The following is a 115,343-nucleotide window of genomic DNA, read 5'->3' on the forward strand; positions in this document are numbered from 1 at the left end:
TCCTCCACCATATCCGAATAACAGTTCAGTTCCTGGCGGATATGGAAGTTCTGGCCCATAGCTACGCGCTGAATATGCGCGATTTTGCTGCGGAGCACCGGCTTGTCGATAGCCTCATCCTGCCTATGATTGCGAAACGCTTTATCGATGCCGAACCGAAGCAGCAGCTCTTCCTCCAAGCTTACGAAAAATACGGAAGCTCCAGGGTCGCCTTGGCGGCCAGAGCGCCCGCGCAGCTGGTCGTCGATCCGCACGCTTTCGTTCACATGCGTGCCGATCACGTACAATCCGCCCAGTTCGGCGACAACCTCTGCTTGCGCGGAATTGCCGCCGCCGAGCCGAATGTCGACGCCGCGTCCCGCCATATTCGTCGATACCGTCACGGCGCCGATTTCTCCCGCTTTGGCGATGATCTCGGCTTCCTTCGCATCGTTTTTCGCGTTCAGAACATGGCAGGTCACGCCGGCAGCCGCCAGAGCCTCCGCCAGCATGTCAGACTCCTCGACGCTCGACGTACCGATGAGAATGGGACGACCCGTCGCATGGACGGACGAGATTTCGTGTACAAGCGCCTTGAATTTGGCTTCTTTATGGGTATAGATCCGGAGCGGATGGTCGATCCGTATGTTTGGCCGATGCGGCGGTATCTGCACGACCTGCAGCGCATAAATGTCTTCGAATTCCATTGCGGAAGCGTGCGCGGTAGCCGTCATTCCGCTGATTTTCGGATATAGGCTGAGGAAGTGTTGAAGGGTAATCGTCCCCAGAATGTCCCCGCCGGCTTTCGTCTGCAGCCCTTCTTTGACCGCAAGCGCGGTTTGCAGCCCATCCGGCAAATGCCTGTTCTCCGCCACGCGGCCGGTATATTCGTCGATCAGCTCGATTTCCCCGTCCCGGACGATGTAATCGACGTCCTTCTTCAATAACAATTCCACATGCAGCGCGCAGTTTAAGGACGTCAACAAATGACTGTTGTCGCTTGCATACAAATTGCCGCAGCCCAGCAGCGACTCCGCTTTCGCAGAGCCTGCTTCATTCAAATAAACGTTCCGCTTGAACTCGTCGAAGTCGTAATGCTCGGCTTGCTGCAGCTGTCGGGCCGCTTCTGCGAAACGAATGCCGTCATTGCTGGAAGAGCCGGCCTCGCCGGCGATGACCAGCGGCACCCGCGCCTCGTCGAGCAGCAGCGAATCCGCTTCGTCGACGATGACGTAGTGGAAAGGACGATGCACGATATCGGCTTCGTTCCATGCGATCGTGTCGCGCAAATAATCGAATCCCGCCTCTTTGGCCGTCACATAGGTTATATCCGCGGAATACGCTTCCCGTTTCTCGGACAGGCTCATGCCCGCTTGAACCGAGCTTGCCGTCAGCCCGAGGAAACGATAGATCGGGCCCATCCACTCCGCATCTCGATTGGCCAAATAATCGTTGAATGTCAGCACATGGACGCCTCCGCCTGCCAGCGCATTCAGATAAGCAGGCATGACAGCAGATAGCGTTTTTCCTTCGCCGGTATGCTGCTCGATCAAAAACCTCTCGTGCAGGGCGATGGCAGCCGTGATCTGGACATCGTAAGGCTCCAATCCCAGCTTTCTCTTCGCCGCCTCGCAGACCAGCGCATAAGCATCGACAAGCTGCCCATCCAAAGGCGTGCCCGATTTGGCCTCATTTTGCAGCCGGAGGGATTCCGCTTGAAGCTGTCGATCGTCCCATGCTTCCAAATTCCGTTTCCTGATGAGCTCCGCTTTGTCCTGATAGCTTTTCAGTCTGTTCCGGTTATCGCGGCCATTGATCCTTTGCATCCATTTGACGGCTATATTCATAACAATTCGATCTCCCCTCGGTAAAAATGCGCCTGGTCTTGAACAATTTGCGCTGATCTGCCGCCCATCAGGATCAAGTCCGCTTCAACCGCTTAACCTGTCTCCCGAAGTGCTCTATAATGACAGCAGGATCGCACACACTCAGGAGGGTTTCCATTTGACCAAAGTAGGGCTAGTCATGAGAAAAATCCAGTTCGCCGAAGCGCAAGGCCCCCGCATCTATGCCGAAAGGCTGAAGGAGCTTAGCCGCGAGCTCGGCGTGGAAGTCGTCTTTGTCATGCCGGAGCGCCATGTCAGCGATTACGATCAGGCTCCCGGCTACGAATACGAGAAGGGAGATCTCGTCAATTACGATCTCGTGCTGGAGCAGCTGGAACGGCAGAAGATCGACCGGGTCATCTATACCGTATCGGGCTTCACATACCTCAAGATGTTCATAGACAAATGCGTTCTCTTCCCGCACTCCTACCCGCATTCGGACTTGACCGGCTACGAGATGATGAAGCCGTTCTACTCGATCGTCGACAAGGCCGTCGTCCATACGGATTATCTCAAGGGACTGTTCAAGACCGACTACGGCGTCACCGACGTGGACGTCATTCCGATCGGCTTCGAGGGAGATCTCGCCCGCAAGCATTATGATCCGAATGCCGTCATCGGCAACCGCATCCTCTGGATCGGCCGGGATGAGCCCAACCGCAGGCCGGAGCTGCCGATCGAATACGCCCGGCGCAACCCGGACAAGGATGTCGTCATGGTCATGGGCGGCCAGCGCTACAGGGAGAGCATGAAGCGCTACGACATTCCTTCCAATGTCACGCTGCATTTCGCGCTGTCGCGCGAAGACATCTTCGGGCTGATGAACTCGTCCAAAGTGTATTGGAGCTCCAGCGTCTTCGATACGTTCTCCATGCCGCTGGCGGAAGCGATGGCGATGGGCAAGCTGGTCGTGAAGCCGGATCATCCTTGCTACGGCCATATTTCCTCCACGCACACGTTCGCAGGCAACGAGCGCAACTGGTTCGAGCTGCTGAACATGGCTGCCGCTTCCCCGCTCAAGGTTTCCGCCGACAACCGCGGTTATGCCTTCGAGCATTTCTCGGACCGGATCATGAGAGAAGGCTACGAGCGGTTTTATGCCGGCTGGCTGTAGCCAGCCGCGAGCAGAGGCCGTTCGGATGAACGGCCATCGCATCGATACGGCTTCAGGCGAGACATGCGCAGTCTGCTAAACCATTAAATCCTTTCAGCCTGGCTCTCCTGCCGTCATTTGGTTTTCGATGAAGCCGAGCCGCGGCTGAAGGCTTTTTTGCCGCGGATTGAACGCTTCCTGCGGCTCGTCGGCGCCACCAGTCCTTCAGCTTCTCATCGTCATCATGTTGCCCGAGCTGTACCTCCTCAGTCCCCAGTAGAAGAAGCCGATGGCCCCGGCGGCGATCAAAGCGGCGGCGCCTGTCGCAAGCAGCAGATAATCTCCCTGCCAGCCCCGCAGCAGCCCGATCGGCATGTAGCTGATGAACCCTGCAGGAATGACCGTGAACAGGATGAGCCGCACCGCTCCTTTGAATATATCCGTCGGATAGGTCGTAAAGGCCAGATGGCCGTTGAACAGCTGGAACGCGATGCCTTCCGCATTGCCGATGAAGAACGCGAGAGAGCCGGCGGCGACGTTGAAGAACAGGAAGATCAGCCCCGCCAGCAGCAGGCCCAGCAGAAATCTCAGAACCCCGCCGGGCGACAGATCGCCCGCATAGACGAAGATCGCCAGGCCGAACAGAAAGTCTCCGATCGCCGTCAGCGACATCCGGCTTGCAAGCACGTTGAGCAGCACCGGCTTGGGCTGGGTCAAATATACATCCAGCTCGCCTCGCGCCGTGATGGAGGCGATCCGGGTAAAGTTGCCGAACAGCGTGCTTGCCCAGCCGAAACCTCCCGTTCCAACCGCCCACATGAGCATCACATCGTTGATTCCCCAGCCGTTGACCGAAGGAAAGCGGGTAAAGAAGATGCCCCAGAACACGATCCAGATGACGTTGTTCAGGAACATCATGCCGGCCGTCATGAAAAAGCTGAGCCGGAACTCCATCGCTCCCGCCAGATTGAGCTTCCAGCAGGCGAGCAGGAACGGCAGCGTTCCTTTTCTCAAGCTTCCTTTCCTCAATCTTCCTTTCCTAACCTCCGTTGACATTCAGCCTTCTCACTCCCCTCGAGTAGATCCAGGCGACCAGCGCGCCGAGCAGCACGATCCAGATCATCTGGATGCCGAGAAATGCTCCCAGGACATCCGTTCCGCCCACCGCCGTCTTCGCCGGGAAGTACAGCACCGCCTGGAACGGCAGCCAGGCGCATATCTGCTGCAGCCAGTGAGGCATGAGATCCAGAGGAATGAGCATGCCTCCGACCGTGAACTGCAGCTTCTGCAGGACGAACTCCAGGCCGCGGGTCTCCTCGACCCAGAACGCGCACAGCGCGATGGACATGTTGAGCAGGTAAGCGATCGTGAAGGAGCCGAGGCCGAGCGCCGCCATGCCCGCCCAGCCGAAGCCGAAGTCCGGCGGCCCGACCATCAGCCAGCCGATCAGCGTACCTGCGGCGAGATTGACGGCGAAGCGGAGCAGCGCCTCGCCCATATAGGAGAAATACTGATAGCCGACATAGGAGATCGGCGTCAGCAGCCGGACGGCGACGCCTCCGCTTTTGACCTCCTCCTCGATTCTCGTGCACTGCTGGGGGCAGGCCATCGTGAACGCCTCCGTCAGGACGAGATACCAGATGATGTCCCTCAGGACGAAGCCCCCGATGCTCGCCTCCGCTCCCCCTTGCCCGGTGTAGGCGGCGCTCCACAGCTGCATGAAGATGAACAGGATCAGCAGGAGAAAGACGGAGCGGATGAGAAAGTCCGCCATGTAGGCCGTCTGCTGCTTGAAGGTGATGGAGCCTACGGCGGCGTATTTGCGCCCTTTCAGCACCATCGCTTCCTTGCGCGAGGAATAGGGCCTCCGCTCCCATCCGCGACCGCCGCCCGAATCATATGCTTGGCCGGCAGCGGGCTTCCGGACTTCAATCTTCATGGCAGCCCCCGTCCTTCCCCGGCAATCGGCGTCCCGTCAGCGAGATCATGATCGCGGCTCCGGGCAAAGAGCGTCTTGATGACCTCTTCCATCGGCGGGTCCTCGATCGTCACATCCGCGATGCGGATGCTGCCCATGAGCCGGGACAGCACCGTTTCGATGTCGGTCCTCGTCAGATCGACGGAAAGCTTCAGGACGCCTTCCTCCGCCTCCAGCAGCTCCGTTCCGGCCAAGCCTTGGATCGCCGCTCCGGAGCCTCTACCCTCTCCTGCCAGCCTGACCGTCACGGTCTTGTACCTCAGAATGTCACGCTTCAGCCTCTCCACCGGCCCGTCGACCATGATTCCCCCGTGATGGATGACGACGGCTCTGCGGCACAGCTTCTCGATGTCCCCCGCATCATGCGAGGTCAGAAAGACCGTCGTCCCTTCCTCCCGGTTCAGCTCCGCGATGAGGTCGCGGATCCGCTCCTTGATCATGACGTCGAGCCCGATCGTCGGCTCGTCGAGGAACAGCAGCCGCGGTCCGTGCAGGAAGGAAGCGGCGATCTCGCAGCGCATCCTCTCTCCGAGCGACAGCTTCCGAACCGGCACGTTCAGGTACGGACCGAGATCGAAGCGTTCGATGAGCGAAGCTTTCCGTTTCCGGTAGACGTCCCGGTCCAGCTCGTAGATGCGGCTCATCAGCTCGAACGTATCGCTCGGCGGCAAGTGGTACCACAGCTGCGATTTCTGCCCGAATACGGTGCCGATGAGATAAGCCAGGCGTCCGCGCTCCTGCCAGGGCGTATAGCCAAGCACCTTCGCCTCCCCGGAGGTCGGATGCAGGATGCCGGTGAGCATCTTGATCGTCGTGGATTTGCCTGCGCCGTTCGGACCGAGGAACGCGATCGTTTCCCCTTCCTCCACCGCCAGATCGATTCCTTTCACCGCTTCCTTCTCTCCCCACTCCGGCTTCCACAGCGAGCGGAAGCTTCCCCCGAGGCCAGGCTGCTTGCGCTTGACCATGAACGTTTTCTTCAGCCCTTTTGTCTCAAGCACCTTCATGTCCGACGCCCCTATCTGTCTATGATTTCTGCTGGAATCAGGCCTTCAGTCCGGGTATCGATATAGCAAAAAAAGACCTCCGAAAAGCCGGCCTGACCAGCAGGCGGAACTTTCCGAAGGTCTTTTATCCCTACGGTGTACACGGCCTATCGCGCCGCGGCGGTTTCGCTCGGTTCGGACGAAGAAAGGGCGCCGCATGACAGCCCGCTTCCCGGATCCCTAGAAACCCTTCCGTTTGATGTAACATATTACATGGCAAAAAACGGAACGTAAAGAGTTTTTTTCAATTCCAAACCTGATCCAATTTGTCGGAATAGAAGCTCAATGCCCGCCCGTACGAAGAGATTCCATCGTCAGAGCTGGTCTCGGCCAGCTGCACGAGCAGCAGCTCCATCGCCTCCGCATGAAGGCCGAGATTATGCAGGGTCATCGCTAAAAACACGTTGAATTCCCGCCGCTGCGGGTACTTCGCCGCAGCCTCCCGGAGCAGCTTCTCCGATTCCTCGTACCGGCCAAGCGTCCTCAACGTGCTGCCGAGGCCGAGTCTCGCGCCTGCGTCATCCTCTGCGGGCAGGCCGAGCGACAGCGCCTTCTCGTAGAGCGGCACCGCCTCCGACTCCAGCCCGAGCGAATCATGGGTCCAGGCGAGCTGATACCATACCTGCGCGTCCTCGGGATGCGCTGCCGCCAGCTTCGCGAGCAGGAGGCGCGCCTTCTCGGCGTCGCCTCCTGCTCGCAGGGATACGGCTTCCTGCAGTCTATCCGCAAGGTTGAGCTCCATGCCCGCCGCCTCCTGACTATCCATGGATGAGTCCATTTTCATTTTCATCAGAGCTAATTCTATAAACTGCCGCCTTACGCTTGCTTGGCGGCTCCCTCGAGCAGAGCGATCATGTCCGCATCCTCGATGGCCTTGGCATATTCGAGCGGGGTTTCCTCCGCGCTTGGATAGACTTTGTTCGGATCGGCGCCGGCTGCAAGCAGCAGCTTGGCGATCTCCAGGCTGCCCGCGCCGACAGCCTCATAGAGGGAATTGTCGCGCTTCGGATCCGCTCCGTACTGCAGCAGCAGCTTCACGACGGCCGGATCGGGGTCATAGGCTACGGACTCTCCGTACTCATCCTCGTCGTACATCGTACGGCTGGCATTTTCAAGCGGCGTGTAGTCCTGGGAAGCATCGCAGTTGCAATCGTTGGCATCCGCGCCGCTCTTGAGAAGCAGCTCCACCATGGAAGGCATGCGCTTGCCGTCCTTGTCCACCGCCGTCGTCGCCGCGATGAGCGGCGGGAAATAATCGCCCGCATCGTTTGCCTTGACACTGGCGCCTGCCTTCAGCAGCTCCGTCACGATAGAGGCTCTGCCGGACAGGATGGCATGCCACAGAACGGAGCCGTAAGCCTTTTCCATGGCCGGAATATCCGGCTTATAGCTGAGCAGAAGCTTCACGGTCGCCAGATCCGCCTCTTCCGTCGTCTCCGCATAACCCGTCGCGGTGAATTTGTACGGATAGGAAACGACATCGAACACCGTCACCGTCTGGCCGTTCTCGTCCAGATCGGCGGTCTGGACGGATGCTCCCTGATCGAGGAAAAAGCGGATCATCTCCTCGTTGCGGAATCCGACGCTGTTCAGTACCGGCGCCTTGCTCTGCGCGATCTTCCAGCCCTCCGCCATCAGTCCCTTGAGACCGGCGATATCCTGCTTGAAGACGTAGCCGTTGGCGTATCCGTCCAGCTCAAGCTGAAGCTCTGCCGGCGTCTGGCTCGTGATCGTCACGAGGGACTTGGAGGCGTTCCAGCTGACATGCGCTCCAAGCGCTTCGCCGACGAAGCGCAGAGGAACGAGCGTCCGCCCCTTCAGCACGACGGAGCGCTGGGCCAGCGTTACTTTTTGGCCGTTGATAGCCGCCGTCTTCTCGCCGATCGTCAGAACGACGGTTTTGCGCCCTTTGACCGCCGTGATTTTTTTGCCCGACACGGTCAGCTTCGCTCCGAGCCCTTCGAAAATGCCTCGCAGCGGCACCATCGTGGAGCCTTCCAGCAGGATCGGAGACTGATCGTATTTTTGCAGCTTTCCGTCCAAGGTTACGCTGATCGGAGCTTTCGCTGCCGATGCTGCCGGCGCCAAGCCTGCTGCTCCGGTGGCCAATACCGCGGAAGCCAGCATTATCCCAGCCGTGCGGATGAATTTGTTTGCCATGTCCATATCCCCCAACTTATGTCGATTGTACCTCTATCTCTAGAAACTCCCAATCTATTATCGGCGCTGGCAGGGGAAAAGTCTATTGAAATAAAGTGTTATTATTTGACATGAATAACATCTACAAATCCATCGCGAACCGGATCATATCGCGCAGAACCATCCCGTTCTCGATGATCTCCTCTTCATAATGCCGGATGAAGAAATCGCGGTCCACGCCGGTTATCCGGAATCCGCATTTCTGGTACAGCGCGATCTGGCCGATGCCCGTGCTGCCCGTGCCCACCTCGATCGTCGCCATGCCGGTTTCCCGAGCGCGTTCGACGGCATGAAGCACGAGCTTCTTGCCGATGCCGCGTCCCTGATAGGCCTCGGAGACGGCCACGTTCACGAGCTCCGCCGTCGCCGGACGGGTACGGATCAGAACGTATACCCCGATGGCTGCATTGACCTCTTCATCTTCCAGCACCCAGCACTCCCCGCGCGGGACATAGTCCTCGATCAGATCCCTGTCGGGATCGGCAAGCAGCAGCAGCTCCAGAGGGAGCGGCTCTCCCGGCATCAAACGTCTGATAGATTTCAAACTTTCCAATCGATGGTCCTCCCTTTCTCTCCATCCTCCGCGGGCGGCAGCTTGGCCAGCCGGAACGGAATCCGCAGCAGCAGAAATTCATCCACCCTTGCTGTCCGTCACGATTTCATGATTCATGAACAGCGGCTCCTGCAGCTGGCCGCTCCGATCGTACAGGATATTGCCGACCCAGCTGCCGGCGATCAGGAGCGCGATGATTCCGGCAAGTATTTTGGCTTTCACTTCGCTTTGCCACCCCTTTCAGCAGTTTAGCAGAGAGGATTGGGAATGTCTTCCTTATTGTATGTTCTCATGCCGTTCCAGTAGTTCTGCTGCAGCCTTCTTAAGCCCTGCTCGACAAAAAAGCCGGCGCCGCTTGTTCGCGGAGCCGGCCAGATTGCTTAGTCTCAAGCTTTGCCCTTACTTCCCGTATCCTTGCGGATCCTCGCGCCAAGCCTTCAGCGAGTCGATCTGCCCGCTCTGGACGACGCCGCGTTCGGCGGCAACGTCGATGAGCGCCGAATAGCTGCTCAGCGTCTCCAGCGGCACGGAAGCCTCGGCGAAGGCATCGGATGCCTGTTTGAACTGGTACGTGAAGATGGCCAGGACGGCCAGCACTTCGGCTCCGGCTTCGCGGACCGCTTGCGCGGCCTTGAGCGAGCTGCCGCCGGTCGAGATCAGGTCCTCGATGACGACGACCTTCTGTCCTTCGGCGATCCGGCCTTCGATCAGGTTCTGCTTGCCATGCCCCTTGGCCTTGTCGCGGATGTAGGACATCGGCAGGTTCAGCTTCTGCGCTACCCAGGCCGCATGCGGGATCCCGGCCGTCGCGGTGCCCGCGATCGCGTCAGCATCGGGGTAGTTCTGACGGATGACAGCGGCGAAGCCCTCGGCGATCAGCTCGCGGATTTCCGGATAGGACATCGTCAGCCGGTTGTCGCAGTAGATCGGCGATTTCAGCCCGGAGGTCCAGGTGAACGGCTCCTCGGGACGAAGCGCTACCGCTCCGATCTCCAGCAGCTTGGCGGCGATTTCGCGCGGAAGGCTTTCCAGTTGGATCGTGCTCATGGCTTGATCAGCTCCTCGATAATGGATTCAATGGCGGCGCGCGGATCTGCGGCTTTCGTGATGGGACGGCCGACGACCATATAATCGGTTCCCGCCCGAAGCGCTTCGGACGGCGTCATGACGCGGCTCTGGTCGCCGATGTCGGCGCCGGCCGGACGGATTCCCGGCGTCACCGTCTGGAATGTCGGCCCGCAGAAGTCCTTGACCAGCGTCACCTCATGCGGCGAGGCGACGACTCCGTCGAGGCCCGAAGCGATGGCCAGCAGCGCATAGCGCTTGACCGCCTCCTCCATCGTGCCGAGGATGCCGATCTCGTCGCTCAGCATCTCCTGGCTCGTGCTGGTCAGCTGCGTCACGGCGATGACCGTCGGACGCGCCAGCGCGGAGTCGGCATCCAGCGCCTCGTCGACTCCGTCCATCGCCGCCTCCATCATGTCGCGGCCGCCGGCCGCATGGACGTTGAACATATCGACGCCGAGGCGGGTGACGCTGTTCGCTCCGCCTTTGACCGTGTTCGGAATATCATGCATCTTCACGTCCAGGAACACTTTGTAGCCGCGCTGCTTCAGGCTGCGGACGAAATCCGGCCCCGCAGCATAGAACAGCTGCATGCCTACTTTCATATAACAAGGAATGCCTTCAAGCGCGGCCAGCAGCTTCTCTGCCGAAGCCGCGTCCGGGAAATCCAGCGCGACCATTATCTTGCCCGCCGCCTGCTCGCGGCTCAACGTTTGTACGCTCACGGGTGCTCCTCCTCAACGTATAGTATGGACATAGAGAACGGCCATCCGCCGCAGGCCTGCGCCGGACCCGCCATGGGAGGCGTTCCGGCGCAGGGCCGAGGAGCTGGCCGTACCTGATGGAATTATTGCAGCACCGGCATCGGATTGGAGCTGAAGTTGATCGTCTCCAGCATCCTCAGCAGCGCGCGGACCGTATCGAGCGACGTCATGCAGACGACGCCGTTCTCGACCGCCTCGCGGCGGATGCGGAAGCCGTCGCGCTCAGGCGTCTTGCCTTTGGTGAGCGTATTGAAGACGAACTGCGCCTGTCCGCTGCGGATCAGGTCGAGGATGTTCGGAGAGCCCTCGCTCAGCTTGTTCACATGTTGGACGATGATGCCCGCTTTCTCCAGAGCCTCGGCCGTGCCGCCGGTCGCGATGATCTTGTAGCCGATGGAGTAGAAGCCTTTCAGCAGCTCGATCGCTTCTTCCTTGTCCTTGTCGGCGACAGTGGCGATGATCGATCCTTGCAGCGGAATCTTCATGCCGGCTCCGATAAGGCCTTTGTACAGAGCCTTCGCATACTGCTCGTCGCGGCCCATGACCTCGCCGGTCGACTTCATCTCCGGCGTCAGCGTCGGGTCGACGCGGCGCAGCTTGGCGAAGCTGAATACCGGCACCTTGACAGAGACGAAGCTGTCTTCCGGCCAGAGGCCGTCGACATGGCCGAGCTCGGCCAGCTTCGTGCCGAGAATGGCGCGTGTCGCGAGGTTCGCCATCGGCAGGTTGGTCACCTTGCTGAGGAACGGAACCGTGCGGGAGGAACGCGGGTTGACTTCGATGACATAGGCCTTGTCGTTATGGATGACGAACTGGATGTTGACCAGGCCGACGACCTTGAGCGCCTTGGCGATCGAGATCGTGATGTCGATGATCTGCTGCTTGATCTCGGCGGAGAGCGACTGCGGCGGATAGACCGCGATGGAGTCTCCGGAGTGGACCCCTGCGCGCTCGACATGCTCCATGATGCCCGGGATGACAACCGTCTCGCCGTCGCAGATCGCGTCGACCTCGGCTTCCTTGCCAAGCATGTAGCGGTCGATCAGCACCGGATGCTCCGGATTGATCTTCACCGCTTCAGCCATGTAGCCGACCAGCTCCTCGTCGGAGTAGACGATTTCCATCGCGCGGCCGCCGAGCACGTAGGAAGGACGGACCAGCACCGGATAGCCGAGGCGTCCTGCCGTAACGACCGCTTCCTCGAGGTTGGTCACCGTGCTGCCTTCCGGCTGGGCGATGTCCAGGCTGCGGAGAAGAGCTTCGAATTTCTTGCGGTCTTCCGCCGTATCGATGCTCTCCAGGCTGGAGCCGAGAATGCGCACGCCGGCGGCAGACAGCGGAGCCGCCAGGTTGATCGCCGTCTGGCCGCCGAATTGCACGATGACGCCGATCGGCTTCTCCTGCTCGATGACGTTCATCACGTCCTCGAAGAAGAGCGGCTCGAAGTACAGGCGGTCCGACGTGCTGAAGTCGGTCGATACCGTCTCCGGGTTGTTGTTGATGATGACGGCTTCATAGCCGGCGTTCTGGATCGCCCACACCGCATGCACGGTGGAGTAGTCGAACTCGATGCCCTGGCCGATGCGGATCGGGCCGGAACCGAGCACGAGCACCTTCTCCTTGTCCGACTCCAGCACTTCGTTCTCGACCTCGTACGTGGAATAGTAGTACGGAGTCGTCGCCTCGAACTCGGCGGCGCAGGTGTCGACCATCTTGTACACCGGGCGCAGCTCCTGCTCGTGGCGGAAAGTGCGGATTTCCGCTTCCGTCGTCATCGTCGACTGGCTGCCCTCGCGGCGGATCTCGGCGATCGAGCGGTCCGAGAATCCCTTGCGCTTCGCCTGGTACAGCAGCTCCTTGGTCAGGCCGGGCGCGCGGCGAAGCTCGTCCTCGAAGGCGACGATGCCTTCGATCTTGTCGAGGAACCACCAGTCGACCTTCGTGATGTCCTGGATGTCGGAGAGCGTCCAGCCGCGGCGGAACGCTTCGGCGATGAGGAACATGCGCTCGTCGTCGGGCTTGGCCAGGCGGGAATGAAGCACTTCGTCGGACAAGCCGGACGCGTCCTTCAAGTGGAAGCGATGGGCGCCGATCTCAAGCGAGCGGATCGCCTTGTGCATCGACTCCTCGAAGGTGCGGCCGATCGCCATCACTTCGCCGGTCGCCTTCATCTGCGTGCCGAGCTTCCGGTTGGCGCCCGTGAACTTGTCGAACGGCCAGCGCGGAATTTTGGACACGATGTAGTCGAGCGTCGGCTCGAAGCAGGCATAGGTCTGTCCCGTTACCGGGTTGACGATCTCGTCGAGCGTATAACCGACGGCGATCTTCGCCGCCATCTTGGCGATCGGATAGCCGGTCGCCTTGGAGGCGAGCGCCGAGGAGCGGCTGACGCGCGGGTTGACCTCGATGACGTAGTATTGGAAGCTGAACGGATCCAGCGCGAACTGCACGTTGCAGCCGCCCTCGATGTTCAGGGCGCGGATGATCTTCAGCGAGGCGGAGCGCAGCATCTGGTACTCGCGGTCCGACAGCGTCTGGCTCGGCGCTACGACGATGGAATCGCCCGTATGCACGCCGACCGGATCGAAGTTCTCCATGTTGCAGACGACGATGCAGTTGTCATTGGCGTCGCGCATGACCTCGTACTCGACTTCCTTCATGCCGGCGATCGATTTCTCGATCAGGCACTGGCCGATCGGGCTGTAGCGGATGCCGGACGATACCGTCTCGAGCAGCTCTTCCTCGGTCGCGCAGATGCCGCCGCCCGTGCCGCCGAGCGTGTAGGCCGGACGCACGATGATGGGATAGCCGATCGAGTTCGCGAAGCCGACCGCTTCCTCGACCGTCGTGACGATGACGCTCTCCGGCACCGGCTGCTCCAGCTCGCGCATCAGGTCGCGGAACAAGTCGCGGTCCTCGGCCTTCTCGATGGCGGACAGCTGCGTGCCGAGCAGCTTGACGTTCTCGCGCTCCAGCACGCCGGCGCGGGCGAGCTCGACCGCCATGTTGAGGCCGGTCTGGCCGCCGAGCGTCGGCAGCAGTCCGTCGGGACGCTCCTGGCGGATGATCTGGGAGACGAAGTCCAGCGTGATCGGCTCGATGTAGACCTTGTCGGCCATGTTCGTGTCGGTCATGATCGTCGCCGGGTTGCTGTTGATCAGCACGACCTCGTAGCCTTCTTCCTTCAGCGCCTGGCAGGCCTGGGTTCCGGCGTAGTCGAACTCGGCGGCCTGGCCGATGACGATCGGACCGGAGCCGATGACGAGGATTTTCTTGAGCAGGTTATTTCTGGGCATACAGCAGCTCTCCTTTGGACGCATCCGACAGCTGGGCTTGGCGCGGTCTGGACGGGTTGTTGCGGCGGTGGGTGCGGATCATCTCCAGGAACTCGTCGAACAGGTAGCTGGAATCGAACGGCCCGGGAGCCGCCTCCGGATGGTATTGGACCGAGAAAGCCGGATATTCGTTATGCTTGAGGCCTTCAATCGTTTTGTCGTTGTTGTTGATATGGGTCACGGTCAGCTGCGTGCCGGCGATCGACGCCTCGGGCACGGTATATCCGTGGTTCTGGCTCGTGATGTAGCAGCGGCCGGAAGCAAGCTCCTTGACGGGATGGTTGCCGCCGCGATGGCCGAACTTCAGCTTCTCGGTATCCGCGCCGCAGGCGAGGGCGAACAGCTGATGGCCCAGGCAGATGCCGAAGATCGGGAATTCGCCGAGCAGCTGCTTCACGGTCTCCACCGCGTAAGGAACGTCCTGCGGATCCCCGGGGCCGTTGGACAGCTGGATGCCGTCCGGGTTCAGGCGGCGGATCGTCTCCGCGGACGTGTCATGCGGCACGACGACGACGTCGCAGCCGCGCTTGGTCAGCTCGCGCAGAATGCCGCTCTTGGCGCCGAAGTCGATGAGCACGATGCGCTCGCCGAAGCCGGGGCTTGTGAACACCTGCTTCGTCGACGTGCGGGCGACCTGGTCGGTCATCAGGGATGCGCCGGCCAGCTGCTCGACGATCGCCTCGACGCGCTCGTTGCCCGTCGTGATCATGCCCTTCATCGTGCCGAAGTGGCGCAGCTTGCGGGTGAGCATCCGGGTGTCGATCTCGCTGATCGCCGGGATGCCATGCTCCTTGAGCAGCCAGTCCAGGGATACCTGGGCGCGCCAGTTGCTCGGCACCGGCTCGTGGCGCCGCACCGCGAAGCCGTGGATGAACGGAGCGACCGTCTCGAAGTCGTCGCGGGTGATGCCGTAGTTGCCGATGAGCGGGTACGTCATCGTGACGATCTGGCCGCAGTAGGAAGGATCGGACAGAACCTCCTGGTAGCCTGTGATGCCTGTATTGAAAACAACCTCGCCGGGTTTGGATGTATCGGCGCCGAACGACTGGCCCGCAAATACGGTTCCGTCCTCAAGTATCAGTCTAGCTTGCATCCGTATCACTCCTTAAGCTGTATGGTTGGACCAGACGACGCTGCCGCCCACGACGGTGGCGACAGGCCAACCGTGAAGCTTCCAGCCGCCGAACGGCGTATTATGGGATTTGGAAAGGAATTTCTCGGGCTCGACTGGAAGCTCGCTCTCCAGATCGAGAACGGCGAGGTCGGCCGGCGCTCCGGCTTCCAGGCGGCCGCTGTCGAGGCCGAACACGGAAGCAGGAATCTCGGTCATGCGGCGGAGCAGGAAGCCGAGCGACCATTTGCCGGTGCGGACGAAGGTCGTGTACAGCAGCGGGAAGGCCGTCTCGAAGCCGACGATGCCGAACGGCGCGAGCTGCATGCCGCGGGCTTTCTCCTCCTCGGCATGAGGGGCGTGATCGGTTACGATCATGTCGATCGTGCCGTCCTCGAGCCCTTGCAGCACCGCTTCCACGTCGCGCGGCGTGCGCAGCGGAGGGTTCATTTTCCAGTTGGAATCCATGCCCGGAATGTCCTCGTCGCTCAGCACCAGGTGATGCGGACATACTTCCGCCGTCACCTTGACTCCGATCGACTTGGCCAGGCGGATCAGCCGAACCGACTGCTCCGTGCTGACATGGCACACATGGTAGTGGACGCCGGTCGCTTCGGCGAGCAGCACGTCGCGTCCGACATGGATCGCTTCCGATTCGTTCGGAATGCCCTTGATCCCGTTGTCGCGGGCGAACTTGCCCTCGGATATGTACAGCCCTTCAACGAGGCTGTCATCCTCGCAGTGCGCGATGATCGGCATGCCGATCGACTCCGCCAGCGCCATCGCGTCCTTCATCATTTGGGCCCGCTGCACGCCGACGCCGTCGTCGGTGAAGCCGATCGCGCCGGCTTCCTTGAGCGCCGCGAAGTCGGTCAGCTCCCGTCCCAGCTGGTTTTTGGAGATCGCCGCGTAAGGCAGCACCTTGACGCCGTTGCCTTCCGTACGCGCCTTGTCCAGCACGTAGCGGACCGTCTCCGGCGTATCGATGGCAGGCCGCGTGTTCGGCATGCAGGCGATCGTCGTGAAGCCGCCCGCCGCTGCGGAGCGGGTGCCCGTAGCGATGTCTTCCTTATGCGTGAACCCCGGATCGCGCAGATGGACGTGCATGTCGATGAAGCCGGCCGACACCAGCTTGCCCGAGGCGTCGAGCACCTCGTCCGAGGCGGCTGCAGGAGCTTCTCCTCCGAGAATCTCCGCGATCACGCCGTTCTCGATGCGGATATGCTTCTTCTCCAGCTCACCGGCCGCGTCGTTCCAGACCAGGCCGTTCACTACCCATTTGATGTATGCCATGTATGTGTTCAATCCCCTTTCGAAAATGCTGCTAGCCTCTGAGCGCCCGCTCGATGACCGCCATCCGCACCGGAACCCCGTTCTGCATCTGGGGGAAAATCCTCGACTGAGGATGCTCGACGAGATCGCCGTCGATCTCCACATCCCGGTTGACCGGAGCCGGATGCATGATGATGGCGTGAGGAGCGATCCGCGCCGCCCGCTCGGCCGTCAGGCCGTATTGTTGCCGGTACTCCTCCGCCGACTTGATCATTCCGTCCTCATGCCGCTCCAGCTGCACTCGCAGCATCATGACGACATCCGCCTTGATCGCTTCCTCGATGCCGATGTAGGGAGCGTCCAGCTCGCCGGCCTTCATGTTGTCCGGGGCGCAGAAGCTTACCGCGGCGCCCATCTCGCGCAGGCCGATCAGGTTCGATCTGGCGACGCGGCTATGCTTGATGTCGCCGATAATGGAGACGCTGAGTCCGCTGAGGCTGCCGAACTGCTGGCGCATCGTGTACATGTCCAGCAGCGCCTGCGTCGGATGCTCGTTGTTGCCGTCCCCGGCATTGATGAGAGGAACCTTGATCCGCTCTGCCAGCTCCTGCAGCACGCCGGCCGGCTTCAGCCGGATGACGCCCGCATCGATGCCCATCGACTCCAGAGTCCTTACCGTGTCATAGATGGATTCGCCCTTCTGCACGCTCGATACCGCAGCGGAGAAGTTCAGCACCTCGGCGCCGAGGCGCTTCTCTGCCACTTCAAAGCTGAATCGCGTGCGGGTGCTGTTCTCGAAGAACATATTCGCAACGAAACGCCCTGCCAGCGCGTCGCCGACCTTCACGCTCTGCTGCTCCCAGTAGGCCGCCCTCGACAGGATGGACCCGATCTCTTCCCGGTCCATCCCCTTCAGCCCGAGCAGGCTCCTCTGCATCAGCTGTGTTGCCGTCATATCCGCTCATCCTCCTTGATGAATGATTGTCACGATGTCTTCCCCGTCCACTTCAGTCAGCGCTACGCGGATGTTCTCTTCCTTGGAGGTTGGCACGTTCTTGCCTACATAATCGGGTCGGATCGGCAGCTCCCGGTGTCCCCGGTCCACGAGCACGGCGAGCTGGATCGACTGCGGCCTGCCCTGATCCATCAGAGCGTCCATCGCCGCGCGGATCGTGCGGCCCGTGTAGAGGACGTCATCGAACAGGATGACGCGCTTGTCATGGATCAGAAGCGCGTTGCCGGCTCCGTCCGTCGTCGTGAAGCGGATCGTCTCTCCCTCGACGCGCCGGTCATCCCGGTACCCCGTAATGTCTAGCTCGCCGCAAGCGACCGGCGTGCCTTCGATTTCGCGGATCTGCTCGGCGATCCGACGCGCCAGATAGACGCCGCGGGTGCGGATGCCGATCAGCACGCAGTTCTCGATGCCCTTGTTCTTTTCGACGATCTCGTAGGAAATCCGGGTGAGTCCACGGCGGATGGCCGTGTCGTCCATGATGGCTCGTTTCTCGTTCAGGATCATGGGGCTGCTGCTCCTTCCGGCCGGCATGGAGCCGGTCCGATTCGTTAGGCTTATACTCTGTCAGCGGGACAAAAAAAACTCTCCTTGCCGGGTACATCAGCAAGGAGAGTTCTTTAGAAGCCGCGCAAGGAGAAGAGGGCATGATGGGCCGCACGGCGGGACGAACCAGAGGCATGACCTTCAATGGCCGCGCTGCTGGCTATGTCCCGGCCGCTTGCGCCGGATGCCGGTTGAATCTTCTTCCTGACCGCGGCTGCTGTTCACGCTACCTTGCCAGCCTCTCTGGACTGAGTTAAAGGTACTGCCGTTATCGGTACTGATTATCCCATGCGCCGGCGAGGAAGTCAACCGCTAAAATCGATATTTTTGCATAAAAATACCCCGTTGTGTATAAATACAACGGGGTTTTCCAGTCTTTAGGACATTAAAGGCTGAGATTGCGGATTCGCTCGACCGCTTTTTCCGTGTTCTCGCGGCTGCCGAACGCCGTCAGGCGGAAGTAGCCTTGGCCGCTCTGGCCGAAGCCGACGCCCGGCGTGCCGACGATGTTCGCTTCCGACAGCAGCTTGTCGAAGAACGCCCAGGAATCCATGCCCTTCGGCGTCTTCAGCCAGATGTATGGAGCGTTGACGCCGCCGAACACTTCAAGGCCGAGCGATGCCAGGCCGTCGCGGATGATGCCGGCATTCGTCATGTAATAATCGACGAGGCCTGAGATCTGCTCCTTGCCTTCAGCCGAGTAGATGGCTTCCGCGCCGCGCTGGGTCACGTAGGAGACGCCGTTGAACTTGGTCGTATGGCGGCGGTTCCACAGATCGTTGACGACGACCTCGCTGCCGTCCTTGTCGAAGCCCTTCAGCTCGCGAGGCACAACGGTGTAGGCGCAGCGGATGCCCGTGAAGCCGGCCGTCTTGGAGAAGCTGCGGAACTCGATGGCGACTTCGCGCGCTCCCTCGACTTCATAGATGCTGTGCGGAACGTTCTCTTCGGTAATGAACGCTTCGTAAGCCGAATCGAACAGGATGAGGCAGTTGTTCTCGCGCGCATAGTCGACCCATACCTTGAGCTCGTCCTTCGTCAGCGTCATGCCCGTCGGGTTGTTCGGGTAGCACAGATAGATCAGATCCACCTTGCGGTCCGGCAAGGAAGGCTTGAAGTCGTTCTCCGCCGTGCAGTCCAGGTAGACGATGTTCTCATAGCGGCCGATCCCGCTGTCGAACAGGCCGGAGCGGCCCGCCATGACGTTCGTGTCGACGTACACAGGGTACACAGGGTCTTGCACGGCTACGATGCTGTCCGTGCTGAAGATTTCCTGGATGTTGCCGACATCGCATTTCGAGCCGTCGCTGACGAACACTTCGTTGGACTTGATATCCACGCCGCGTGCTTTGTAGTCGTTCTCGATGATGGCGTTCACGAGGAAATCATAGCCTTGCTCAGGGCCGTAGCCGCGGAAGGAGCCCGGAACAGCCAGCTCGTCGACAGCAGCATGCATCGCCTTGGTGACGGCTTCCGGGAGCCCTCGGGTCACGTCGCCGATGCCGAGGCTGATGATCTCCGCCTGCGGATTGTCCTGGATGAACTTCGTGCGGCGCTTGGCAATTTCGGAGAACAGGTAGCTGCCCTGCAGATTGAGGAAGTTGGAGTTGATTTGAGTCATGGAATGGAATCACCTTTCGTCCTTTATGATAGGCCCCGGTCGAATGTCGCTAAGTCGCTCGTCCGGCTGCCGGCTACAATCCAGCATAGCTCAGCATGGAGATGGTTTTAATAGAGCATTTCGAGAAATGTTTGCATTAATTGCCTCTCGCCCGGCAACGATGCTGCGGCCGGACTCATGTACGGCCCGGTAAAATCAACGATTCCTCAGGCTGTGCAGCACATGCTGCATATCGTCCGGAATCGGCGCTTCGAACTGCAGCCGCTCTCCCGTGCGGGGATGCGTGAATCCGAGCACCGCGGCATGGAGCGCCTGGCCGGCCAGAGCGACTGTCTTGGCGCGTCCGTATACCGGATCTCCCGCCAGCGGATGACCGATGTATTTGAGATGGACGCGGATTTGATGCGTGCGGCCGGTCTCAAGCTGAAGCTCGAGCAGCGTATAGTCCCCGAGCCGCTCCATCACGTTGAAGTGCGTCACGGCGTGCTTGCTGCCTTTTGTCGTGACGGTGAACATTTTGCGGTCCTTGTCGTCGCGTCCGATCGGTGCGTCGATGGTGCCGATGTCGTGATGCATGTTCTCATGCACCAAGGCGATATACTTGCGGGTGACGCTGTGATCCTTGAGCTGCGCCGCCAGCGACAGATGGGCAAGGTCGTTTTTAGCCGCCATGAGCAGGCCGGACGTATCCTTGTCGATGCGGTGGACGATTCCGGGGCGAAGCATGCCGTTGATGCCCGACAGATCCTTGCAATGGAACATCAGCGCATTGACGATCGTGCCGGAGGAATGGCCGGGAGCCGGATGCACGACCATGCCGCGAGGCTTGTTGATGACGATGACGTCTCCGTCCTCGTAGACGATGTCCAGAGGAATATCCTCCGGCACGATTTCAGCAGCCTGAGGCTCAGGCACGGTAACCTGCAGCAGGTCGCCTTCGGAGAGCTTGTAGTTCGCTTTCGCAGGGCGCCCGCCTACGAGAGCCGCGCCCGAGCCGATCCATTCCTGCACCTGCGTGCGGGAAACGGAAGGGTCGTTCACCTTGTCCGTAATGAACTTGTCCAGACGCGTCTTGGCTTCCTCGGCTGACACCGTCCATTCCAGGACAGGCTCGGCTCCATGCTCCTCGTCGAGGCCGGAGACGCTTTGATTGATATTGGTTTCTTCATTCATGCAATTCAGTCCTTACTTCATTCTTGGTAGGCGCCGATTACGCGCCGCTCGTGCTGTCGCTTGCGCCGGGCTGATCCGCTTCCGAAGAGGCGGCATTGCGCCGCTCGCCGAGGAAGGTATCGAGAATGATGAGCCCGACTCCGATCGTGATGGCCGTATCCGCCAGGTTGAACACCGGGAACGAATAGGAGCCGAAGTTGAAGGAGAGGAAATCGACGACGTGTCCGTACAGGAGACGGTCGATGAAGTTGCCCAGAGCTCCTCCGAGCACGAGTCCGAGCGCCGTCAGCAGCAGCGTCCGCCCCGACTTCCGGCTTTGGTGGATATACCACATGATGACTGCCGCCACTGCGAGCGTGATCAGCAGGAAGAAGGCCCGCTTGCCCTCCAGGATGCTGAAGGCCGCCCCCGTATTTCGGATGGATGTGATGACAAAAAAATTCCCGATTACTTTAAGCTGCTCATACAGCTCGAGCCGGCTGGAAATGACCCATTTGCTGAGCTGGTCCAAAACGATGACGACGAGCGCCAACCAATAAGAATACCCTTTGAGCCTCAAGCGATTCCCTCCTCATCCGTCCCATTGTAGCATATCGCTTCGGCAAGGAGCCACCGTGGATGCGCCTCTCCCGTTTCCATAGAAGCCCATCTCTAATCGAGGCGATAATCGACCACACTAGTATCGATCTATCTGTGAAAGGTGTGTGCCAAACGATGCCTCATTCCGATTCGTTTCTTGCCCGCATGCGCGGGCGGCTGATCCAAGAAAAGCAGGAGCTGGAGCTGCTGCGCAAGGAAACCCAGCATGACGGCCTGCTCAATTCCCTTCGGGACGAGACGGGCGAGCTGTCCACGATCGACAACCATCCGGGAGATCTCGGCACGGAAATGTTCGAGCGCGAGAAGGATCTCATGCTTCAGGACAAGCAGGACATGCAGCTGGTCCGGGTCGAATCCGCGCTTGCCGCGATGGAAGACGGCTCTTATGGAACATGCATCCAGTGCGGCGCCGATATTCCCTCGGAGCGTCTTGAAGCGCTGCCCGATACCCGCTACTGCATCGATCATGCGCCCCGCGACCATGTGTCGCACAGCCGTACCGACGCCTTGACCCTGCTGCCGATGCCCTTCGGCCAGTCCGACAAGGACGACGACGCGTACAACGGCTTCGACGGCGAGGACGCCTGGCAGATCGTCGAGCGCTGGGGCAATGCCAACTCTCCGGCCATGGCTGAGATTCCAGGCGACAGCTACGACAATGTGGGCAATGAGGACGGCGAGAACGAAGGGTACGTGGAGCCTCTGGAGAGCTTTCTCGCCACCGATATTACCGGCACGCATGTCTCTGTTGTGCGGAACCGGGAGTACAAGCAGTACATGGATCAAGGAGAAGGCGAGGAGCTCGGAGAGGAAGAGTAGCGGAACGGCTGCGAAGCCTGCAGCCCTTCTCCGTTGCCTTGCCCCAGCTCCATCCGATTCAACAAGACGAAACCGCCGGCATCCTGCTTGAATGGATTGGATTCCGGTCCGCATCCTTCCTCTGATGAATGAAGGCTTGAATCTTATTGATAACCGTCCTTGCCCTCCAGCTGGATCTGGACGATCCGGACAATATCAGCGATGTAGTCGCCGATAATGGGAAGATTCAGCTGGCCGAGGGCTTGAAGGATGTACAATATCGTTGCGGCAAAAACGGTCAGTCCGATCGCGTACCCGACCCCTCTGGAGATGCCGGCGACGACGTTGCGCCATATGAGCGACAGCGGCCGATTGAGCAGATCCACATATCCGGCCATTTGAGAGCGTTCCAGGTCCATTGCGATCTTCTCCAGCCGGTCCTCGAGCCGGCTGCTTTTTTCGAGCTCAGCCCGTTCTTCCCTGCGCTTGTCTTCGCCCATGCCGCACCTCCGCTCTTTTTTCCTGAACTTCCGCTCTTCTTCCGTCTTCTTTGCTTTCACGACGCAAAAAGGGGCTTGGACTTTCGCCGTTCCATCTAGTATGTCCGATTGGAGGCTGGAGGATTCTTCCTCCTCCTAAGCCGGACGCAGCCGGGGAGGCAGACAAAAGACCCCCTGAAGGGATTCCTTCAGGGGGTCGGCTTTGGCTGGCGCCATGGTCAAGGCCGTAATTCAATCCACAGCCGGCCTTGGCCCAATTGCTTAGCGGATGAGCAGGCCGAACTCGCGCTCTCCGAAAGCGACTCTTTCCATGCCTTCGGCGCTTTCGAACGAGACGCTGCTCAGCAGGACGCTGTCCTGCAGCAGGCTGTCGAACGCCTGTAGCGCAGCCGTCAGCTCCGCATCGGCATCAAGCACGAGGTCTACGCGCTTCTCGATCGGCAGATCGAGCTTCTTGCGCGTGTCCTGCACGGCGCGGATGACTTCGCGCACCCAGCCCTCCTGCTCCAGCTCCGGCGTGATGTCCGTATTGAGCGCGACCGTGAGGCCGCCGCCCGATGCGGACGCGAAGCCCGGCTTCGCCTGCTTCTCCACGAGCAGTTCGTCCAGAGCGACCGGAACGTCCTCGCCGTCAGGCGTCGTGAAGACGAAGCTTCCTCCTTGAACGATCGCGCGGGCCGTATCGGCGTCGAGAGCTTTCAGATGAGCCTGGATCGGTCCGACGTTCTTGCCGAATTTCTTGCCCGCGACCTTGAGGTTGAGCTTCAGCGCGAAGTCGACGAAGCCGCTGTCGGAATGCTCCACCGTGATGCCCTTCACATTGATTTCGTCCTTGATGATGTCTTCGTATTCGGCAAGCTCGAAGTCGCCGCTCAGAGAGACGATCAGCTCGGACAGCGGCTGGCGGGTCTTGATGCCCGTCTCGTTGCGCACGTTGCGGGCCAGCTCCACGATCTGGCGGGCCGTCTCCATGTCGCGCTCAAGCGCTTCGTCGATGGCGGCCTCGTCGACGGCCGGATAGTCGGCGAGATGGACGCTGCCGTTTCCGCCGAGATTTCCATATACGTCCTCGGCAAGCAGCGGCGCGTAAGGAGCGATCAGCTTCGACAGCGTCAGCAGCACATGACGCAGCGTGCGGTAGGCATCCAGCTTGTCGCCGGTCAGGCCGCTGCCCCAGAAGCGGTCGCGCGAGCGGCGGATGTACCAGTTGCTCATCTCGTCTACGAATGCCTCGATCGCCTTGGCGGAGCCCATGAAATCCCAGCCCTCCAGCCCTTTGACGACGCCGCGCACGAGCGAGTTGAGACGGGAGACGATCCAGCGGTCCAGCTTCGCCTCGGAAGCCTGATTCGTATCGGCAGCGGGGTCGTATCCGTCGATGTCTGCATACAGAGCGAAGAATGCATGCGTGTTGACGATCGTGTCGATCACCTTCGACTTGGCTTCTCCGACGATGCCGCGCGAGAATTTCTTGCTGTTCCATGGAGCGCTGTCGGCCAGCAAAGCCCAGCGGAACGCATCCGTGCCGTATTCGTTGATGATTTCCCACGGGTCGATGACGTTGCCTTTGGACTTCGACATCTTCTGGCCGCTCTCGTCGAGCACATGGCCCGTGGAGATGACGGCCTTGTAAGGAGCGCGTCCGTTATACAGCGTCGAGACGGCCAGCAGGCTGAAGAACCAGCCGCGCGTCTGGTCGATGCCCTCGCAGATGATGTCCGCCGGATACTGCTCGGCGAAGCGGCCTTCGTTCTCGAACGGATAATGCTGCTGGGCGAACGGCATGGAGCCGCTGTCGAACCAGACGTCGATCACTTCAGGCGTGCGGGTCATGACCGCTCCTTCCGCGAACGGACTGTGCAGCTTCACTTCGTCGACATACGGCTTGTGAGGCTCGAAGTCCTCCGGCAGCTCCGTCGTCGCGCGCGCCCGCAGGTCGGCGAGGCTCGACGGCGCGTATTCCTTGCCGGTCTCCTCGCAGATCCAGACGTTGAGCGGCGTTCCCCAGTAGCGGTTGCGGCTGATGTTCCAGTCGACGAGATCCTCGAGGAATTTGCCGAAGCGGCCCTCGCGGATATGGCCAGGATACCAGTCCACGCCGTTGTTGTTGGCAATGAGCTGATCCTTGACTGCCGTCGTCTCGATGAACCAGCTTTCCGTGGCGTAGTAGAGCAGCGGCGATTTGCAGCGCCAGCAGAACGGATAGCTGTGCTCGTACTTCTCTTTGGAGAAGAGCAGCCCCTTCTCGCTCAGCTTGCGCACGATCTCGATGTCGACCTCTCCGTCCTTGACGAAGCGGCCGGCCCAGTCCGTCACCTCGTCGACGTAGCGGCCTTGCGAGTTGACGACGGCCAGCAGGCCGATGCCGTTTTTGCGGGCGGCCTTGTAGTCGTCGTCGCCATGGGCCGGCGCGATGTGGACCATGCCCGTGCCGCTGGAGTCGCTGACGAAGTCCGCGCCGATGACGACATGGCCGTTCTCGATCGGAACATAATCGAACGGCGCTTCATACGGAAGTCCGACCAGCTCGGAGCCATTCACGCTGCCGACGACTTCCGGCTTGTCGTCTCCCTTGAACACGCTCTCCACGAGGCTCTCGGCGACGAAGTACACTTCTCCGTCCCGCTTCACCTTGGAGTAGGTCAGCTCCGGATTGACGGCGATAGCCGTGTTCGCAGGAAGCGTCCATGGAGTCGTCGTCCATGCGAGCAGATTGCCTTCGCCATTTTTCAGCGGGAACTTGACGGTCGCGCTGAGATCCTTGACATCCTCGTAGCCTTGAGCCACTTCATGCGAGCTGAGGGTCGTCTGGCAGCAAGGGCAGTACGGGCTGACGCGGTGGCCGCGGTACAGCAGCCCTTTGCCATGGATGGTGGAAAGGATATGCCACACGCTCTCGATGTAGCTGTTCTTCAGCGTGATGTACGGATCGTCCATATCCGTCCAATAACCGATCGCTTCCGTCAGCTCGCGCCATTGGCGCTCGTATTCGAATACGCTGTCCTTGCATTTCTGGACAAAGGCCTCGACGCCGTAGTTCTCGATCTCTTGCTTGCCGGAAATGCCGAGCTGCTTCTCCACGCCGAGCTCGACCGGCAGGCCATGCGTATCCCAGCCCGCCTTGCGGATGACGCGGTAGCCCGACATCGTCTTGTAACGGCCGATGAAGTCCTTGATGACGCGGCCCAGCACATGGCCGATATGGGGAGCTCCGTTGGCCGTCGGCGGCCCTTCATAAAAGACGAAATTCGGCTTGCCCTCCCGGTTTTCGATCGAGGCTTTGAACGTCCCTTCTTCTCTCCATCTCGCCAGCACCCGCTCCTCGCGGCTTCTCGCCTTTTCCTTCACATCCACTCTCTGCATGCCTGACACGCCCTTCTCTCGGAAAATAAAAAAAGCCCGCCCCTGTGTAAAGGGGCGAGCATGACTCGCGATACCACCCTAATTGCCCTGTCGCGCTTGGAAACAGGTCCCCGATCGGACCGTGCTCCGCCTCAACATAGGCATCTCAGCAGCGGATGCATTCCTGCCATCCGCGTTCCCTGTAACGTGGGACTGCCGGCGGGGCTTACTCGGCACGAAGCGAAAGTTTCGCTCCGGGCTGTTCGGCTCCGCTTCTCGGAGAGGATGTTCGGCTGAAGTTCGAACGCCGGCTTGCAGCAGGATGCCGGCTCTCTGGGGAACGACCGTTCAGCGTACTCGTTCTCGTCGATGAAATTGACTGTTATCCATATGTCGCGATAAAGACCTGCAGGTCCATTATCGTCGCCAATATCTATTTCTATACTACATACAGCAGTCCCTGCGTGTCAACCGCCGCTCTAATAGTTCGAGCCTTCCAGAGACAGGCTGCTCGAGGCGTTCTCCAGCTTGTCCCAGCCGTCCTGGGCGAGCAGCTCGAGCTGCGCCTCGACCAGCGTCCGGAAGCGGGTCCGGTAGATCGAAGCCTGCTTCTTGAGCTCCTCCACTTCCAGCGACACCTTGCGGGATTTCATCATGGAGTCGTTGACGATGCGGTCGGCATTCTTCTCCGCTTCCTTGATGATCAGCTGCGCTTCCTTCTTGGCGTTGCCCCTCACCTCGTCCGCCGCCTCCTGGGCGACGATGATCGTCTTGCTCAGCGTCTCCTCGATATTGGAGAAATGGTTGAGCTTCTCCTGCAGGTTCAGGATCTGATTCTGAAGATCCTTGTTCTCGCGGATGAGCGCCTCGTAGTCCTTGATGACCTGGTCCAGGAATTCATTGACCTCATCCTCGTCGTAGCCGCGAAGTCTTCTTCCGAATTCCTTGTTATGTATGTCCAATGGCGTCAGCGGCATTGGGGCACCTCCTGTTGGATTGTTCTCGTCGTAAGCCGATCGTTGGTGATATCCCAATTCGACAGTTCCGGGCAAATTCCTGCAAATTTCTGATCCACGCCAAAAATATCCGTCCTCCCTATATCGGTCGGAACGGCGGCATTTTTTGCTGTCAATAAAAGGATGGCTCCATGCAGCGCATGGAGCCGAACCGTCCAGGCTCCCGAGGAGCCGGATTCAGATGAATTTGCCTGCTTTGACGCGTATCCGGCCTTTCTTGGTCATGCCGTCGACCTCCAGCAGCTTGAACCTGCCAAGTCCCTTGATGGACACGACGTCCCCTTCGCGGAGCTGCTTCGAAGGATCCTCCTCGCCCTTCCAGTTGACCCGGCAGCGGCCGGCCCGGATCGGCTCGACGATCTTCGCCCGGCTGATCCGGTAGACGTCGCTGCAGATTCCGTCCAGCCGCATGGACGCGACGGTGAAGCTCATCTCTTCCATGCGGCTGACGACCGGGCGCAGCTCCGTCAGCGGCTTGACCGACGTCAGCACGCTGAGCTTGTGGACCTGGCGAAAATGCACGTTCAGGAAGTCGGAGATCTCGTCAGCGACGAGCAATTGGGCTCCATCCGGACCGACGTGGATGTCTCCGATGCGGTCGCGCTTGATTCCAAGCCCCAGAACGGCTCCCAAGTAGTCGCCGTGATCCAGCTCCAGATGGCCGCCGGAGACGGCTTGCACTTCAAGCACGGATATGCCGGTCTCCTCGCCTTCCAAATAACGATAAGAGGGAGCAATCAGCGCCCGCCTGCGCTCCGCTCCCTCGTATCCTCCATCCAATCGAACGCCGACGTCGGGTTCCCGATTCGCGAGCGACATCAGGATCGATGCCTGCCGGGGATCGAGGAAATCCGTCCGCTTCAGCTCGTGAAGCTGGGCCGAGCGTCCGATCCACTCCAGGGCGCGGTCGACGAACGGCCGCTCCTCCGGATGAAAATGCTCATAAAGGCCGTCTGCCACTGGGCTGCCCTAGGAAAAGAAGAAGCCCAGCACGCCGATGATGCCTTGCGCGACGAAGCGCAGAGCGATCAGGGCGACGATCGGACTGATGTCCAGCATGCCGCCGATCGGCGGGATGAAGCGGCGGAAGATGCTGAGATAAGGCTCGACAATCTTGCCGAGGAACTGGCCGATGAAGCTCTCGCGGGCGTTGGGCAGCCACGAAAGCAGAATGTATCCGAAAATCATAAAGTAGTAAATCGATTCCAGTGTGTGGACGATCTCTTTGACTTGCTCCAAGCCAAGGTCACCTCATTTTTCTGTAGTCTTCGTCAGCAAGCATTTCGGTTATGGTGCCCTGAACATCGACAGAATCCGGCGTGCAGAGAAAAATATTCGGGCCGAGCTTGGAAATGCTTCCGTTCAACGCGTATACGGTGCCGCTGAGGAAGTCGACGATCCGCACGGCCAGATCCGTCCGGACGCGCTGCAGGTTCACGATGACGGAACGCCGGTTGCGCAGATGGTCGGCGATCTCCTGCGCTTCGTCATAGGAACGGGGTTCGTTCAGCACGACGCGCATGTTCTTCTGCGAATGGATGCTGACGATATTGCTGCCTTTGGTTGGTTTACGCATATCGGATGCCGAGGTTTCAACTTCATGATCCTCATGCTGATGGACGGGCTCGCGCTCGATGATCTCTTCCTCATCCTGCAAGCCGAAATAGTTCATGAACCGGTTAATCACCTTCATACCAGCTCCTCCTCTTTGCCTACGAGAATGGTTCCAAGCCGCACCCACGTCGCGCCTTCCTCCACCGCTGCCTCGAAGTCGCCCGACATTCCCATCGAGAGCTCCGTCAGCGGTTCCTGAAACCAGCTCTCGCGGTTGGCCAGCTCCATCAGCTCCCGCAGTCTCCGGAAGACCGGACGCGCAGCTTCGGAATCCTCGTCATGGGGCGCCATCGTCATAAGGCCGACCGGCTTGACGCCAGGGCAGGCCGCGAGACCCGAGGCGAGGTCCCGGAGCTGCTCCGGGGCGATGCCGTGCTTGGAATGTTCCGCGGATACGTTGACTTGAATGAAACATGGGACCACGATGCCGAGGCTCCTGGCCTTCTTGTCGATTGCATCCGCCAGGGAAAGCCTGTCCAGCGAATGGATGTATGTAAACTTGCCTATGACGTCCTTCACCTTGTTCGTCTGCAGCGAACCGATAAAATGCCAGACGGGGGCTTCTCCCTCTCCGCAGGAGCCTTCCGGAAATGCCTCCCACTTGTCCTTGGCGTCCTGCCAGCGGTTCTCGCCCAGATGGACGCAGCCGCTGTCCAGCGCTTCCCTGGTCCTGTCGATGGATACATACTTCGTCACCGCGATGACGTTCACTTCCTCCGGGCTGCGTCCGCTGCGGGCGCAAGCCTCCGCGATCCTTCTATCCACTTCCGCCTTCCGCTCCGTCAGCGACAAAAGCGTCACCTGCTTTCCATGCCGATCCAGCTTGCCATCCGCCCCGTGCTGCCGCCTTCCATCCGATGGGAGAAGAACAAATCCTTGCGGCAGCCGGTGCACCACTGCGTAACTTCTATATTCGACGGCATAATTCCTGCTTTTATCATAATCTGTCGGTTGAGCTCTTTCAAGTTCAGCCTGCCGTGGCCCGGCGTCTCCCCGTGAATGACCGGGACGCCGGAAGCGATTCCTGCTGCGGCGAGCTCGCCGAGCAGCGGACGAACGCGCCCCAGGACGGCCTCGTCGACCTCGTAGCAGCATGATCCGATCGACGGCCCGACAGCCCCGCGGATGTCGGCAGGCTTGCTGCCGTACCGGCTGCCCATCGCTTCGATGGTCGCGCGGGCGATTTCCCCTACGGTTCCCTTCCAGCCCGCATGGGCAAGCGCCACCGCTCCCCTGGACGGGTCCCAGAAGTACAAGGGCACGCAGTCGGCGTAAAAGGAGACGAGCAGAACGCCCGGCTCATCCGTCATCAGCGCGTCCGTATCCGGGACGGCCGTCGCCCGCGAGTCGCGCCCGCGGCCGGCATCGCCCCTCGTCAGAGCCTGAACGGCGCAGCCATGCACCTGCTCTCCGCAGGTGAACGACTCATAGGGCCAGCCGAGCGCGTCTGCCAGCCGCATGCGGTTCGTCCGGACAGACGCGTCGTCGTCCCCGACATGCAGCCCCATATTCAGGGAAGCCCAGGGCTCCCGGCTTACGCCGCCCTGCCGTCCGGTGAAGCCGGCCGTAACGCTGCCCCCGCCGGTCCATGATTCCAATAAAAAAAGCGAAGCTTCCTTCGCCGGGTTCACGCTATCGCGCTGTACGAATGCTTCCAATTGCCATCACCTCCAGCCTAGTGTACCATGTCCGCCGCGGAGCGGGGAAGGCGGGGCGGAATCGCCGCGGCTTTTCGCTACAGCTTCTCCTGGATGTCGTCATCCTCCAGGTACGCCTTGACCCCGCCGACGTTCTCCATCCGGACGAGCACGACGTCGGCGCCGATCTTGACGATGTTGCGCCACGGAATGATGAGATCCGCCCCGCTGCCGAACATGCCGAAGAAGCGGGTGAAATTAGGCACGACGATGGAATCGATGCGCCCCTGCCTCAGATCGATTTCCATGTCGCTGATTTGGCCGAGCTTTTTGCCGTCCACGATATTGATGACGTCCTTGGTTTGGAATTCGGATATTTTCATGAGCATGCGCCGCACTTCCCGTCATGGAGATCTAGTGCTCCCAGTATATGACGGAAGCGGGCCGATCAGCCCAAGCCCGCATGAAAAAGGCGCCCGAAGGCGCCCGAGCTTCGTGGCCGCATGGCCTGCCTCAGCTCTTGACATGCTTTTGAAGCTGCTGGATGGCCGACTTCTCGAGCCGGGACACCTGCGCCTGCGAGATGCCGATCTCGTCGGCGACCTCCATCTGCGTCTTGCCGTCGAAGAAGCGCATCGACAGGATCATCTTCTCGCGCTGGTTCAGCTTGTGCATCGCTTCGCGCAGGGCGATCTCCTCGATCCAGCTGATTTCCTTGTTGCGGTCGTCGCTGATCTGGTCCATCACGTAGATCGGGTCGCCGCCGTCATGGTAGATCGGCTCGAACAGGGAAACCGGATCCTGGATGGCGTCAAGGGCGAAGACGACATCCTCCTTCGGCACGCCGAGCGCCTCGGAAATCTCGAAGATGGTCGGCTCGCGGGAATTCTGGTTCGTGAGGCTGTCGCGGACCTGCAGCGCCTTGTAGGCGATGTCCCGCAGCGATCGCGACACCCGGATCGGGTTGTTGTCCCGCAGGTAGCGGCGGATCTCGCCGATAATCATGGGGACGGCATATGTGGAAAATTTGACGTTTTGACTGAGGTCGAAATTATCGATGGCCTTCATGAGTCCGATGCAGCCGACCTGGAACAGGTCGTCCACGAATTCTCCCCGGTTGTTGAACCGCTGGATGACGCTGAGGACGAGCCTCAGGTTCCCGTTCACGAGCTTCTCTCTGGCGGACCACTCGTTCTGGGTCTGGAGAGCGGTGAACAGCTCCCTCATTTCGACGTTCGTAAGCACGGGGAGTTTGGAAGTATCCACTCCGCAGATCTCGACTTTATTTCGGGTCAATTGTGACTACCTCCCAAGGAGAAACATTAATAAGCATTATCTCCTTGGGCTTCATTTTTATTCCTGTTCCGACAGCGTCCGACAGAGCCGTCAGAAGCCTGGAAACGCATCCAAGCGACTGGCAGCGAGGAATTGCCGAGCTGTCGTTGACGAAAAAAAAGCCTCGGCGTTTGGCCTCGGCAAATCAGGAAAATCGGCTTCATTCCCCGTAGTAGTTGAACTGGAAATACTGGTAATCGACGCTCTGCGCATCGCTGTCCGTCCGCTCTACGGCGCCGCGGTATATAACCTTGCGCGTCTTCTCCTCGTAGACCACGACGGTGGGAATTTTATTCAGGATCAGGTTGTCGTAAATCAATCCCTTCTCGAGCCGGATGCTGCGCAATCCCGCGTTGCCGCTTCGAAGAAGCTTCAAAGGCTCCGCCAACGGCTCTCCCGTCCGGGCGTCCAGTACATGAATGAGCGGCTCGGCATTCCGCTCGTTGAAGGCATAAAGCTTTCCTTCGTGCAGCCTCGGCGCAAGCCCCTGTTTGACTCGATCCATTCCCGCCTTGGGCAGATCCCAGGTATCGCCGCTGGCGTAATCGTAACCGATGATGCGCCATCCTGTCAGAACCGGATCCTGTCCGGACGCATCGGCATCCGCTCCCTTGCGCTTGATCGTCTTCACATTGAACATCACGGAAGGCGAGGGCTCCAGCTCGCGCACCTCGCCGATCAGCTCGACCGTTGTCTCCGTATAAGGGTCAGGATCCGGGACCGTTTGGTACAGCTCCTCCGCCTGCAGCAGCTCCCCGCTCTCCTTGTCGACGATATAATCCGTAAAAGTCCAGATCGCAGGTCCATTGTCCGGGCTGTCATGCTGTCCGCGCACCAGCAGGTGGATGCGGCTTCCTATCTGCTGGATATCCAGAACGGTCTTATCCTGGTAAAGGAGATTGTCCGCCTTCGCAGCGCTCGTCTGAACGGGCACGGTGAATTCCTTGCTGCCGGAACCGGCAAGATCCAGAATTCGAATCTTCACGGACGAAAGGTTGTTGTCCATATCGGCACCGATGACGGAATTCCCGTCCCTGTAGAACGAATCATCATATCGATGCCCGCGCATGAAGGAGCGATGGGAGATAATCAGCTGGTTCCGCTCGGAAGAGTATCTGTCCGGCTCGATCAAATCCTCGAAGGGAGCGGATAAAAACCGGCTTCCCGTCCTTTCCCTCCGCCCGTCCGCCGACAAGCGGGAACCGAGTCCTTCCAGGACGAAGCCTTTCATAACCTCCGTGCTGCCTTCCAGTGTAACGAGCTTGTATGGGGGAGTGCTGTCGGCGCCGGCGGCTCCCGCGTAAGCGGCCAGGACCGCGGCGCTTAGGACAGCAAGCCCGAGGCTGTATCCGTATCTTCTTCTCATAGTTCCTCCTTATGCCGTGACTTTGGTGCGAAGCAGCCATCTGCCGAGCCACAGCGACAGCCCCGCATTGAGCAGCATGAGAGCAATCGCAGCCGCCAGCAGCTCGGAAGGATACAGGAAGGCCATCCCTCTTTCCGCCCGGCCCCACATCCATGCGACCAGCACCAAGGTTCCGGCCGTGTAAGCCGACCCGGCAAGCAATCCTTTGAACCGATAGCTTCTCTCCAGAAGAATGGTCGTGAACAGCAAGAGCACGAATACCGCTCCGAATCCGTAGACCAGCAGAAATTCATGCAGGCGCACCGGAATGAAGATGACCAGATCCATGCCTCGAATCGTATCGACCAAGGTTCGTGGAACGCGCAGCTCGTCGGGCATGCGCAGCCGGTACATTGTCATCTGAACGGCTATGATGCCTATCTGCAGAGCGAACAAGCTGAACACGAACGTCATCAGCGCTGTGAATTTGGACACATACAGGAGGAATCTTGATTGCGGCAGCATCAGCAGCCGATAGACAAAAGCCGACCTGCCAAACCAGTCCCTATACCAGATGAGGAATATATACAATCCGATTCCCGCGATGCAGATCACGATCGGGAATGTCATCCAGCTCTCTCTATGAGACCAAATCTCGCCCAGCGGAAGACCGTTGTATCTCTCCGAATATTGGGCCAGAGACAATCCTTCGCGAGTGATTTGCTCTCGAACGGCTTGAAGCCGATCGCTCATCGCCAGCTGCATTCCGATCAGTTGGATGGCGGACGTCATGGCCATCAGTCCGAGAAGCACGAAGCGAAAGCGGTAAATCTCCAGATGCACCAGCTTCAAATACGTTTTCAAGTCCGATATACCTCCCTCATGACGTCGATGATCGACTTGCCGTGATCGCCGCGCATCTCCTCGCAGTCGAAGTCGCGGATGACATGACCCTGATCCAGCATCACCGCCCGATCGACGAGATGCTCGATGTCGCCGATTTCATGGGTTGTGATGAGCACTCCGCGATCCTCAACCAGCTGGCTCGTAAATACCTCGGCGATCATCTCGCGGCTGAACAGGTCGATGCCGGAGAACGGCTCGTCCATCAGCACATAGTCGACATCCTGCGCCATGCCGAGCACGAGGTTGAACTTGGCCGCTGTCCCCTTGGACAGCCGGCCGATCCGCTCTCCACGCTCGAGGCGGAAGAAGCTCATCAAATCCTCGGCTTTTTCGGCATTCCAGCGGGGATAGAAATCCGACATCAGCTGCAAGCCGTCCCGCAGCTTCATGGAACCCGGCAGCGTGAGCCGATCCGGGATAAAAGCAATCGTATGGTATATCTCCGGGGAGAGAGGCTGGCCGCCGATACGGATGCTTCCGCCATCAACCGGCGTAAGTCCCATGATCGCCTTTAGAATCGTTGATTTGCCGGCGCCGTTCAGACCGATGAGGCTGGTGATCCGACCTTTCTCCGCCTTGAACGAAATCCCGTTCAAAACATTCTTGCGGCGATACCGCTTGCGGATGTCGCTTACTTCGATCATCGCTGGATCCCTCCTGTTCCATCATGATTGTTGTCGGCGGCAGCGGAAGGCCTCCCATACTTCTCCCGGACCAGCTCCACCAATTCGTCCACAGGCGCTTCCAGCCTGCGGACCGATTCCACGAACGCCTCCACAGCCTCGCCGAGCAGCTCGGAGCGGATTTCCTTCAGCACGTCGGCGTCCGTCGTAATATGGCTCGGCGAATTCCCTTCGGTCACGATCAAGTTCTGATCCTCCATTTCCTTGTACGCTTTCTGGGCTGTATTCGGGTTGATCTTCATGCGGGAGGCGAGCTCCCTGCGCGAAGGAACGGTCTGGCCGCCGCGCAGCCTCCCGGTCGCAATCATTTCCTTGAACTGCTTGACTACCTGCAAATAAACCGGATCCCTATTGTTGAATGCCGCTTCCGGCCACTCCTCTTCGCCTGCCATCTCGCACCTCGGTTCGTGTGTGTACTATGTGGTTCATACACTCGATAAGTGTATTATGCGCATCATACACTTGAATTGTCAATGCTTTCCTGAAAAAGAAACAAGCTGTCTTAATCCGCCCGGGGCGGATCATAGACAGCTTGATAGGCAAAGCGAGTTCTCGTTCCGGCGGAATCAAGGCATCGAGCCTTGGCCATCGCCGCATGTTGATTCATGCAGGCAGGCCCGGTCCGATCAGCCCTTGTAGGGCTGAACCGGGCGAATCGGACTGCCCGCCAAATACGCCTCGATGTCCTCCACCGCATCCTCGAAGTACAGCCGATAGTTGCTCTCCGTCACGTAGCCGATATGCGGCGTCGCCAGCACGTTCGGCAGCGTCCGGTAAGGATGGTCCTCCGGCAGCGGCTCGACGTCGAAGACATCCAGCCCCGCGCCTGCGATCCTCTCTTCCTTCAAGGCTGACAGCAGCGCCTCCTGGTCGACGATGCCCGCCCGGGACGTATTGACCAGGAAGGCGGTCGGCTTCATGAGCGCCAGCTCCTCCGCGCCCAGCAAGCCGCGGGTCCGGTCGCTCAGGACGAGATGCACGGACACATAATCGCTCTCCTTCAGCAACGCTTCCTTGGAATCCGCCAGACGGACGCCGGCCTGAGCCGCCCGCTCCTCGGTGAGGTTCTGGCTCCACGCCAGCATATTCATCCCGAATGCCCGCCCGATCTCGGCTACGCGGGTTCCGATCTTGCCGAGCCCGAGCAGGCCGAGGGTCCGGCCGTTCAGGTCGCTGCCGACGGTGCTCTGCCAAGGACCGCCGCTGCGGAAGGCGTCGCTCTCGACGCGGACATGCCGCGCCAGGCCGAGCAGCAGCGCCCAGGTCAGCTCGATCGGCGCCTCCGAGCTGCCGCGAGTGCCGCTGACCGCGATGCCGAGCCGTCCGGCCGCTTCAAGGTCCACGGAAGCGTTGCGCATGCCCGTCGTCACGAGCAGCCTCAGCTTCGGCAGCCGCGCCAGCAGCGATTCCCGGAACGGCGTCCGCTCCCGCATGATGACGACAATTTCCTCGTCCTTCAGCATCTCCGCCAGCTCGTCCTCGCTGTCATAATGCTCCGTCAGCACCGACAGCTCGATCCTGTCGTCCAGGCGGCTCCAATCCCCATAGTTCAAAGCCGCTTCCTGATAGTCGTCGAGAATCGTGCAGTTCGCTTTCATGGCTCGTCTCCTCCTTGTCATCCTTTCAGCGCCTCGCGGCAGCTGGCTCGGTCTCGGGTCCCCCTTGTTCTAGGCCTGGCTCGCTTGGGCCACATGCAGGCGGCTGTAGATGCCTCCCGCGGCGATCAGCTCCTGATGCTTGCCCTGCTCCGCGATGCCGTCCTTGCTCACGACGACGATGCGGTCGGCATTGCGGACCGTGCTCAGCCGGTGCGCGATGACCAGCGTCGTGCGTCCGACGGACAGCTCCGCCAGCGCGGCCTGGATGGCCGCCTCCGTCTCGGTGTCGAGAGCCGAGGTCGCTTCGTCCAGGATGAGGATCGGCGGGTTCTTGAGGAACATGCGCGCGATGGACATGCGCTGCTTCTGTCCGCCGGACAGCTTCACGCCGCGCTCGCCGATGACGGTGTCCATCCCTTCCGGCATGCTGCGGATCAGCTCGTCCAGCGACGCGCGGCGCGCCGCTTCCCAGATTTCCTCTTCGCTCGCCTGCAGGTTGCCATAGGCGATATTCTCGCGGATCGTGCCGGAGAACAGGAAGACGTCCTGCTGCACGATGCCAATCTGGCGGCGCAGCGACTCCAGCTTCACGTCCCGGATGTCCTTGCCGTCCACCTTGATCGAGCCTCCTTCCACCTCGTAGAAACGCGGCAGCAGGCTGCAGATCGTCGTCTTGCCGGCTCCGGACGGACCGACAAAGGCGACCGTCTCTCCCGGCTTGATGCGGAGGCTGATATCGTTCAGAATCGGACGATCCGGCTCATAGCCGAAGGAGACATGGCTGAATTCGATGCCGCCGCTGACGTTTTTCAGCTCGGCGGCGCCCGGCTTGTCCTGGATATCGGGATCCGTGTCCATGATCTCGCAATACCGCTTGAAGCCGGCGATCCCCTTCGGATAGCTCTCGATGACCGCGTTGATCTTCTCGATCGGCTTGAAGAAGACGTTCGACAGCAGGATGAACGCCATGAAGTCGCCGAGGTTGATCCGGCCTTCGATCATGAACCACGCTCCCGCGATCATGACGAAGATCGTGATCAGGCGCATGAGCATGTACGTGATGCTGATGCTCTTGGACATCGTCTTGTAGGCCATCAGCTTCGTCGTGCGGAAGTTCTGGTTGTCGACGGCGAACAGCTTGTTCTCATGCTCCTCGTTGGCAAAAGACTGCACGACGCGGATGCCGCCGACATTGTCCTCGATGCGGGCGTTGAAGCTGCCGACATTGCCGAACAGCCGGCCATAGGTTGAGCCCATCCGGCGGCCGAAGAAGATGACGAGCCAGGCCATGATCGGCACGATGACGAACGTGAGCAGCGCCAGCTCCAGATTGATGTAGGCCATCAGGGCAAACGAGCCCAGCAGCGTCATGATGGCGATGAATACATCCTCCGGCCCGTGATGCGCGACCTCGCCGACCTCGGTCAGGTCGTTGGTCATTCTTCCGATGAGATGGCCGGTCTTGTTGTTGTCGAAGAAGCGGAAGCTCAGCTTCTGCACATGCGCGAACAGCTTGCGCCGCATCTCCGTCTCGATGTTGATGCCGAGCATATGCCCCCAGTAGTTGACGACATAATTCAGCACCGTGTTCATCGCATAGATCGCCAGCAGGCCGACGCACGCCCAGACGATCAGCTGCCAGTCGCCGCTCGGGAGCAGCTTGTTGATGAACTGCTGGACCGCGACCGGAAATGCGAGCTCGAGCAGGCCGGCGACGACGGCGCAGGTGAAGTCAAGGATGAAGAGGCCCAGAAACGGGCGGTAGTGAGAGAAAAATCGGCGGAGCATGTCTTCACTCTTTTCCGGTTGGTTTTGATACAAAATTCTGTATAAACTCTATACTAATTGATAGTCATTCTCAGGGTCAAACCCTTTTTTGGCTTTATTCAAACCTTCCCTCCCTCGCTCCGGCGCCGCAACATGTTCGAAGGCCTGTTCCCATGCTAAAATGAAAGCATAAAGGAGAGCGTTCATTTATGTATGATGTCACGATCATTGGAGCCGGAGTCGCCGGCATCTTCGCCGCCCACGCCCTTATGGAGGCCGCGCCTGAACTCAAGGTGCTGGTGGCGGACAAAGGAAAGCCGCCGAGGGAACGAAGCTGCCCGCTGGAGCGGGGAGGCAGCTGCCAGTGCGACGCCTGCGAAGCTTACATCGGATTCGGCGGCCTGGGCCGGTCCGAAGGAAAATACAATTTCACGACCGACTTCGGCGGCGAGCTGGAAGCGCTGCTCGGCGTACGGCTCGCGATGGAACGGATGGACGAGGTCGACCGCATCCTGTGCCTGTACGGAGCCGCCGCAGCCGTTCCTTACCGGACGCACAGCAGCAGCCTTGCCGCCAGGGCGGAAGCCGGCGGCTTGAAGCTGCTCAGCTCCACCGTCCGCCATTTGGGCACCCGCTTGTCGCGGCAAGTGCTGGACGGGTTCTATGAAGCTCTGTCGGCATGGGCGGACTTCAGCTTTCAGACCGAGGTCGTCTCGCTGGACAAGGAAACAGGAGGCTTCAACCTTCTCCTTTCGGATGGAAGGACCTTGTCATCGAAAAAGGTGTTTCTCGCCACGGGACGCAGCGGCGCCGGCTGGCTGGAGCAAATGCTTCCGACGCTCGGCCTGGAGGCGAGGCAGACCCGGCTGGATCTCGGCATCCGGCTGGAAATGGTTGGAGGGCAGCTGGATTCCATTCTTCAGGAAACGTTCGAGACCAAGCTGCGATATGACGGTGACGGTTTCTCGGCGACAACCTATTGCATGAATCCAAGCGGCCGCATCATCCGCAAGCATCAGGAGGGCCTCGTCATGGCCGATGGCCAGAACTTCAAGGAACAAGGAAGCAAAAGCTCTAACCTCAATTTCACCCTGTTCGTTCCGCGCCTCTTCCCAACGCTGCAGGATGCCGATGCATGCGCCCGCCAAGTGCTGGGGAAGGTCAACCGGGGCGGGGATCGCCTGGCCGTCCAAAGGCTGGACGATCTCCGCCGCGGACGTTCCACCAGCCACGAAGGCATCCGCTCCAACAGGATCAGGCCGTCGATCGAGGCGGATCCGGGAAACCTGGCCGAGGAGCTGCCGGAGCTGTACGTGCGAGCCGCCATGGAATTCCTGGCCGCGCTGGAGCGGCTGCTCGGCGAACGTCTTGACGGCGATACGCTTCTCTATGCGCTTGACGGCAAATTCTATGCTCCCAGGCTGGCGGTCGACTGCCGCTTCCAGACGGAAGTGGAAGGGCTGTATGCGATCGGAGACTGCTCCGGCTCGACCCATTCCCTCTCCCAGGCGGCGGCCAGCGGCATCCATGCCGCCCGCTGCGCGCTCGGCCTTTCCTGAGGCTCCCGCTTCAGCCTTTCCTTCCGGCCGCTCAGCAGTCAAAAGCCGGCCCCTCCCATGGAGAGGCCGGCTTTTGGTTTGCTCCAGGCCGCTGCCTGCACATCAGACCATTTTGTTGAATTCCTTGCGCAGTCGCTTGATGATCCGCTTCTCGAGGCGGGAAATATAGGATTGCGAGATTCCGAGCTGATCGGCGACATCCTTCTGCGTCTTCTCTTCCCCGTCGGCAAGCCCGAAGCGCAGCTCCATGATGATGCGCTCCCGCTCCGTGAGCTTGTCGAGCGCCTTGTGCAGCAGCTTGCGGTCGACCTGCTCCTCGATGTTCCGGTAGATCGTGTCGTTCTCGGTGCCGAGCACGTCCGAGAGCAGCAGCTCGTTGCCGTCCCAGTCGATGTTCAGCGGCTCGTCGAACGATACCTCCGTCCTCGTCTTGCTGTTGCGGCGCAGGAACATCAGAATCTCATTCTCGATGCAGCGCGAAGCGTACGTAGCCAGCTTGATCTTCTTTTCGGGATCGAACGTATTGACGGCCTTGATAAGGCCTATGGCTCCGATCGACACCAGATCCTCGATGTGGATGCCGGTATTCTCGAACTTGCGGGCGATGTAGACGACAAGCCGCAGGTTGCGCTCGATGAGCATGGCTCGGATCGCGCTGTCCCCGGACGGAAGCCTCTCGAGCAGGTACTCCTCCTCTTCGCGCGTAAGCGGGGGAGGAAGCGCTTCACTGCCGCCGATATAATAAATTTCCTGGCTTTTCAGCCCGAGCAAAAACAGCAGGCGGTAATAGAACAACTGCATATTCAGCCGGAATTTAACCATTGTAGTCCCCATCTCCTCTTTTGTTGGTCAGCCGGCCCGATGCTCCACCAGCGAAGGGTGGATGATAGCGCGGTAAGAGCCGTCAGCTGCCAGCTTGCCTCCATCCAGTCCGATGAGCACTTTGCTCGATTCGCTCCGCTGCCCTTCTCTTACGATGACGACTGTATCCGGCTTGACGGCGAGCATGAACTGCGTCCCTTTGTTGATTCCGCGGTAGGGGACGAGCCGCAAGCGGTCCTGCCAAGGAAACTCCTCTTGTCCAAGCCCCGCGATCAGCCGGTCCACCTGGGAATCCCGGATTCCCTGCATCCAGCCGGGAGGGATCTCGTCCTCCCACAGCGAGGCTTCCATCACCATGACCGGTGTCCGGGAGAGCGGGTCGTAGAGCTGGTTGCCCGTATCCACGAGGCCGGTGCAGCGATGCTCCTTGCCGCCGATGATGACGGATACTTCAGCCAGATGAGTCAGCACCAGCTCCTTCTGCCTTCGTCCGCTGACGACGCTGCGGAAGACGTACAAGCCGATGCATAGGAAGCTGATCGCGTATACGCCGCCCATCTGCACTTCGAATGCGACTCCATGCCGCAGCAGCGTCATCGTCCTCCATACTTTTCCGGATCCTTGCATAAGAAAATAGTAGATGCCGAGAACGGCGCCAGCCGCTACGAAATTGACTGCGTAAAACGTTCCCACATGACGGGCAAAGCTGCGGGTATCGGCATAACCGAAGGCGACCGCGATTATAATCAGCGATATAGCCGCCTTGACGATGACGGTAAACAGCATGGACAGCGGCGGAAAAAGCATCAAGGTCACATAGATCCCGCCGATGGCTGCAGCGGTCAATACCCGCCACGGCTTGGCCTTGATTCCGCGCACCCAGGCAGTGAGCAGCAGCATGGAGCCGTCCACCATCAGCTCCTTGAGAAACAGCACATCGACGTATACGGCCAGCTGAAGCCACCTCCTGTCCACCCGGCTCGTTCGGGGCGATCCTGACCCAGCCGATCATCAACCCTTCGGCACCGTCCGGCTCTGCCAACAGAGCAAGCCGGGGAACGATAGAAACAAGTATAGTGCAGCGCCAAGCACAATGTCTGTCTAAACCTGGCGCGCCGCCGCAACTAATTTTGTCGGAAGCTGTGAGGCGCGGCGGAGCTGATTCTCCCCTTTTCGACCTCGATAAAATGGAGATGAACAAGGCTTTGACAGAGATGGCCGGGACGCTTGTCGGTTTCAGGCATAGAAAAAGACCGCATCTTCCGTAGGAAGATGCGGTCTTGATAGGAGTGCGGATCAGCGGTCGCCGCGCGGGCGGTTGTTGCGCAGGAAAGCGGGAATCTCCAGCTGGTCGCTCGGCGTATTGGTGAACGGCTTGGCGCTAGGCTGAGGGGCGCGCTGCTCTTGAGGCTCGGGAGCGGCTCCATGGCTTTGGGTCTGCGGGCGGCGGGCCGGCTGAACAGGCGCCGCCTTGTGCTCGAAGCCTGTCGCGATGACGGTCACCTTGATCTCGTCCTTGAAATCCTCGTCGATGATCGCGCCGAAGATCATGTTGACCTCCGGATCGGAAGCCTCGATGACGATCTCGGCCGCTTCGTTCACCTCGTACAGCGACAGGTTCGTGCCGCCGGTGATGTTCATGATGACGCCGCGCGCTCCGTCGATCGACGTTTCGAGCAGCGGGCTCTGGATCGCCTTGCGGGCCGCTTCGGTCGCGCGGTTCTCGCCGGTCGCGATGCCGATGCCCATGAGGGCGGAGCCGCGCTCGGTCATGATCGTCTTCACGTCCGCGAAGTCGAGATTGATGAGGCCCGGAACCTTGATCAGGTCGGAAATGCCCTGCACGGCCTGGCGAAGCACGTTGTCGGCTTCGCGGAACGCCTCGAGCATCGGCGTCTTCTTGTCGACGATCTCAAGCAGGCGGTCGTTCGGAATGATGATCAGCGTGTCGACCTTTTCCTTCAGCGCCTCGATGCCGTGCTCGGCCTGGTTCGAGCGCTTGCGGCCCTCGAAGGTGAACGGACGGGTCACGACGCCGACCGTCAGAGCACCGCATTCGCGGGCGATTTCGGCGATGACGGGAGCGGCGCCGGTACCGGTGCCGCCGCCCATGCCGGCGGTCACGAACACCATGTCCGCGCCTTTGAGCGTGGCGGCGACGAGATCGCGGGACTCCTCGGCCGCTTTCTTGCCGACCTCCGGATTCGCGCCGGCTCCGAGGCCGCGCGTAAGCTTGTCGCCGATCTGAAGCTTATGCTCCGCCTTGGCAAGGTGGAGCGCCTGGGCATCGGTGTTCACCGTAATGAACTCCACGCCCTTCACTCCGTTGTCGATCATCCGGTTCACCGCATTGCTGCCGCCGCCCCCGACACCGATGACTTTAATTTGTGCCAGTTGTTCCAAGTCAATATCGAACTCCAACATTCTATTTCCCCCGATCAGATGAATTCGCTGAACATGTTCTTGATTCGTTCAATCATGCCGGGTTTAGCGGGGGCTGCGGTTCCCGTCTTGCGGCTTGCCTGCTTCTTGACCGCTCCCGAATTGCGAATCGTCATATGCTTGCTCACATATTGAATCATTCCGACTCCGCTGCCGAAGGCAGGGTCGCGTACGCCGATGAAGTCCGGGACAGCGATGCGGACGGAAGATTCCAGTTCCTGCTGCGCAACGGTCAGCGTGCCCGGCAAGTTCACTGTGCCTCCGGTGAGCACGTAGCCCTGGATTTTTTGGGCATAGCCCAAACGGCGGACTTCCTGGCGGATCATGTAGAAGATCTCGGCCATGCGCGGCTCGATGATGTTCGCCAGATCGACCTGGGAGAATTCCTTCTCGACGTTGGAGCCGAGCCGCGTCACCTTGAAGCGCTGGTCCTCCGCAGCGTCGTACACGGATGCGCAGCCGTACTTGAGCTTGATCTTCTCCGCTTGCTCCGTCTGCGTGCGCAGGCCGTAGGAAATGTCGTTGGTGACGAATTCCCCTCCGACCGGCAGCGTCGACGTGGCAGCAAGCCCGCCCTGATCGAAGATCGACAGAGTGGTGGAGCCGGCGCCGATGTCGACGATGGCCGTTCCCATCGACTTCTCATCCTTGCTGAGGGACATCATGCCGGACGCCAGCGACATCAGGATGATGCCGGAGATGTGCAGCCCTGCCTTCTCCACGCAGCGGATCAGATTATGTATGGCCGTCTTCGCTCCGGTCACGATGGTGGATTCCACTTCGAGACGGACGCCGATCATGCCGCGCGGATCCGAAATGCCTTCAAGTCCGTCGACCAAATACTGCTTGGGCACGAGATTGATGATTTCGCGTTCCGGGGGCAGCGCCACGACCTTGGCCGCCTGCAGCACGCGTTCGATGTCTTCCTCTCCGATCTCGCGATCCTCGTTGGAAACAGCCACGACGCCGTGATTGCTCTGCAGCGCGATATGGTTTCCTTGAATGCCTACGTACACTTCCGAAATTTGAATGTCGACCATTCTCTCCGCATGCTCGACCGCGTTGCGGATCGACTTGACGGTCTGGTCGATGTCTACAATGGCTCCCTTTCGGATGCCTTCCGAGTCGGACGATCCAACTCCAATTATATTAATGGCTCCGCCTGTCACTTCGCCAATAATAACTCGAACCTTGGATGTACCGATGTCCAAACTGACAATGATGTCGTTATTGCCCAATTCCGCGGCACCTCCGTTTCGGGTCGCATTTATCGGTATTCCTTTTTAATCTGATCCTACATATTCAACACAGTTAATATTTTCCCTCTTTTTTCTACATTTTTTTCGCCTGCCAATTCAACCCAGCAAAGAAAAAAAAGGAATCAAGGGCGGCCGTCTTGACGCCCTCGCCGCTAGCCGGAAGCGAGTCCGAAGCCGCAGCGGAGATGGCCGGCCGAGGGACTCAAGGCATAATCATCCAGGAAAAATGCCATATCTTAAATTCTACCATTCTTTAGGACGAAATAAAAGAGCGGGAGCCAAGCGGCTTTGCTTCATGGTCCAGCGTCCTCCGAGCTGCCCGCGGCTTGCTGGAACGGCGAATAGGTATCCGCAAGCAGCAGCGTGACCCGGCCGGGATCCCGCTCTTCGACGACCGAATTCAGCGTGTCGATCTTATCCTTGAGCAAGGACGCGGCCGTAATGACTTCGAATCCGTTGCGAGTGTAGATGCGGATCCGGTCCGGATAGGATTCGGTCGGAGAAGGCATGATTTCCGATAGATTGCCGAGCGCGGCAGGGTCGATCAAGGCAAGCTGCTTGCACAGCTGGCCCTTCACGGTGTCGTCCTTCTTCCACCCCGACAGGACCGGCTTGTCCACGACGGCTTTCGCCTGGTCGGCCTGGACGATCGAGCCGCTCGCCAATATGGCGCTCAGCTGGCCGTTCGCAGCGAGCTCGAATGCTACCGGCGGATATTCCTCGACCGTGATCTTGATCTGTCCGGGAAAGGTTTTGGCCACCTTGACTTCCTTGACCGAGCCGAGCTTCCGGATCCGGTTCTCCACGCTGGAGGAGAGAGTGCCGAAGAAGGCGTCTCCGGCACGAACGCTTGCCGCCTCGTGGATCCGCGCTTCCGTCGTGAACTGCTCGCCTTCGACCGTCACGACGCTGACCTTGCTCATCGAGGAATTAAAGAAAAGGATCGATAATAAAATTAGGAATAGAAGCACCAGGATGAAGACCAGCTTCCGGTTGCTCCTCCGCTTCGGCGGCGGCTCCTTCAAGATCGGGATCAATTCAGCCAAGCTTGTCCCTCCTTCAGCCGCGAAACGCTCTCCGCCCGTGCGGAGAGCCGTTTTGCGGCAGCACATTTCGTTCCAATGATCCATGTTCCATGGGCAGAAGCGCCGGCACGGGAAATCCCTTGAAGATCAGCCCGGGACGGCTCCGTTGTCGGGCACCGGCGCGCTGCGGACAATCCGTGCCCCAAGCCGCGCAAGCATCGATTCGATGCTGTCGTAGCCGCGGTCGATATGATGCACCTGCTCGACGACTGTGCGCCCGTTGGCTGCGAGGCCGGCGATGACGAGAGCGGCGCCGGCCCGCAGGTCCGTCGCTTCCACCGTTGCCCCGTACAGCCTGGATACGCCCCTGATGACGGCCGCGTTCAGATCGACGCGGATATCCGCTCCCATGCGGCAGAGCTCTTCGACATGCTTGAAGCGGCCCTCGAAAATCGTTTCCTTCATAATGCTCGTGCCGTCGGCCAGAGCAAGCAGCACCATCACCTGCGATTGAAGATCCGTAGGGAAGGCCGGATAGGGGGAAGTGACGATCCGCTCGACCGCCTTCGGCCTTGCAGACGTTCCGACGGTGATGGCGTCCCCCTCGATTCCGATGCCGACTCCGGTGCGGCGGAGCACATGGATCAGGGAGGACAGATGCGCCGGCCTCGTGTTCGTCAGCGTAACCTTTCCTTTGGTCGCAGCGGCAGCCACCATGACGGTGCCGGCCACGATCCGGTCCGGAATGACCCGATAGCGGCATGGAGTTAGCGACTCGACCCCTTCAATCGTAATCGTATCCGTCCCCGCTCCGATAATGCGCGCGCCCATAGCGTTGAGGAAATGCTGAAGATCCTGGATTTCCGGCTCCCTGGCAGCTCCCGTGATCGTCGTTCTGCCCTCTGCGAGCGCAGCGGCCATCATGATGTTCTCCGTTGCGCCTACGCTGGGAAGGCTGAGATGGATATCCGCTCCGTGCAGCTTCTCCGCCCGGCAGGAAATCCGATCCCCATATTCTTCGATCTCGGCGCCCAGCGATCGCAGCCCTTCGAGATGAAGATCGATCTTCCGCTCTCCGATCGCGCAGCCGCCAGGCTGGTAGAGATGGACTTCCCCGAATCGGGCGAGCAGTGGCCCCATCAGGAAAATGGAGGAACGCATCTGCCCCATCAGCTTTTCGGGGATATGGGCCTGGTATGCCGTCGCCGTATTGATCGTGACGGTGTCGCCGACATGTTCCGCGCGGCAACCGAGCTCCTGCAAGATGTGCAGCATGACTTCTATATCGAGCAGCTGCGGCACCGAATCGATCACGACCGTGCCGCTGGCGAGCATGCTGCCTGCCAGGATCGGCAGAGCTGCGTTTTTCGCCCCTTGGATAGCAATGGTTCCTGAGAGAGGTTGCCCGCCTTCAATCACCAATTTGTCCAAACCTACACCTCCAAGTTACCGCTCACCCACCACCAATACTTCCGGCTTCAAGTCAATGCCGGTACGGTCCTTGACCGTGCCGCGAATATGGGCGATCAGGGTGAGGACGTCTTCAGCCGCAGCCTGGCCGGTGTTGACAATGAAATTGGCGTGCAAGGTCGACACCTGGGCTCCGCCTACCGAATAGCCTTTGAGCCCGGCTTCTTCGATCAGCTTCGCGGCATAAGTGCCCGGAGGATTGCGGAAGACGCTTCCGCAGCTCGGCTGATTCAGCGGCTGCGTGGCTCTGCGCCGATCTTTGTGAGCAGCCATCGCAGACGTGATCTCTCCGGCCTCTCCGCTCTCCAGCTCGAAGACGGCTTCCACGACGATGCCGCGGCTTGCTTCCTCCTGCAGTCTCGAATGGCGGTAGGAGAACTTCATCTCCTCCGGTCCCCACGTCACCAATTCCCCTGTCTCCAGCACGATGTCGGCTGATTTGAAAATACGCGACACATCGGATCCATGGGCTCCCGCATTCATATAGACGGCACCGCCTACCGTGCCTGGAATTCCCCCGGCGAATTCCAGTCCCGTCAGCCCTTTCCTGCCGGCTTTAACTGCAAGCGTGACGAACGGATACGCGGCTCCGGCACGCACGAGCGGGCCATCGAATTCCGCGAAGTCCAGCGCAGACCCCGGCTTGATGACGACGCCGCGGATTCCTTTGTCCGAGACGAGCATGTTGGAACCCTTTCCAAGCGTCATCCAGGGCACTTCGTGCCTGCGCAGAATGCGAATCGTTCTTGCCAGCTCTTCCTTGCCGCTCGGGACAACCAAGGCATCGGCGGGTCCGCCGATTCTCCACGTCGTCAGCGTCGAGAGCGGGACCTGCTGGCTGATCTCGCCCACATGGGCTTCTTCCAGCTCTTGCATCCAAGCTTTCATGGTGTTCCTCCTTCATTCGCGGTGTTCAAGGCGGGGCAAGGCTGTCAGGCTGCAGCCCGAAGCCCTCGCGGGCTTCGGTGAATGCCCGCATTCCCTATAGGAATGCGGTAACCGGCCGCCCTTAGGTGACGGACACGATTATGCTGATATTCTATGCCTTCCCGGGCTCTATGGTGACAGGAGCCCGCCCGCGCCCGCTTCTTGCCTCTTATTTCTTTGCCAGCCTTCGCAGTTCCGCAGTCAGGATCGAAGCGGAGCCCGGCATGCCGAGCTTCCGCGCCGCCTCCTTCATCCGCTGCAGTCCGGCGCTGTCCTGCAATATCGCTTCGATGCGGCTCCATAGGCCGTCACCGCTGAGTTCACGCTCAAGCACCAGCTCGGCCGCCCCCGCGTCTGCGAGACTGCGGGCGTTGGCTTCCTGATGGTTATTCGTCACATTTGGCGACGGAATTAAGATGGACGGCAATCCAAGCGCCGTCAGCTCGGCCAGCGACGATGCGCCGGCTCGCCCGACGACCAGCGTGGAAGCAGCCAGCACCTCGGGCATGTTATGGAGATAAGGCAGGACATGAAGATGATTGGTGATGCCTGGCGCCGCCTCCTTGATGGCCGCGGAGGTGCGTTCGTAATAGCTTTCTCCGGTGACAAAAACATAATGGACGGCTCTGGAGCGGGCCGCGGCCGGCGCCATGGCGACCATCGCGTCATTGATGGCCTGCGCCCCCCTGCTGCCGCCTACGACGAGCACGATGCGGCTCCCCTCGGCGATGCCGAGCGAAGCGTAGCCTTTGCTGCGGCTCGCCCTGACGACATGGGAAGCGCATGGGTTGCCGGCATAGACGGTGCGCTTCGCCTTGCCGAATGAAGCGGTCGAAGCTTCGAAGCTTACCGCCACGCAATCGGCGTAACGGGACAAAAACTTGTTGGTCAGCCCTGGAATGGCATTCTGCTCATGGACGAGCGTCGGAATGCCGAGCCTCGCGGCTGCATACATGACGGGCCCGCATACATAACCGCCGGTCCCTACGACCGCGTCGGGCTTGAAAGCCTTCAGCAGCTCCTTGGACTGGCTGACCCCCTTCATGAAGCGGATGACGGTCCTGACGTTCTCGACCGACAGCTTGCGCCTGAAGCCGGTGATTTCCACCGCTTCGAAGCGCACTCCCGCCTCCGGCACGATCCGGCTCTCAAGCCCGCGGCTCGTGCCGATATAGAGCAGCTCCGTCCGAGGCTCTTCCTGCTGCATCTGCTTGCCGATGGCCAGGGCGGGATAGATATGCCCCCCGGTTCCTCCGCCGGTCAGTACGATTCGCATGATGTTCACCTCGAGTAACGGGATATATTGAGCAAAATTCCTAGTGCGGTCAAAAGCAGAGTCAAAGAAGATCCGCCGTAGCTGACGAGCGGCAGCGTGATGCCTGTGACCGGCATGAGGCCGATGACGACGCCGATGTTGATCAGCACCTGCACGGCGACGATGCCGGTAATGCCTGCCGCCAGCAGGCTGCCGAACGTATCCGGGGCATAGATGGCTGCCCGCATCCCTCTCCAGACCAGGATCAGGAACAGGAAGATCATAGCGCCTCCCCCGATGAAGCCGAGCTCCTCCGCCAGGATCGAGAAAATGAAGTCGGTCTGCGGCTCAGGCAGGTAGCTGTACTTCTGCCGGCTCATGCCGAGGCCGAGGCCGACAAGCCCGCCCGGGGCGATCGCATACAGGGACTGGATGATCTGGTAGCCGGCGCCGAGCGGATCCTGCCAAGGATCCAGGAACGACGTGATCCGCTTGAGCCGGTAAGGCGCCGCCAGGATGAGGCCGACGAATCCCGCCGCCCCGATCATCGCCAGTCCGCCGAGATGCTTCAGCCGGGCTCCCGCGACGAACAGCACGAGCAGCGAAGCGCCCATCATGACGCTGCCCGTCCCGAGATCCGGCTGCAGCATGATCATGCCGAAGGCCGTTCCCATGAGAGCGAGCGGCGGCAGCAGTCCTTTGGCGAACAGCGTGATCCGCTGCTGGTTGTCGGACATCAGCTTGGCGAGGAACAGAATCATGCCGAGCTTCATGAACTCCGACGGTTGAATGCCGAAGGAGCTGATGCCGAGCCAGCTGCGGGCGCCGCCGCGAACGACGCCGACGCCGGGAATAAGCACTAGGACCAGCAGCCCGAAGCAGATCAGCAGGACCGGCTTCGCGTATTTTTTCCAGACATGATAGTCGGCGTTCATCGTGAAGATCAGGGCTCCGATGCCGAGAACGGCAAAGATCGCCTGGCGCTTGACGAAATAGTAGGGATCGCCGAATTCCTGGAACGCACGGACCGCGCTTGCGCTGTAGACCATGACGAGTCCAAGGGAAAGAATCAATGCTATCGCTCCGACTAGCCATACGTCCGGAGCCGACCGGACTTTGGGCATGACGCACCACCTCAGGCATGGGAAAGTAGGGACAAGCCCCCTACTTACAAGGTATGCGCCGATTCCTTAAACATGCGCCCGCGGTCTTCATAGGAAGGGAACATGTCCCAGCTCGCGCAAGCCGGCGAGAGCAGGACTGCGTCTCCCGGCGAAGCGAGCCGGGCTGCGGCTTCCGTCGCTTGGCGGATGGCGGATTCGGCGTCACCTTCAGCATCGACCACCGCCACATTCGCCATACCCGCCAGCTCCGCCACCCGCGCGAGCTTGCCGCGGGTCTCGCCGATCAGGACGAGCCCCTTGATCTTGCCGGATCCGAACAGCGGCAGCAGCTCCATGTAGTCGGAGCCGCGGTCGAGTCCGCCCGCGATCAGGATCAAGGGCTGCTGAAACGATCCGGTCGCCATGAGCGTTGCGACCGGGTTCGTCGCTTTGGAGTCGTTGTAGTAGCGGACTCCCGCTGCTTCGAGCACGAACTCGAGACGATGCTCCACGCCCCCGAAGTATCGGAGAGGAGCCGCCAGCAAGGCCGGCTCGACGCCGATCGCGATGCACGCGGCGACGGCGGCCAGCGCGTTCCCCGCGTTATGCCTTCCCGGAACGCCGAGCTCCCGGACGGCGAGTATGGCCTGCTCAGTCCCGTCCCCGCTGCGGTATACGATCATCCGCTCCGGCTCGCCGGCGTTGTCCGGCGCACCGGCGGCTTCGTAAGGAGGCTCGATGCAGACGCCGCTCTCGAGCCTGCGATAGAGCGAGAACGGAATCAGGCGCGACTTCAGGCCGGCTTCGATCGCCGCGCAAGCCGGGTCGTCGGCATTCAGCACGGCTGTATCCTGCTCCGTCTGGTTCGCGAACAATTTCGCTTTGGAGGCGACGTAGTCGTCCATCGAGCCATGATAATCCAGATGCGTCTCCGCGATATTCAGCAGCAGGCCGACCTGCGGCCGGAAGCTGCTCGTGCCCTTCAGCTGGAAGCTGCTGAGCTCGGCGACGAGTACATTGCCTGCATCCGCTTCTTCTGCCGCCTCGCACAGAGGCCGGCCGATGTTGCCCGCGACGATCGGGCGCCGGCCGGCCGCCTCCAGCATGCGGCCGATCCAGGTCGTCGTCGTCGTTTTGCCGTTGCTGCCGGTAATGCCGATGATCGGCGCCGGCGACAGCAGGCCCGCCACCTCGACCTCGGTCACGACCTCGACGCCCAGCGCAAGCGCCGCGGCGACAGGCGGAGCGTTGTACGGAATGCCCGGATTCTTCACGAGCAGAGCCGTCTGAGCGTCGACCAGATCGTCGGGATGATGCCCGCAGATGACTTCGATTCCGAGCGCGGCCAGCTCGGCGGCTTCGGGACTCTCTTCCGCAGGCTTGCGGTCATTGACCGTTACATTCGCTCCGAGGCGGTGGAACAGCCTGGCGACCGCGGCTCCGCTGCGCGCCAAGCCGAGCACGACGACGCGGCGATCCCGGTATGTGGACGGGTGATTCATGCCAATCTCTCCTTTTATCGAGCCCAACGGCTATGCCGTCCGTTGCCGGACGGAGTCTTTTCGAATGGATGAAAACAATAGGCTGCAGTTCAACAATGTTCAGGGCCGCAGTCATGCGGCACAACGGGTCCGATGCGTTCGTGCGCCGCCGGCTCCGCGTCTCTTCCGAAGGAAAAGAAAACGCCAAGCGAACGGCCTCATCCTCATGGAGAGAGAAGGTTCCGAACGCCCGGCGGCACTTGTAGCTATGCTGCGTCCGGCATTCGCTTCCCGTTAAGGGCGGCAGCAGCGGTTCGTCAGCCTCCGGTGACCCGGTATAGAACGAGACCGGCAGCAGCCAGCACGAGTCCGGCCGTCCAGAATACCGTAACGACCTTCCATTCCGACCATCCCGACAGCTCGAAATGATGGTGGATCGGGCTCATGCGGAATATCCGCTTGCCGCCCCGGAGCTTGAACGAGCCGACCTGGAGAATGACCGAGATCATCTCGAGGACGAATACGCCGCCGATCAGAATGAGCAGAATCTCCGTCTTGGTCAGGATCGCGACTGCCGCGAGGCCTCCGCCGATCCCGAGCGAGCCGGTATCGCCCATGAACACCTTGGCCGGATGCGCGTTGAAAATAAGAAATCCAAGCGCGGCTCCGACAAGCGCGGCCGAAAATACGGCGCTCTCGTGCTCCGTCGCCTGCATCGCGATGATGGTGAACGCCCCTGCCGCGATCGCGCTCGTCCCGGCCAGCAGGCCGTCCACTCCGTCCGTGAAGTTGACCGCATTGGTCGTGGCAAAAAAGATGATGACGACAAACGGATAATAAAGCCATCCGAGATCCCAGCTGAAATCCGTGCCGGGAACGACAATCTCCGTGCTCTGTCCCATCCGGTGCAGCAGCACGCAGACGATGATGCTGAAGAGCAGCTGCCCGGCAAGCTTCTGTCTGGCGGTCAAGCCAAGCGAGCGCTTGAGCACGATCTTGATGTAATCATCCATGAATCCGACCAGGCCGAAGCCGAGAGCGCCGACGAGCAGCACCCAGAATTCCGTCGTTTTCTCCGAGAACTTCAGGAAAGCGACGAGAATGGCGAGCATGATGATGATGCCGCCCATCGTCGGCGTTCCCGATTTTTTGAGATGGCTCTGAGGCCCTTCCGTGCGCACCTGCTGTCCGAACTTAAGCCGCCTCAGCAGGGGGATGAACAGAGGTCCGAGTATAACTGCTAGAAGAAACGATACGCCAAGTGTCATCAGTATGACCAGCATGTCCATGCTTTCACCCCCTCAAGGTCAGCGCTGAAGCGCTTCTACGACCCTTTCCATTTGCATCGTCCGGGATCCCTTCACCAGCACGAGATCGCGGGGATCAAGCTCGGCCGCAAGGGCGCCGATGAGGGAATCCTGGTCGTCGAAATGCCGCACCGCAGCCGCGGCCGACGAGCCGAAGGAAGCTGCCGCTCCTTCGGAAGTATTGATGGACAGGGCTCCGCAGGTGAGAACCGCGTCCGCCTTGTCCGGCGTAATGTAAGCGCCCGTCTCGCGATGCAGGGCTTCTTCGGCCGCGCCGAGCTCTCGCATGTCCGACAGCACGATCCATTTGCGGCGGTAGCCGGACAGCCCGGCTACGAGATCGACGGCCGCCCTGACGGCGGTCGGGTTGGCGTTGTAGGCGTCGTTGAGGATGAGCGCCCCGTTGGACGCCTTCATCGGCTGGATGCGCATGCCCGTCAGCTGCATCGACGCAAGGCCTGCGGCAGCCGCTTCAGGCGGGATGCCGCAAGCCGCCGCTGCGGCGATGGCCGCCAGCGCGTTATGGACATTGTGCACGCCGGGAACCGGAATCTCGACGCGCAGCGCATGGTACGACGGCGCGGCAGCCTTGCCGCCCGGCGAGTACGCCGCCGCGGCTCCGCTCTGCACCGAGAACGAAGTCGATACGGCGCCGACCTTGATGTCGGCCGCTCTCCAATCCGCCTTGGAAGAGGAGCCGAACGTCCGCACGACCGCATGTTCCGGCAAAGCCGTCTTCTTCAGCTGTTCCCGGATCAGAGGCTCATCCGCGCTGACGATCAGCAGTCCGCCCGGCTTCAGGCCCTCGGCGATCTCAAGCTTGGCTTCGGCGATCGCCTCTCTCGAGCCGAGCTGCAGCAGGTGGGCGTCGCCGATATTCGTAATGATCGCGATGTCCGGACGTGCTATTCCCGTCAGCAGGGCGATCTCGCGCAGTCCGCTCATGCCCATTTCCAGCACGGCCGCCTCCGTGTCTTCAGCGAGCGACAGCACGGTAAGAGGCAATCCGATGTGATTGTTCAGATTGCCGGCCGTTTTGTGCACCCGCAGCGTAGAGCCCAAGGCAGCGGCTACCATATCCTTGGTCGTCGTTTTGCCGTTGCTGCCGGTAATGCCGACAATGACCGTCTTGAGCTGGCTGCGGTAAGCTGCGGCTAGACGCTGCAGCGCGGCCAGCGGATCGTCGACCAGCACGAGCGGCTTGCCGGCAAGCGCGGCCGGGATGTCCCTGCCCTCTTGCCAGAACGAAGCCAAAGCCCCGTTGGCGAGCGCAGCTTCGGCATAGTGATGTCCGTCGAAATTATCCCCGGTCAAAGGGACGAACAAGCGGCCTTCGCCTGCCTCGCGGGAATCCCTGTATACGCCCCGTATGGACAGGTCGCTCCATTCCCCCGGCGCGGCGGCCGTATTGCCGGCAGCTATGTAACCAGGCCCGAGCCTGCCCGAGCTCATGGCTGCGATTTCGCTAAGCATCCGAGTAATCATTTTCGTAGTCCCCTTATCGCATCTCGGGCGACCAGGCGATCGTCGAAGTCATGCGAGACGGTCCCGACGATCTGATACGTTTCATGGCCTTTGCCCGCAATCAATACTACATCTCCCGGGCTTGCCATTTCAACCGCTTTTTCGATAGCGGTCCGGCGGTCCGTCTGGAGCTCGTAGCGGTCTGGCGGGACGCTCGCCTTCTGCAGCCCGACCTCGATGTCGAGCAGGATCGTATCCGGGTTTTCAGTCCGCGGATTGTCGGAAGTGACGATGGTGTAGTCCGCATAGCGGGAAGCGATCTCTCCCATGATCGGACGTTTCGTCCGGTCGCGGTCTCCCCCGCAGCCGAATACGCAGATGATTTTGCGCCCGGCGAATTCCTTGACGGCCTTCAGCACGTTCTCCAGCCCGTCCGGCGTATGGGCGTAATCGACGACGACGGCGAAGTCCTGGCCTTCGTTGACCGACTCCACTCGGCCCGGAACGCCGGAGACGCGCTCAAGGCTGGCCTTGATCTCCTCCAGGGGGATGCCTTCGATCAGGCCGGCCGCAAGGGCTGCCAGCGCGTTGTAGACGTTGAACTTGCCGACCATCTGCAGCGTGATGTCGGCGCTGCCCGCGAAAGTATCGACATGGAAGGATGTGCCTCCCGCCGCAATGGAGATCTCCGAAGCGCGCACATCGGCTTTCGATTCGACTCCGTAGGTGACGACTTCTGCGGAAGTGAGCGCGCGGAAGCGCTCCGCAGCCGGATCGTCGGCATTGAGCACGGCGTAGCTCTCCTCGCCGGAGCCGTATTCATTGCCCAGACGCGAGAACAGCAGGCCCTTGGCTTCACGGTACACGTCCATCGTGCCGTGATAGTCCAGATGGTCCTGCGTCAGGTTGGTGAATATGGCGGTGCGGTACCGGACTCCCTTCACCCTGCCTTGCTCGAGCGCATGGGAGGAAACCTCCATCACCGCATGCGTCGAGCCGGCCTCCAGCATGGCGGCCAGGTCGCGATGCAGGTTGAGCGCCTCCGGCGTCGTCCGGCTCATCGGGTAGGAACGGCCTCCGTAGCGCATTTCAATCGTGCCGATGACGCCGGGACGTTGGCCGCTGTCAGCGAGGATGCTTTCGATCAGGTAAGTGGTCGTCGTTTTGCCGTTGGTTCCCGTGACGCCGATGACCTTCAGCTTGCGGCTGGCATGTCCGTAGAAATAATCCGCTAGAACGGCCATGGCGAGCCGGCTGTCGTTCACGAGCAGCTGAGGCACGGCGAGATCGAGCCGCCTCTCCACGACAAGCGCGGCTGCTCCCTTCTCTACCGCCTGAGCGGCGAAGTCATGTCCGTCCTGGGTATGTCCGGGCAGACAGAGGAACAGGCTGCCGGGCTTGACCTCCCTGGAATCATGCTCGATTCCCGAGATCGGGACGCTGCCGTCTCCGATGAGCCGTGATGTGATGAGTTGCGATGCCAGTTGTTCCAAACGCATAGTCTTTCTCCTCTCTATTTGCTTCATAACGGTTGTCCGCTTGAACCTTCGGAGCGGGCTGATCGTGACGGCCGCTGCTGAACCCCGGATTCCCTTGCGCCTTCGTTTCGTTACGGGGAATCCGGGCTTCAAAGCCGAGCGCCCGCGCTTCTGCACGACCATTCGCATCGTCTGACGGGACTCAATGATCGGCGTGAGGATCCGCGTCGCTGGGAAGGTCGGCGTCGCTGCCGAGATAGATCCGGATCGTAGAGCCCTTGTCGACGCGGGCGCCGGCCGCCGGAGCCTGCCGGATGACCGTATTGCCGCTGCCGGCCGAGCTCAGGTTGAAGTTCATGTTCATGTCCTCGTAGATGTCGGAGACGGTTTTGCCGACGATGTTCGGGACCGTCACGATCGTAGTCTCGCCGTATTTGTACTTTTTGCCGATCTGGGCGGAGCTTTTGGGAACACCCATATATTGAAGGGAGTCTTCCAGAATGTTCCTCACGATCGGCGCGGCTACGACGCCGCCGAACTGGATGCCCTGCGGATTGTCGACCGCAACGTACACGACGATCTTCGGATTGTCGGCCGGAGCGACGCCTATGAACGAGACGATATGCTCATTGGGAGAATAGCGGCCGTTGATGACCTTCTGGGCCGTGCCCGTCTTGCCGCCGACGCGATAGCCGTCGATGAAGGCGTTGCCGCCCGTGCCGAGCGCCACGACGCTCTCCAGCGCTTCGCGGACCTGCGCGCTCGTCTTCTCGGAGATGACTTTGCGCACCGGCTGAGGCTGGATTTCCTGCACGACCTTGCCGGTCTCCGGATTGGTCCATGCCTTGGCCAGATGAGGCTCATACAGCGTGCCGCCGTTCACGGCAGCGGACACCGCAGCGATCTGCTGGATCGGCGTCACCGATACTCCTTGGCCGAATGCGGTCGTCGCGAGCTCTACAGGCCCGACCCGGCTCAGCTTGAACAGGATGCCGTTCTCCTCGCCTCCGAGATCGATGCCCGTCTTCTCGCCGAAGCCGAAGTCCTTAATATACTTGAACAGCGTCTCTTTGCCAAGCCGATTGCCGAGCGCCACGAAGCCCGGGTTGCATGAATTCTGCACCACTTCAAGGAAAGTCTGGCTTCCATGTCCCCCTTTTTTCCAGCAGCGCAGCCTGGCGCCGCCGATCTCCACCGCTCCCGGATCGAAGAAATGCTCGTTCTTGAGATTGACCTTGCCTTCCTCCAGAGCGGCGGACAGGGTGATGATCTTGAATGTCGATCCAGGCTCGTAGGTCATCCATATCGGCAGGATCCGATTATACACTTCGGCCGGATACGCATTGTAATTGCCCGGCTCGAAGGTCGGGCGGCTCGCCATTCCGAGCACTTCTCCGGTATTGGGATCCATCGCGATGGCGATGGCGTCGTTGGCCTTGTACTTGGTCATGGCCTGGTCGAGCTCCCGCTCCATGATCGTCTGGATCTGCTTGTCGATCGTCAGCTCCAGATTCAGCCCGTCCGTCGGCGCCTGGTAGCGGTCCGACGAGCCCGGCATCATCTCTCCTTTGGCGTCGGACAGATAGGAGATGCTGCCCTTGACTCCCTTGAGCTTGTCGTCGTATTTCTTCTCGATGCCGGTAAGCCCGCCGTCGACCCCCGTGATGCCGAGCACGCTCGCCGCAAGCTCGCCGAACGGATAATAGCGCTTGTTGTCCTCGGCGACGACGATGCCCGGCAAGCCGAGCTTCTTGATCTCCAGCGCCTTGTCCAGGGAAATCTTGCGGCCCTCGGGCTTGATGATGACGCTCATGGCCTTCTTCTTGAGCAAGCCGAGCAGCTTCGTCTCCGAGATGCCGAGGACGGGGGCGAGAGTTTTTGCCGTGCCTTCCTTGTCCTTGACCTGCACCGGAATAGCGACAATCGTCGGCGAGCTGACGTTGTAGGCCAGCTTCGTGCCGTTGCGGTCCGTAATATCCCCGCGGTTGGGGGCGAATGCGACTTCGCGCCTCCAGTTGTCCTCCGCCTTGGCCGACAGCTCTCCGCCGCGGACCAGCTGGACATAGCCGAGCCGGACGATAAGCGCGACAAAACCGACCAGAACGATGACAAGTGCTAGAAAGAGGCGGCGCCTCAAGGTGACATTGGAAACTTTCATCCGCACGTTCCCCTCTCGTCCGTTAACATGGGACAGGTACTGTCCGTACAAGTTAACGTATTCGGGAAAGCAGCGACGTATGCCAAGCCCTTTGCGGCCGGCTTCCGCCAGCCTCGGGAACCAGCCGCCAGCCGGACCCGCAAGCAGCGTCAGCGATGCCGGCCTGTCAGTCCGCTCAACCGCCGCCGGCTGGAGGAGAGCTTCCTTCGCTGCCGCTGGAGTCATCCGGCTTGCCGCCGGTTGCATCCGCTCCGCCGCCCTGCTTCGCATCGCCAGAGGAGCTTCCGCCAGCCGCGGCTGAACCCGCAGCGGAGGTATCTGTTGCCTCTTCGCCCGCCGGAGGCTTCAGGATCAGCTTGACGACAGGCTCCCCGTTCAGCTTGGCCTCCATCTGGGAGATGACGAAGCCTTCGCCTTCCGTCACGCATTTGCGGCCGACGGAGCTGCACAGCTGCAGCGCCTCGCGCAGCGACGAGCCTGCCAGGGAAGGCAGCTGCAGCTTGTTCTCCTCCTCCGTCACCAGATAGACGCTCTGGCTGTCCGAGACGATCGTCCCGGCGGCGGGCATCTGCTTCAGCACGCTGGCGCCTTTGCCGACGGCCTTCGAAGCCAATCCTCTCGCCTTCAGCTCCTGCTGCGCTTTTGCAAGCGTCAGCCCTGTAAGATCCGGCACCGTCAGCGGCTGCTTCTTGTCCTGGGACGGCGGCACGCTCGCGTCAGGCTTGACGCCCATATAGCGCAGGCTCTGCGTGACGATCTTCTTGAATACCGGAGCGGCGATCTTGCCGCCGCCGGGGTCCGGGACGCTGGGCGAATCCACGATGACGTATACAACGAAGCGCGGGTTGCTCACCGGAGCATACCCGATGAACGAAACGACGTATTTGTCCTTGGAATAGGTCCCGTTGACGATTTTCTGGGCGGTGCCGGTCTTGCCGGCTACCCTGTAGCCGGGAATGGCGGCATTGCGGCCGGTGCCGATCTTGCTGTCGGACACGACCTGCTCCAGGAAGCCGCTCGTAAGCTTCGAGGTTTCCGCCGTGACGACCTGGCGGACCTGCTCCTTCTGCGTTTCCGTCTTCTTGTCCGCGGCCGGATCGTCGATTTCCTTGACGATATGCGGCTTCAGCAGCTTGCCGCCGTTGGCGACGGCGGCGACGGCCGCCACCTGCTGGATCGGCGTCACCGATACCGGACCTTGCCCGAAGGAAGCGCGGGCGACGTCGGACATGCCCTGGATGTTGAGGCTGCCGCGCACCTCCTGCTTGATCTCAATGCCGGTTTTGGTGCCGAAGCCGAAGTTGCTGATATAATCCGTCAGCTTCACCTTGCCGAGCCGTTCCATTCCGAGATGGACGAAAGCGACGTTGCTCGAGCGCTTCAGCCCTTCCAGATAGGTGATCGGCCCCCATCCCGAGCGCTTGATGTCGTACACATCCTGACCCGGCACCGAGATCCGGCCGGACATATACTCCTCGTTCGGATTGAACATCTTCTCCTGTACGGCTCCGGCCAGCGTCACGATCTTGAACGTCGAGCCCGGCTCGTAGGTTCCGCCGACAGCGAGATTGTTGAAATTGATCGGGTTCGACGACGAATACGAATTGGGATCGAAGGTCGGCAGATTCGCCATCCCCAGAACCTCCATCGAATTCGGATCGGCCACTATCGCCGTGATGCTCTGCGGCTTGTACAGGTCATAGGCTTCCTGGATCGCGTCCTGGACATAATGCTGTATCTCGTTGTCGATCGTCAGCTTGATGTTCTTGCCGTTCACGGCAGGTACGAGCTTGGCCGTCCCGTTGTCCACCTGAACCCGGTTGCCGTCCTTTTCGTACACGATCTTGCCATCGGTTCCCTTGAGGACGTCGTTGAAATCCGCCTCGAGGCCGATGACCGGATCGCCCTGCTTGTTGACGAAGCCGAGCAGATGCGCCGCAAGCGTATTGTTCGGGTAGAGCCGCTTGGAGCCTTTGATCAGCGTAATGCCCATGTCGCTGCCGCTGATCTTCTTGCCCCGCTTTTCTTCCAGATCCTTCTTGATCTGCACGCTGAGGTTGGCCACCTCGTCGGACTTCTTCTTCTCGATGTTGAGCCCTTCCGGCCTCAGCTCGCGGTACTGGGAATATTCCCCTTTGGCATTGCGGAAGCTCACCTGCTTGACAATGTCGGCCTTGGGCTTGCCCAGTATTTTCGAGAGCCCGTCCGCCACCTGATCCTCGATGCCGAGCTCCTGAATGACCTTGGGATTGACAACGACGGTATAGGCGGGAATGTTCATCGCCAGAAGGTTGCCGTTGCGGTCCGTGATCGTCCCGCGTTCCGCCGGAATCGTATCGGATGCCGCCCAGATCTTCTTCGCCTCGCCGAGCCAGAAGTCGGCCTTGACGACCTGAACCCAGAAGATGCGGGTAAATAAAACAAGAAAAAGGAGGGTGATAAGCCCTCCGACGAACAGCGTGCGCAGTTTGATTCGCTTGACGGTATCCATGGCTGCTACCTTCCCGTCGTAGCGGAGGCTGCTTCCTCAGTGCCGGCTGGCTCCGGCTCGATCATGCCCTGCGCGATCGCCATGGCGCGGATCCGGTCCGGATCGTTCAGCTTGGCAAGCTCCGCTTGCAGCACTTTCATATCCACGACCGACTCCGCATAAGTGGCGTCCATCGTCTTGATCTGAAGCTGCATGCGGTAGTCCTGCGAATAACGGAAAATGATAAGGACGACAAGGCCGACGATAACAGCTACCGAGAACAGGTAGCGAAGCATTTCAGCCGGAGGAATCATCCTCCTGACCTTCACGACTGTTTTTGTCTCTTTTACCGGCTGCTGTTCCGGCTTTCGTTTGGGCTGCAGCGCCAGGTTGCCGCTCGTGTAAGCCAAAGCTGATTCCCCTCCTGCAAGTTGATTCAATTTCATTGCGTCATGGTGAAAATGAAACCACCTGGAATTTTATGTGCGAAATTCCAGAGATCCGGGAGCGGCTTGCCGGAAGCAGCATCTCCGGCTTACAGCTTCTCGGCGACTCTGAGCTTCGCCGACCGGGATCTAGGGTTCGCCTCAAGCTCTTCCTCGCCCGGCAGGACCGGCTTGCGGGTAATGAGCTTGAGCGTGCCGGTGCCTCCGCATACGCATTTCGGAAAATCCGGCGGACAAGTGCATTTCTCCAGATAACCGGCGAAAAGCTGCTTGCAGATCCGGTCTTCGAGCGAGTGGAACGTGATGACGGATACACGTCCCTTGGGAGCAAGGCAGGCAACGGCCTGTTCGAGCGCTTCCTCCTCCGCTCCGAGCTCGTCGTTGACTGCGATCCGGAGCGCCTGGAACGTACGCTTGGCCGGATGGCCTCCCGTGCGCCGGGCCGCTGCCGGTATGCCCGACTTGATGAGCTCGACCAGCTCCCCCGTCGTTTTGATCTCCTCGGACTGCCGCTGCTTGATGATCGCGCGGGCGATCTGCCTGGAGAATTTCTCTTCCCCATAGCGGTAGAAAATCCGCGCCAGCTCGCTTTCTTCCCAGTGGTTCAGAATTTCATGCGCCGTGAGCTCTGCCTCGCGGTCCATTCTCATGTCCAGAGGAGCATCATGATTGTAGCTGAAGCCGCGCTCGGCCTCGTCGAGCTGCGGGCTGGATACGCCAAGATCGAACAGGATCCCGTCTACTTGCGGCACGCCTTTCTCGTTCTTCGGTATATCAGCAAGCATGGTCAGCTGTTCCTGCAAATAACGGAAATTGCTCCGGACAAGCGTCACTCGGTCCATGTAAGGAGCCAGCCTGATCTTCGCGTTGTCATGAGCCCAGTCGTCCTGGTCGAAGGCGATCAGCCTGCCTTTGCCGGAGAGCCGGGAAGCGATCAGTTCGCTATGCCCCGCGCCCCCGAGCGTGCAGTCGACGTAAATGCCGTCAGGACGGATATTCAGGCCCTCTACGGCCTCTTCCTTGAGTACGGTAATGTGATGAAACAAAGGGGTGTCCTCCTGATGATTCTTGATGACTGACTAGGATGCACAACGATACTTAATCCGAAAATAATGTCGTGAATCAGAAATTAATGTCGAAATCGGTCAATTTTTCTGCGATTTCGTTGAACGTATCCTCGGACTGCTGATAGTAGCCTTCCCACACCGGCTTGCTCCAAATTTCCACCCGGCTGGATACGCCGAGCACCATGCAATCCTTCTGCAGCTTGGCATACTCCGTCAGATGGCTAGGCAAATTTACCCTTCCCTGTTTGTCGAGCTCCAATTCGACGGCCCCGGAAAAGAAGAACCTGCTGAACGCCCGCGCATCCGCCTTCATCAGCGGCAAGCGGCGGATCTTCTGCTCGAGCTCGCTCCATTCGGCTTGGGGATATACGAATAAGCAGTTGTCCAGGCCTCGGGTGGCGATAAAGGTAGAGCCGAGAGCATCGCGGAATTTGGATGGAATCGTGAGCCGGCCTTTGTCGTCCAAGCTGTGCTGGTGTTCTCCCAGAAACATCGGCGCCCCACTCCCTCCCCCTATTCCACCACTTTGCCCCACTTCTCCCCACTAGCAAATTGGTATTCGCCGTCTGAACTCTATTTCCTCTTTCAAAACGAAGATTTGGCCAAACTTTTTCACCTAAAAATTTTCTCATTGTTGAAACTTTTCGCCTCATGATCTCGTGTATCTTGTTCTCGTTACGGGATTATCAGCATCCTGTTTACAGGGGAAAGAACAAGAACGAAAAAAATCCACACTAAAAAAAGCCGCCCCCCGCAGGGACGGCTCATGCAGCGGTCAGGAAGACCAGCTGTCCAAATATTTGATCTGCTCTTCGGAGAGCGAGTCGATCCCGATGCCGAGCGCGCTCAGCTTCGTTCTCGCAACTCTTTCATCCAGCTCGTAAGGAACGTTGATGACCTTGGCCCCAAGCTCCTTGTAGGAATCGTTGACGTATTTGAGAGAGACCGCCTGCAGCGCGAAGGTCATGTCCATGATCTCGGCCGGATGGCCGTCGCCCGCGGCGAGGTTGACGAGGCGGCCTTCTGCGAGGACGTAGATGCTACGTCCGTCTTCAAGCTTGTACTCCTCGATGTTCTTGCGGACAGTGCGGATCTCGGAAGCGAGGGCAGCCAGATCGGGCTTGCTGAACTCGACGTCGAAATGGCCCGCGTTCGCAAGGATGGCGCCGTTTTTCATGACCGGGTAGTGTTCGCCGTTGATGACGGCCTTGTTGCCGGTTACGGTAATGAACATTTCTCCCAGCTTGGCGGCCTCGATCATCGGCATGACCTGGAATCCGTCCATGTAGGCTTCGACCGCCTTGATCGCGTCGACCTCGGTTACGATGACGTTGGCGCCCAGTCCCTTGGCCCGCATCGCCACGCCCTTGCCGCACCAGCCATAGCCGACGACGACGACCGTCTTGCCCGATACGACCAGATTGGTCGTGCGGATCAGGCCGTCCCAGGCGGATTGGCCGGTTCCGTAGCGATTGTCGAACAGATGCTTGCAGTAGGCGTCGTTGACCGCTATCATCGGGAACTTCAGCGTGCCTTCCTTCTGCAGCGCCTTCAGCTTGATGATGCCCGTCGTCGTCTCTTCCGCGCCGCCGCGGATGTTCTCCATCAGATCGGGACGCTCGGAATGCAGGATGGTGGCGAAGTCGCCGCCGTCGTCGATGATGAGGTCAGGCTTGCTCTCGAGCGCCCGGACCATCAAGTCCTTGAATTCCTGAGGACCCGGATTGTATTTGGCGAACACGGTGATGCCCGCTTCCACGAGCGCCGCGCAGACATCATCCTGGGTGGACAGCGGATTGCTGCCCGTTATGGTCACCTCGGCTCCGCCGGCCTGGACCACTTCCGCCAGATAAGCCGTCTTGGCTTCCAGATGGAGGCAGATCGATACCTTCAGCCCTTTGAACGGCTGTTCCTTCTCGAACTGGGCGCGGATTTCGTTCAATACCGGCATATGGGCCTGAACCCAGTCGATTTTGAGCCGGCCTTCCGCCGCCAGCGATCTGTCGGCCACGATGCTGACTTCTTTGGCGTTGATTGTCATAGCTCATTCACACCTTCCATGATTCCATTCTGATGTCGGGCGGCGCCAGGCCGCCGCTGCTTACAAGCGTACCAGCCTATGTCCCGCGCAAGGCTCGAAAGGAGCGGCGAGCAAAACGTCCAGCCATCTGCGGCCGTATACGTTCAGATAATATACGGATGCCAGAACCCGCTCCTGCGGACGCCCTTCCGGACATACTGCTGTTCCGAGCGCATCCATCCGGTCCAGAGCGGTCTGCTCCCTGCTCTCCAGCGCTTTTTTGGTCTTGTCTTCCATGTACTGGATTTCACGTGCGATCCGGCTCCAGTTGTTCTCGCCAAGATCGGCCAAACCCTTCTCCACGGATGCGGCCATCGCCAGCGCAGGGCTGTAGGCGTCCTGCATGCGGAGCAGCGCTTCCCGGAAGCGCTCGCTGATGCCGTAATGGCCGCTGCCGGCGAGCCACTGCTGCTTCTTGGCTTCTATTCCGCCGAGAGCGTCTTCAAAGGAGATTCCGTACGTCTCCATCGTTTTGGCCGCCGCCGGTTCCAGCAGCGTGAAGGAGAGGCGCGGCGTCAGGATCGGCATTTCCATCCCAAGTTCGCGGAATGCGCCCCCGGTCTGAGCCCAATAGGCGATCTCACCGGGTCCCAGAACCGTCGACAGGACAGGGAACAGAAACTCCTGCATGAGAGGTCTCGTGAACACATTGTTGCTCAGCCGCTCAGGCTGCTGCTCGGCGATAGACGCCAGTTCGCGGGAACTGAGCGATACGAGTCCCTTGCGATCCTCGAAACGGTCGCCTCTACGGTGGAGGAGCACCCGCTCTTCGCTCCCCGTTTCTCCATATTCATGGAAGAGGAAAAGGTTGGCGCCTCCTTCCGCAAGGTCGGCCTGCGGCTTGTATCCAAGCTCTTCCACACTGGCGGTGCCCGCAAGGAATGCCTGCTCGAGCTGAGCGTTGCGCGATACGAGCTCGGAGAACATCGGCCCCTCCAGCTTGCGCAGTCCCGGATCGTCGGCATCGACGAGGAGCAGGCCCTTCTCTCCGAACAAGGCGTTCAGCATCAAGGCGAACAATTCCGTCAGCGTCCTGCAGCTCTGCGAGCCATGCCGCAGCTCGGCGCATAGCGCAAGCTTATGCGGGCTGTCGGGCAGAGCCGCTTCGAGCTGCGCCAGAGCCTCCTCCAGCGTCCGTGGATCCAGCTGCGTCCGGCTGACGGAAGAGCGGCCGCTACCCGGTCTTGGCGCGGACAGCTTCCGGGTCGCCGTTCCTCCGGCCTCAGGCACGAAAGTCTGGCTGGCCTCGTCCCAGTCGTGGTCCTCGCCTGCGATCCAAAACACCGGCACGACGGCCTCGCCGAGCAGGCGCGATGCCCATTCGGCGGTCTGCAGGATCGTCACCGCCTTATGTATGATCATCAAGGGACCGGTCCATAATACGGCCTGCTGGCCGCCGACGACGACGGGCGACCCTTTCTCCAGGAATTCCAGATTGGAGCGGACCTGTTCGGATAGTCCGAACGGCTCTTGATAGTTCTTCACTGCAGCAGCCACGCTTCGGCTGTCGGCACGCAAGCCTTCATGATTTCTGAGCCGGCGCAGCCGAGCTTTCCAATGTTCCTTATCAGCGGCATGATAGCCGAGCAGCGGCTCAAGCGCCTCGCGCTTGCGGCCGATGTAATCATCGGCAAGCGGCTGGCCAAAAGGCAGGCAAATCGTCTCCATATTCATCGGGTAACCTGCAACCCCCCAGCTGTAAATGCGAAGCTTTCGCTACGATTGTACACCTTGAGCGGAGACCCGTCAAAACCGTAACCGAAATTAGTACAGATCCTGCTACACCCGGAACATATGCTGGGCGATCCCGGCCGCCATGAGAACGATGTACATGATTCCCATGGCGAAAAAACCGAGCCGCCAAATCGCGCGGAAAATTTTGCGGATATCGACCTGGCCGCGCTTGCGGAACTGAAGGTTGCCGAGCAGGCCGCCGCCGATGAGCATGACGAGCAGAATGCCGTACAAGCCGAACGAATTGGAGAAGATCCGGTTGAACAGCACCGCGACGCATCCGATCAACAGAGCGGTCGTGATATCCATCGCCAGCCGCAGCGATCGCTTCCGGTCTCCGGTAACAGCTCGGGCAGTGAAAAAAATGAGCGCAAAGGGTATAAAAGGTATCATCGCGAGCAGTGCGTAAGCTGTTTTCAAGCTTTCCCAAACGAACACGGACATCGCCCTTTCCTACGGTTCCAGCGCTTTTACCATGGCTGCGGCGGCTTGGTTGAGCGGAGCGTCCAGACCGAGCGTTCCGGCCATAGAAGCGACCGCACCGTTGATGCTGTCGACCTCGCTCCTGCGGCCTGCCCGCACATCCGCCAGCATGGAGGAGATGTTGCCGGCCGTCAGCCGGCATACTTCCAGCAGGCGTGCCGGCTCGCTGCCGTCGAGCTCCAATCCGGCGCGGGCAAGGATGGCCGCAGTCTCCTCATGCAGCGCTGCCATCAGCTTGCCGGCCTGCGGATGGGACGGAAGCTCTCCGTTGCGGACCCCGTACAGCGCGGTAAGCGGATTGATCACAGCATTGAGCAGCAGCTTGCGGTAAATGCGGTTTTCCATATCGTTCGACAAAAATGCGGCGATTCCTGCCTTGTCCGCGGCTTGCTGCCACTTCCCGCGCAGCTTCTCCGCGCGGCTGTCAGCGGCCGCTTCGTTCGCCGCGCCGTAATGGAGCTCCCCGAGACCGGTATGGATTACCGTCCGGGCGTCTTCCCTCATCGCCCCTTCGCTCGTCACGCCCGCATAGAGCGCGACATCCGGAAGAGCCTGACTCAGGCGCTCCATATGCCCGATTCCGTTCTGAAGGCACAGCATGCCGTCCTGCGGGCCAGCCAGCAGGGCCAGCCGGCGAAGAAACGGCGCGTCGAGCGCCGTCTGCTTGACGCTGAGGATGAACCAGCCGGGCTCCATGGCATTGCCGCGGCCGTTGCCGGCATCCTCCAGCGCTGCCGCTTCGATGGGAACGACGAACTCCCCTTCATTCGTCTTGAGCAAGATCCCGGACTCCCGCAGCGCCTCGGCATGCCGCCTCGTGCGGACGAGCGCGCGCACATCCTCTCCCGCCAGCGACAAGCGCGCCGCATAGAGAAGTCCGATCGAGCCTGCTCCTATGACCGTTATGTTCATGACTTCATTCCTCCTTCGGCGATTGTACCAAAACCGGATGGACCAAAGCATCCCGACAAACAAAAAAACGGCCCTTCCGGTTGATCCGGAAAAACCGTTCGCTTGGCATCATTCGATGCGCTCCAGGTTGCCGTTGGCATCCATCTTGAATCGCGGCTTCAGCTCGTCGTCCTCGTTCAGCACCGTGAGGCGCCTCGCGCGGTCCATGATCTGAAGCAAAGTCTTGTAGTCGTCGTTGACGGACTGATAGTCCAGCTGGACATGATTCGCTTCCCGGGACAGGCGGTCATTGATCTCCCTGAGGCTGCTCAGCTCCTCGTTGCGGCTGGACAGCTCTCTCTCCAGGCGCTTGACATGCCGCTGCAGATCGGAGAAGGTTGTTTTCCATTGCTTCAAATACCGGATGACGGCTTCGATCGCGATCGCATCGTCGCCGTATGCTGAATCGAGCAAGGCTGCAGGCTCGGCGGCCGGTTCCGCCAAGGCGGAAACATGGGAGGCAGCCGGCGCCTGTTTCTTCAAATAATTCCGTTTCTGCCGCTGCTGCTTGGCGAGCTGAATCGCTTCCTCGTACCGCTTGCGTACGCAGCTGTTCCATCTGAACCCGCAGGCCGCGGGCGTTCGGGCAATCTTCTCCCCCACCTCTTCGAATGCTCCAAGCTGGGTACCGCCATCGCGGATATGTCTTAGTGTCACCTCGGCGAGAATCAAATCGTCGTCCGGGCTCCATGCGTCTTGCCTGACTGCTGTCATGCTCGCTACAACCTCCTAACGTAAACGCACTTTCTTTATCCCTATGCCCTTGGTAGAGTTCATAGAATCTATCGTTACTAAATTGTATTTCCAATTTTGCAGAGGCTCATACATATTCGTCCTTTCTGCAGGCAATCCTAGAAGCGGCAGGCGGCGGACAAGCAAAAAAGGCTTCGAGGAACCTGCGAAAGCGGTTTACAGTGATTGCCTGAAACGCTATAATGTTCTTTAGCATGCAACACGAGATGGAGAGGGGGATTACCTCATGGCGCGCATGTTTCGCGTACTTGGCTTTTGGTGTCTTGTGATCGCCCTCATGGCCTTCGCTGGAGATATGACGGAGTTTTCGCTTCTGTTCTTCTTCCAAGCCATCGCCTTCTTCTTCTTGGGCTACCTGAACTTTACGGAGCGCACCTACATACTGATGTTCTGGGCCTATATGATTCTCACCTTCCTGGGCTTCAGCTATTGGACCGTCTTCAAGATGGGATTGCCGTTCTGATTCAGCCCCAAGGCCTTCACGCACAAGAACCGCCCGGACTTCTGTCCGGGCGGTTCTTTGCATCTGAGGGCTCGAGACGGCATAAGGTAAGAAGGAAACCGATGGACAAGAAGGAGGGGATCTTCCGAAGACGCCATGAAAACAAGACTCCCTGGCCGGATCCTTCTCTCCCTGCTGGCGGTCCTCCTCCTCGGCCCGCTGGCTGAAACGTTCCCCTTCTCCGGACCGATCGGCGCGGACGAGATCTATGCGCAAGCCGTACCCGTACCTTCATCGGACGATGACCGCCAGCTGATGGAGAAAAGCCTCGCCGTCCTTGAGCTGGACCGGGAGCTGGAGCGGATCGCCGGCCGCAAGGACGCGCTGCAAAAGCAGCTCGACGCTTCCACCTTTCAGCTGAAGCAGCAGGAGGAGCAGCTTCGCGGCCGCAAGCAAAGAGCGGGAGAAGCGCTCAGCCGCTATTACACCGGCCGCAAGGACATGATATGGAACGCTTTGTTTCAGGTCCGGAATCTCGGGGATTTGTTCCGCATCGTGGACATGATGGATCTGCTGATGGACGGGGACAGGAAGGCGATCGCGGACTACCGCGTCATATCCGAGAAGCTGAAATCAAGCCAGGCGGAGCTTCAGCGGCAACAAGCAGCGCTTGACGCAGCCGAGCAGAGCCTGCTGCAGCAAAAGGCCCGCGCCGAGGAGCTGGATCGCCAGCTCCAGGAAGGCATCGGGGGCAGCAGCGATCCGGAAGCCGTGAAACGGCAAATCGCCCAGCTGGGCGAAATATGGCAGAACAGCGGACGGGCGGAAGTCCAGTCCTACTTCCGCTTGATGTCCAAGGCGATGAACAAGCTGCCCGCTTGGCTCGAGAGCCATCCCGATTATGTCAAGCTGGAAAGCGGCGGCTATACGCTCCGGCTGCCGGATGATGCGCTGAATTCCTTCCTCGCCGAGCAGGATGACAGCCTCAAGGGCTTCCAGTTCCGGTTCGGGGACGGCAAGGTCCAGGCGGGCGGAAGCGACGGGGCCATGAGCGTGGAGGCTTCCGGCACCTATGAAGTCGTCGATACGCCCAAAAACGGAATCAAGTTCCGGATGGATGAGCTCGTCTTCAACGGCTACAAGCTGCCCAAGGAGACGATGGATGATTTATTGCGGACTTTCGACGTCGGCTTTTATCCCGGCAAGTTCATTTCCTTTCTCAAAGTGACCTCCGTCCAGGTCGAGGAGCATGAGCTTGTCATCCGGTTCGGCTTCTCCCTGTGAATCAAAGCAGCGCCGAATGGCGGCCCTCATTTTCCGGAGGGCCGCTTTTCGATGGCTTGAAGCCAGGCAGACGCCAGCTGCTCCGGCGACATTCCGCCCCCGTCCTTCCAATAATATTTCCAGAGCGGAGCCAGCAAGTCGGCTCCATGGAGCCGAAGCCGACCCTCCTTGCCCTGGAACAGCTGCGGCTTCCAGTCTGCCGGGAAGCCGCCATCTCCGGATGAGTCTCCGATGTAGAGGCTCGGCTTCGGCAGCAGCCTGAACGCCGCATCTGCAGCTGCCTTCCGGGCAGCCGTCTCCGTCACGCCCGCGATCCAGGCTGCGGCGGCGTCGGGGCTTGCGCTCGTGGCCATGATTCCATAACTCCGCATTCGCAGGGAGGCAGTATCGAGCGCCAGGCGGTAATCGGGCGTATAGCCTTCTCCGGGATTCCATCGCCTGTATTCCGACCACGGAATGATGGCCGAAAATGCCTTGCCCGCTGCCATTGCCGCCTCCGCTTCCTCATAGGAGGAGTAAGCCTGCATCCTGCTGCCATCTCCTCTGCCCGACAGCGCCTGCTTGAGGCGCTCCGGCAGCTGCTCGGCTCCGGCTTCCGGCTTCCATCCGGCGACCCATGCTGCGGCTGCTCCGGCATCGCTTCTTCCGATCAGGACGGTGGGGACGCCAGGATGGCCGGCACTAACCAGCTCCATCTCTTCCCATGCCGTCGGCGGCCGCAGCAGCCCTGCCTCCATCAGCTTGCTGTCCTTCCACACCAGCACATCCGGGTCCGCATCTCTGGGCGCTCCCCATAAGTATCCATTCCAGTAAAGCGGCTCCCAGAAAGCCCCGCTCCCTCCGAAGCCGGCGCTGCCCGCCATCAGCTTGTCCAGCGGCAGGAGGACTCCGGCCGCGGCGAGAGGAATGATCTCCGAGCTCGGCAGGAGCACGATGTCCCCTGCCTCTCCAAGCAGCGCCCGGCGCCTCCACTGTCCTGTTCCAGTCTCTGCCGGCAGAGAATTCACCAGCTGGATATCCCATCCGGGATGCCTCTGCGACCAGAGGCGGCTTATTTCCGACAGCGCGGCGTATTCCTGTTCATCCAAGGAAACGCTTACAGTCAACCGTTCGCGCTGTTCGGCTTTTTCACCGCCGCCGGAAAAAGCGGCTCGTCCCAGACTGCGGCAGGCTGAGCGCTGCCCGGAGGATCCTCGGCCGGATGCTCTTGCTGGACGAGCAGAAGAGCGGCGGCGAGAGCGGCTCCCGGCAGCAGCAGGTATTTTTTTCGCGCCATCCACGCCGCCCTCCTTTCGGACATGTTTCCCTTCATCCTATCAAAGTTTCCGGTATCTGTCTGCCCGGCCGGGCAAAAAATAGGCCGTATGCTCCTTGCAGCAATTCCCTTGCGCATAGGTTGGGGCCGATAGACTAGGACTGCAAAATAATGCTGTTTTCAGATAGCCAGGAATAGCATGCAGAAGGCCAAGCCCCGTGCAACAAAGCGGAAGCCGACGACAGAGCGGCTCAGCCGCTTCCTCCTTTTTCCCGTTTTGGCCGAATGCCCAGACGTCGGGCAACAAGAAAGGCCGCCTGCATGCAGGCGGCCTTTTCCCTCATCCTCTAAAGCAGGTCAGCCGCAAGCTGAGCCAGCTTGGAGCGCTCTCCCTTTTCCAGGTTGATATGCCCGCTCAGCGCTTCCTGCTTGAAGCTTTCGACGATATGAGTCAGCCCGTTGCTCATGGAATCCAGATACGGATGGTCGATCTGCTCGGGATCGCCCATCAGCACGATTTTGCTTCCTTCGCCGACACGGGAGACAATCGTCTTCACCTCATGCCGGCTGAGATTCTGCGCCTCGTCGATGATAATGAACTGGCCTGGGATGGAACGCCCGCGGATATAGGTCAGCGCCTCGACCTGAATGCTGCCGAGTCCCATCAGAATCTTGTCGATATCGCCGGACTTCTTGGTATCGAAGAGGAATTCCAGGTTGTCGTAGATCGGCTGCATCCATGGGCGCAGCTTCTCGTCCTTCTCTCCCGGGAGGTAACCGATGTCCTTGCCCATCGGGACGACGGGACGCGCGATCAGCAGCTTCTTGTATTTATGCTCATCCTCGATCTTGAGCAGGCCGGCCGCGAGGGCAAGCAGCGTCTTGCCTGTGCCCGCCTTGCCGGTCAGCGTCACGAGCGGAATATCGTCGTTCAGGAGCAGCTCCAGCGCCATCCGCTGCTGGGCGTTGCGGACGGTGATGCCCCAGACGGGATCATTGCTCAGGTACAGCGGCTCCAGCCTCGCCCCATCCTGGCTTACCTTCAGCAGGGCGCTCTTGGAAGTGCCGAGCTCATCCCTCAGAACGATGAATTCGTTGGGATGGAGCCTGGAGGACAGCTGCAGGCTCTTGATGCTCAAGAACCGGTAGGAATAGAATTCGTCGATGATGGACGGATGGACGAACAAGGTCGCCGTCCCCGTGTACACATCCGACGGCTCCACGGCTCGATCGGACAAATAATCCTCGGCTTGCAGGCCGAGCACATCGGCCTTGATCCGCACCAGCACATCCTTGCTGACGAGCACGACATCGCGGCCCGTTCCATCCTTTTCTTCCTCCATATGGTAATTCAGGGCGACAGCGAGAATGCGGTTGTCATTGGACATCTCCCCGAACATTTCCTGAACCCGTACATAGCTGCGGTGGTTCAGCTCTACCTTGAGCAACCCGCCCCTCGGGAGCGAGATGCCTTCATGCAGCCTGCCCTCTTCCCTCATTCCGTCAAGCAGCCGCGACACATGGCGCGCATTGCGCCCCAGCTCGTCGGCCAGCCGTTTTTTGGAATCGATCTCCTCCAGCACGACGGCCGGGATGATGACTTCGTTGTCGTCGAAAGCATAGAGAGCCTGCGGATCATGAAGCAGCACATTTGTATCCAGTACGAAGATTTTGGTCACGAAGCAACCCCTCCTGGCCTTATAATTCCGGTCCACATGCGATGGTTACATAGCCCGACCGGAACAGGGACAAACTAGGTTCGGTTCTACGATCAAGCATCGACGGAAAGGTCAGGTGTCCCTAACATGAAAAAATGGCTGTCGGCAGCTTTGATTCTATGCCTGACGGCGACCGGCTGCGGCACGGTCGTCCATAAGGGCGATTCTCCTTCCCCTGCTGAAGACCAGCGTATTCGTACGAAGCAAACCGATCCCGAGCCGGAAAAAACGGTCGGGTCGGCCCAGGCCGCCAAACGTCTGGAAGAACTCGCCTCCCGGGTGGAGGGCGTGCGCAAAGCCCATGCCGTCGTGGCCGGGAATACAGCCGTAGTCGGCATCGATGTCGACGGTAACTTCGACCGCTCCCGTGTCGGAACGATCAAGTATGCCGTCGCTCAAGCGCTTCGCAATGACCCGCTCGGCGTCCGAGCCATCGTGACAGCAGACATGGACGTCAACCAGCGGCTGTCGGAGCTGGGCGCCGACATCCGCCGCGGACGCCCGATCCGAGGCTTCGCGGAGGAAATGGCCGACATCGTCGGCCGCATCGTGCCGCAGCTGCCTCGCAATACGGCTCCGGAAAACCGGAATGCCGCATCGCCTGCTCCGATGGACGGCATGCACAAAGCCGGCGAGCCGGCTGCACATCGCTGACCTGCGCCATAGCGCAAAAAGCCTAGTGACAGGTCACTAGGCTTTTTGGTTTGGGAGGGGCAGCTGCTTCCAATGGCCAAGCCGCAGAGGACGGGCCTCTCCCGTGAAGGCGCGTGCCGGATGTCGATGCAAGGCCTTCGGAAATCGTGATGCCGCCATGCGCACGGAGCTCCGCCATTCGCCCTGCCTCCCGGAATTATAATCGGATCATGATGTCGGCTTCGTAGTTGTAGTATAACATACGTATGCACTGTCCACGATGGTCATTCATCCAGTTTGGACTGGAGGGCCTTGCTTGCCTTCGCAACGACAGCCTCGTCCAGATACACATAGGGGCTTCTCCAATCCCCGGTCAAAGGAATGAAGGTGATATCCTCCTTGGAGATGCCGAAGTATACCCTCAACATTTCCCGAATATCCGATGCCGGCATATCCGTCTTCACATTGCCTCCGACAGCTCCAAATACATTGCCCAGGCGCAGCAGTCCCGGCACCGACATCATCCGGTCCGTAATCGCCCCGACGACCTGCTCCTGGCGCTCGTTGCGCTCGAAGTCGCTCGACATGTTCTTGCCGTCGTTGGATTTGCGGTAGCGGACAAATCCCAGCGCATCCTCGCCGCCGAGCTTCTGCTCGCCCTTGCGCAGATGGATGCTCGTGCCGCCGGGCTGGCCGGCATGATCGTCATAATCCATATCCATGTCCACATTGACGTTCACGCCTCCGAGCGCATCCACCACGTCGGCGAAGCCTTGGAAGTTGACGTTCGCCGAATAGGCGATCGGAATGCCGAGAAAACGACCGATGGCATCCTTCATTCCCTTGGCTGCGGCATGCTCCGCGTTCTCCTGGGACACGCCCTTTCCTTCACTCTTGGCATTGCGCAGAAACGCCGAATAATAGCTGTTGACCTTGCGGGTCTTGTAGCCTTTGACCTCTATTCTGGAATCGCGCGGAATGGAGACGACAACCGCGCTTTTGGTCTTCGGATTGAACGCGGCCGCCATAAGGACATCGGTATTCAGCAAGCCGCCTTCTCCTCGCGTATCCACTCCCATGATCAGCATGCCGAACGGGCTGCTGCCGATAGAGCCGACTTCGGAGCTCGTTCCATAGCTCATCTCCTTGATGGCCTTGTTCGCGTCCATGAACAGATAGACGCCGTAACCGACCGCAATGAAAATAAGCAGCGAGGCGAACAGCATGAATCTTCGCATCCAAAACCGGGGCTTGCGTTTCTTGACGGCGCCATTGCGGGCGCCTCGTCCAGCCGGCGGGCTGCTGCCCGGCCGGCGCGGGGGGGATCCGTTGCCAGTAGTCATAAATTCTCCTTCATCTGTCCGAAAAGAACCGCCGTCATGCCTCGGATTCCTTTCTTCACAGTGCTGTGTCCGCCGCCGGCAAGGGCGGAGGCCAAGTGCACCAATCGTATTTCGGGCCCTGCCTAGCTTTCTCCAGCTCCAGGCACATTCTGGCGTTTGGCTTGCCTGCGGTCGTTGAACTGCCGGATCCTCAGCATGAACATCAACAGGACGGCAACCGCCATGCATTGAATGATCGGAAGCTTGTCGATCTGGAAGACGACCAGAATGGCTGAACCGATGGCCATGATGACGTAGACCAGAATTTCCTTGAGAATCGGCAAGCGCTGCTGCGGACGGAATACCTTGTTGAAGATATAGATAACCCCTGCCAGAATCAGGATATACGATACGAGCGCATGCTCGCTGAGCCATTGCTGCATCCCAGTTCTCCTCCTTGAGTGGATATCAGTGCCGGCAGGCCCGATATCATATAGACGAACAAGCGGCGAATTTGGATGCCGGCCGGATGGCCGGCCCCAATCGCCGCTGTTACGTTCATGATTCAGGCAAGCCGCTTGAATCGATTATACGCTTGCTGAAGTTTTGCGCTGCTTCTCGGCACGCTCGCGCTCGCTCTTGTTCAGGAGCTTCTTGCGCATCCGAATGGATTTAGGCGTGATTTCGCAATATTCGTCGTCATTGAGATACTCCAACGCAGCTTCGAGGCTGTACGTGCGCGGCGTTTTGAGCCGGACCGTATCGTCCTTCGTCGCGGAGCGGATGTTCGTCAGCTGTTTTTCCTTGCAGATGTTGACGACGATGTCCTGATCGCGGTTATGCTCGCCGACGATCATGCCTTCGTAGATCTCGGTGCCCGGCTCCAGGAACAGGATGCCGCGGTCTTCTACGCCCATCATGCCGTAGAAGGTCGATACGCCGTTCTCGGTTGCGACCAGAACGCCTTGGTGGCGTCCGCCGACTCCGGAGCCGGCGATCGGACCGTAGCTGTCGAACGCATGGTTCATGATGCCGTAACCGCGCGTCAGTGTCAGGAAGTGGGTCCGGTAGCCGATCAGGCCGCGTGCCGGAATGATGAATTCCAGGCGGACCTGGCCGTTGCCGTTGTTGACCATGTTGACCATTTCCGCTTTGCGCGTTCCAAGGCTCTCCATGACGGCTCCCATGCTTTCTTCCGGAACGTCGATGAGCAGGCGCTCGTACGGCTCGGATTTCACGCCGTCGATTTCCTTGACGATGACCTCAGGCTTGGATACCTGCAGCTCGTATCCTTCGCGGCGCATGTTCTCGATCAGGATGCCGAGGTGAAGCTCGCCCCGACCCGATACGATGAATACGTCCGGGCTGTCCGTATCTTCGACGCGCAGCGCGACGTCGGTCTCGAGCTCTTTGTAGAGGCGCTCGCGAAGCTTGCGGGAAGTGACCCACTTGCCTTCGCGTCCGGCGAACGGGCTGTTGTTGACGAGGAACGTCATCTGCAGCGTCGGCTCGTCGATCTCCAGCACCGGCAGGGCTTCAGGCTTCGCTGGATCCGCGATCGTCTCGCCGATGTTGATGTCCTTGATGCCTGCGATGGCGACGATGTCGCCGCCGGCAGCTTCTTCGACCTCGACGCGCTTCAGTCCCTGGAAGCCGAACAGCTTCTCGATCCGGGCTTGCTTGATTCCGCCCTCGCGAGTCATGACGGCTACCGTCTGGCCTTGGCGGATGACGCCGCGGTTGACGCGGCCGATCGCGATGCGGCCCATGTATTCGTTATAGTCAAGCAGCGTAACGAGGAATTGCAGCGGATCCGTGACGCTCTCGGTCGGATGCGGGATATGCTGGACGATCGTTTCGTACATGGCTTCCATGTTCTCGTCCTGCTTCTCCAGGCTCATGCTGGACGTGCCCATGAGAGCGGAAGCGTACACGACCGGGAATTCAAGCTGCTGGTCATTGGCGCCAAGCTCGATGAAGAGGTCGAGAACCTCGTCCACGACAGCCTCGGGAGTCGCGTTCGGACGGTCGATCTTGTTCAGGACGACGATCGGGGTCAGGTTATGCTCGAGGGCTTTGCGCAGAACGAACTTTGTCTGCGGCATGCAGCCTTCGAAAGCGTCCACGACGAGCAGAACGCCGTCGACCATCTTCATGATGCGCTCCACTTCGCCGCCGAAGTCGGCGTGCCCGGGAGTGTCGACGATGTTGATCAGGTAGTTCTTATAGTTGATCGCGGTGTTTTTCGCCAGAATCGTAATGCCGCGCTCACGCTCCAGATCGTTGGAGTCCATCGCCCTTTCATGGACGACTTCGTGGTCGCGGAACGTTCCGGACTGTTGCAGCAGCTTGTCGACAAGCGTCGTTTTGCCGTGGTCGACGTGCGCGATAATGGCGATATTGCGAATGTTCTCTCTTGCTTGCATAACTTCTAATCCACTCCATCTCTTTGTGTTCAAAAATAGACGACTTCCAGCTTACCAGCGGACACGCTTGCTCATCATCATCCAGCCGCCGACAGCGACAAGCACGATGGCGATGAGGTAAATACCCCAGCTCCAAAGCAGTACGAAAGCCATGCAGGCCGCCCATACGATGCCCAGGATCAAGGCGATCGAATAGGCGCTTTTTGGGTGGGAAGAGTCGAACATGTAGTATTCATACAGTCCGACGGCCAGTCCAAGAATGAAGAAAGGCCACAGAAATTTCATGTACCCCCATCCGAACCAGTTGCTAAACAGGAACACCAGTGCATATACGGACAACATACCGCCCGGAACCAGCGCTGCCGCAGGAATCAGTCGGCCAAAGTAGAGCACATGCAGCAGAACGCCCGGAATCAGCACGAAGAGCGGCCAAAAAACCGAACCGATAAAGCTGAAAACTCCCAATCTGCCCAGAAGAATGAAAATCCCTGCCAGCAGGATAACAATTCCGGCGGAATATTGATTGCGAATCAATTTCTATCCCCCCGTTTCCCATAACGCCTGCCGAAGCAACGGCAGAAGACGACAGCTCATATCTTTCTTATTCTATAGGAAGTGCAATCAAAATACCAGCAGGAACAAACAGGGAAATGAAATAAACCCGAAGCGGGCTTCGCCGCAGGCGGCGGAAAGTCATGGCCGGGGTTTTTTCATCGTAGCGATGCCGAGCACGATGACGAGCGGAATGAACAGCACCGGTATAGCCGCATGGGCGAGCGGAATCCGTTCGAACACGGCGTGCAGGCCAGGGTCGGAAACAAGCATTTCGCCGGCTGCGTATCCGAGCAGGCCGGAGCCGGCGTAGACAAGCGACGGGTAGCGGGCCAGAAGTTTGCCCAGCGCATGGCTGCCCCAGATGATCATCGGTATGCTGAGGACGATTCCGAGCATCATAAGTACGGGTTCGCCGTCCGCCACGGCAGCAACGGCAAGCACATTGTCGAGGCTCATGATGAAGTCCGCCGTGACGATCGTCCATACGGCGCTGGCCAAGGTCGCGGCGACAGCCTGCCTCGCTCCGGAAGTGCCGGGACGCCTTCCCGCTTCGGCGTCATGCAGCAGCTTGACGGCGATCCATACCAGCAGCACGGAGCCTGCGGCCTGCAGGTAAGGGAGCTGCAGCAGAGAGATGGCGGCGAGCGTCAGCAGGCATCTCAGCCCGACCGCGGCGAAGGATCCCCACCTGACGGCGCGCTTGCGCTGCTGCGAGGGCAGCTGGCGGCTGGCCATCGCAATGACGACGGCATTGTCCCCGCTGAGCAGAATGTTGATCATGATGATTTGCAGAAAGATCCATAGATTGTCCACCCGTACATCCCCTTTCTATTTCAGAGGTATGTCCAAGCTTGCGGAAATATGCAGGCAGCCGTCCTTCATTCCGCTTGCGTGCCAGCCGGTCGCTAAAAAAAAATGAATCCATTGTCCGAACGTCCCCGTATAAGGGTAGGTACTTTATGAGGTTTAACGAAGAGAACTTGAAGGAGGAGCTTGTATGGAATGGTTAGGGCCTCTGCTGACCATCATTTTCATCGATCTTATGCTTGCCGGAGACAACGCGATCGTCATCGCCCTCGCAGCCCGCAACCTGCCCAAGGAACAGCAGAAAAAAGCGGTCATCTGGGGAACGTTCGGCGCGATCGCCATCCGCATGGTCGCGACGGTGCTCGTCGTTTATCTCCTTGATGTTCCGTGGCTCCATCTTGCGGGCGGTCTCCTGCTGATCTGGATTGCTTATAAGCTGCTGGTGCAAGAGGACAGCAGCCATGACAATATCAAGGCGGGCGGCACGCTCGGCGCCGCGATCGGAACGATCGTCATTGCGGACGCGGCCATGGGCATCGACAACGTGCTCGCCGTTGCAGGCGCTTCGCATGGCAACATCTGGCTCGTCATCATCGGCCTTCTTATCAGCATCCCGATTGTCGTATGGGGCAGCACGGTGTTCATCAAGCTGATCGAGAAGCTCCCCTGGATTCTGTACGTCGGCGCAGCCGTTCTCGGCTATACGGCCGCGCATATGATTGCCGGAGAGCCGAAGGTCGCCCACCTGTTCGACGGCCGTCCGATGCCGGAATGGGTGTTCATCCTCCTGGTCATCGCGCTCATCCTTGGAGCAGGCATGCTGACCAACTGGATGCGGAAGAACAAAGTGAATTCGCAGCAAAAAGAAAGGGAGACCCATTAGAGTCTCCCGGAGCCTGCCGGGGATATCCCGGCGGGCTTTTTTTTATTGAGGCCGATCCTAGAACCAATCCCGTTCCTCGGATTCCTGCACGACCGCAGATTTACGCTTGATGATTTCGCCGCGGTTCAGGACGATCGTCTCCGTGTTCTCCGCAGCGAGCCGCACCATGTCCCTCAGACCGTCGATCGACTGCTCGGTGCGCTCCACCACGCGCAGATTGGGATTCGTGCTCGGGGATTTCGGTACGAACAGCGTGCAGCAGTCCTCGAACGGCAGGATGGAGGTCTCATAAGTGCCGATCTGTACGGCCTTGTCGATGATCTCCTGCTTGTCCATCATGACGAGCGGCCTCAGCAGCGGCAGCGATAGCGAGCGGCCGATGACGTTCATGCTTCCGAGCGTCTGGCTCGCCACCTGCCCGAGACTGTCGCCGGTAACGACGGCTCCCGCTCCATGCTTCTCTGCCAGCAGCTCCGCGATGGCGAGCATCGAGCGCCTCATGAGCGTAATGGTCAAATGCTCCTGGCCCGTCTGCGTGAACCGGGTCTGGATATCCGTGAACGAAACGAGATGGAGCTTCAGCGGCTTGCCGGCGTACACCGACAGTCGGCGCGCCAGCTCGATGACCTTGTCGGTCGACTGCTCGCTCGTGAACGGATAGCTGTGGAAGTGCACCGCCTCCAGCTCCAGCCCTTTGCGCATGGCGGACCAAGCGGCGACCGGGCTGTCTATGCCCCCCGACAGCAGCAGCATCGCTTTCCCGTTCGACCCGTACGGAAATCCTCCTGCGCCAGGCTCGCTCGCGCAATAAAGATAAGTTCCTTCCGGCTGGATGTCGACTCGCAGCTCCGTCTCGGGACGATGCACGTCCACGGCAAGGCCGGGGTAAGCGCGCAAAATGGCTGAGCCTACGATATGGTTCATGTCATAGGATGGATGCGGAAAGCCTTTCCACCCTCTTTTGGTGGACACCTTGAAGGTCGCAGGCTCCTTCGGCAGCGATTTCCATACATCCAGCGCCGTCTCCCGAATCGCGTCGGCATCCGATTCCGTCCTCTTCACCGGACTGAAGGAATGGATGCCGAACACCTTGCTCAGACCGGCTGCGGCTTCTTCGTACGAAGCCCCGTTCAGCTTGATATAGATTCGTCCGTACGTTTTGTTGAACTCAAGTCCGGGCATGTGCCGAAGCGCTCCTTGAACATGCCGCAGCAGCTGCTGCTCGAACCTTCCCCGATTGCGGCCCTTCAGCGTAATTTCGCCGAACCGGACGGTTATGAAGTCATAGATCATTTATCTCCCATTCCTTTCAAGGGGCTTCAGGCGGCGGACGGCTTCAGCCAGGGCATCCGCCAGCCGGTCGATATCCTCCGGCCCATGCTCGTCCCCGAAGCTCACTCTGATTCCAGATGCCGCCCTTTGCCTCGGATAGCCCATCGCCAGCAGCACGCCGCTCGGCTTGTCGTCCTTGGAGGAGCAGGCTGATTTGGTCGAGACGAGCATCCCCGCCTCCTCCAGCGCATGGACGAGCACTTCAGGCTTCATGCCGACATAAGAGAAGTTGAGCACATGGGGCGCCTGATAGGGCGAATCCGGTGCGGAATCCCCGTTCACCTCAAGCTCCGGCAGCAGAGCGAGACGTTCCAATAAACGGCTTCTCAGCCCGCCCAGCTTGCGCGCGCGCTCTTCCCTGGATTCCATGGACAGCCGGACCGCCTTGGCGGAAGCAACGATGCCCGGCACGTTCTGCGTTCCCGGCCGGAAGCCGCTCTCCTGCTCCCCCCCTCCAAGCAGCGGCTCCAGCCTCACGCCTCCGCGGACGTATAGGAATCCGGCGCCCTTCGGACCGCGAAGCTTATGGGCCGAACCGCTGAACAGATCGATTCCCCATTCCCTCAACCGTATGGACAGCTTGCCGATGCTCTGGACGCCGTCGACATGGAAAAGGGTATCGGGATAACCCCGCAGCAAGCTCCCCGCTTCCGCGATCGGCTGCACGGCTCCCGTCTCGTTGTTGACCTGCATCAGGCTGACCAGAATCGTGCCCGGCTTCATCGCATCGCGGAGCTGCTCGATGCCGATCCGGCCTATGGAATCCACGGGCAGATAAGTGACCTCGAAGCCTTCGCGCTCCAGCTGGCGGAACGCCTCCAGCACCGAAGCATGCTCCGTGACGGAGGTGATCAGATGGCTGCCTTTGGACCGGTTCGCTCTCGCCGCTCCCTTGATTGCCAGCTGGTTGCTCTCCGTGCCTCCGGAAGTGAAGATCCAGTCGTCCGCTTCCACCTCGAACAGCTTGCCGAGCAGCTCTCTCGCCTGACGGATCAGGCGGTCCGCATCCACGCCTGCGCGATGCAGCGAGGATGGATTGCCGTAATGGCGCTGCATGACCTCTGCCAGCGTCCGGACGACATCCGGATGAGGGGGTGTCGAAGCGCAATGGTCGAAGTAAAGCCAAGTCTTTTCCGGGTTCATTTAGTCCAAGACTCCTTTTTGGCGAAAAAATAAAAAAACCGCCTGGCCGGCTGTCCCGATTCGGATCGGGACAGCTTCGGAGCAGCGGTCATGGTACATGTCCGATGTTGAACAGGCACCCACTATCCTATCGCAAAACAGGTGGCGTTACAAGCGGAGGGAGCTTTCCTTATTCAGCACTTTGGCCACATAACGCTGGGTTTCGGCCGGCAAGCTGGAGAACAGGGCGCTGAGGGACGATTCATCCGAAATGCCGAGGCGGTCAAGCTTTCCGGGTCCTGCGTTGTAGGCTGCGAGCGCGGTTGCCGCGCTGCCGTCGTATTTGCGCAGCAGATACGACAGGTATTTCGTGCCGCCGTCGATATTTTGGGCAGGGTCGAACGAATCGGTCACGCCAAGTCCGCTTGCCGTCCCGTCCATCAGCTGCATGAGCCCTTTGGCCCCGGCTGACGATTCGGCGCTCGGGTTGAAGGAGGATTCCGCTCCGATCACCGCTTTGATCAACGATTCGGATACTCCGTAGCGGGCGGAGGCAGATTGGATCATGCTGTCATAAGGTGCTGCGGAGCCGTCCGCCGTTGCTCCTGAAACAGCAGTGCTCATGTAGTCCAATCCTCCAGGCAAGCCCGTCTGCAGCGGCTGCAGCGAAGCCGGAATGCCATAGCCGTAGGAATCGTCGTCTTCCTCGCCAGCCCATGCGCTCTGGCCCGATGCCGCAAGCTGGGACAGCAGCTGGTCGAACGAGGTTTGTCCGGCTGCCGAAGTGCCGGAGGCGGTAGAAGCGGAAGAACCGGTGAGCTGGCTCAGGCTCGGCGACAGCTGCAGTTTGAGAAGAGTCGTGAGGATGCGGGGATCGATGGACATAATGTCATTCCTCTCTTGCCAATGTCATGGTATGTATATCGGTTTATCGCCAGTCAAAATGAATGCCTGAAAACAGATTAAGCTGCTCGGCCCCGACGGTCACGTCTCAGGCGCTGTCGAGTCGAAAAAACCCGTCCTTGGAAAAGGACGGGTTGCAATCAGCCGAGCATCAGATATAAGGGCAGTAAAATCAAATAAACGGCGGCGGCCAACCCGCCCATCGCCATAGCGATGCCGCCAAGCATGCGGCTGCCTTGGAAAAAGGCGAAATAACCGAATACGGCCGCCGTGATTCCCATGAATGCCGGCCAGATCAGCCAGGAAAGCACGGCGAATACGAGGGCTGTCCAGCCGAGCGAGCGGCCAGCCGAAACAACTTCATGCTTCAGCGATTCGATGCGCCTTTGGCTGCTGGATTCGGAATGCGGGGCCGGCGCGATTTCGGCAGCCGTCTCCACATCGCCGAACTGCTCTCGCGAGCGGGCGATCCAATCCTCATGCCGCTTCTTCCGTATTCCGTGACGGCGCCTCGATGGATCGGACATTGCCGTCAGCCTTCCTTCGGCTTGAACGTATGACAGCAGGTGACGGAGGATTCCTTGGCTGAATCCTGGTGGTTGACGCCAAGATCCTCATCGGCGAATTCGGCGGACAAATCCGCATGGGCATGCTGGTCGATCTCGATGTTGATGGCATCGGCGCCACACTGGTTGCCTTGTCCCCAAAACGCACAGTTCGATACGCTGCAAGCTACGCCTTTTGGCATAGTCGATCACCTCCGCTACAAAGAATTCCCGCGGCGGGCTCGACGTATGCTTTCCTATTTCTGACCTTGCATCCTGCGCTGGGTCATGTAGTCATTTTCGTAATAGGCAAGGTCGTCGCGCAGCTCTTCGTAAATCTTGGATACGCCGAGCACGATGTCGCGCGCCGCGCGCACGGGCTTGTGGCGGAAGCGGATCGCATCCTGTCCCGTATAGGCATATCTTCCATCCTCGGAATACCCTTCGTTCTTCGGATAGAAGAACGCGTTCACGCTATGATGGTAAACCTCATACAGCAATCTCTCCGCATAGTCATTGTCAAAGGTCGGGCGGCGCAGCGTGACGCCAAGCTTCTCGTAAGCCACTTCGGAATAGACCAGAAGATGGCGCAGATCCGACAGCAGCCCTTTGTAGAAGGTCTGCTCCTCGCCGCCTGCATCCGGCGCCTCCAGCTGCGGGAGTGCATGCTGGTTCAGGAATGGCTCCAGCAAGGATACGGCTTCTTTGAGCTTGCCGCGCGTGGATTCGCTTAACGCTTTGACGTTGGCAGATGGCATTGTGATGTTCCCCTTTCATCGATCCAGCAAGACTTTGATGGTCACGTTTATCCTATCACAGAACAGCGGCGATTTGTAGGTTTTTGGGACATGTTCCTGCATCGTCCTGCATCCGCAGCGGTAGCCGAAGCGCATAATTCCGGGCTTCCTTCCCAACTCTAAAGGAGTACGCTGGACCAGTTACTTATGCTTGCGGGAGGTTTTCTGAAGCTATGCGAAAAAAATGGATCGGCGCCTTCGCGGCGCTCGCTTTCCTGGCTATTTTGATTCCGATCAGCCCGTTGTTCGTATCTCCCGGCGGCAAGCATCATGAGCAGCAGCAAGCCAAAACAAGAGCCCTTTCGGCCCGGGAAGAACATCTACTCAAGGAGGCAGATGTCAAGCACGATATGGACGCCACCTCGCAGCTGTGCGCCTCTCAATGCTCCAAGGACATCGGCAAACTGTTCTCGCTTGCGGACCGTCCGTCCGCCGATAAAGAGCGCGGCATGAAAAAGCTGATCGCCATGCATCCACAGATGCTGCGGTTGGAGTGGCTGCAGAAAGGCAAAGCGTCCATCTCCGCGGGCAGCATGCCCAAGGTCGCCGAAGCCAAGCTGCAGACTCCGATCCAGGCGGCAAAAAGAGGAGTCGAAGCCGGAAGCCGGTACCAGTCCCCTGTCGTCGAAGCGGAAGGGGAGCGCTACATGGTTCTTGGCATTCCGGCATACGGCGGCGGAGAAGGAGTGCTAGGAATCATCCGGCAGGATATCGTCGGCCAAGTGCAGAGGCATCAAATGCGCAATCTTCGGCTCGTGCCGTATCCTGCCGAAGGCCATTACAGGGTTGAATCGGTCCATGCGGGAACCGGTCGTGAAATGACCGTCCGCACGGGCGAGGACAATGGCGTGTCCAGCCATTATCATGTGCAGGAAGTCGTCGTCCGGTTCCGCGGCAATCCCGGACCTCGAGAGCTGGCGCGCATCCGGCGCGATATCGGCGCTGTGTCCGAAAACCAGATGAACAGCACGTATATTTTCCGATCCCGCAGCATGGACGCCATGAAGATGATGGGCTATTTCCGCAAGAAATGGAATCCCGTCTACGTGGAGCCCCATTACCTGTATATAACCAACGACCGTCCCCTCGGAAATCAAGCCGGCAGCGGCGCGAGGGCTTTGGTCGACGAGACGGCGGCCCAGCCGATCATTCCCAACGACAGGCTGTACTCCGACTATCAATGGAATCTCCCGTCCATTGAAGCCGAGCTCGGCTGGAACCTGTCCAAAGGCAGCGATGCAGTGAAAGTCGCCGTGCTGGATACCGGTGTCCAAGCCGACCATCCCGACTTGACCGGCAAGCTGGAGCCGGGAACCAACATCGTGACCAGCGGATCGAAGCCCGACGACGATGTCGGCCATGGCACCCATGTCACCGGCATCATCGCCGCCACCGTCAACAACGGTGAAGGCGTAGCCGGTCTGACGTGGTACAACAAGATCATGCCGGTCAAGGTGCTGGACAGCAGCGGAGCAGGCTCCACGTATTCCGTTGCCCAAGGCCTCATCTGGGCGACGGACCATGGCGCCAAGGTCATCAATATGAGCCTGGGCAACTATGCATCCGCCGAGTTCCTGCATGACGCGATCAAATATGCCTATGACCGGGACGTCGTCCTCATCGCAGCCAGCGGCAACGACAATACGGACCGGCCAGGTTATCCGGCCGCCTACCCGGAAGTATTCGCAGTCGCCTCGACCGACTCCAAGGGCCAGAAGTCGTCGTTCTCCAATTATGGAGACTACATCGATGCGGCAGCTCCGGGAGACAGCATCGCGAGCACATACCCCGGCAGCCAGTATGCCGCCTTGTCGGGGACATCGATGGCGAGCCCGCATGTGACTGCTCTGGCCGCCCTGATCCGCTCGCGCAATCCCGACCTGACCAATGTCCAAGTGATGGATATCATGCGCCGTACCGCGATTGATCTCGGCGCCCAGGGCAAGGATCCTTTTTTCGGCTACGGCCAGATCGACATCGACAAGGCGCTGCGGGAAGCGGGCCAGACGGCTCAGCCGCTGCAGTCATTCCCTGAACAGGTGAAAGGCCGGCTGCAGCGAATTACCGACATATTCAAAAACGACGCCAAATAGAAACGCAAGAAGGAGCTCCCCGGCTGGGAGCTCCTTCTTTGTACTTGCCTTCATGTACCGGCCGTTCGCAGGCGAAGGCCGATTATGCTGGGATTCGTTTTTAATGGAATGGGAATTCGTTGCGGAAAGCCTGCCGTAAGCCGGGTTCTGTGCTCTTCGTGGTCCAGACGGGAACGACCCTCCCACTGCAAGCGACAATCATCTATCTAGGCCTGCCATTGCTGGCAGGCTCAAGCGACCAACCCGAACGCTCCCCGGGCAAGGGTTGCAGCACGAGGCTGCCGCGTTCTCTTAGGTCTTGCTCCGGATGGGGTTTACCAGCCGCGTTGTCGCCAACGCCGCTCGTGGTCTCTTACACCACGGTTCCACCCTTGCCTGATCCGCGCCGCTAGCGGCGGGCCATCGGCGGTCCATTTCTGTGGCACTATCCTTCGGCTCGCGCCGACTGGACGTTATCCAGCATCCTGCCCTGCGGAGCCCGGACTTTCCTCTCGCGGCACAAGCCGCCAGCGATTGTCTGTCAGACTTTCCAAACCCTTAGCTAGTATACCTGCTGCAGCCTCATCAAGCAAGCCGGAAAGGCTCGGTATTTATGGCTGAGGCCGCCACTTCCGTGCTGTACTTGGATGCGGCCAGCCGCTCTCGCAGCCAGTCGGCAGTTTTGGCCTTCATGATCTTTTCGGCATTATGGCCCGGATCGATCAGCGTCATGCCCGCCGCCAGCGCATCATGGGCCGAGTGGTAGTCGATATCTCCGGTAATGAGCACCTGCGCGCCGGCGAACTGCGCGGCCCGCCAGTATTTGGCTCCGGAGCCGCCCAGAACGGCTGCCTTGCGGATCGTCGCGGAGAAATCGCCGGTGACCCGCACGAACGGAACGTCGAAGGCCGCTTTGACTCTTTCTGCCATGCCTGCGAGCGTGATGGGCTCTTCCAGCTTGCCGGAACGGCCGAGCCCGCGGACAACGCCTTCCTGCTGGAGCAGCGTGATGTCAAAGGCGACTTCTTCGTACGGATGAGCGCTCTGCATCGCTTTGACAGAACGTTTCAGCAGGCTTTCCGGCACGATGGTCTCCAGCCTGATCTCGTCGACCGTTTCAAGGCGTCCTGTGGAACCGATGAAGGGATCCGTGCCTTGCCCGGGACGGAAGGTTCCCCTTCCCTCCACGCTGAAGCTGCACTGGTCGTACGCACCGATCGAGCCCGCGCCTGCTTCCCACAACGCTCCGCGCACAGCCTCATGATGGGAACCCGGGACGTACACTGACAGCTTGAACAGCTTGTCCTCATGCACCTTCTCGAGGCTGACCCTTCCTTCCGGCTTGATGCCGACCGCATCCGCCATCCAGTCGTTCATGCCGCCGTCGGCCGTGTCGAGATTCGTATGGGAAATGTATACGGCGATATCATGCTTGATCAGACGCTCATAGAGCGAGCCTGCCGGAGACGAAGTGTCGATCTTGGCCAGCGGCCTGAAAATGATCGCGTGATGGGCGATGATCAGATCGGCACCCGTGGCGATCGCTTCCTCCACCACGGCTTCCGTGACGTCAAGCGCGACAAGCACTTTCCGGATCTCCTTCTGCAGCGTGCCTAGCTGCAGCCCGATCCGGTCATTTTCCACCGCATATTTCTTGGGAGCCAGCTGCTCCATCAATCCCGTGACGATATGTCCGTTCGCGAACATGACAGCACCTCCTCGATCATCCGGCACTCGCGCCTGAAGCTTTCGGCACGGGCTGCCGCTTCATCCGTTCCGGATTTTTGCAGTTCTCCGACGATCCGTTCCAATTTCTTCAGCTCGGAGCGCCATTTGAGGGCGAAGGCTTCGGTTTCGTTTCTGCCGCGAAGAAGCCAAGGGCCCATTTTCAGCCGCAAATCCGACTCCTCTTCGATCGATAGCCCTTCAAGCGTCGTACCCGAACGATACAGCTGGTCATTCAGCCTGGCATGCTCGGGGTCCCGGACCGCATGGAGAACTTCATAGAACTTGCCGTCTTCCTCCAAAACCATCTCGTCCTGCAAATACCAGCCCTGCTCCCGCAGCCATTGCCGAACAAGCTCCTCGCCTACATTCGGCTGCAGCACGAGCTCGCGGACGCCCTCCAGCTTGCCGGCAGCAGCCCCCTCGTCGAGAATCGTCCGGATCAAGCCTCCACCCATGCCGGCAACCGTGATCGTGTCGGCTTCTCCAGGCTGGAGCACCTCCAGGCCATTGCCCCGGCGGGCCTGAATCGATGACGTCAAGCCGGCGGCTGCGATCCCTCGGCGAGCTGCTTCCAGAGGTCCTTCGTTAAGCTCTCCGGCAATGCCGGACGGACTGGTGCCGCTCTGCACGAGATAAACGGGCAGCAGCGCATGATCCGATCCGATATCCGCGATTCGCGATCCTTTGGACACAAACCCCGCTATGGCGGAAAGTCGTTTGGAAATCAACATATCAGGCAACCCACGCTATCCAATATTTTCGCAGAAGGAAAAGAGCCCCTCCGCCTATGACCAGTTTACCAACAAACAGCGTCTGGAGCCAAACTCCCGAACCGGAATTCGCAAAGAAAGCGATTTCCGGCATAAGGACAAGAAGCGTCGAGAAGCCGAGCAGCACCGCGCAATCGCGCTTGCTCCACCGCTGAGCGAACCATCCCGACCAGGAGAACAGGCCGGCAAGCGGCAGCCAGTACAGCTGGGCTTGAAGCAGCGAATAAGAATGCGAATGATTACGGAGCAGCAAGGAGTAGACGATGGCAAGGCAAGCCCAGCCGCTGAAATGCAGCAGCGGAATGCGCGCGGCAATGCCGTAGGCGATCCAGAATGCAGCGCAAAGCCCGAGCACGAGAGCTTTCCAGCCCCACGCATCCAAGCCGTGCAGGTGAAGAAGATATAACGAAGAGCCGGCCAATGACAGCATGGCGAGCCCGATCCAGCTCAGCCCGACCGTTTCGTTGCGCGGTCTCAGGATCGTCCCCGCCGTAAGCATGCCCCCCGTCATCAACAGGCAGAGAGCTATTTGCAATGCCGGATGAAAAGAGCTAAAATGAAGAACAATCAAACAGAAAAAGGAAAAGATAACAAATATAGATATCCATTTCCAAGCCGAAAAACTTCCGGCACGGCCAGCTGCCGGTTCATTCGAAAAATCGGGTTCGGGTTCCTTCCCGGTAACATACAGATTGAGCAGGAAGTCGCAATAATGGTCGGGAAGCAGCTTCCCTTTTCTCCACTGCTGGATTTCCTGCACGATGATGCGGCGTCGGTCAGCTTCCATATTCGGCTCCTTTTCACGCAAAGGCTCAGGCCGGCGAGGCAAGTATGCCGCAGCCGGAACGGTATACCGTAGTCATCGACAACAAGCTTCGGATGTTGAAGGGACTTCGGTCCCCGATGACCATGGTCCCACAGGATTTGCCCGCCAGAACGGACTCCATGACCAAAAAAAGACCCCCTGCCGAGGGCAGAAGGTCATTCCTTGACGGCCTACTCCAGAAAATCCTTGAGCCGCTTGCTGCGGCTAGGATGGCGAAGCTTGCGAAGTGCCTTGGCTTCGATCTGGCGGATCCTCTCGCGCGTGACGCCGAATACCTTGCCCACTTCCTCGAGCGTCCTTGTCCTGCCGTCATCGAGGCCGAAGCGCAGGCGGAGGACATTCTCCTCCCGCTCCGTCAGCGTATCCAGCACATCCTCAAGCTGCTCCTTCAGCAGCTCGTAAGCAGCGGCATCGGCCGGCGCGAGGGCTTCCTGATCCTCGATGAAATCCCCCAGATGCGAGTCATCCTCTTCCCCGATCGGCGTTTCCAGCGATACAGGCTCCTGAGCAATCTTCATGATCTCGCGGACCTTGTCCGTGCTGAGATCCATCTCGGCGGCAATTTCCTCCGGCGTAGGTTCGCGTCCCAGTTCCTGCAGCAGCTGACGCGAGACGCGGATCAGCTTGTTGATCGTCTCCACCATGTGGACAGGAATACGGATGGTCCGGGCTTGGTCGGCGATGGCGCGGGTAATCGCCTGACGAATCCACCATGTCGCGTACGTGCTGAACTTGAAGCCTTTTTGGTGATCGAATTTCTCGACAGCCTTGATGAGGCCCATGTTGCCCTCCTGGATAAGATCCAGGAACAGCATGCCGCGGCCGACATAACGTTTCGCGATGCTGACGACGAGACGAAGATTGGCTTCCGCAAGACGGCGCTTCGCTTCTTCATCGCCTTTCTCGATACGCTTGGCCAGCTCGATCTCGTCATCGGCCAGCAGAAGCGGGACGCGGCCGATCTCCTTGAGATACATGCGCACAGGATCGTTGATCTTGATGCCCGGCGGCAGCGAAAGATCGTCGTCGAAGTTGAAATCGTCGCTTTCGCGTTCCTGATCTTCGCTGCCCATTGGGGTGCGGCCGTCCTCGGTCTCGTTGGTGACTTCGATGCCGAGATCGTCCAGCTGCTCGAAAAATTCGTCGATCTGCTCCGGCTCCTGGTCGAACGGAGCAAGCTTGTCGATAATTTCTTTATAGGACAGGGAAGAACGCTTTTTGCCCTGTTCAATGAGCTGATCTTTCACCAGCTCCATTTTTTGTTCGTTGTCCAGCTCAGTATGTTGGTCATTCGCCATATTCCCGACTCCCTCCTCCCTAGAAATGTCCATCCTGCCGTTTCATTAGCTGTCTTTCTAGGGCGATAATCTCACTTTGGATCTTGGCCGCCTTCAGCACGTCGCCGCTCCGCTCCGCCCGCAGGGCTTCTTCTCTCCTGAGCTCGATTTCCCTCAGCTGCGGCACCTTCAGAATCTCATGAATGTAGGCCGAAAGCAGATGCTCGTCAAAAGGAGATGAATCCTCGTGCATCAGAATGGAAGCCGCCGCCCTCTCCAGGCGGTCATCCTGCAGCGAAGCGATGAACCGGCTTGCATCCGGCTCATGCCCTTGTGCGTAATAGGCGTATAAATAAGCAGCAAGCGCCGCGTGATCCTCCACGTTGAATGCATCTCCGAGCCGGTCGTAAATGCTCCGTGCGACTTCAGCATCCCGTATCATCACGCCGAGCAGCCTGCGTTCCGCGCGTTGGTAAGCGGGCAGCAGAGCAGGCGCGGCAGGCGCACGCCTCGTTTCATTCCTACCATTATTCCACGAATTGTCGTTCTTATCCCTGTCCGGCCTGGATTTCTGGCGTTCGCTGAACAGCCTGTGGCAATCCTGCTTCAGCGATTCCAGGGAAATTTCGAATTCTCGCGACAATTCCTTCAGATACACTTCCTGTTCCGTTCGGGAATCCAGTTCCGCTACAATGCCAACGGCTTCCATGACATAATTTTTGCGGCCCTCTTCTCCTATGAGTGTATGACTCCTGCGTGAATATAGTAGTTTAAATTTCGTGACTGACACGGGATTGTCCATTGTCTCCCGCATGAATGTCTCCGCGCCGAAACGAGTGATGCATTCGTCCGGATCCATGCCCTTGGGCAGCATGGCGACGAGCACGCGAAGCCCGGCCTTCTCCAGGATCGGGATGTTCTTCATGACGGCGGCTTGGCCGGCGTCGTCTCCGTCATAACAGAGAATGATCTCTTCCAAATCCCTTGAAAGCCTTGTCGCCTGATCGTCGGTCAGAGCGGTTCCCATCGTAGCCACGCCGTTTTTGACTCCGGCGCTCCATGCCTTGATGACGTCCATATACCCCTCGAACAGCACTCCGGAACGCTTTTTGCGCATGACCGGCCGCGCAGCATGCAGATTGTACAGCAGCTTGCTTTTGCCGAACAGCCTCGTCTCGGGAGAGTTCAAGTATTTGGGCTGGGAGTTGTCCATGATTCGTCCGCCGAAGCCGCAAACTTTGCCGTCCCGATTGCGGATCGGGAACATGACCCGTCCTCGGAAACGGTCGACGTGGCCGCTTCCGTCAGATTTGGCCGAAAGCAGTCCCGCTCGTTCCAGCAGCTCGGGCTCGTAGCCCCTCGATGTCAGAAATCTGGAGAGCGTGTCCCAACTTTCAGGCGCAAAACCGATGGAGAATTCGTCGATCAGCTTGCTGTTCAGCCCCCTTGAAAGCAGATAAGCGCGAGCTTCCTGGCCCTGGGCGGAATTGTTGAGCAGATAATGGTAAAACTTGGCGGCAAGCTCATGCGCCTCATAATGGCGCTCGAGCTCGGGGTCACGAGGCGAAGAGCTATCGTCGGACGCGTCCCATGTAATGGGCATCCCCGCCTCTTTCGCCAAATGGCGGACGGCTTCAGGGAAAGTGTAGCCCTCGATCTCTTCAATGAACCGGATGACGTTGCCGCCTTTGCCGCAGCCGTAGCAGTGAAAAATCTGCAGCTCCGGCGTGACCGTGAAGGAGGGAGTCCGTTCGGAATGGAACGGGCACAGCCCCTTCATGTATTTGCCGTTCTTGGTTAGATGAACGTACTTCCCTACCGTGTCCACAATTTCATGATGCCGGCGCACTTCATCGATGACGCTGTCCGGTATCTTGCCATATGCCACTCGTTCATCACCTTCGTCTTAATAACACGTAATACTATTCGCTAGACCCTATCGTTTTCCTGCCTGTGCTCCAAAACTTTTGTCAGCTTTTGTTGAAAGCAAATTCGGTCTTCCGACGTCATGGCCTTAGGCCCTTTGGTCCTTCCGCCGCTGCGGCGAATCACGCTTTGCTCATGCCGGCGGGCCATCAGGAAGTCGATGTTCCCGTCCGTGTAGCTCTGGCCGCGAAACCCGATCACTTCGGCTCCCTTGGCCAGCGCGATAGCAGCAAGTCCAAAGTCTCCGGTAATGACGATATCTCCGCGGCGGATCCGGTTCAGGATATAAAGATCGGCGGACTGGCTGCTCCGGTCCACATGGACCACTTCCGTGCCGGGCTCCCTTTCCAAGCGATGGTCATAGGACGAGACAAGCACCACCGGCACAGATGCGGCGGCTGCCGTATCGATTATTTCCCGCTTGACCGGACAAGCATCGGCGTCGACAACGATCACAAACGGCTCGCTCAATAGGATCCTCCCGTCAACCCGTCATGCCATCGCAACTTATGCTTCCCTGGATATGATCCTTGATGAGGCTTCAGCTGCTCCGGATATGCTCCATGATGAGGCTTGCCGTTTCTTCGACCGCCCTGTGCGACACGTCGATGACAAAACAGCCGATCCGGTCCATGATCTCCTTGGCGTAGAGAAGCTCCCGCTCGATGCGCTGCGCCGTCGCATAGGAGGCGCTGTCGGGCAGGCCGAGCGCCTTGAGCCGCTCCTTGCGGATGACGTTGAGATAATGGACGTCGATCGTAAGGCCGACAATCCTCTCCTTGGGAACCGTGAACAGCTCGTCCGGCGGCTTCAGTTCCGGCACCAGCGGGACGTTGGCGACTTTGTATTTCTTGTGGGCGAGATACATGGACAACGGGGTTTTCGACGTCCGTGATACGCCTACAAGAACAATATCGGCTTTTTTGACGCCGGTTGTATCCCTCGCGTCATCATATTTGACTGCGAATTCTACCGCTTCGACCTTGCGGAAGTAATCCTCGTCAAGCACATGGTTGAGTCCGGGCTCCTGCCTGGACGGCATTCCAGTCTTCTTCTCGAGGCTGGCGACCAGCGGGCCGAGCAGATCGATCGTCTCGACTCCGCTTGTAGCTCCCAGACGGGTCATCGCTTCCCGCAAATGGGGAAGGACGAGCGTATACAGAATGATCGCTCCGTTGCCCCTGGCAAGCTCGACCACCTTGGCCAGCGACTGCTCGTCCGCCACGAACGGAGCCCGCCGGATCTGGGGCACGATAGGATGGAACTGGGCCGCTGCGGCACGGACGACGAGCTCGCCCGTATCCCCGGCGGAATCGGATACGACATATACGATCACATCGCGAATCTGAGCCGGCTGATTCATGCCGATCATACCCCCTATCCAAATATAATCCGCCTTAAGGGGTACGCCTTAAGGCGGGCCGAGAAAATGTCAGGACCAGACCAGCTTGGAGAAGTCTGCGTAGGCCGCCGCATCGCGGGCGATCTGCGACAGGAGCGCCAAGCGGTTGCGGCGGACGGCTGCGTCCTCGGCCATGACCATGACGCTGTCGAAGAACGCCGTAATCGGGCCGCGCAGTTCCGACAGACGGGCCAGAGCGCCATGGGCGTCGCCAGCTTCCATGGAAGCCGCGAACCGGGCGTGAACGCCATTGGCATGCTCGAACAGGCTGCGCTCGGCTTCCGCTTCCAGCAAGGAAGCGTCGACCGCTGCGCCCTCTTCCGCTTTGGCAGCAAGATTGGCGGTACGCGTCAAGGCGTCCACGACGCTCTTGAATTCGTCCTTGTCCGGTCCGGTCGCCAGCGCGATCAGCGCTCCCGCGCGGCTGACGGCCATGTTGAGATCGTCGAATCCGGCAGCCAGCGCCGCATCGATCACATCGTAGCGGTTGCCTTGTTCCGTAAGCACGTTCTTGAGGCGCAAGGCGAAGAAATCGTAAAGCTCTTTACGGATCTCGTCCCCGTTCCTTTTCAAGCCCCGTTCGGCATGAATATCAAGGGCGAGGCCGAACAGCTCGCCGAGGCCGACCGCCATCCGATGGCTCAGGACGATCTGGACGATGCCGGCCGCCTGGCGGCGCAGGGCGTAAGGATCCTGGGATCCTGTCGGAATGATTCCGATCGAGAAGCAGCCGACGATCGTGTCGATCTTGTCCGCCAGGCTGACGATGGCTCCCGCCAGGGAAGCCGGAGCCAGGTCGCCGGAGAAGCGGGGCTGATAATGCTCGTTGACAGCCCGGGCCACTTCTTCGCGCTCGCCGGCTTTGCGGGCGTAGTCTTCGCCCATGATGCCCTGCAGCTCGGGGAATTCATACACCATCTGCGTCACGAGGTCGAACTTGCAGATTTCAGCCACGCGTAGGGCATCGCCAGCGGCCTGCGGATCCGCCTTCAGAGCTTCGGCAATGCTTCCGGACAGCTTGACGATCCGGCGGACCTTGTCCGCCACCGTGCCGAGCTCTTCGTGATAGACGACATTCTCCAGCTTGCCGAGAGCTTCGGCGATCGGAAGCTTCTGATCTTCGTCATAGAAGAACTTCGCGTCGGACAAGCGGGCGCGGAGCACCTTCTCGTTGCCTTTGGCGACATTCACGAGCGAGACGGAATCCCCGTTGCGCACCGTCACGAAGTACGGCAGCAGCTTGCCGCTGCCGTCCAGCACCGGGAAGTACCGCTGATGCTCCCGCATCGAAGTGATCAGAACCTCCTGCGGAATTTCCAGGAAGGCGGAGTCGAACGTTCCGAACAGCACGGTCGGCGTTTCGACGAGGAACAGCACTTCCTCCAGCAGATCGTCCTTGATGGAGATCGTCCAGCCTTTTTCCGCGGCAAGCGCCTCGATCTGCTCCACGATCAGCTTCTCGCGCTCCACGATGTCGGCGATGACATGCTGGGAGCGGAGAGCGTCGATATAGCGGGATGGCTCTTCCACTGCCGTCTCGCCTCCGAGGAAGCGATGTCCGCGCGTCACATTGCCGCTGCGGACGCCGGCGATTTCCAGAGGGATGACATCGGTTCCCAGCAGCGCGATCAGCCATTTGATCGGACGCACGAACTTCAGGTCGCAGCTGCCCCAGCGCATGTTCTTGGGGAAGGTCATCGCGGCCAGAATACCGGCGAGACCTTCCGGCAGCACCGAAGCGGTGTCGGTGCCGATGCTGCTTTTGCTGGCATACACGTATTCCACTCCGGCAAGCTCCTTGAAGAACAGAGCCTCGGGCTCCACGCCCTGGCTGCGGGCGAAGCCGACGGCCGCCTTGCTCCAGTTGCCCTCGGCATCCTGGGCGATTTTGCGGGAAGGCCCTTTCACGTCCTCATGCACGTCGGCCTGCTTTTCCTCCACGCCTTCCACAAGCACGGCTAGACGCCGCGGAGTCGCGTAGGCGCGGATGTCTCCATGGCCGATTCGGGAATCGTCCAGCCATTTGGCCGTCCGGTCCTTGAGCTGGTTCACGGCTGCGCGCACGAAGCGGGCAGGCACTTCCTCAAGACCGATCTCGAACAGCAGATCCTTAGCCATTCTGCTCAGCTCCTTTCTTCAGCAAAGGGAAGCCGAGGCGTTCCCGCTCCTCCAGGTAAGTGGCCGCGCAGGTGCGGGCGAGGTTGCGGACACGCGTAATATAGCCCGTCCGTTCCGTAACGCTGATCGCGCCTCTCGCATCCAGCAGGTTGAACGCATGGGAGCATTTCAGCACATAATCGTAAGCCGGGAACACGAGATTCTGCTCCATGGCCCGGCGGGCTTCTCCTTCGTACATGGAGAACAGCTGGAACAGCATCGCCGAGTCGCTGACTTCGAACGTATATTTGGAATGCTCGTATTCAGGCTGCAGGAAGACATCGCCATAGGAGACTCCTTCTACCCATTCGAGGTCGAAAACATTTTCCTTCTCCTGGATATAGGACGCCAGGCGTTCCAGCCCGTATGTGATCTCGCCGGATACCGGGCTTGTCTCGATGCCGCCGACCTGCTGGAAATAGGTGAACTGCGTAATCTCCATGCCGTTCAGCCATACTTCCCAGCCAAGGCCCGCGCAGCCGAGAGACGGGTTCTCCCAGTTGTCCTCGACAAAGCGGATGTCGTGATGCAGCGGATCGATGCCCAGACGCTTGAGGCTCTCCAGATAAAGCTCTTGGATATTGTCCGGCGACGGCTTGAGAATGACCTGGAACTGATGATGCTGATACAGCCGATTCGGATTTTCGCCGTAACGGCCGTCAGCAGGACGCCGGGATGGCTCCACATAGGCTACATTCCACGGCTCCGGGCCGATGGAGCGCAGGAAAGTCATCGGATTCATCGTTCCGGCGCCCTTCTCCACGTCGTATGGCTGGACCAGAATGCAGTTCTGTTCCGCCCAGAATTGCTGCAGCGTAAGAATCATGCCTTGAAAATTCATCATATGCACTCTCCTTCAAGTGGGATGGAATCCCGGATAAATGGATCCGGGGATGCCGTCAGATGGAAGGGAGAGGGGCTGTATTTGCACGCAAAAAACCCTCGCCTCCTACGTCTGACGCACAGACGTAGGGACGAGAGTCTGCTCCCGCGGTTCCACCCTACTTGGCTTCTTCCGGCTGACCGCCGTTCGAAAGCCCTCTTTCCTGAACAACACGCACTCCGGAGCGCCTGTCATCTGCATCGTCCGTCCGGGCTTGCACTGCCCCCGGCTCGCTGATCGGATCTGCCGCAGACTACCTTCTCCATCATAGTCCGTTATACATATTGACTCATTGTATTATTCAGGAACGGGTTTGTCAACTCCCGGGCTCAGCCTCATGAAGGAATCCATGTTCCCGACAAGTTCAGGACTGCTTGTCTGCCGGAGCAGGCTTGCTGCTGCCTTCCGCTTGAGGATCTATGTTCTGCCCCTGCTCGATTTTTCGTGTCTGCTCCGGAGAATTGTTCTCCGGGTTCTGCTTGTCCCGCTCATCGGGATTTCCTGCATTGATATTATCTGCCATGCCGGCCACTCTCCTTGAACGTTGATTGTCCCGTTTGCGGCCATCAACGGCCTCGGGTAAAGATGCTTTACCCTATCGAGAAAAGGTTCAAGCAGTCTTGAAGGAGGCATGAGAGCTCAATCAATCATCATTCTGCAGCAAGCCGCGCATCATTATCCGGCCATCAAGTTGCAGCGTCCTCCGGGTCCGCCGCTTCCTCGCGGCCGGACGGCGCTGCCTCCGAGAGACTATCCTCAGCAGACTCGGCCGCCGGCAGCCGCCGGCGCGGAACGGCCTGCGCCGCCGGATCCGGAGCGAACCGCTCCAGTGAATCCAGGAATGAACGCGATTTCAGCCGAAGATCGAGATGAGTGTCCATCAGAGCGCGCAGCGCCGTCTTCAGCTGCTTGCTCGTCTCGGGACGAACCTGGATATTGCCCAGCCTGCGCATGTCGAGAGCCGACAGTACCCGGAGCAGCCGCAGCGTCCCTTCCTCGAGCGGAATCGCGCGCGGGTCCCTCCCGTGGCAGCGGCGGCAAAGGATTCCGCCTCCTTCCGCGCTCAGCCGGAAAGGCCCCTGATCCGATCCGCAATTAATGCACTCGAACAGCTGCGGGCCGTATCCGGCGGCTTCGAGAATCTTCATTTCAAACAGATGAATGACGACCGCAGGATCCTTCCCTTCCCGAAGCCCTTCGTAGCAGGCCTTGAGCTGATAGAACAGATAGGCTCCCGCCTCTTCGTCGTGGAAGGCTCTGTCGCACAGCTCGGCCGCATAGGCGGCATAAGCCGACAAATCCAGATCCTCGCGAAGCCGATGGTTCGATTCCATGATCTCTCCGGCATTCAACGTTCCCAATCCTGCATTGCGAAAAAAAACGAATTCTCCATATGTAAACGGCTGCACGAGCGACGTATGCCGGCTTCTGACCTTTTTCGCTCCCCTCGCCATGACTCCGACCTTGCCGACCGTATCCGTCAGCAGCGTCACGATTTTGTTGCCTTCCCCGTAATCCGTGCTGCGGATCACAATCCCTTCGACTCGGTACAGCATGGACACCATCCCCTTTCGCCCATCGGAGGGAATCCTCGGACTCTCCGCATGCAAAAGGTCCGGAGCGCCCGCTCCGGACCTGCTATGCTGCCAGGAATCAGAAGTAGGCAGCCTGCTCCGCCTCTCCCGTTTCTTCGGCAGCTTCCGCCGCGGCGGCCATGCCGGCTGTGCCGGCTGCCTCGCGAAGCTGATCCACTTCCTTGTAAAGCAGAAATGACTCTACATCACCGGTCCGCGTAAAATAGGTCCACGAAAAATCCCGCATGAAGCAACACCCTTTCGCCTCTCGAAGTGGAAAACGCCCCCGCAGGCGTCGTCCTCTTTAGAATGCGATAAAGGAGCGTCGGCTATGCTGACAATTCCATGCAGGAACTCATTCGCTGCGATAGCCGAGGTCCTTGAGCACGCGGTCCTGATTGCGCCAGTCCTTCTTGACCTTGACCCACAGCTCCAGGAACACCTTGGATCCGAGCAGCGCTTCGATATCCCGGCGCGCACGCTTGCCGACTTCCTTCAGCATCGCGCCTTGCTTGCCGATAATGATGCCTTTCTGCGAATCCCGCTCGACGAAGATGACCGCTCCGATCTGAACGACGCCGTTTTCCTGGACTTTCATGTCCTCGATCGTGACGGCGATGGAATGCGGCACTTCTTCGCGCGTCATCTGAAGAATCTTCTCGCGCACCATTTCGGCGCAGACGAACTGCTCCGGATGGTCGGTCACCTGATCGGCGGGATAATATTGCGGTCCCTCCGGCAAATAGCGCTCCAGCTGCTCCAGGAGCCGGTCGACGTTGCTGCCCTGAAGCGCGGAGATCGGAACGATCTCGGCAAAATCGTACAGGTCCTTGTACTGGACGATCGTCTCAAGCAGCTTTTCCGGCTCGACCTTGTCGATCTTGTTCAAGATCAGGAATACCGGCGTTTTGACCGATTTCAGCCGTTCGATGATGAAACGGTCGCCCCCGCCGATTCCTTCGGACACGTCGATCAGGAACAGGACCGCCTCGACCTCGGACAGCGCTCCTTCGGCTGCCTTGATCATATAGTCGCCAAGCTTGGACTGCGGCTTATGGATGCCTGGAGTGTCCAGGAATACGATCTGGGAGCCTTCGCGAGTCAGTACGCCATGGATCTTGTTGCGCGTCGTCTGAGGCTTATCCGACATGATCGCGATTTTTTGTCCGATCATATGGTTCATGAGAGTCGATTTGCCGACATTCGGGCGGCCTACGATCGCGACGAACCCCGAGCGGAATCCTTTATTTCCCTTGCCCGTGCTATCGGGACCTTTGCCTGCTGCTCCACCTGCCATCTTAGTTGTCCTCCTTCTTGTTCCGGCTCTCTTCCAGAGAGAATGCGCCGGGCAGAAGCTCGGCAACCGTCATGACACTTCTGGAGCCGGACAGATTGGTCATGATGACCGGCATGTCCGGAGCGCACAGCTCCGACAGCACTTGGCGGCATACGCCGCATGGCGAGATCGGTCCCGGCGTATCGCCGATGACAAGAATCGCTTTGAAGCTTTTCGGCGCGCAGCCGTCGGCGACGGCGCGGAACAATGCGGTGCGCTCCGCGCAGTTGCCGGGGCTGTAGGCGCCATTTTCAATGTTGCAGCCCAGATGGATATGGCCATGCTCATCGAGCAAGGCGGCTCCGACCTGAAAATGGGAATAAGGTACGTATGCCCTGCTCATCGCTTCGCGCGCCGATTCGTACAGCTGCTCACTCAGTTGCTCAATTACCGGATCTGCCTTCATCTAGCTTCCTAGTCTCCTTGTGGGGGTATATAACCCCGGTTCTTCTTATCCAGCGAGCAGCCGCCACAACGGCGGCCCCATGATGATGATGCCGATCGCCGCAGCTCCTGCCGCGCAGACCAGCACCGCGCCGGATGCCGTATCCTTCGCCAGCTTGGCCAGCGGATGAAGCTCGCCTCCGCAAGCCAGATCGACCGCCCTCTCGATGGCGGTATTGACAAGCTCCGCTGCCAGCACGAGAGCGGATGCCAGCAGCAGCAGCGCCCACTCCGTCCGCTTAAGTCCAAGGCATGAAGCCAAGGCCATGGCCAACACGAACAAGACGAGATGCGCTCTCATGTGACGTTCGGTGCGAACCGCATGGCCGATGCCCGATCCCGCGAGCCCCAGGCTGGCAAGAAAGCGTCTCATGTCCTTCTACGCCCGGGGGAGGCCGGCCTTCTGCAGGACGGCTTCCTGCTTGGCCGTCATGACCGCCTCCGCTTCTTCATCCTGATGGTCGTATCCGATCAGGTGAAGGAAGCCATGCACGAACAGGAAGCCGATCTCCCTTTCCAGGGAATGTCCGTATTCCTCCGCCTGGCTTCGAGCCGTTTCGATGGATATCACGATATCGCCAAGCGTGTCCGGGTAAGGCAGCGGCTCGCTCTCGTCCTCGACCTCGAACAGAATCTCCGGCTCGTCCTCCCCGTCCTCCTGCATCGCGAAGCTCAGAACGTCCGTCGGGCGGTCGATGCCGCGGTATTCCTTGTTGAGCTCGTGAATGCGGGCGTTGTCCACGAACGTGACGACAACCTCGCCCTCCGTCATGCCTTCGGCTTCTCCTGCAAGCTGCAGCAGCTGCTCCAGCCTCTGCCCCCACTCGGCGGGGATGTCGAATGCTTCCTGCTCGCTGCTCCATTCCAATTTCAGACTCATGCCAGCTTCTCCTTTGGTTTCACGTCTTCCGGGTATTCAATCCGCGAGTGGAAGATGCCGATGACAGCTTCCTTCAGCGTCTGGGCGATCCGGTCCAGCTCCTTGAGCGTCAGGTCGCATTCATTGAACTGGTTGTCGTCCAGCCGGCTCATGATGATTTTGTGGATCATCGACTCGATGTTCTCCATGGTCGGGTTGCGCAGGCTCCGGACGGCAGCCTCCACGCAGTCGGCAATGCCGACGATCGCGGCTTCCTTGGACTGCGCCTTCGGCCCCGGATAACGGAAATCATCCTCCGTGAAGGCGATTTCCTTTCCTTCCGCCTCCGCTTCCTTGACCGCCTTGAAATAAAAGAATTTCAGCGACGTCGTGCCGTGATGCTGCTCCGCGATATCGCGGATCGGCTTCGGCATGTTGTGCGCCTTCAGCATTTCCACTCCGTCTCTGGCATGCGCCGTTATGATCGACTTGCTCAGCTTCGGATCGATCGAATCATGCGGATTGTCGATGTTCGTCTGATTCTCGATGAAATAGTTGGGCCGCTTGGTCTTGCCGATGTCGTGATAGAACGACCCTACTCGGCATAACAGCCCGTCTGCCCCGATCGCCTCCGCCGCCGCCTCCGACAGATTGCCGACCATTACGCTGTGATGGTACGTTCCCGGAGTCTCCGTCAGCAGCTTGCGGAGCAGCGGATGGTTCGGATTCGAGAGCTCCACGAGCTTCAGCGCGGACAGGATGCCGAACGTAAGCTCGAAGAACGGCATCAGCCCGATGACGAGCACGGCGGTGACGAGTCCGCTCCCGAAAGCGAAGCCGAGCGAATACAGGATGTCCTTCCGCTCGGGCAGATCGCCGAGCAGGAGGATCGCCAGTACCGAGACGGTTCCGAACAGGCTCGCCATGATGCCCGCCTTCAGAATCGTCGAGCGCTGGCTCGCGCGGTGAACGCTGAAGATCGCGCTGAACGAGACGACGCTGATGACGAAGCCGTACCGGAAGTCGAACAAAGTGTTCTGGTCGGCATTGAAGATGACGCTGCCCATGATGGCGAACAGGAACGAGCTGACGATCGCAAGCTGCTTGTCAAGCAGCAGCGTGATGAGCATCGTGCCGACGGCTGCCGGAGCGATATAGGCCGCGTAAGGCATGGAAGCCGACTGTATAAGCCCCGCAGCCTGCATCAAGGCAAGGTTGAGCAGATTGATCAGCCACAGCATGAATAAATGCATATTGTTGTAGCGAGGCTTCACCCCGCTGATGCTGCCGGACTGCTGCAAGTAAACCATGATCATGAGCACGAACAGGACGCTCGCCAGCAAAAGTCCAAGCTGCGGCCAGTAGGTGCGCTGCCCGCCGAGCATGCCCGCTCCCGCCAGCATCTCGTATTTCTCCTTGCCCACGACCTCGCCTTTCTTGACGATGATGCCGCCTTCCTTGATCATGACGGGGGTCGTATTCTCCCGCGCGAGATTCCTTGTTTCCTCGGTCGCCGCATTGTCCGGGAACTTGTTCGGCATGAGCGACATGCGGGCGAGCTCCTGCACGATCTCGCGGGTCGTCCGCTGCGTGAGCGAGCTGGCGTTCACGAGCTCGGCCACCTTGGCGCGCGCCGTCTCGGCTTCCCGGATCGGATCGGCCGACAGCTTGCGGACGACGGTCACTCCGACCTGCCTCATCTCCGCGATCTGGGCCGAAGTCAGGCTTGGAAGCTTGTAGAACACTTCGGCAGGGACGGCGTAGCCTTGCGCCTTGGCGGCTTTGGCCATCTCCTCAAGCAGCGTATCGCTGATTCCCGGCTTGCCTTGGTTCAGGCGGCTGAACTCGTCCAAGTATTCGTTATAATAACTCGGGATCTCGCTGCGGTAGATGTCGATCTTGTTGCTTTCGGTGACGCCCTCATCCTGATTCAGCAGCTCGATCCGGTTGAACACCCGGTTCAGAATGGAATCCGGCTTGAGCGGCAGCGAGCTGGAGATCGGCTCCACCGACTCGGCGGCTTGCTCCTGCGCCCGTTTCGTGGCGATCTTGTCCTCCACGGCTTTGGAAGCGACAATGTCGCGGTCGCTCGCTTGATCCAGGGTGATGTTGTACGTCTCCGGAACAAGATGCGGGGACAAGTTGAAGTAGAACAGCAGCACGAACAAAATGCAGAGCCCGATTCGAATCACTGGGCTCTGCTTCCATTTATAGATCCATGAAGGCTGTTCAGCCGCACTCCGGCTGTCTTCCCTTTTCCGGTCCATGCCGCCAACAGTCCTCTCTATGCTTGGATTTCAGCATCCTCATTGTAGGCCATGATGATTTTCTGCACAAGGGAATGCCGCACGACATCCTGCTCCACGAATTGGATGAAGCCGATCTCCGGAATGTCCGTAAGGATGCGCTGCGCTTCCTTGAGACCGGATTTCTTGCCTCTCGGAAGGTCGATCTGGGTGACGTCGCCCGTTATGATCATCTTGGATCCGAAGCCAAGCCGCGTCAGAAACATCTTCATCTGCTCGGGAGTCGTGTTCTGGGCCTCGTCCAGAATGATGTAGGAATCGTCCAGAGTCCGTCCGCGCATATAAGCGAGCGGCGCGATCTCGATGATTCCCCGCTCGAACGCCTTGGCGGTCGCCTCCGGCCCCATGACGTCATGCAGAGCGTCGTAGAGCGGGCGCAAGTACGGGTCCACCTTCTCCTGCAGGTCGCCAGGAAGGAACCCGAGATTCTCGCCCGCCTCGACGGCAGGACGGGTAAGCAGAATTCTCTTGACCGCGCCTTCCTTCAGCGCAGCGACAGCCATGACGACAGCCAGGTAGGTTTTGCCCGTACCGGCCGGTCCGATGCCGAACACGACGTCCTTGGCCTTGATCATCTTGACATAATGGCGCTGCCCCAAAGTCTTGACGCGAATCGGCTTGCCGCGGAAAGTCGTCGTCAGCTCCGTCTTGAACAAATCAAGCAGCTGGTCGGCTTCCAACGTGCGGGACAATTCGAATGCGTACATGATATCTCTCTCGCTCGGGGTGTAGCCCCCTCGTATGAGCTGAAGCAGGACGGAATAGAGCTGCTCCAGGGAATCGACCTCTTCGGCCGGTCCGCTGATGACGACTTCAGCATCGCGGGACCGGACCTGCGAGGAGGTCAGAGCTTCAATCATTCTCAAATAATGATCGCGGGGGCCGAACAAAGCAAGCCCTTCCGCAGCGTTGTCAAGCACAATCTTGGCGGTTTTCGTCTCAGTTGGCAAGCGTTCCTCATTCTCCTTGCATCTGAACTAGTGGCATTTCCTTCACGATCGATTGGTCCACTTCCAACAGAACTTTCATATAAACTTTACCATTGTCCGTCTTCTCATGCAAAATTTTTTGCTCCTTCACGACAGCATCCGCCCCCGCCTTCGACATCAGATCCGCTTTTGCTCTCTCTATGCCCGCTTGCACGGCCTCCTCGCGGGTGAGCGTCTTCTCTTCCACCCGGGTTTCCATGACCGTCTCCTTGAGCCGCCCTGCCGGCAGCCTCAGTCCCCGCCAGCCCAGATTCTCCAGCTTCTCCTGCGTCTGCGAATGGGCAAAGGGGCTGCTTCCGAACCCGCTGACCTGCAGCGCCCTGCCGAACAGGACAACCGACCATTTTGTCTTGCTCTCCCCGGTATATACGTTGGTCTGGATGATTAGCGGAGAAACAATCGTATATTCGTGCCAGACGAGGCCGCGCACCTCTCCATCGGCAACGACGGTAGCCGTATTGGGCGGTTCTCCGATCGTGCCGGAAATCAAGGTCTGGCCCTTCTTCACCTTGGAGTTGACTCGGACGACCGGCCTTCCCTTATCGGCGATGATGCGCGTCACGACCGCATCCGAAGAGGCGATGATATGGCGCGGGCTGTTCAGCTTGGCGGCATCCGGCCGCTTGGACTCCACCACCTGGAAGATGATTCTTGTCCCTTTTTTCTCCACGCCGATCCATGCCGCATCCGGCAATCGCGCCGACAGCTTGGCGGCCAGCAGGCTGGGCTCGGGAAGCTTCCAGGACCATTGGAACGGATACACCCCCTCCGCCTTCGCTGCGGCAAGCAGATCCTCTTGCTTGATCCGCTCCGTCCCCCGCACTTCGATGGTCCATACCAGAGAAGAGAGCAGGAACATCGTCGCGAAAAAGAGGACGATGCCGGCCGCAAAAAACTTGCGCTTCGCCGCTTTGCGCAGCCAGAACGGCAGCCCCCGCCGCTGCGTCACATGAATCCGGCAGCCCGTCCGCTTCAAATACGGCTTAAGCCGGAAGAAGTCCGGCACCTGCACGGCGAACTCCATCTCCTCCGGGCTTGTCCGCCGGATCGACCACAGGGCGAGCCCGTCCTTCAAGCAGTCGTTGACCAGCTCTTCCTGGGCGCCACCGCGCAGCCGCACCGTGACGATTCCCCGCAGCCGCGGCAACCATCCCTCATTCATCGTTTTCCCTCCCCGTCCTTCAGATTAACGGAAGTGATTCGGCCCTCGATGAACACCTCTTCCGTCCAGATCGTACGGATGATGAGATCCATCCCGTTGACTTCGAGCTCTCCCTTGCTGAGCTTGAGCCTTAGCTGCTCCGACGAGAAATGAAGCACGCCACGGTGGTTTTCAATATAAAGCTGACGGTCCCCGATCATGATCATCCGGGGAAGATCATAGGCCACATCCTGGGGCAGATCGAGGATATCGGCCGTCCATTTGCGCATTCTTCGGCTCAGCTTGCCCATTGAGGTGTCCATTCTCCCTCCGTACAGCTTTTCTCTGCAAGCGCAGCTGCTCCGCCGCCAGGAATGAGGGCTGAGAGCCGGCGCTTCGCGAAGAAAGAACAGAATACATCCATCCGCTGTCTATTCTTCTTAGAAAGTATGCAGGGAGAGGACCGATTATGAACGGATGAAAGCGGCTTGGAGGCATATTGCCGGATCATGCGGAGGCCAGGGCGGCGCATCTCACGAGCTTCACTCAGGAACCATTCGATGCCCTCATCCCTTATCCATGACAAAAAGGCCGCAGCATGGACGATTTCCATGCTGCGGCCTTAGGCAAGGCATCAAGCTGAACGGCTAGCGGCGGTAAGGCTTGCGGGAGCGCGGCGGACCGATGATTTCGGCCCACAGCACCGCCTTCCTTATATCCTCGCCTGTCAGGTCGGAAGCGCGCGCGGCTTCAGCCTCCGGGGGCGAAGGCTGCGTCTGGCGCAGCGGCTGACGAACGGAGCTGTCCATGCTCCGGCTGTCGAACTCGCCTCTGCGTCCAGACGGCAATGCTTCGGGAAAAGCGGGAGCATCTGTCCAGGGCTCCGCCCATTCGGACGATCTCCCTTCGCCGCCGCTCGTGCCCTCACCGCCGCTCAAGCCTTCCTCGGAAGGCTCCATGGAGCCCGTACGGCGATCTGCCGTACGTCCGAGCGGACCGGCGGACGATGGACGTGCGGGAACTGAAGGCGGACGGGCCAGCCCAGGCACGGGTTGTTCCGGACGCTGTGCCGGGACTTCGGTGCGCTGCGGAGGACTCGATGTGCGCTGCGGCATGCCGCCCCCTCCGAAATCAGGCATTCCTGACGGCCGCCGCTGCGGGCCGGGACTAGGCCCGGCCCCTGGCTTCGCCATTTTGCTGAAAATCGACCAGATGACGCCGCCGACAATAAAGACCACATAAATATGCTCTACGATAAAACGGATCAAAGCTTCGATCGGATTGTTGTCCATGGGCAGTTACCCACCTCCTCTGGAAGCAAAGCCGGCATGGGATCAGCGGTCCTGCTTGCCGTCGCCCGCTCCGCCTTCCGGTTTTGCGATGCTGCCTCTCATCTGGGTATCCGCTTCGATATTTTTGAGGTTCATGTAATCCATCACGCCGATTTTGCCGGACTTGAGGGCATCGGCCATGGCCAGCGGAACCTGTGATTCGGATTCCACGACGCGGGCTCTCATCTCGACGACCTTCGCCCTCATTTCCTGCTCCTGGGCAACAGCCATGGCGCGGCGTTCCTCCGCCTTCGCCTGGGCGATGCGCTTGTCGGCTTCCGCTTGCTCGGTCTGCAGGTTCGCGCCGATGTTCTTGCCTACGTCGACGTCCGCGATATCGATCGACAGAATTTCAAAAGCCGTTCCGGCATCAAGGCCTTTGCCGAGCACGGTGCGGGAAATAAGATCCGGATTCTCCAATACGTCCTTATGGGAATTCGAGGAGCCTACGGTCGTAACGATGCCCTCGCCGACACGGGCGATGATCGTCTCTTCGCCGGCGCCGCCGACGAGGCGCTCGATGTTGGCGCGCACCGTTACGCGGGCTTTGACTTTCACTTCGATGCCGTCCTTGGCGACGGCAGCGACGGTAGGCGTTTCAATGACCTTCGGATTGACGCTCATCTGAACGGCGAGCAGCACATCGCGGCCGGCCAGATCGATGGCGGCGGCGCGGGCGAATTCAAGCTCGATATTGGCGCGCTGCGCGGCAATCAGGGCATTGACGACACGGTCGACGTTGCCCCCGGCCAAATAATGGCTCTCGAGCTGATTGATCGACAGGCCGAGACCGGCCTTCGTCGCCTTGATCATCGGATTGACGATCCGGCTTGGCGTTACGCGGCGCAAGCGCATCGCGAACAGCGTAAGGATCGAGATCCGTACGCCCGAAGCGAGCGCGGAGATCCAAAGCATGACGGGAAAGAAACTCAGAAACAATGCGATGACGACAATAACCACAATTGCGGCGATTACATACCCTACGGAACTATAGTCCATTCCATCGACTCCTTTATTGGTCGTTATTCGTTGATTCCTTGACGATGACGCGGGTGCCTTCTACCCGAGATACCAGAACCGCGGCGTGCTGGGCGATGAACTCGCCGGAAGTCACGACATCGATTCTTTCCCCGCCGATCTCCACGATTCCTGCCGGACGAAGCGGAGTAATGGTGATGCCGCGCTGTCCCAGCAGCTGCTCCTTGGAAGCGGCGGGCAAAAACCCTTCCTCGGATGTAAGTCTGTCCCGGAGAACAAACCGGTTCCATATGCCTCGGTCCCTGAAACGCCGCGCTACAGCGGTTACAACAATGACCGCCAAGGCAAGCGCGGTGAGCATGCAGACGACCGCAGTGAAGCTGTCCTCGAAGCTCATCAGAACCGCTCGGAACAAAGCCAACGCTCCCAGTATGCCCAAGATGCCGAAGCTCGGCACGAACAGCTCGAGCACCAGCAGCAGCACGCCTAAAACAAAGAAGAAGACGTCATAGCCGTTGCTGTATCCCGCCTGATGGGCACCAAGGAAAAAGAGTCCGAATGCCGCGATGCCGATCAGGCCCGGAGCAGCGAAGCCGGACAGCAGCAGCGCCAGCATCGTGCCGGCAAAACCGATGAAGAGCAGGATCGCCGCCACCGTAGGATTGGACAGCCAGCTGCCTGCCGATTCCGCTTGGGCAGTCAGCAGCATGCCGGATTCCGACGCAAACCCTTGGGACGGCAGCAAAAGCAGCCCTGCCGCAGTTAAAGCCATCATTTTCATGAGCCTGAAGAAATGAAATTGGCCGGAATCCGCTGTCGGCTTCTTTTCGGCAAAGTACCTTGATCCGATCGCCAGCCCTGCTTTTTTTCCTATTTCCACTGAAACACCCCCTTGTTTCAATTGGTAAACCTTTTATTCGTATACCTTTCATACGTCGGCCGAATGCGGATGGTTTCGCTTAAATAGGGCGCAAATCCCGCTATAAGTAGCTGTATGGCCTGCATGAGTCCCGCATGACAAGCATTTCCCGTTTAAACCAAAAAACACTCCCCGGGAGGGGAGTGTCTGAGTGGTCCGAGTTAGGGCAGAAATTGCAGTACCGTATGGTTTACTAGCTTACCGTCAGCGCGTCCCTTGACCTTAGGCATCAGGGCGCTCATGACTTTACCCATCTCGGCCTTGGAAGAAGCACCGGTTTCCTGGATGGTCTGCTCTACTATTGCTTTGATTTCTTCTTCGGTCAGCTGCGTGGGAAGGTAAACACTAATAATATCAATTTCTGCTGCGACATCTTTTGCAAGATCTTCGCGGCCCGCTTTTTGAAATTCTTGGAGGGAATCTTTACGCTGTTTGATTTCACGACTCACAATATCAAGAACCTCTTCGTCTTCAAGCGGACGCTTGAGGTCGATCTCCAGGTTCTTCACTGCGGCGCGCACCATTCGAATCGTAGTGAGTCTGAACTTGTCCTGATTCTTCATGGCTTGCTTCATATCGTCGTTCAATCGTTCGCTCAGGTTCATATCGGAAGGATCCTCCTAAAACTTTCTCTTACGCGCAGCCTCGGATTTTTTCTTGCGCTTAACGCTCGGCTTCTCGTAATGCTTGCGCTTCTTGACCTCTGCAAGGACACCGTCCTTAGCAATGGAACGCTTGAAGCGGCGGAGTGCAGCATCGATGGTCTCATTTTTGCGAACTTTCGTTTCAGACACTTGTTATCCCTCCCTCCGAAACAGACGGTCCAGAGCATGAACACGGCTTATCAATCTTCATTATAATTCAAAGAGAAAGCCGGTGTCAACTCGAGTGTCCTTCCACCAAAGCGCCTAATTTGCGGCCGCCAAGCAGATGGAAATGCAGATGGTAAGCCGTCTGCCCTCCGTCGGCGTTGCAGTTGTTGATCAGACGGTAGCCCGACTCGTCGATGCCCTCTTCCTTGGCAAGCGACGCGGCTGTCTGGAACAATTCGGCGATGAGCCCTCCGTCCTCGGGGAGCACGTCGTTCATCGTCGGTATATGGCGTTTGGGGATGACCAGAATATGTACGGGCGCCGCAGGCATGATATCGCGGAAAGCAAGAACATTGGCGCTTTCATAGACTTTGGTGGAGGGAATGGTTCCTTCAACGATCTTGCAGAATATACAATCGCTCACAGCTCCCGACAGCTCCTTCGTCTCCAGACCTTGATCCCCCTATTGTAGCGCAAAAGAGGCTTGCCGTCTAATGAAGTTGAGAAGCTTTTTCGGAAACGGCATGCGGCCTTCTTCTTCTGTATTCCATGCCGCTCTCATCATGCATGCCAAGGCTCGTCCTTCCATGCCGGAGAAGAAGCGCGAAGCCGGCTTGGGGCGGCTTCGCGGGAGTTTCGAACGTGATGCCGGAGACTAGAGGAAGGGCAGCAGCGTAATGCTGGCAAGCACAGCCATCGGGAATACGGCGCGCGCGAAGCGGCGGCGCGGGTAGTATGGATATGGATACAGCGGCGGATAAGGTCCGAAGCCCGGTCCGAAGCCCGGCCCGAAGCCCGGTCCGAATGCGCGCGGATGCGCTTCGCCCATGTCGCATGGGATGGCAAGACAGACATACTCGTCGTCATAATGCTCGATGAAGCCGTCGCAGCACCAGCCGTCTTTCGTGTGGGCAAGAACGTACCGGTATTTGTGGTTGTCGCAGAAATGCTTCATCTCCGGCTTTTCCATGACCAGCACGTTGATCGTCGTGTTCATGACCGGCGGAGCCATCGGCATCGGCGCTGGAATCGACGGCTCCGGCATGACAGGCATCGTGGAAGGCTTGGCGACCGGTGCCGTAGAAGTTTTATGATGCGCGGCAGGCAGCGTCGTCGCAACAGGATTGACAGGTTCCAAAGAAGACCAACTCCTCATAGGTTCTGCTTTATCCTATGCAGCCCACGGGCAGATGGTTATTTGTCCCGATAAATGAAGAGAATCGCCGGAAAAAACGGCGGCCGCCGACATGCCGCGCGCCTGGCGCGAGGGGCATAAAGCAGAAAAAGCAGCCTACGGGCCGCCTTTTCGCGAAGAAGCCGAGCTTAGTCATCAGCTTTTCAAGTATGCTTCCATAACCATCAGCATTTGCAGGCAGATGTCAGGCCAACCTTTCTCGGCTTGAATCGTCAGCGCGCGTTCCTTGCTGTCGATCGAAAAGTCGACGCCGCTGAGCAGCTGAGCCAGCTCCTTGGCCGTCTGCGCAAGACGAGCTATATCCTCCTTGGTGCCGGAGACGGCAACCTTTCCGGCCTTATCCACGAACGCAATGGCCGACTGCTTGTAATCCGCCGGCCACTTGGCAGCGTCCGCGCTGAATTCCTTGCCTTTGTCCATCAATGTCAGGAACGAACCGGACTGGCCCAGGAAAAAGGCTCCCGCATCATAGATGGCCTGGTCTTTGTCCGCCCCGCTTTTTTCTTCCAACGCAGGCAGCAGAGCCGCGAGATTCGACAAAGCCCGGCTCGTCCCGCCCATGCTTTGCAGGATCGTCTTTCCTTGGTCCACGCGATCCTGCTGCTTGTCTTGAAGATGCAGGGAGAACAAGAACACGTTGCCGATGAGGCTGGCCGTGAGCAGCACGAGCAGCACGGCGAGCGCATAGGAGCGCTTGGCCGTTTCCGGTGGTGATGATGCTTCCAACAAGATCATTCCTTTTCGTCAGGAGTCAGCTGAACGGCCTCGCGGCTGTTCAGGAAATAAATGTGAAGCTCATCGACAGGCCTGCCGAGCGCCGCTTCGATCGCGGAGGCGTACAGCTCCAGCTGGAACCGGTGCTTCTCAGCCGCTTCCGATGCGCCGCCGACTAGACGGTCCGTTTTGTAATCGACGAGGATGAGCCTCTCCCCTTCCTCGAACAGGCAATCGACGACGCCTTGGATCAGCACGGGCTCGTCGGCTTCCGAGGCGCCCGTGCCGGGATAGACCCGCTCTGCGGGAAGCGTGCTGCTGAACGGCACTTCGCGCCGGACTTTGGAGGAGCGGAGCAGCCTCTGGCCGAGGCTTCCCTCGAAGAAAGCGACGACCGAAGCTGTATCGGCGGCAGACGCCTGCTCCTCGGTCAGGATCCGCTTCCGGACAAGCCCGGCTACCGTATCCTCTGCCGCTGCTTGATCGATGCTGCCGGCCAGCGGCAAATGCTGCATGACCGTATGAAGCACAGTTCCCTTCTCGGCTGCCGTCAGTTTTTTGCGTTCCATGAACTGAGGCCTGCGGAGACGGAAGGAGGAACCCTCTGTCCGCTGCTGCGCGCTGCGGCTGCCGTCATTGAAGCCGGGCGCCTCCGGCACAGCCGGAAGTCCGCCGCCATTCTTATCGACGAAAGGACCTTCTTCGTAAGAAGCGGAGTCTTCCGTCCGGTATGCTTCTCCCCGCATGCGCTTCATTTCCGTAACGGAGGTTTTGGCCGCTATGCGCGATGCCTCTCCGTAAGGGTATTCCCACGAAAGCCGCCGCTCCACTTCGGCTTCCCAGCCGCCGGCCCCGATCGGAATCATGCCGAGGACCGCCTGCAGCTCGTCCGGGTCCGGTCCGACTGGACCGGCATCGGCGGCTGCGGCCGCCTCGGAGCCGAGGGTGTAATAAGGCACGACTCCGGCTTCCCATTCCTCGAAACCGCTCCGGCCTGGACGCGGCTTGCCGGCAGGAGCGGCAGCTTCGGCGACTGCATCCGAACCAGCGGCCGCTTGGTCTGCAACCGCTGATTCCACAGCCGACTCCAAGCCGCCGGCCTGCGGCCCGACAGCCGTCGATCCGCAGGCTGCTCCCCCAGAAGATGGCGGGGATTCGCCGTCCGAGCGGACTTGAAGTTCCCGCTCTGTTCCCTCCGGCTCCGTTTGTTCCGCCTCGGGAGTTCGTTCCGCCTCGGAAGGCTGCATGGCGGCGATATCCATCATGCCTGCTCCGGCCAAAGGTCCGAGCCAGTCCAGAAAACGGCGCGCGGAGGCGATCCGATAATCCGACAGCCGGCCGGACTCGTCCAGCGCCGACGCCCAGCGTTCGGTTGTCCTCGCAGCGTCGTCCGTCGTGCCGACGAGGATCATCTTCTCCTTCGGACGGGTGAGCGCCACGTACAGGACACGCAGCTCCTCCGCCTGCATCTCCATTCTCATCCGGCGACGGATCGCCAGGCATGGAAGAGTCGGATAGGAGAGCCTCAGGTCCGGATCGATGAACTTGGGACCGAAGCCTAGCTCCTTATGCATGAGGAACGGCGCGCTCATATCCTGCTGGTTGAATTTCTTGCCCAATCCAGCGACGAATACGACCGGAAACTCCAGCCCCTTGCTTTTATGGATAGACATGATCCGCACCACGTCCTCGCCCTCTCCGAGAGCGCCGGCCGTGCCGAGATCCCCGCCGTTCTCCCGCATCCGGTCCATGAAGCGGAGGAAGCGGAACAGCCCGCGAGCTGTGCCGGCCTCGAACTGGCGCGCCCGGTCATGCAGCGACCTCAAATTCGCTTGACGCTGCATGCCCCCGGCAAGGCCGCCCGCCCAATCATAATAACCGGTCTCGCCGTAGATGCGCCAGATGAGGTCGGCCAGGCTGCCCTGGCGGGCAGCGTCCCGCCATTCGTCCAGCTTGCCGAGGAAGAGCGACAGCTTGCGCCGCAGCCCCTCTTCCGTGAGCAGGTCGTCGGCCGCCTTGACAACCGCCTCGTAGAAATAGCCTTTTCCGCCGCCAATTCGGATCCCGGCAAGCTCCTCGGCGTTCAAGCCGAACATCGGGGAACGGAGAAGGCCAGCGAGCGGAATATCCTGATAAGGATTGTCCACGACCCGAAGCGCCGAGAGCATGACCTCAACCTCGACGGCGTCGAAGTATCCGCTGCCAAGCTCGGCGTAAGCCGGAATTCCGGCAGCCTGCAGCTCCTCCATCAGGATCGGAGCCCAGGATCTCGTCGCTCTCAGCAAGATGACGATGTCCCTCCAGGCAAGTCCCCGCTTGCCCTTGCGGTCATGAACGGCGAAGCCTTCTTCCCGCAGCTGCCGGATGCGTCCGGCGATATAGCGGGCTTCCAGCTGGGCGGTCTGCAGATCGGCGGCTTCTTCCCGCTGCTCCGCTTCCGGCGATCCTTCCGCCTGCTCGGCCGGGGCTTCGCGGACGCTGCGACCGCCGGTGCCTTCCCGGTCGATCAGAGCGAATTCGATCCGGTTGGCGCGCGGAGGATCCGGGTCGGGATACGAAGCCCCCAGCACCAGCTCGGCGGCTTCATCGTATTCCATCTCCGCCACGGATTCCCTCATCAGAGCTTTGAAAACCGCATTCACCCCGTCCACGACCTGCAGCCGGCTGCGGAAATTCCGGGCCAGATCGATCCGGCGTCCGGAAGCTCCCGCATCGATGCCTGCTGCTTCGCCGACTGCTTCCCTTCGCTGCGCAGACTGGAACAGACGGTATTTCTCCAGGAACAGATCCGGCTCGGCCAGGCGGAACCGGTAAATGCTCTGCTTGACGTCCCCGACCATGAAGCGGGTGCCGCCTTCTCCGGCGACTCCGGTCAGCAGCTCGACAATGGATTCCTGGACCCGGTTCGTATCCTGATATTCGTCCAGCAGCACCTCGCGGAATTGCTTGCGGTAATCGAGCGCTGCGGCGGAAGGCAGATTGCTGCCCGGCCTGGAATCGTCCGCCCGCAGAATCTGCAGGCAGTAATGCTCAAGATCCCCGAAGTCGAGAAGCCCCTTCTTCCGCTTGGCCTGCTGATAGCGCCCGTCGAACTCGATGACGAGCTCCGCCAGGGCGCGCATGAGCGGCGCCAGCTGCTCCAGCTCCGCCGCGTACTGCTTGGCCGAGCGGCTGAACAGCTCCTTGCCGAGCTCGTCCACGAGCGAGCGCGCTTCGTCCCGAAGATCCTTGACGCGCTCTTGAAGGCTCTTGTCGGCATCGCCGCCTCGCACGGACTTCAGCCTTCCGAAGCCCCCCGCCAGCTGCCAGGCGTCCCGCCACTCGTCCCAAGGACGGGCGGCAACCGCTTCCGACAGACCGGCGACCAGACTCAGATCCTCCCGGAGCGTGTCGGCATAAACGGAAGGTCCGTCCGGCAAGAGCGCCATCCGGAGCGCTTCCTGAAGCGCGAGCCTGGCGCCGCCAAGCGCGAGCGCAATATCCGCCTCCAGCGCCGCGACCCAAGGGCTGCCCTGCAGCTCTTCCGGTCCGCCGGCTGCAAAAGCGGCCGCCATCGCACGAAGCCAATCATCCGGCCAAGGCTGCGAGCGCGAGAAATCGTAGAGCTGCTGGACAAGCCGGTACAAGGGCTCGTCGCCTTTCTCGCCGCCGTAGCGGTCCGCCAGGCGGAGGAAATCCCCGTCGCCGCCGGCGTCTCCGGCATAGCGCTCCTCGAACAGCTCGTCCAGTACTTCCAGCCGCAGCAGCTCGGCCTCGGTCTCGTTGGCGACCCGGAATCCGGGATCGAGGCCGATAAGAGGATAATAGCGGCGGATGACATCAAGGCAGAAGGAGTGCAGAGTCGTGATCGAAGCTCTGCCGAGCAGCGCCAGCTGCCGCCGCAGATGCTCCGAGGCCGGGTCGCGCTCAAGGGCAGCCTCCAGAGCCGTCCGGATCCGCTCCTTCATCTCCGCCGCTGCCGCCTTCGTGAAGGTGGCGACGAGCAGCCGGTCCACGTCGGTATCCTCCGATATGATGCGGATGATCCGCTCCACGAGCACGGCCGTCTTGCCGGAGCCGGCCGCGGCCGCGACGAGCACATCCTCGCCGCGCGCCGTAATGGCCCGCCACTGGTCATCTGTCCAGGTCGATCCTTCCGGTTTGGGAATCAAGCCTTCCATCGCCATCTTCAA

General features: G+C 59.7%; 110 protein-coding genes and 1 other RNA gene (2 of these 111 only partly in view). 9 read left to right on the top strand and 102 right to left on the bottom strand.

Annotated elements, in window-relative coordinates:
- A protein-coding gene (locus tag AC06G8_RS14080; RefSeq protein WP_480283116.1) for a preprotein translocase subunit SecA crosses the window boundary here: on the bottom strand, positions 1–1,826 show its 5' portion. Its footprint begins 466 nt before the window's first position; 1,826 of the gene's 2,292 nt are visible here — the first part of the coding sequence; its start codon is at positions 1,824–1,826; its stop codon lies off the left edge, out of view.
- Positions 1,827–1,983: 157 nt separating this feature from the next.
- Between AC06G8_RS14080 and AC06G8_RS14085 the strand changes: the two genes are divergently transcribed.
- Positions 1,984–2,979, top strand: coding sequence for a glycosyltransferase (locus AC06G8_RS14085; protein WP_480283117.1), 996 nt, complete (start codon positions 1,984–1,986; stop codon positions 2,977–2,979).
- A gap of 204 nt (positions 2,980–3,183) precedes the next feature.
- Here the strand turns inward: AC06G8_RS14085 and AC06G8_RS14090 are convergent, their stop codons facing one another.
- The 17 genes from AC06G8_RS14090 to lspA form a co-directional block, all read right to left on the bottom strand.
- Positions 3,184–3,972, bottom strand: a complete 789-nt coding sequence (locus AC06G8_RS14090) for an ABC transporter permease (RefSeq protein WP_480283118.1) — start codon at positions 3,970–3,972, stop codon at positions 3,184–3,186.
- Positions 3,973–3,997: 25 nt separating this feature from the next.
- Entirely contained in the window at positions 3,998–4,897 is a 900-nt protein-coding gene (locus AC06G8_RS14095) for an ABC transporter permease (protein ID WP_480283119.1), read from the bottom strand.
- Positions 4,894–5,943, bottom strand: coding sequence for an ABC transporter ATP-binding protein (locus AC06G8_RS14100; protein WP_480283120.1), 1,050 nt, complete (start codon positions 5,941–5,943; stop codon positions 4,894–4,896). The genes AC06G8_RS14095 and AC06G8_RS14100 overlap by 4 nt, the downstream gene beginning before the upstream one ends.
- A 283-nt stretch (positions 5,944–6,226) precedes the next feature.
- A complete protein-coding gene (locus AC06G8_RS14105; protein ID WP_447661391.1) occupies positions 6,227–6,724 on the bottom strand; it encodes a tetratricopeptide repeat protein in 498 nt (165 codons plus the stop codon).
- 74 nt (positions 6,725–6,798) lie between these two features.
- Entirely contained in the window at positions 6,799–8,142 is a 1,344-nt protein-coding gene (locus AC06G8_RS14110; RefSeq protein ID WP_447661392.1) for a stalk domain-containing protein, read from the bottom strand.
- A 121-nt stretch (positions 8,143–8,263) separates the two neighbouring features.
- Positions 8,264–8,704, bottom strand: coding sequence for a GNAT family N-acetyltransferase (locus tag AC06G8_RS14115; RefSeq protein ID WP_447661676.1), 441 nt, complete (start codon positions 8,702–8,704; stop codon positions 8,264–8,266).
- 108 nt (positions 8,705–8,812) lie between these two features.
- Positions 8,813–8,956 (bottom strand): hypothetical protein, encoded by a 144-nt coding sequence (locus AC06G8_RS14120; RefSeq protein ID WP_447661393.1) that lies wholly within the window; start codon positions 8,954–8,956, stop codon positions 8,813–8,815.
- A gap of 177 nt (positions 8,957–9,133) precedes the next feature.
- On the bottom strand, positions 9,134–9,781 hold the full coding sequence (gene pyrE, locus AC06G8_RS14125) for an orotate phosphoribosyltransferase (RefSeq protein ID WP_447661394.1): 648 nt from the start codon (positions 9,779–9,781) through the stop codon (positions 9,134–9,136).
- Positions 9,778–10,524 carry an orotidine-5'-phosphate decarboxylase gene (gene pyrF, locus AC06G8_RS14130; protein WP_447661395.1) on the bottom strand — a complete coding sequence of 249 codons (747 nt, stop codon included), beginning with the start codon at positions 10,522–10,524 and terminating at the stop codon, positions 9,778–9,780. The genes pyrE and pyrF overlap by 4 nt, the downstream gene beginning before the upstream one ends.
- Before the next feature lie 122 nt (positions 10,525–10,646).
- On the bottom strand, positions 10,647–13,859 hold the full coding sequence (gene carB, locus AC06G8_RS14135; protein ID WP_480283121.1) for a carbamoyl-phosphate synthase large subunit: 3,213 nt from the start codon (positions 13,857–13,859) through the stop codon (positions 10,647–10,649).
- Positions 13,846–14,991 carry a carbamoyl phosphate synthase small subunit gene (locus tag AC06G8_RS14140; protein ID WP_447661397.1) on the bottom strand — a complete coding sequence of 382 codons (1,146 nt, stop codon included), beginning with the start codon at positions 14,989–14,991 and terminating at the stop codon, positions 13,846–13,848. The genes carB and AC06G8_RS14140 overlap by 14 nt, the downstream gene beginning before the upstream one ends.
- Positions 14,992–15,003: 12 nt before the next feature.
- Positions 15,004–16,302: a dihydroorotase gene (locus AC06G8_RS14145; protein ID WP_447661398.1), complete on the bottom strand. Its 1,299-nt coding sequence runs from the start codon at positions 16,300–16,302 to the stop codon at positions 15,004–15,006.
- 31 nt (positions 16,303–16,333) lie between these two features.
- Positions 16,334–17,236 carry an aspartate carbamoyltransferase catalytic subunit gene (locus tag AC06G8_RS14150; RefSeq protein WP_480283122.1) on the bottom strand — a complete coding sequence of 301 codons (903 nt, stop codon included), beginning with the start codon at positions 17,234–17,236 and terminating at the stop codon, positions 16,334–16,336.
- Between the two features lie 6 nt (positions 17,237–17,242).
- Positions 17,243–17,797, bottom strand: coding sequence for a bifunctional pyr operon transcriptional regulator/uracil phosphoribosyltransferase PyrR (pyrR, locus tag AC06G8_RS14155; RefSeq protein WP_480285444.1), 555 nt, complete (start codon positions 17,795–17,797; stop codon positions 17,243–17,245).
- A 427-nt stretch (positions 17,798–18,224) separates the two neighbouring features.
- Complete coding sequence (locus AC06G8_RS14160; RefSeq protein ID WP_480283123.1) at positions 18,225–19,460, bottom strand: LL-diaminopimelate aminotransferase; 1,236 nt, start codon at positions 19,458–19,460, stop codon at positions 18,225–18,227.
- 195 nt (positions 19,461–19,655) lie between these two features.
- Positions 19,656–20,633 carry an RluA family pseudouridine synthase gene (locus AC06G8_RS14165; RefSeq protein ID WP_480283124.1) on the bottom strand — a complete coding sequence of 326 codons (978 nt, stop codon included), beginning with the start codon at positions 20,631–20,633 and terminating at the stop codon, positions 19,656–19,658.
- A gap of 37 nt (positions 20,634–20,670) precedes the next feature.
- Positions 20,671–21,192 carry a signal peptidase II gene (lspA, locus tag AC06G8_RS14170; protein WP_480283125.1) on the bottom strand — a complete coding sequence of 174 codons (522 nt, stop codon included), beginning with the start codon at positions 21,190–21,192 and terminating at the stop codon, positions 20,671–20,673.
- A 155-nt stretch (positions 21,193–21,347) separates the two neighbouring features.
- Between lspA and AC06G8_RS14175 the strand changes: the two genes are divergently transcribed.
- Complete coding sequence (locus AC06G8_RS14175; protein ID WP_447661403.1) at positions 21,348–22,052, top strand: TraR/DksA C4-type zinc finger protein; 705 nt, start codon at positions 21,348–21,350, stop codon at positions 22,050–22,052.
- A gap of 143 nt (positions 22,053–22,195) precedes the next feature.
- Here AC06G8_RS14175 and AC06G8_RS14180 read toward each other — a convergent pair whose 3' ends face one another.
- The 16 genes from AC06G8_RS14180 to AC06G8_RS14255 all read right to left on the bottom strand — a co-directional run bounded on the left by AC06G8_RS14180 (position 22,196) and on the right by AC06G8_RS14255 (position 37,795).
- The gene (locus AC06G8_RS14180) at positions 22,196–22,531 is read right to left on the bottom strand and encodes a DUF5665 domain-containing protein (RefSeq protein WP_480283126.1); all 336 of its coding nucleotides are present in this window, start codon (positions 22,529–22,531) and stop codon (positions 22,196–22,198) included.
- Between the two features lie 261 nt (positions 22,532–22,792).
- Positions 22,793–25,894 (bottom strand): isoleucine--tRNA ligase, encoded by a 3,102-nt coding sequence (gene ileS / locus AC06G8_RS14185; protein ID WP_480283127.1) that lies wholly within the window; start codon positions 25,892–25,894, stop codon positions 22,793–22,795.
- 458 nt (positions 25,895–26,352) lie between these two features.
- Positions 26,353–26,850 carry a DivIVA domain-containing protein gene (locus AC06G8_RS14190; protein WP_447661406.1) on the bottom strand — a complete coding sequence of 166 codons (498 nt, stop codon included), beginning with the start codon at positions 26,848–26,850 and terminating at the stop codon, positions 26,353–26,355.
- 216 nt (positions 26,851–27,066) lie between these two features.
- Complete coding sequence (locus AC06G8_RS14195; RefSeq protein ID WP_447661407.1) at positions 27,067–27,849, bottom strand: YlmH family RNA-binding protein; 783 nt, start codon at positions 27,847–27,849, stop codon at positions 27,067–27,069.
- A 9-nt stretch (positions 27,850–27,858) separates the two neighbouring features.
- Complete coding sequence (locus tag AC06G8_RS14200; RefSeq protein ID WP_021879797.1) at positions 27,859–28,128, bottom strand: YggT family protein; 270 nt, start codon at positions 28,126–28,128, stop codon at positions 27,859–27,861.
- Positions 28,129–28,135: 7 nt separating this feature from the next.
- Positions 28,136–28,582, bottom strand: coding sequence for a cell division protein SepF (locus AC06G8_RS14205; protein WP_447661408.1), 447 nt, complete (start codon positions 28,580–28,582; stop codon positions 28,136–28,138).
- The gene (locus AC06G8_RS14210) at positions 28,579–29,295 is read right to left on the bottom strand and encodes a YggS family pyridoxal phosphate-dependent enzyme (protein WP_480283128.1); all 717 of its coding nucleotides are present in this window, start codon (positions 29,293–29,295) and stop codon (positions 28,579–28,581) included. Before AC06G8_RS14210 ends, AC06G8_RS14205 begins: the two co-directional genes overlap by 4 nt.
- 5 nt (positions 29,296–29,300) lie before the next feature.
- Positions 29,301–30,161 carry a peptidoglycan editing factor PgeF gene (pgeF, locus tag AC06G8_RS14215; RefSeq protein ID WP_447661410.1) on the bottom strand — a complete coding sequence of 287 codons (861 nt, stop codon included), beginning with the start codon at positions 30,159–30,161 and terminating at the stop codon, positions 29,301–29,303.
- A gap of 77 nt (positions 30,162–30,238) precedes the next feature.
- The gene (locus AC06G8_RS14220; RefSeq protein WP_447661677.1) at positions 30,239–30,523 is read right to left on the bottom strand and encodes a YlmC/YmxH family sporulation protein; all 285 of its coding nucleotides are present in this window, start codon (positions 30,521–30,523) and stop codon (positions 30,239–30,241) included.
- 130 nt (positions 30,524–30,653) lie between these two features.
- On the bottom strand, positions 30,654–31,436 hold the full coding sequence (gene sigG, locus AC06G8_RS14225) for an RNA polymerase sporulation sigma factor SigG (protein WP_447661411.1): 783 nt from the start codon (positions 31,434–31,436) through the stop codon (positions 30,654–30,656).
- 199 nt (positions 31,437–31,635) lie between these two features.
- Positions 31,636–32,841, bottom strand: a complete 1,206-nt coding sequence (locus AC06G8_RS14230) for a hypothetical protein (RefSeq protein WP_447661412.1) — start codon at positions 32,839–32,841, stop codon at positions 31,636–31,638.
- Positions 32,842–32,850: 9 nt separating this feature from the next.
- Positions 32,851–33,684, bottom strand: coding sequence for a hypothetical protein (locus AC06G8_RS14235; RefSeq protein ID WP_447661413.1), 834 nt, complete (start codon positions 33,682–33,684; stop codon positions 32,851–32,853).
- Positions 33,681–34,370, bottom strand: coding sequence for an ABC transporter ATP-binding protein (locus tag AC06G8_RS14240; RefSeq protein ID WP_447661414.1), 690 nt, complete (start codon positions 34,368–34,370; stop codon positions 33,681–33,683). The genes AC06G8_RS14235 and AC06G8_RS14240 overlap by 4 nt, the downstream gene beginning before the upstream one ends.
- Positions 34,367–34,801, bottom strand: coding sequence for a GntR family transcriptional regulator (locus tag AC06G8_RS14245; RefSeq protein ID WP_447661415.1), 435 nt, complete (start codon positions 34,799–34,801; stop codon positions 34,367–34,369). Before AC06G8_RS14245 ends, AC06G8_RS14240 begins: the two co-directional genes overlap by 4 nt.
- 234 nt (positions 34,802–35,035) lie before the next feature.
- On the bottom strand, positions 35,036–36,007 hold the full coding sequence (locus tag AC06G8_RS14250; RefSeq protein WP_447661416.1) for a D-2-hydroxyacid dehydrogenase family protein: 972 nt from the start codon (positions 36,005–36,007) through the stop codon (positions 35,036–35,038).
- A gap of 69 nt (positions 36,008–36,076) precedes the next feature.
- Complete coding sequence (locus tag AC06G8_RS14255; RefSeq protein WP_447661417.1) at positions 36,077–37,795, bottom strand: ABC transporter ATP-binding protein; 1,719 nt, start codon at positions 37,793–37,795, stop codon at positions 36,077–36,079.
- A gap of 188 nt (positions 37,796–37,983) precedes the next feature.
- On the opposite strand from AC06G8_RS14255, the gene AC06G8_RS14260 reads away from it, so the two are divergent.
- Positions 37,984–39,333, top strand: a complete 1,350-nt coding sequence (locus AC06G8_RS14260; RefSeq protein ID WP_447661418.1) for an NAD(P)/FAD-dependent oxidoreductase — start codon at positions 37,984–37,986, stop codon at positions 39,331–39,333.
- Positions 39,334–39,435: 102 nt separating this feature from the next.
- On the opposite strand, the gene sigE is transcribed toward AC06G8_RS14260, so the two are convergent.
- The 23 genes from sigE to AC06G8_RS14375 form a co-directional block, all read right to left on the bottom strand.
- The gene (sigE, locus tag AC06G8_RS14265; RefSeq protein WP_076354877.1) at positions 39,436–40,155 is read right to left on the bottom strand and encodes an RNA polymerase sporulation sigma factor SigE; all 720 of its coding nucleotides are present in this window, start codon (positions 40,153–40,155) and stop codon (positions 39,436–39,438) included.
- 27 nt (positions 40,156–40,182) lie between these two features.
- Positions 40,183–41,130 carry a sigma-E processing peptidase SpoIIGA gene (spoIIGA, locus tag AC06G8_RS14270; protein ID WP_447661419.1) on the bottom strand — a complete coding sequence of 316 codons (948 nt, stop codon included), beginning with the start codon at positions 41,128–41,130 and terminating at the stop codon, positions 40,183–40,185.
- 321 nt (positions 41,131–41,451) lie between these two features.
- Positions 41,452–42,579, bottom strand: coding sequence for a cell division protein FtsZ (gene ftsZ / locus AC06G8_RS14275; RefSeq protein ID WP_447661420.1), 1,128 nt, complete (start codon positions 42,577–42,579; stop codon positions 41,452–41,454).
- Positions 42,580–42,593: 14 nt separating this feature from the next.
- On the bottom strand, positions 42,594–43,835 hold the full coding sequence (gene ftsA / locus AC06G8_RS14280) for a cell division protein FtsA (RefSeq protein ID WP_048749943.1): 1,242 nt from the start codon (positions 43,833–43,835) through the stop codon (positions 42,594–42,596).
- Positions 43,836–44,149: 314 nt separating this feature from the next.
- Positions 44,150–44,902: a cell division protein FtsQ/DivIB gene (locus tag AC06G8_RS14285; protein ID WP_447661421.1), complete on the bottom strand. Its 753-nt coding sequence runs from the start codon at positions 44,900–44,902 to the stop codon at positions 44,150–44,152.
- 126 nt (positions 44,903–45,028) lie between these two features.
- A complete protein-coding gene (gene murA / locus AC06G8_RS14290) occupies positions 45,029–46,312 on the bottom strand; it encodes a UDP-N-acetylglucosamine 1-carboxyvinyltransferase (RefSeq protein ID WP_447661422.1) in 1,284 nt (427 codons plus the stop codon).
- A gap of 15 nt (positions 46,313–46,327) precedes the next feature.
- Positions 46,328–47,239, bottom strand: a complete 912-nt coding sequence (gene murB, locus AC06G8_RS14295) for a UDP-N-acetylmuramate dehydrogenase (RefSeq protein WP_447661423.1) — start codon at positions 47,237–47,239, stop codon at positions 46,328–46,330.
- Positions 47,240–47,447: 208 nt separating this feature from the next.
- Complete coding sequence (gene murG, locus AC06G8_RS14300) at positions 47,448–48,554, bottom strand: undecaprenyldiphospho-muramoylpentapeptide beta-N-acetylglucosaminyltransferase (RefSeq protein ID WP_447661424.1); 1,107 nt, start codon at positions 48,552–48,554, stop codon at positions 47,448–47,450.
- Between the two features lie 5 nt (positions 48,555–48,559).
- Positions 48,560–49,657 (bottom strand): stage V sporulation protein E, encoded by a 1,098-nt coding sequence (spoVE, locus tag AC06G8_RS14305; protein WP_447661425.1) that lies wholly within the window; start codon positions 49,655–49,657, stop codon positions 48,560–48,562.
- A gap of 44 nt (positions 49,658–49,701) precedes the next feature.
- Positions 49,702–51,138, bottom strand: a complete 1,437-nt coding sequence (gene murD, locus AC06G8_RS14310) for a UDP-N-acetylmuramoyl-L-alanine--D-glutamate ligase (protein ID WP_480283129.1) — start codon at positions 51,136–51,138, stop codon at positions 49,702–49,704.
- 296 nt (positions 51,139–51,434) lie between these two features.
- On the bottom strand, positions 51,435–52,406 hold the full coding sequence (gene mraY / locus AC06G8_RS14315; RefSeq protein WP_447661427.1) for a phospho-N-acetylmuramoyl-pentapeptide-transferase: 972 nt from the start codon (positions 52,404–52,406) through the stop codon (positions 51,435–51,437).
- Positions 52,407–52,424: 18 nt separating this feature from the next.
- On the bottom strand, positions 52,425–53,909 hold the full coding sequence (locus tag AC06G8_RS14320; protein WP_480283130.1) for a UDP-N-acetylmuramoyl-tripeptide--D-alanyl-D-alanine ligase: 1,485 nt from the start codon (positions 53,907–53,909) through the stop codon (positions 52,425–52,427).
- Entirely contained in the window at positions 53,906–55,387 is a 1,482-nt protein-coding gene (locus tag AC06G8_RS14325) for a UDP-N-acetylmuramoyl-L-alanyl-D-glutamate--2,6-diaminopimelate ligase (protein WP_480283131.1), read from the bottom strand. The genes AC06G8_RS14320 and AC06G8_RS14325 overlap by 4 nt, the downstream gene beginning before the upstream one ends.
- Before the next feature lie 181 nt (positions 55,388–55,568).
- Complete coding sequence (locus AC06G8_RS14330) at positions 55,569–57,524, bottom strand: stage V sporulation protein D (RefSeq protein WP_447661430.1); 1,956 nt, start codon at positions 57,522–57,524, stop codon at positions 55,569–55,571.
- Between the two features lie 175 nt (positions 57,525–57,699).
- Positions 57,700–60,015 carry a penicillin-binding transpeptidase domain-containing protein gene (locus AC06G8_RS14335; protein WP_480283132.1) on the bottom strand — a complete coding sequence of 772 codons (2,316 nt, stop codon included), beginning with the start codon at positions 60,013–60,015 and terminating at the stop codon, positions 57,700–57,702.
- Between the two features lie 5 nt (positions 60,016–60,020).
- The gene (locus AC06G8_RS14340) at positions 60,021–60,404 is read right to left on the bottom strand and encodes a cell division protein FtsL (RefSeq protein WP_480283133.1); all 384 of its coding nucleotides are present in this window, start codon (positions 60,402–60,404) and stop codon (positions 60,021–60,023) included.
- Between the two features lie 125 nt (positions 60,405–60,529).
- The gene (gene rsmH / locus AC06G8_RS14345; RefSeq protein WP_447661433.1) at positions 60,530–61,486 is read right to left on the bottom strand and encodes a 16S rRNA (cytosine(1402)-N(4))-methyltransferase RsmH; all 957 of its coding nucleotides are present in this window, start codon (positions 61,484–61,486) and stop codon (positions 60,530–60,532) included.
- A gap of 76 nt (positions 61,487–61,562) precedes the next feature.
- Positions 61,563–62,000, bottom strand: coding sequence for a division/cell wall cluster transcriptional repressor MraZ (gene mraZ, locus AC06G8_RS14350; protein WP_447661434.1), 438 nt, complete (start codon positions 61,998–62,000; stop codon positions 61,563–61,565).
- A gap of 282 nt (positions 62,001–62,282) precedes the next feature.
- Positions 62,283–63,548, bottom strand: coding sequence for an adenosylhomocysteinase (locus AC06G8_RS14355; RefSeq protein WP_447661435.1), 1,266 nt, complete (start codon positions 63,546–63,548; stop codon positions 62,283–62,285).
- 60 nt (positions 63,549–63,608) lie between these two features.
- Positions 63,609–65,261, bottom strand: coding sequence for a bacillithiol biosynthesis cysteine-adding enzyme BshC (bshC, locus tag AC06G8_RS14360; protein WP_480283134.1), 1,653 nt, complete (start codon positions 65,259–65,261; stop codon positions 63,609–63,611).
- Positions 65,262–65,366: 105 nt separating this feature from the next.
- Positions 65,367–65,765 carry a DUF3397 domain-containing protein gene (locus tag AC06G8_RS14365; RefSeq protein ID WP_447661437.1) on the bottom strand — a complete coding sequence of 133 codons (399 nt, stop codon included), beginning with the start codon at positions 65,763–65,765 and terminating at the stop codon, positions 65,367–65,369.
- Between the two features lie 9 nt (positions 65,766–65,774).
- Positions 65,775–66,716: a ketopantoate reductase family protein gene (locus AC06G8_RS14370; protein WP_447661438.1), complete on the bottom strand. Its 942-nt coding sequence runs from the start codon at positions 66,714–66,716 to the stop codon at positions 65,775–65,777.
- Between the two features lie 108 nt (positions 66,717–66,824).
- Positions 66,825–67,469 (bottom strand): RsfA family transcriptional regulator, encoded by a 645-nt coding sequence (locus AC06G8_RS14375; RefSeq protein ID WP_447661439.1) that lies wholly within the window; start codon positions 67,467–67,469, stop codon positions 66,825–66,827.
- A 265-nt stretch (positions 67,470–67,734) separates the two neighbouring features.
- Between AC06G8_RS14375 and AC06G8_RS14380 the strand changes: the two genes are divergently transcribed.
- Positions 67,735–67,971: a DUF2626 family protein gene (locus AC06G8_RS14380; RefSeq protein WP_048744429.1), complete on the top strand. Its 237-nt coding sequence runs from the start codon at positions 67,735–67,737 to the stop codon at positions 67,969–67,971.
- Positions 67,972–68,106: 135 nt separating this feature from the next.
- Positions 68,107–69,234 (top strand): coiled-coil domain-containing protein, encoded by a 1,128-nt coding sequence (locus tag AC06G8_RS14385; RefSeq protein ID WP_480283135.1) that lies wholly within the window; start codon positions 68,107–68,109, stop codon positions 69,232–69,234.
- A gap of 26 nt (positions 69,235–69,260) precedes the next feature.
- Here the strand turns inward: AC06G8_RS14385 and AC06G8_RS14390 are convergent, their stop codons facing one another.
- The 3 genes from AC06G8_RS14390 to AC06G8_RS14400 all read right to left on the bottom strand — a co-directional run bounded on the left by AC06G8_RS14390 (position 69,261) and on the right by AC06G8_RS14400 (position 72,168).
- Entirely contained in the window at positions 69,261–70,340 is a 1,080-nt protein-coding gene (locus AC06G8_RS14390; RefSeq protein ID WP_480283136.1) for an extracellular solute-binding protein, read from the bottom strand.
- Positions 70,337–70,510: a hypothetical protein gene (locus tag AC06G8_RS14395; protein ID WP_480283137.1), complete on the bottom strand. Its 174-nt coding sequence runs from the start codon at positions 70,508–70,510 to the stop codon at positions 70,337–70,339. Before AC06G8_RS14395 ends, AC06G8_RS14390 begins: the two co-directional genes overlap by 4 nt.
- A gap of 326 nt (positions 70,511–70,836) precedes the next feature.
- Positions 70,837–72,168 carry a PhoH family protein gene (locus tag AC06G8_RS14400; protein WP_447661442.1) on the bottom strand — a complete coding sequence of 444 codons (1,332 nt, stop codon included), beginning with the start codon at positions 72,166–72,168 and terminating at the stop codon, positions 70,837–70,839.
- Positions 72,169–72,294: 126 nt separating this feature from the next.
- Here AC06G8_RS14400 and AC06G8_RS14405 point away from each other — a divergent pair, with 126 nt between their 5' ends.
- Complete coding sequence (locus tag AC06G8_RS14405; RefSeq protein WP_447661443.1) at positions 72,295–72,861, top strand: YhcN/YlaJ family sporulation lipoprotein; 567 nt, start codon at positions 72,295–72,297, stop codon at positions 72,859–72,861.
- 263 nt (positions 72,862–73,124) lie between these two features.
- Here the strand turns inward: AC06G8_RS14405 and AC06G8_RS14410 are convergent, their stop codons facing one another.
- From AC06G8_RS14410 to AC06G8_RS14430, 5 genes are all read right to left on the bottom strand, one after another.
- Positions 73,125–74,183: an LCP family protein gene (locus AC06G8_RS14410; RefSeq protein ID WP_480283138.1), complete on the bottom strand. Its 1,059-nt coding sequence runs from the start codon at positions 74,181–74,183 to the stop codon at positions 73,125–73,127.
- A 122-nt stretch (positions 74,184–74,305) separates the two neighbouring features.
- Complete coding sequence (locus AC06G8_RS14415; RefSeq protein ID WP_480283139.1) at positions 74,306–74,605, bottom strand: YlaH-like family protein; 300 nt, start codon at positions 74,603–74,605, stop codon at positions 74,306–74,308.
- A 144-nt stretch (positions 74,606–74,749) separates the two neighbouring features.
- Complete coding sequence (gene typA / locus AC06G8_RS14420) at positions 74,750–76,588, bottom strand: translational GTPase TypA (RefSeq protein WP_447661446.1); 1,839 nt, start codon at positions 76,586–76,588, stop codon at positions 74,750–74,752.
- Between the two features lie 51 nt (positions 76,589–76,639).
- On the bottom strand, positions 76,640–77,122 hold the full coding sequence (locus AC06G8_RS14425) for a hypothetical protein (RefSeq protein ID WP_021877501.1): 483 nt from the start codon (positions 77,120–77,122) through the stop codon (positions 76,640–76,642).
- 159 nt (positions 77,123–77,281) lie between these two features.
- On the bottom strand, positions 77,282–77,956 hold the full coding sequence (locus AC06G8_RS14430) for a TerC family protein (protein WP_480283140.1): 675 nt from the start codon (positions 77,954–77,956) through the stop codon (positions 77,282–77,284).
- A gap of 184 nt (positions 77,957–78,140) precedes the next feature.
- Between AC06G8_RS14430 and AC06G8_RS14435 the strand changes: the two genes are divergently transcribed.
- Entirely contained in the window at positions 78,141–78,833 is a 693-nt protein-coding gene (locus AC06G8_RS14435) for a TerC family protein (RefSeq protein ID WP_447661448.1), read from the top strand.
- A 57-nt stretch (positions 78,834–78,890) separates the two neighbouring features.
- Here AC06G8_RS14435 and thiI read toward each other — a convergent pair whose 3' ends face one another.
- The 6 genes from thiI to AC06G8_RS14465 form a co-directional block, all read right to left on the bottom strand.
- Positions 78,891–80,126: a tRNA uracil 4-sulfurtransferase ThiI gene (thiI, locus tag AC06G8_RS14440; RefSeq protein WP_447661449.1), complete on the bottom strand. Its 1,236-nt coding sequence runs from the start codon at positions 80,124–80,126 to the stop codon at positions 78,891–78,893.
- Positions 80,127–81,308: a cysteine desulfurase family protein gene (locus AC06G8_RS14445; RefSeq protein ID WP_480283141.1), complete on the bottom strand. Its 1,182-nt coding sequence runs from the start codon at positions 81,306–81,308 to the stop codon at positions 80,127–80,129.
- Positions 81,309–81,455: 147 nt separating this feature from the next.
- Positions 81,456–82,172 (bottom strand): lytic transglycosylase domain-containing protein, encoded by a 717-nt coding sequence (locus AC06G8_RS14450; RefSeq protein ID WP_480283142.1) that lies wholly within the window; start codon positions 82,170–82,172, stop codon positions 81,456–81,458.
- A gap of 158 nt (positions 82,173–82,330) precedes the next feature.
- Positions 82,331–82,717, bottom strand: coding sequence for a hypothetical protein (locus AC06G8_RS14455; RefSeq protein ID WP_480283143.1), 387 nt, complete (start codon positions 82,715–82,717; stop codon positions 82,331–82,333).
- A gap of 5 nt (positions 82,718–82,722) precedes the next feature.
- Complete coding sequence (locus AC06G8_RS14460; RefSeq protein WP_447661453.1) at positions 82,723–82,938, bottom strand: DUF1540 domain-containing protein; 216 nt, start codon at positions 82,936–82,938, stop codon at positions 82,723–82,725.
- A 54-nt stretch (positions 82,939–82,992) separates the two neighbouring features.
- Entirely contained in the window at positions 82,993–83,493 is a 501-nt protein-coding gene (locus AC06G8_RS14465) for a YpuI family protein (protein ID WP_021877509.1), read from the bottom strand.
- Between the two features lie 212 nt (positions 83,494–83,705).
- Between AC06G8_RS14465 and AC06G8_RS14470 the strand changes: the two genes are divergently transcribed.
- Positions 83,706–85,625, top strand: coding sequence for a S8 family peptidase (locus AC06G8_RS14470; RefSeq protein ID WP_480283144.1), 1,920 nt, complete (start codon positions 83,706–83,708; stop codon positions 85,623–85,625).
- A gap of 121 nt (positions 85,626–85,746) precedes the next feature.
- Here AC06G8_RS14470 and rnpB read toward each other — a convergent pair.
- From rnpB to AC06G8_RS14605, 27 genes are all read right to left on the bottom strand, one after another.
- An RNA gene (rnpB, locus tag AC06G8_RS14475) (RNase P RNA component class A) lies at positions 85,747–86,154 on the bottom strand.
- A 35-nt stretch (positions 86,155–86,189) separates the two neighbouring features.
- Positions 86,190–87,311 (bottom strand): Nif3-like dinuclear metal center hexameric protein, encoded by a 1,122-nt coding sequence (locus AC06G8_RS14480; RefSeq protein ID WP_480283145.1) that lies wholly within the window; start codon positions 87,309–87,311, stop codon positions 86,190–86,192.
- Entirely contained in the window at positions 87,278–88,063 is a 786-nt protein-coding gene (locus AC06G8_RS14485) for a tRNA (adenine(22)-N(1))-methyltransferase (RefSeq protein WP_480283146.1), read from the bottom strand. The genes AC06G8_RS14480 and AC06G8_RS14485 overlap by 34 nt, the downstream gene beginning before the upstream one ends.
- Before the next feature lies 1 nt (position 88,064).
- Positions 88,065–88,862: a hypothetical protein gene (locus AC06G8_RS14490; RefSeq protein ID WP_480283147.1), complete on the bottom strand. Its 798-nt coding sequence runs from the start codon at positions 88,860–88,862 to the stop codon at positions 88,065–88,067.
- A 236-nt stretch (positions 88,863–89,098) separates the two neighbouring features.
- On the bottom strand, positions 89,099–90,226 hold the full coding sequence (gene rpoD / locus AC06G8_RS14495) for an RNA polymerase sigma factor RpoD (protein WP_447661458.1): 1,128 nt from the start codon (positions 90,224–90,226) through the stop codon (positions 89,099–89,101).
- Positions 90,227–90,245: 19 nt separating this feature from the next.
- Positions 90,246–92,093 (bottom strand): DNA primase, encoded by a 1,848-nt coding sequence (dnaG, locus tag AC06G8_RS14500; RefSeq protein ID WP_480283148.1) that lies wholly within the window; start codon positions 92,091–92,093, stop codon positions 90,246–90,248.
- Positions 92,094–92,134: 41 nt separating this feature from the next.
- Positions 92,135–92,608 (bottom strand): YaiI/YqxD family protein, encoded by a 474-nt coding sequence (locus AC06G8_RS14505; RefSeq protein WP_447661678.1) that lies wholly within the window; start codon positions 92,606–92,608, stop codon positions 92,135–92,137.
- 64 nt (positions 92,609–92,672) lie between these two features.
- Positions 92,673–93,494: a pyruvate, water dikinase regulatory protein gene (locus AC06G8_RS14510; RefSeq protein ID WP_447661460.1), complete on the bottom strand. Its 822-nt coding sequence runs from the start codon at positions 93,492–93,494 to the stop codon at positions 92,673–92,675.
- Between the two features lie 69 nt (positions 93,495–93,563).
- Positions 93,564–95,651: a glycine--tRNA ligase subunit beta gene (gene glyS, locus AC06G8_RS14515; RefSeq protein ID WP_480283149.1), complete on the bottom strand. Its 2,088-nt coding sequence runs from the start codon at positions 95,649–95,651 to the stop codon at positions 93,564–93,566.
- Positions 95,644–96,531 carry a glycine--tRNA ligase subunit alpha gene (glyQ, locus tag AC06G8_RS14520; protein WP_049869661.1) on the bottom strand — a complete coding sequence of 296 codons (888 nt, stop codon included), beginning with the start codon at positions 96,529–96,531 and terminating at the stop codon, positions 95,644–95,646. The genes glyS and glyQ overlap by 8 nt, the downstream gene beginning before the upstream one ends.
- 406 nt (positions 96,532–96,937) lie before the next feature.
- Positions 96,938–97,096: a hypothetical protein gene (locus AC06G8_RS14525; protein WP_480283150.1), complete on the bottom strand. Its 159-nt coding sequence runs from the start codon at positions 97,094–97,096 to the stop codon at positions 96,938–96,940.
- 163 nt (positions 97,097–97,259) lie between these two features.
- Positions 97,260–98,129 (bottom strand): DNA repair protein RecO, encoded by an 870-nt coding sequence (gene recO / locus AC06G8_RS14530; protein ID WP_480283151.1) that lies wholly within the window; start codon positions 98,127–98,129, stop codon positions 97,260–97,262.
- A 97-nt stretch (positions 98,130–98,226) separates the two neighbouring features.
- A complete protein-coding gene (locus AC06G8_RS14535; RefSeq protein ID WP_480283152.1) occupies positions 98,227–98,394 on the bottom strand; it encodes a YqzL family protein in 168 nt (55 codons plus the stop codon).
- 108 nt (positions 98,395–98,502) lie between these two features.
- The gene (gene era / locus AC06G8_RS14540; protein WP_048749906.1) at positions 98,503–99,444 is read right to left on the bottom strand and encodes a GTPase Era; all 942 of its coding nucleotides are present in this window, start codon (positions 99,442–99,444) and stop codon (positions 98,503–98,505) included.
- 1 nt (position 99,445) lies between these two features.
- Entirely contained in the window at positions 99,446–99,889 is a 444-nt protein-coding gene (cdd, locus tag AC06G8_RS14545; RefSeq protein ID WP_048749905.1) for a cytidine deaminase, read from the bottom strand.
- A 45-nt stretch (positions 99,890–99,934) separates the two neighbouring features.
- Complete coding sequence (locus AC06G8_RS14550; protein WP_480283153.1) at positions 99,935–100,300, bottom strand: diacylglycerol kinase family protein; 366 nt, start codon at positions 100,298–100,300, stop codon at positions 99,935–99,937.
- 6 nt (positions 100,301–100,306) lie between these two features.
- The gene (gene ybeY, locus AC06G8_RS14555; protein ID WP_480283154.1) at positions 100,307–100,807 is read right to left on the bottom strand and encodes an rRNA maturation RNase YbeY; all 501 of its coding nucleotides are present in this window, start codon (positions 100,805–100,807) and stop codon (positions 100,307–100,309) included.
- The gene (locus AC06G8_RS14560) at positions 100,804–102,978 is read right to left on the bottom strand and encodes an HD family phosphohydrolase (protein ID WP_480283155.1); all 2,175 of its coding nucleotides are present in this window, start codon (positions 102,976–102,978) and stop codon (positions 100,804–100,806) included. The genes ybeY and AC06G8_RS14560 overlap by 4 nt, the downstream gene beginning before the upstream one ends.
- Positions 102,979–103,070: 92 nt before the next feature.
- Positions 103,071–104,042, bottom strand: coding sequence for a PhoH family protein (locus AC06G8_RS14565; RefSeq protein ID WP_480283156.1), 972 nt, complete (start codon positions 104,040–104,042; stop codon positions 103,071–103,073).
- Between the two features lie 7 nt (positions 104,043–104,049).
- Positions 104,050–105,243: a sporulation protein YqfD gene (yqfD, locus tag AC06G8_RS14570; RefSeq protein ID WP_480283157.1), complete on the bottom strand. Its 1,194-nt coding sequence runs from the start codon at positions 105,241–105,243 to the stop codon at positions 104,050–104,052.
- Positions 105,240–105,533, bottom strand: a complete 294-nt coding sequence (gene yqfC / locus AC06G8_RS14575) for a sporulation protein YqfC (RefSeq protein ID WP_480285445.1) — start codon at positions 105,531–105,533, stop codon at positions 105,240–105,242. Before yqfC ends, yqfD begins: the two co-directional genes overlap by 4 nt.
- 336 nt (positions 105,534–105,869) lie before the next feature.
- Positions 105,870–106,514, bottom strand: a complete 645-nt coding sequence (locus tag AC06G8_RS14580; protein ID WP_480283158.1) for a hypothetical protein — start codon at positions 106,512–106,514, stop codon at positions 105,870–105,872.
- A gap of 42 nt (positions 106,515–106,556) precedes the next feature.
- Positions 106,557–107,552, bottom strand: a complete 996-nt coding sequence (gene floA / locus AC06G8_RS14585) for a flotillin-like protein FloA (protein WP_049867686.1) — start codon at positions 107,550–107,552, stop codon at positions 106,557–106,559.
- A gap of 13 nt (positions 107,553–107,565) precedes the next feature.
- Positions 107,566–108,411 carry an NfeD family protein gene (locus AC06G8_RS14590; protein ID WP_480283159.1) on the bottom strand — a complete coding sequence of 282 codons (846 nt, stop codon included), beginning with the start codon at positions 108,409–108,411 and terminating at the stop codon, positions 107,566–107,568.
- 200 nt (positions 108,412–108,611) lie between these two features.
- Positions 108,612–109,055 carry a GatB/YqeY domain-containing protein gene (locus tag AC06G8_RS14595; RefSeq protein WP_480283160.1) on the bottom strand — a complete coding sequence of 148 codons (444 nt, stop codon included), beginning with the start codon at positions 109,053–109,055 and terminating at the stop codon, positions 108,612–108,614.
- A 15-nt stretch (positions 109,056–109,070) separates the two neighbouring features.
- Positions 109,071–109,244 (bottom strand): 30S ribosomal protein S21, encoded by a 174-nt coding sequence (rpsU, locus tag AC06G8_RS14600; protein WP_005547957.1) that lies wholly within the window; start codon positions 109,242–109,244, stop codon positions 109,071–109,073.
- A gap of 85 nt (positions 109,245–109,329) precedes the next feature.
- Complete coding sequence (locus AC06G8_RS14605; protein WP_076354775.1) at positions 109,330–109,686, bottom strand: histidine triad nucleotide-binding protein; 357 nt, start codon at positions 109,684–109,686, stop codon at positions 109,330–109,332.
- Positions 109,687–109,756: 70 nt separating this feature from the next.
- Here AC06G8_RS14605 and AC06G8_RS14610 point away from each other — a divergent pair, with 70 nt between their 5' ends.
- Positions 109,757–109,921, top strand: a complete 165-nt coding sequence (locus AC06G8_RS14610; protein ID WP_480283161.1) for a hypothetical protein — start codon at positions 109,757–109,759, stop codon at positions 109,919–109,921.
- Here the strand turns inward: AC06G8_RS14610 and AC06G8_RS14615 are convergent.
- The 4 genes from AC06G8_RS14615 to addB form a co-directional block, all read right to left on the bottom strand.
- Positions 109,918–110,400: a hypothetical protein gene (locus AC06G8_RS14615; RefSeq protein ID WP_480283162.1), complete on the bottom strand. Its 483-nt coding sequence runs from the start codon at positions 110,398–110,400 to the stop codon at positions 109,918–109,920. The two genes, AC06G8_RS14610 and AC06G8_RS14615, sit on opposite strands and share 4 nt — an antisense overlap.
- A 192-nt stretch (positions 110,401–110,592) precedes the next feature.
- On the bottom strand, positions 110,593–111,183 hold the full coding sequence (locus AC06G8_RS14620; protein ID WP_480283163.1) for a hypothetical protein: 591 nt from the start codon (positions 111,181–111,183) through the stop codon (positions 110,593–110,595).
- A 5-nt stretch (positions 111,184–111,188) separates the two neighbouring features.
- On the bottom strand, positions 111,189–115,337 hold the full coding sequence (gene addA, locus AC06G8_RS14625) for a helicase-exonuclease AddAB subunit AddA (RefSeq protein WP_480283164.1): 4,149 nt from the start codon (positions 115,335–115,337) through the stop codon (positions 111,189–111,191).
- Positions 115,338–115,339: 2 nt separating this feature from the next.
- Positions 115,340–115,343 carry the 3' end of a helicase-exonuclease AddAB subunit AddB gene (gene addB / locus AC06G8_RS14630; protein WP_480283165.1) on the bottom strand. It continues 3,617 nt past the right edge of the window, so 4 of the gene's 3,621 nt are visible here — the last part of the coding sequence; its start codon lies beyond the right edge, outside the window; the stop codon is at positions 115,340–115,342.

The organism is Paenibacillus sp. SJS-P3, assembly GCF_056711585.1.

What these genes read in the sequence shown, in the direction of transcription:
- AC06G8_RS14100 (WP_480283120.1), bottom strand. Translation starts at nt 5,943, where the DNA reads ATGAAGGTGCTTGAGACAAAAGGGCTGAAGAAAACGTTCATGGTCAAG.
- AC06G8_RS14240 (WP_447661414.1), bottom strand. Translation starts at nt 34,370, where the DNA reads ATGATCGAAGTAAGCGACATCCGCAAGCGGTATCGCCGCAAGAATGTT.
- sigE (WP_076354877.1), bottom strand. Translation starts at nt 40,155, where the DNA reads ATGGTTAAATTCCGGCTGAATATGCAGTTGTTCTATTACCGCCTGCTG.
- AC06G8_RS14535 (WP_480283152.1), bottom strand. Translation starts at nt 98,394, where the DNA reads ATGCGGGATTTTTCGTGGACCTATTTTACGCGGACCGGTGATGTAGAG.
- AC06G8_RS14375 (WP_447661439.1), bottom strand. Translation starts at nt 67,469, where the DNA reads ATGACAGCAGTCAGGCAAGACGCATGGAGCCCGGACGACGATTTGATT.
- AC06G8_RS14205 (WP_447661408.1), bottom strand. Translation starts at nt 28,582, where the DNA reads ATGAAGGTGATTAACCGGTTCATGAACTATTTCGGCTTGCAGGATGAG.
- bshC (WP_480283134.1), bottom strand. Translation starts at nt 65,261, where the DNA reads ATGAATATGGAGACGATTTGCCTGCCTTTTGGCCAGCCGCTTGCCGAT.
- cdd (WP_048749905.1), bottom strand. Translation starts at nt 99,889, where the DNA reads ATGAAGGCAGATCCGGTAATTGAGCAACTGAGTGAGCAGCTGTACGAA.
- floA (WP_049867686.1), bottom strand. Translation starts at nt 107,552, where the DNA reads ATGGACTATAGTTCCGTAGGGTATGTAATCGCCGCAATTGTGGTTATT.
- thiI (WP_447661449.1), bottom strand. Translation starts at nt 80,126, where the DNA reads ATGATCTATGACTTCATAACCGTCCGGTTCGGCGAAATTACGCTGAAG.
- pyrE (WP_447661394.1), bottom strand. Translation starts at nt 9,781, where the DNA reads ATGAGCACGATCCAACTGGAAAGCCTTCCGCGCGAAATCGCCGCCAAG.
- AC06G8_RS14330 (WP_447661430.1), bottom strand. Translation starts at nt 57,524, where the DNA reads ATGAAAGTTTCCAATGTCACCTTGAGGCGCCGCCTCTTTCTAGCACTT.
- AC06G8_RS14355 (WP_447661435.1), bottom strand. Translation starts at nt 63,548, where the DNA reads ATGACAATCAACGCCAAAGAAGTCAGCATCGTGGCCGACAGATCGCTG.
- carB (WP_480283121.1), bottom strand. Translation starts at nt 13,859, where the DNA reads ATGCCCAGAAATAACCTGCTCAAGAAAATCCTCGTCATCGGCTCCGGT.
- AC06G8_RS14160 (WP_480283123.1), bottom strand. Translation starts at nt 19,460, where the DNA reads ATGACTCAAATCAACTCCAACTTCCTCAATCTGCAGGGCAGCTACCTG.
- yqfC (WP_480285445.1), bottom strand. Translation starts at nt 105,533, where the DNA reads ATGGGCAAGCTGAGCCGAAGAATGCGCAAATGGACGGCCGATATCCTC.
- addA (WP_480283164.1), bottom strand. Translation starts at nt 115,337, where the DNA reads ATGGCGATGGAAGGCTTGATTCCCAAACCGGAAGGATCGACCTGGACA.
- AC06G8_RS14150 (WP_480283122.1), bottom strand. Translation starts at nt 17,236, where the DNA reads ATGACGGCAACACAGCTGATGCAGAGGAGCCTGCTCGGGCTGAAGGGG.
- AC06G8_RS14370 (WP_447661438.1), bottom strand. Translation starts at nt 66,716, where the DNA reads ATGAACATAACGGTCATAGGAGCAGGCTCGATCGGACTTCTCTATGCG.
- AC06G8_RS14385 (WP_480283135.1), top strand. Translation starts at nt 68,107, where the DNA reads ATGAAAACAAGACTCCCTGGCCGGATCCTTCTCTCCCTGCTGGCGGTC.
- AC06G8_RS14320 (WP_480283130.1), bottom strand. Translation starts at nt 53,909, where the DNA reads ATGATTACTCGGATGCTTAGCGAAATCGCAGCCATGAGCTCGGGCAGG.
- AC06G8_RS14190 (WP_447661406.1), bottom strand. Translation starts at nt 26,850, where the DNA reads ATGCCGCTGACGCCATTGGACATACATAACAAGGAATTCGGAAGAAGA.
- AC06G8_RS14095 (WP_480283119.1), bottom strand. Translation starts at nt 4,897, where the DNA reads ATGAAGATTGAAGTCCGGAAGCCCGCTGCCGGCCAAGCATATGATTCG.
- ybeY (WP_480283154.1), bottom strand. Translation starts at nt 100,807, where the DNA reads ATGAGTCTGAAATTGGAATGGAGCAGCGAGCAGGAAGCATTCGACATC.
- murD (WP_480283129.1), bottom strand. Translation starts at nt 51,138, where the DNA reads ATGAATCACCCGTCCACATACCGGGATCGCCGCGTCGTCGTGCTCGGC.
- murB (WP_447661423.1), bottom strand. Translation starts at nt 47,239, where the DNA reads ATGAAAGCTTGGATGCAAGAGCTGGAAGAAGCCCATGTGGGCGAGATC.
- AC06G8_RS14595 (WP_480283160.1), bottom strand. Translation starts at nt 109,055, where the DNA reads ATGAACCTGAGCGAACGATTGAACGACGATATGAAGCAAGCCATGAAG.
- AC06G8_RS14250 (WP_447661416.1), bottom strand. Translation starts at nt 36,007, where the DNA reads ATGAAAGCGAACTGCACGATTCTCGACGACTATCAGGAAGCGGCTTTG.
- AC06G8_RS14580 (WP_480283158.1), bottom strand. Translation starts at nt 106,514, where the DNA reads ATGGACAACAATCCGATCGAAGCTTTGATCCGTTTTATCGTAGAGCAT.
- ileS (WP_480283127.1), bottom strand. Translation starts at nt 25,894, where the DNA reads ATGCAGAGAGTGGATGTGAAGGAAAAGGCGAGAAGCCGCGAGGAGCGG.
- AC06G8_RS14405 (WP_447661443.1), top strand. Translation starts at nt 72,295, where the DNA reads ATGAAAAAATGGCTGTCGGCAGCTTTGATTCTATGCCTGACGGCGACC.
- AC06G8_RS14450 (WP_480283142.1), bottom strand. Translation starts at nt 82,172, where the DNA reads ATGTCCATCGATCCCCGCATCCTCACGACTCTTCTCAAACTGCAGCTG.
- AC06G8_RS14445 (WP_480283141.1), bottom strand. Translation starts at nt 81,308, where the DNA reads ATGAACCCGGAAAAGACTTGGCTTTACTTCGACCATTGCGCTTCGACA.
- mraY (WP_447661427.1), bottom strand. Translation starts at nt 52,406, where the DNA reads ATGGACATGCTGGTCATACTGATGACACTTGGCGTATCGTTTCTTCTA.
- AC06G8_RS14115 (WP_447661676.1), bottom strand. Translation starts at nt 8,704, where the DNA reads ATGCCGGGAGAGCCGCTCCCTCTGGAGCTGCTGCTGCTTGCCGATCCC.
- AC06G8_RS14610 (WP_480283161.1), top strand. Translation starts at nt 109,757, where the DNA reads ATGAAGTTGAGAAGCTTTTTCGGAAACGGCATGCGGCCTTCTTCTTCT.
- AC06G8_RS14255 (WP_447661417.1), bottom strand. Translation starts at nt 37,795, where the DNA reads ATGCTCCGCCGATTTTTCTCTCACTACCGCCCGTTTCTGGGCCTCTTC.
- AC06G8_RS14460 (WP_447661453.1), bottom strand. Translation starts at nt 82,938, where the DNA reads ATGCCAAAAGGCGTAGCTTGCAGCGTATCGAACTGTGCGTTTTGGGGA.
- AC06G8_RS14140 (WP_447661397.1), bottom strand. Translation starts at nt 14,991, where the DNA reads ATGCAAGCTAGACTGATACTTGAGGACGGAACCGTATTTGCGGGCCAG.
- recO (WP_480283151.1), bottom strand. Translation starts at nt 98,129, where the DNA reads ATGCTGTACCGAGTCGAAGGGATTGTGATCCGCAGCACGGATTACGGG.
- AC06G8_RS14465 (WP_021877509.1), bottom strand. Translation starts at nt 83,493, where the DNA reads ATGCCATCTGCCAACGTCAAAGCGTTAAGCGAATCCACGCGCGGCAAG.
- ftsZ (WP_447661420.1), bottom strand. Translation starts at nt 42,579, where the DNA reads ATGTTGGAGTTCGATATTGACTTGGAACAACTGGCACAAATTAAAGTC.
- AC06G8_RS14380 (WP_048744429.1), top strand. Translation starts at nt 67,735, where the DNA reads ATGGCGCGCATGTTTCGCGTACTTGGCTTTTGGTGTCTTGTGATCGCC.
- AC06G8_RS14110 (WP_447661392.1), bottom strand. Translation starts at nt 8,142, where the DNA reads ATGGCAAACAAATTCATCCGCACGGCTGGGATAATGCTGGCTTCCGCG.
- AC06G8_RS14145 (WP_447661398.1), bottom strand. Translation starts at nt 16,302, where the DNA reads ATGGCATACATCAAATGGGTAGTGAACGGCCTGGTCTGGAACGACGCG.
- AC06G8_RS14455 (WP_480283143.1), bottom strand. Translation starts at nt 82,717, where the DNA reads ATGTCCGATCCATCGAGGCGCCGTCACGGAATACGGAAGAAGCGGCAT.
- AC06G8_RS14180 (WP_480283126.1), bottom strand. Translation starts at nt 22,531, where the DNA reads ATGGGCGAAGACAAGCGCAGGGAAGAACGGGCTGAGCTCGAAAAAAGC.
- AC06G8_RS14415 (WP_480283139.1), bottom strand. Translation starts at nt 74,605, where the DNA reads ATGCAGCAATGGCTCAGCGAGCATGCGCTCGTATCGTATATCCTGATT.
- AC06G8_RS14365 (WP_447661437.1), bottom strand. Translation starts at nt 65,765, where the DNA reads ATGTCCGTGTTCGTTTGGGAAAGCTTGAAAACAGCTTACGCACTGCTC.
- AC06G8_RS14165 (WP_480283124.1), bottom strand. Translation starts at nt 20,633, where the DNA reads ATGAATGAAGAAACCAATATCAATCAAAGCGTCTCCGGCCTCGACGAG.
- AC06G8_RS14470 (WP_480283144.1), top strand. Translation starts at nt 83,706, where the DNA reads ATGCGAAAAAAATGGATCGGCGCCTTCGCGGCGCTCGCTTTCCTGGCT.
- AC06G8_RS14410 (WP_480283138.1), bottom strand. Translation starts at nt 74,183, where the DNA reads ATGACTACTGGCAACGGATCCCCCCCGCGCCGGCCGGGCAGCAGCCCG.
- era (WP_048749906.1), bottom strand. Translation starts at nt 99,444, where the DNA reads ATGGCAGGTGGAGCAGCAGGCAAAGGTCCCGATAGCACGGGCAAGGGA.
- typA (WP_447661446.1), bottom strand. Translation starts at nt 76,588, where the DNA reads ATGCAAGCAAGAGAGAACATTCGCAATATCGCCATTATCGCGCACGTC.
- AC06G8_RS14480 (WP_480283145.1), bottom strand. Translation starts at nt 87,311, where the DNA reads ATGTTCGCGAACGGACATATCGTCACGGGATTGATGGAGCAGCTGGCT.
- rpoD (WP_447661458.1), bottom strand. Translation starts at nt 90,226, where the DNA reads ATGGCGAATGACCAACATACTGAGCTGGACAACGAACAAAAAATGGAG.
- AC06G8_RS14245 (WP_447661415.1), bottom strand. Translation starts at nt 34,801, where the DNA reads ATGGCAGGCGAAGAGGAGTGGCCGGAAGCGGCATTCAACAATAGGGAT.
- AC06G8_RS14435 (WP_447661448.1), top strand. Translation starts at nt 78,141, where the DNA reads ATGGAATGGTTAGGGCCTCTGCTGACCATCATTTTCATCGATCTTATG.
- AC06G8_RS14230 (WP_447661412.1), bottom strand. Translation starts at nt 32,841, where the DNA reads ATGAGAAGAAGATACGGATACAGCCTCGGGCTTGCTGTCCTAAGCGCC.
- AC06G8_RS14175 (WP_447661403.1), top strand. Translation starts at nt 21,348, where the DNA reads ATGCCTCATTCCGATTCGTTTCTTGCCCGCATGCGCGGGCGGCTGATC.
- AC06G8_RS14325 (WP_480283131.1), bottom strand. Translation starts at nt 55,387, where the DNA reads ATGCGTTTGGAACAACTGGCATCGCAACTCATCACATCACGGCTCATC.
- AC06G8_RS14395 (WP_480283137.1), bottom strand. Translation starts at nt 70,510, where the DNA reads ATGGCGCGAAAAAAATACCTGCTGCTGCCGGGAGCCGCTCTCGCCGCC.
- AC06G8_RS14550 (WP_480283153.1), bottom strand. Translation starts at nt 100,300, where the DNA reads ATGAGACGCTTTCTTGCCAGCCTGGGGCTCGCGGGATCGGGCATCGGC.
- AC06G8_RS14525 (WP_480283150.1), bottom strand. Translation starts at nt 97,096, where the DNA reads ATGGCAGATAATATCAATGCAGGAAATCCCGATGAGCGGGACAAGCAG.
- AC06G8_RS14260 (WP_447661418.1), top strand. Translation starts at nt 37,984, where the DNA reads ATGTATGATGTCACGATCATTGGAGCCGGAGTCGCCGGCATCTTCGCC.
- AC06G8_RS14485 (WP_480283146.1), bottom strand. Translation starts at nt 88,063, where the DNA reads ATGTTGATTTCCAAACGACTTTCCGCCATAGCGGGGTTTGTGTCCAAA.
- AC06G8_RS14510 (WP_447661460.1), bottom strand. Translation starts at nt 93,494, where the DNA reads ATGAATCAGCCGGCTCAGATTCGCGATGTGATCGTATATGTCGTATCC.
- yqfD (WP_480283157.1), bottom strand. Translation starts at nt 105,243, where the DNA reads ATGAATGAGGGATGGTTGCCGCGGCTGCGGGGAATCGTCACGGTGCGG.
- AC06G8_RS14335 (WP_480283132.1), bottom strand. Translation starts at nt 60,015, where the DNA reads ATGGATACCGTCAAGCGAATCAAACTGCGCACGCTGTTCGTCGGAGGG.
- AC06G8_RS14105 (WP_447661391.1), bottom strand. Translation starts at nt 6,724, where the DNA reads ATGGAGCTCAACCTTGCGGATAGACTGCAGGAAGCCGTATCCCTGCGA.
- glyS (WP_480283149.1), bottom strand. Translation starts at nt 95,651, where the DNA reads ATGGCTAAGGATCTGCTGTTCGAGATCGGTCTTGAGGAAGTGCCTGCC.
- AC06G8_RS14220 (WP_447661677.1), bottom strand. Translation starts at nt 30,523, where the DNA reads ATGAAAATATCCGAATTCCAAACCAAGGACGTCATCAATATCGTGGAC.
- glyQ (WP_049869661.1), bottom strand. Translation starts at nt 96,531, where the DNA reads ATGAATTTTCAAGGCATGATTCTTACGCTGCAGCAATTCTGGGCGGAA.
- murG (WP_447661424.1), bottom strand. Translation starts at nt 48,554, where the DNA reads ATGCGAATCGTACTGACCGGCGGAGGAACCGGGGGGCATATCTATCCC.
- spoVE (WP_447661425.1), bottom strand. Translation starts at nt 49,657, where the DNA reads ATGCCCAAAGTCCGGTCGGCTCCGGACGTATGGCTAGTCGGAGCGATA.
- mraZ (WP_447661434.1), bottom strand. Translation starts at nt 62,000, where the DNA reads ATGTTTCTGGGAGAACACCAGCACAGCTTGGACGACAAAGGCCGGCTC.